Below are 115,343 nucleotides of genomic sequence, written 5' to 3' on the forward strand. Positions count from 1 at the left end.
GAAATGAGACCCGAGATTTCTGATCTGTCAGTTCGCAATTGGTCATTGTCGCGCGTTTTTCTTGCGGCTTGCATTGTCGTTATGGGAACGGCCACCGCGATAGTTGGCGCATGGGTGTCAAATCGGATCGAGAATGCAGTTGTCCAAAATTCTGCCAATTCCGCAGCGCTGTATATGGAGAGCATCGTATCCCCTCTCAGCCAGGAACTTGCATACGGGGATCGTCTTTCCGATCAAGCAAGGCGGGCGCTGGACGAAATATTCATGACCCAGCCGATGCGGGACCGCATTGTGTCTTTCAAGTTTTGGAAACAAGGAGGCGTGATCGCGCACGCGTCGGATCCAACCATCATTGGCAGCCGTTTCGATCCGACTGATGATCTGAGCCGAGCCTGGAGCGGAGAGATTTCGGGTTCTTTCGAAGATCTCGACCATGCCGAAAGCGCCGCAGAAGCAGCACTTGGGATCCCGCTGCTTGAAGTGTACAGCCCGATCCGCGAACTCTGGTCGGGCGATATCATTGCAGTTGCAGAGTTTTACGAGAAAGCCGAACAGCTGGAAGTTGATATGGCCAAAGCCCGCCGGACAAGCTGGCTGGTCGTCGGGTCAGCATTTGCAGCAAGCACAATCGTGCTGTTTTCCATCGTGGCAATCGGTGACAACACCATTCGACGTCAGGGGCGCCTGTTGGAGCGGCGTCTGAAAGAGAGTGAGCAGATGGCAGAGCAGAACGCCAGGCTGCGGTCGCGCGTGGTCGAAGCGTCGGAACGATATGCCACGCAAACAGACCGGTTTCTGAAGAAGCTTGGTTCCGAGCTTCACGACGGTCCCGCTCAATATCTGTCCCTCGCGGCCCTCAGGTTGGAGGCGGCGTTCTCGGACAGGCCTGAAAAGCCTGCTGAGGCCGAGGAGATTCAACAGTCTTTGCAGAAGTCCCTGGCCGAAATTCGCGCGTTGTCGCGGGGGTTGTCCGCTCCGGACATCGACAATCTGGCGCTGATTGATGTGGTGAAAAGAGCGATAGAAGATCACTCGGAACACAGCCCGTTACGGCCGGATGTTTCACTTCAGGGAAGCCAGACGATCGAGTTGTCCGTGTCCGACAAGCTGTGTGTTTTCCGGTTCCTTCAGGAAACGCTTTCCAACGCCGCAAGGTATGCTCCGAATTCTCGATGCACGGTCATTTGCGAGGCGCATAACGATCGGGTCGTCATTCATGTCAACGATGACGGGCCCGGATTTGACCCCTCGGACGGAAAAGTACTGCGTGACGATGGAGGCCAGGGGCTCTTGGGTTTGCGAGATCGGGTTGAGAGTATCGGCGGCAGGTTCGAAGTCAGGTCAAGCCCTGGCAAAGGCACCTCTGTCACAATGACACTATTTCCCAGAAAGATGAGCACGTCATGACAACATCTGTCGTAATAGCGGATGATCACCCGATTTTCAGGGACGGATTGCACCGGACATTGGACGAAGCCGATGGGTTCGAAGTTCTCGCTGCCGGCTCGAGCGCGGATGAGGCAATTTCACTTGTCGGCATTCATCAACCTGACATCGCCATCCTCGATCTTTCGATGCCCGGAGGCGGCATAAATGCGACGCGAAAAATCGCGGCCATGGCAAATCCGCCATTCATCGCGATATTGACGGTCTCGGAAAACAACAGTGACGTTGCGGATGCTTTGGAAGCAGGGGCAATCGGCTACATCGTCAAAGGTGTGACGGCTAGCGAATTGACGGCCTCGCTGCGCAGCATCGCCGCAGGTGAAGGATTCGTGTCACCCGGGTTGGCCTCGCGCGTGCTGCTTCAGATCAACAGAGAGGCAGAAGCTTCCAAAGACAGTGATGTTCTGGATGATCTCACACATCGCGAGGAAGAAATACTTCGACGTGTGGCGAAGGGGATGAGCAATCGGGAGATCGCAGATCAACTGGATCTTCAGGAAAAAACCGTAAAGCACTACATGACGGCAATCCTCTCCAAGCTCCACGCCCGAAACCGGGTCGAGGCCGCGCTGATCGCGCACGATGCTTGGGGCAAGACCGACTAAACCATGGGTCAAACGTGATTGCATGCTCAATGCTGGCCCTATCGCTTCGAAAAGCGTGTGCACCCGGGATCTGAGATTTCAGTTTCGTGCCGGCAAATCTAGTTGGTGGCAAGCTTTGTTGCACATGCTCGCCCTTGCGCTGTACCACCTCAAAGCGCATGCCCAAAGTGATCTGTCGGTCAGGGCCCTGGCGACCCTGGCCGCGACCGGATGGCGTGGTTCAGCGGATCTTTTGGCCTAACTCTCAGGCCTGTGCCGGAATCCATGCAAATAGGGGTCGGATTTGAGACGCTTGGCCGCAAAATCGACAAAAGCGCGCACTTTTGCAGACACGGTGCGGCCCTCTTGATGCACAAGATGGATGGGGACCTCGGGTGGTTCATACGAATTCAGAACGGTCCTGAGCCGCCCGTCCGCAACGTAGGGTGCAACCTGATAGGATAAAAGCCGCCCGATGCCATGCCCTTGCAGCGCCAGCTCGATCACCGCGTCATTGGTGTTCATGCTGATGCGCGGGTTCACGCGCTTTGTCACGACCGTTTCGCTTTTTTGAAAATGCCATTGGGCCGAGGCGTGCAGGGCGGTTGAGTTTATGATCGCGTGATTGGCCAGGTCGTCGGGTGTGTCTGGTTCGCCGCGCGCATCAAGATATGCCGGAGCGGCAAACACGACCTGCCTCACCGCGCCACATCTCACCGCCATCAGGCTTGAATCTGCAAGGTTTCCAATCCTGATCCCGACGTCGAGGCCTTCATCCACCAGATTGACCACGCGGTCCACATAGAGAGTGCGCGCAGAGAGCTTTGGATGCAGTTCCAGAAATTCACCCAGAATCGGAGTGACGAACATGCGGCCGAACAACACCGATGCGGTCACGCTGAGTTCCCCGGTCGGTTCGGCATAGGATCCGACGGCGGCACGCTCTGCCTCCTCGAGATCCATCAGAATGCGTCTGGCATCTTCAAAGAACCTTCGCCCGCTGTCCGTCAGCATGACTGATCGCGTGGTGCGCACAAAAAGACGAAGCCCCAGGCTGTCCTCCAGCATGGAGACCAGTCGGGTTACCGTTGGTGGCGACATATTGAGGTGGCGCGCTGCGGCCGCGAAGCCTTTCAGCTCGGCCACCTTCACAAAAACGCTCAGAGCCTGAAATCTATCCAAACAACTATTCCATATTTTGGAATAATATATTGCCAATTAGGGATATTCTGCAACACCAAGGCTTGGACTAGCTTCACCTCAACCCCAGGGCTCTGCCCGGCTGAGATGGAGAATTCGATGTCACGTCCTTTTGCAGAAATCACTTTTACGCCTTCCGTACGTGCAACACAGGCCAAGAACAAATCGGCTGAAGGTTATGCAAAGTTTCTGGCCGGCGCTGTTCAGGAAGACCTCATCAGCCCGGTCGAGGCGAGCTTCATCGCACAAAGGGACGGCTTCTATCAGGCGACCGTCTCTGAAACCGGCTGGCCTTATGTTCAATTCCGCGGCGGACCGGCAGGCTTTCTGAAAGTGCTGGATCAACGGACGCTGGCCTACGCAGATTTTCGCGGCAACCGGCAATATCTGAGCGCAGGTAACCTGCTGAACAACGACCGCATTTCTTTAATCCTGATGGACTATCCCAACCGGAGACGCCTCAAGATCTGGGGCCGGGCGAAACTTGTTGATGGCGCGGATGATCCGGCCCTGACGCAACGTTTGAGTGACCCGAATTACAGGGGCCACCCGGAGCGGGCCATTGTGATCAAGCTTGAAGCGATGGACTGGAACTGCCCGCAGCACATCCCCCAACGCCTGACCCTGGAAGAGTTTGAAGAGCATATGGCGCCGCTTCGCGATGAACTGGCGGAACTGAAAGCTCAAAACGCAGAGCACAAAGAAAAGCCCGGCCAGAAACGCTGACCGATGCTGAACCCCGCGCGTTCAGACGCGCCCCCAAAACCCCAAGAAAGGAAATACCCATGTCGCGCAATCTGAAATCCATCCTGAGCGCAAGTCTTCTCGCGCTTACCATCGCGGTGCCATTAACTCCGGCCCCTGCAATCGCAAGCGAGACCGGCATTGAAGCCACCCAAGCGGTCAATTTCCACGCAGAAAAAATCGGCGAGGTGAATATCGCCTATCGTGAGGCCGGAGACCCGAGCAGGCCAACCGTTCTGTTGCTTCATGGGTTTCCGACCTCGTCACATATGTTCCGCAACCTTATCCCCGAACTGGCCAAGAACTATCACGTGATCGCGCCCGATTTCCCCGGATTTGGGGCCTCGGACATGCCGCAAGCCGAAGACTTCGAGTATTCCTTTGCGAATATCGCCGAAATCATGACGTCTCTGCTGGATCGGAAGGGTGTCGATCAATACGCGGTCTATCTGATGGACTATGGTGCCCCGGTTGGATTCCGGATGTTTGCCGAACAGCCCGAACGGGTCACTGGCTTCGTCATTCAGAACGGCAATGCGTATGAGGAAGGGCTGCGCGAATTCTGGGACCCGATCAAAGCCTATTGGGCCGACCCCTCGAAAGAGAATGGCGACCAGCTTCGAGGGTTTCTTACTCTGGATGCGACCAAGTGGCAGTTCACCCACGGTGTACAGAGGCTGGAACTGATCAGCCCGGATAACTATTGGCACGTCCAATACCTGCTTGATCGCGAAGGTAATCAGGAGGTGCAACTTGAACTTTTCCTGGACTACGGCACCAACGTTGCCGAGTACCCGAAATGGCAGGCGTTGTTTCGTGAGCATCAACCACCTGCGCTGCTGATGTGGGGTAAGAATGATCACATCTTTCCGGCCGAAGGCGCCCTGCCCTATCAACGCGACCTGAAGGATCTTGAGTTTCATCTGCTTGATACCGGACACTTCGCGCTGGAAGAATATGGGCCTGAAATTGCGGAACAGATGACTGCATTCCTGAACCGCATCACCGCCGCCGGCAACTGATGCGCAACTGGCCGCGCCTCGATCAAGGGCGCGGCCTCATGTTTGGAGACGATCAATGAATACGCAAACAAACACTGCCAGGGATGTCACGGTTGAAATCGTGCACGGGTTTGTCGACGGTGGCACCGGAGGAAATCCCGCAGGCGTCGTTCTGGACGCTGATGATCTGAGCGCGCAAGATATGCAAACCGTGGCGGCAAGAGTTGGATTGTCCGAGACGGCGTTTGTCTCGCGGTCCAAGACGGAAGGCTTCAAGCTGGATTTCTTCACACCGAACCGGCGCATCGCTCATTGCGGTCATGCAACAATCGCCGCCTTCTCTCACCTTGATGCGTTGGGTCGGATCCCCAAACCCGATACGTCGAAGGAAACAGTTGATGGCCCCAGGCGCATACTCATGAAAGACGGCGCCGCCTATATGGAACAATTGGCCCCACGCTACTCGGGTGCTCAGGAATGGATCGAAAATGGCGTGAAACTCGACGATGTGCTGAGCTCTCTCGGGGTCGACAAAACTGACCTAGATCAGAGGTTTGCTCCGGTTCTGGTCAACACCGGCAACAGCTTCATCGTCGTTGGTCTTTCGGATGCGGCGGGCTTTGCCAAAATCAGACCAGATTTGGCCAAAATCAAGCAAATCAGCGAGAAACTGGATCTGATTGGCTATTACGTATTCACGAATGACCCTTCAATCACCAGCCGGGACGCCACAACCCGTATGTTCGCACCCAGATACGCGATAGATGAAGAAGCCGCCACTGGGATGGCGGCCGGGCCACTTGCATGCGTGTTGCACGATTTCGGCGGCACGTCTCAGCGATCATTTGAAATCGAACAGGGGGTGTTTATGAACCCGGCAAGCCCGAGCCTGATAAAGGTCGATCTGGATATCGAGAATGGCGCAATCACGGGCCTCATGGCGGGTGGTTACGGAAAAGCCATGACCTCGGCCCGGATTGCTTTGTGACGCGAAAAGGCCAGGTGTGTCCGCAGCATCAGCTTCGGATGCGCCCAGGTCCTTGAGCGCGAATACATTTCGTCCAAGGGTCCTGCGACGGCACCTTAATCAGCGCAGTGCGCGGCCTCGTCGCCCGCAGCCCAAATCGAGTTCGGCATTGCGGACAATGTAGAAGCTTGCGATTCTCAATCCATGTTGTCTGGATCCATGTGGCGATCCGGCATGGGGCTGGCTTGAGGCTCCTTTTCGACGAGAGAGTACAACTCGATGGATTCGGCAAGCCCTCGAACTTCGTGAAACCCACAAGCTGAGAACAGTTCAGGCGAAGCAGCGGCAACGGCTGACGTCGCCAGAACTCTGTGGCCCAGGGATTTCGTCAACCCCTCAATACGGCTTGCGAGGTTGACCGCTCTGCCCAGAACAGTGAAATCCAGCCTGCCGGGACTGCCGATGTTGCCATAGCTGACCTGCCCGACATTGATCCCGATGCCTATGTCCAACGGCGGCTTCTGAGCCTCATCGCGGCGATGGTTGAGTGCGGCCAAACCGGTCAAAACACTTTGAGCGGCCTGTGCTGCCCTTTTGCATTGGGCGTTCAAACCTTCCTGTGTCTCGACAGTGAATATCGACAGAATGCCGTCGCCCATGAACTTGAGAATGTCGCCGCCATTCTCTTCGACAGACTGCACGACCAGATCAAAATATCCACTCAACATGTCGAAAACGTCTTCTTCGGATGCCCTGTCTGAAAGAGCGGTGAAACCGCGCAGGTCAGAGAACATGACAACTGCGTCAAGGGTTGTGCGTTCCCCTCGCTTGATCCGCCCGTTCCACACAGCATCAGAGGGCCCATCGCCAAGATAGGTTCTCAGAAGACCTTTGGACGACTTGCGCATGGTGACAGGTTCAAGAGCAGAGGACAGAGCGGGCAATGCACCCTCAATCATTTTCAGATGCCGGGGCGAGAAGCCTTCTGGCGACCGGGTGACAAAAGTGCAGCCGTGCAGCGATCCGTCTCCGTAATAAAGCAGCGTAGCATAGTAATCGGTGCCACCCAGCTCAGCGAATTCAAGATATGACGAGTGCTCGGTCTTGGGATCCAATTGCCGCAGACTTTTGTGAAGTGGCTTACGGTGTTCAAGAATGTATTCGAATGAACTGCCGACATACCCATCCGTCAGCATGGTCTCATGTGTCACGTCATAGCTTTCGGTGCCATCCGGTGTCCAGACGATCCCCCATGCGATGAGCAGCGGATTGGCGAAACGCTGACCGATATTGACCCGCCAGAGCGGCACACCCGCCTCGATCAGAGACGAACAGAAATATGACACAACTTTTTCCGGGTCATCCGAACGACGCCCCTCGGCAATCATCCAATTGGTCAGTTGGGCAATAGCATCCATAGTTTAAAACCAATCGCTTAGATAAGATCGTCAAGAATTTGGGTTTAGTGTTCGATCATAATATTCTAGCCTTTTTCTTACCCCGTCCAAGCCTGCTGTTCAGTCCACAGTTCTCGGCCGTAAGCGCCGGCCAAGCTACACACAGACCTTCCTGGATACGTTTCGCCAGCCTTGTCATCAATTTGAATGAATCTTGCCAAAAGGGCGGCGTCGCTCTCGAAATCCCTTTGAACGTCTTGTCGCGGGCTGGTTGCGTGAGGCCGCTCTGGCTATTGATTTATTAGCGCGCGCAAAGAATATGTAAATCTATGATAAGTTCACGACGAACAATACCAGCAGGCAGACCGGCATGACCAAGATAAAGAACATGGAAGAGTTTGCAGCGCTCAGCGGCATCTCGCGCCCTACGGTTTCCAAGTACTTTCACGATCCCGACAGCGTTCGCCCCACGACGCGGGCCCGAATCGAAGAGGCGCTGGAACGGTTCGACTATCGCCCCAACATTTACGCGGTGAACCAGAACCGGAAGCTTACCAAGAATATCGGAATCGTCGTGCCCTATCTGGCGGACCCGTTCTTTGTCGAGATTGCACGCTATCTGGAACAAAGTTGCATTGCGGCAGGTTATCGGCCGTCCCTGTTCAGCTCTCATGGCGAGCAGAAGCTGGAGAACGAAATTCTGGACGGCTTGCAATCGATGAAACCCGCCGGTGTTCTTTTGGCCCCTTTGGGCCGAATTTCGGACAGATCTGCGATCGAGAAATTCTGTGCCAATGTGCCGACCGTTCTGTTCGACAGCAATCTTGATGGTCTGGGAGCAGCCTTTGTCGGATCGGATAACTTTAGCTTTGTGTCGCAAACCGTCGAATACATGACCCGCACTGGTGAACCCCCGTCCTTCTTCGAAATGCGAACACCCGCAAACCCCAATGCCAACAAACGGCGCAAGGCGTATGTCGAAATCATGGAGCGCCTCGGACATGAGCCGCATATTCTCAAGGTTGATGGCAAAGGTTGGGCGTTTGAAGAAATTGGACACAGAGGCACGATGAAGATCTTGGAGGAAGGTCAATTGAGGACGAACTCGGTTCTGTGTAGCAATGACCGGCTTGCCATCGGCTTTCTTGCCGCTTGCTACGAACAGGGGATTCGGGTCGGTCGGAAAGAGGATTGTACGTTGCGTGTAGCTTCGAATGATGGGCACCCGTTCGCAAAATTTACATGTCCATCCCTGACAACGGCAGCGCATGACTATGATAATGTAGCGGCGCGCAGTGTTGAAACCCTGTTCCAACTCATTGAAAGTGGCGGGAAACTTCAGGCGCGATCGGAAACGCTATTCCCCGCACGACTGGTTTTGAGGGATTCTGCGTAGCTTCATTTTTTAACGCGCGTAAAGTTTTTATTGACGCCGCGACAAATTACGCACTACTTTCCGAGTACGGCATCCAAGCTCAGGGAGGACAAGGATGTATTTGAAGAATGCACTTCGTGCGGCGACGGCATTGACCTTTGTCGCAACGGCCGCGGCCCATGCAGAAACGATCACGATCGCAACCGTCAATAATGGCGACATGATCCGGATGCAGGGCTATACCGACAACTTCACCGAGGCGACTGGTATCGACGTGGAATGGGTGACGCTGGAGGAAAACGTCCTGCGTCAGCGTGTTACCACCGACATCACCACCAAGGGCGGTCAGTTCGATATCATGACCATCGGCATGTACGAAACGCCGATCTGGGGCGCAAATGGCTGGTTGGTTCCTTTGGATGGGCTGTCTGAGGAATATGATGTCGGCGACCTGCTTCCTGCGATGGCGGGTGGCCTGAGCCATGACGGCACGCTGTATGCAGCACCGTTCTATGGCGAAAGCTCGATGATCATGTATCGCACCGACCTGATGGAAAAGGCTGGGATGGAGATGCCTGAGGCGCCAACATGGCAGTTCATCCGCGAGGCGGCGGCTGCGATGACGGACCGTGACAACGACATCAACGGCATCTGCCTGCGCGGCAAGGCGGGCTGGGGTGAAGGCGGTGCCTTTATCACTGTGACCGCGAATTCCTTTGGTGCACGATGGTTTGATGAAGATTGGACACCTCAGTTTGATCAGCCCGAATGGAAAGAGGCGCTGACCTTTTTTGTCGACATGATGAATGAATCCGGCCCTGCCGGTTACGCGACCAACGGCTTCAACGAAAACCTTTCGCTGTTCCAGCAGGGCAAGTGCGGAATGTGGATCGACGCCACTGTTGCGGCGTCCTTTGTGACAAATCCGGATGATTCAACTGTCGCGGACAAGGTCGGGTTTGCTCTGGCACCAAATTCGGAAGGCGTCGACAAGCGCGCCAACTGGCTGTGGGCCTGGGCACTGGCCATTCCGGCGGGAACCCAGAAAGAGGATGCAGCCAAGCAGTTCATCGAATGGGCGACCTCAAAGGATTACATCGAACTGGTGGCGGAAAACGAAGGTTGGGCCAATGTCCCTCCGGGCGCGCGCACCTCGCTTTATGAGAACGCGAACTACAAGGATATTCCGTTCGCCAAGATGACGCTCGAGTCGATCCTGTTGGCCGACCCGCAGAACTGCTGTGCCATGCCAACACCCTATACTGGCATCCAGTTCGTTGCGATCCCGGAATTCGCGGGCATTGCCACACAGGTCAGTCAGGAATTCTCGGCGGTTTATGCCGGACAGCAGACTGTAGATGAAGCGCTTCAAAAGGCGCAGGCCTTTACGGCTGAAGAAATGGAAGCCGCAGGGTACTGAGGCATCCCTCCCAGTAGGGGACAGGTGATCTGTCCCCTGCTCTCTCCACTTCCACAACTCGCGTTTTTCTCGCAGGCTGAGTTACGCCTGAACAGAGAGGGTTTGCGTAATGGCTACTCAACACTCCCGATCCGTTGCTCGCCTGATGATGGCACCCGCAGTGGTCCTGCTGCTTGGCTGGATGCTCGTGCCATTGACGATGACGCTGTACTTTTCTTTCAAAAAATATCTGCCTCTGCGCGGGGGTGATCTCGGCTGGGTCGGGTTCGACAACTATGTCCGCTTTGTCTCGTCCAGTACATTCTGGCCCGCGGTGCAGGCAACACTGGTCATTGTTGGCGGTGTTCTGATCATAACCGTCATTCTCGGAATTCTGCTCGCCATGCTGCTGGATCAGCCGATGTGGGGGCAAGGCATTGTCCGCATCCTTGTCATCGCGCCGTTCTTCGTCATGCCCACCGTTTCGGCTCTGGTCTGGAAAAACATGTTCATGGACCCGGTTAACGGGTTGCTGGCCCATCTGTGGCGTTTTTTCGGGGCCGAGCCGATCTCGTGGTTGTCCGAAGCGTCGATGACCTCGATCATCATGATCGTTTCGTGGCAATGGCTGCCCTTTGCAACGCTGATCCTGTTGACCGCGATCCAGTCGCTGGACAGCGAGCAGTTGGAAGCGGCAGAGATGGACGGCGCGCCGGTCCTGAAGCGGTTCTACCACATCATTCTGCCGCACCTGAGCCGTGCCATCACAATCGTGATCCTGATCCAGACAATCTTCCTTCTGTCGATCTTCGCCGAGATCTTCGTGACCACCGGCGGCGCATTCGGCACCCGTACACTCACCTACCTGATCTTCCAGCGCGTGTTGGAAAGCCAGAATGTCGGCCTTGGATCAGCCGGAGGTGTCTACGCAATCATCCTTGCCAATATCGTTGCGATCTTCCTGATGCGCATCGTCGGCAAGAACCTGGACGCGTGAGGAGGAAAACCCATGGCCCGCGCTGTCACATCCCGACGCAAATCGCTGAACACCGCCCTTGCCTGGGCCGTGGGACTGCTGATTTTCTTCCCGATCCTCTGGACGATCCTGACCAGCTTCAAAACCGAAGCGCAGGCCATTGCCAGCCCTCCGTTGTTCCTGAACTTTGACTGGACGCTGGAAAACTACGCCATCGTGCAGGAACGCTCGGACTATATGCGGTTTCTGTGGAATTCGGTGATCATCGCTGGTGGGTCGACCATGCTGGGCGTGATCATCGCCGTGCCCGCCGCCTGGGCGATGGCGTTTGTTCCGTCCAAACGAACCAAGGACATCCTGTTGTGGATGCTGTCCACCAAGATGTTGCCGGCCGTAGGTGTGCTGTACCCGATCTACTTGCTGTTCATCCAACTGGGCCTTCTGGATACGCGCGGAGGGTTGGTCGTGGTGCTGATGCTGATCAACCTGCCGATCATCGTCTGGATGCTTTACACCTATTTCCGCGAAATTCCGGGTGAAATTCTGGAAGCCGCACGGATGGATGGGGCGACGCTGAAAGAGGAAATCCTCTATGTCCTAACCCCCATGGCCATTCCCGGCATCGCTTCGACCGTCCTGCTGAACTTTATCCTTGCGTGGAACGAGGCATTCTGGACCCTCAATCTGACCGCTGTTGACGCGGCACCGCTCACGGCCTTCATCGCCAGCTATTCCAGCCCCGAGGGCCTGTTCTTTGCCAAGCTCAGCGCGGCCTCGACCATGGCAATTGCACCCATCCTGATCCTTGGCTGGTTCAGCCAGAAACAACTTGTCCGCGGCCTGACCTTCGGCGCTGTGAAATAAGGAGCATTCCTCATGGGACGCATACAACTCAAGTCCGTGACCAAAAGCTTCGGCGACGTTCAGGTCATCCCTCCGCTGGACCTGACCATCGAAGATGGCGAGTTCACCGTTTTCGTCGGCCCTTCGGGCTGTGGCAAATCCACGCTGCTGCGCCTGATCGCAGGGTTGGAAGACATCACCAGTGGCCACATAGAAATCGATGGAGCAGACGCAACAGACGTGCCACCTGCCAAGCGAGGGCTGGCAATGGTGTTCCAGTCTTATGCGCTTTACCCGCATATGACCGTTCGCAAGAACATCGCATTTCCGCTGCGCATGGCGAAACTGGATCAGGCTGAAATCGACAAGCGGGTTGAGGGCGCGGCCAGTGTCCTGAACCTGACCGATTACCTGGATCGCCGCCCGGGTCAGTTGTCCGGCGGTCAGCGACAGCGCGTCGCCATTGGTAGGGCTATCGTTCGTGAACCGGCCGCGTTCCTGTTCGATGAACCCCTTTCAAACCTCGACGCAGCGTTGCGGGTGGGCATGCGGTTGGAGATAAGCGAGCTGCATGAACGCCTCGCGACAACGATGATCTACGTCACCCACGATCAGGTCGAAGCCATGACCATGGCGGACAAGATCGTTGTGCTCCAGGCTGGCGTGATCGAACAGGTTGGCAGCCCACTGGAACTGTACAGAACGCCACGCAACCTGTTTGTTGCGGGATTCATTGGTTCGCCCAAGATGAATTTTATCGAAGGGCCCGAAGCGGCAAAGCATGGCGCACAAACGATCGGCATTCGACCGGAACACATCGCGGTGTCGGACTCCGAAGGAGAATGGTCCGGGCGCGTCAGCGTCTCTGAACATCTTGGTTCGGACACATTTTTCCACGTCCACGACACCGGATTGGCCGAGACAATCACTGTTCGTGCCGATGGCGAGGTTGGTTTCCGCCATGGGGATCGCATTCATCTGACCCCACGCGCCGATGTGATCCACAGATTTGACGCAGACGGTCTGCGGATCGAATGAAACGTCTGACGGGCAAAACCGCCCTGATCACAGGGGCTGCGCGGGGCATTGGATTGGCATTTGCCAAGGCCTATGTGGCAGAGGGCGCGCGGGTCGCAGTTGCCGACATCGACATCCAGCGGGCACAGGACGCGGTCGCTGAAATTGGCGCGGCGGCTTTCGCTGTCGAAATGGACGTGACCGACCAGCAAAGCATCGATAGGGCCATAGCCAAAACCGCGACGCAATTCGGCCCAATCGACATTCTGATCAACAACGCGGCCATCTTCACCGCCGCACCAATCGTCGAGATCGAGCGCGCCGACTACAATCGCGTTTTTGACATCAACGTCGCGGGCGCGCTGTTTACGATGCAGGCCGTCGCCAAACATATGATCGAGCACGGAACCAAAGGCCAAATTATCAATATGGCCTCGCAGGCCGGGCGAAGGGGTGAACCTTTGGTCGCTGTCTACTGCGCCAGCAAGGCGGCGATCATATCCCTGACCCAATCGGCGGGGCTGGACCTGATTTCTCATGGGATCAACGTAAATGCGATTGCCCCTGGTGTCGTCGATGGCGAACACTGGGATGGTGTGGACGCCTTTTTTGCAAAACACGAAGGCAAGCCCCTTGGCCAGAAGAAGCGTGAAGTGGCGGCAGCTGTTCCATATGGCCGCATGGGGCGCGCGGAAGACCTGACAGGCATGGCGGTTTTTCTGGCCTCTGATGAGGCCAGGTACATCGTCGCGCAGACTTACAACGTCGACGGCGGAAATTGGATGAGCTGATGGACCCTGTGGCGAACGCAAAAACCCCTGCACGGCTGCGGCAAGAGAGTCTGTCCAAGCTGCCAACCACCGTGAAGACCCCGATGTACGAACGTTCGGATCTGACGCCGGGCATCGTTCATATTGGATTGGGTAATTTCCATCGCGCGCATCAGGCCTGGTATGTTCACAAGCTCATGCAGCAGGGGCTGGCCCATGACTGGGCAATCGTCGGAGCGGGTGTGCGAAGCTATGACGCTGTCATGCGAGAACGATTGCTGGCGCAGGATTGCCTCACAACGCTGATCGAGTTAGGGCCAAACGGAATGTCCGCCGAGGTGGTTGGCCCGATGATCGACTTCCTGCCGATCGAAGAAAACAACGCTGCCCTCATCCACGCGATGGCAGATCCGGCCACCCGGATCGTTTCGCTGACTGTTACCGAGGGGGGGTATTTTCTGGATGCCAACAGCGGCGCATTCGATTTCGATCACGCAGATATCCGTCATGACGCCGAAAACCTCAATCAGCCCCGTACGGCCTTCGGCGCGATGGTTGCGGCACTCAGACGACGGCGCGCCGAGGGGTTGACCCCGTTCACGGCGCTCAGCTGCGACAATCTTCAGGGCAACGGAACGATTTTGCGAAACTGTGTTGTGGGATTGGCGCGCATGTCCGACTCGGAACTGGCCGACTGGATCGACAGGCATGGCGCGTTTCCCAACTCGATGGTGGATTGCATCGTACCAGCGACCACCGACCAATTGGTATCGCAATGCCGCGCCCTTGGCGTCGATGACAGAGCGCCCGTCTCGCATGAGAACTTTCGCCAATGGGTCATCGAGGATGCCTTCTGCGCCGGGCGTCCGCCCCTCGAAAACGTCGGAGCAATACTGACCAACAACGTCCATGGTTACGAGACCATGAAGTTGCGCATTTTGAACGGAGGTCATCAACTGTTGGCAAATGTCGGAGAAATAATGAATGTTTCGACGATTGCCGACTGCATGAAGGACCCGGACATCGTGGCGTTTTTTCGAAAAGTGCAGGTCGAAGAAATCCTTCCGCATGTCGAAGCGGTTCCCGAGACCACTGCAAATGAGTACCTTGAGTTGATCGAGAGCCGATTTGCAAACACGGCGATTCACGACACCACACGCAGGGTTGCATTCGACGGATCGGCAAGACATCCCGGATTTTTGCTACCGTCGCTCCGCGATGCATTTACATCAGGGTCTTCTGCAAACGGGCTCGCTCTCGCCGAAGCGTTCTGGTGCCGAATGTGTGCGGGTATTCGTGAGGATGGCTCCGATATCACTCCCAATGATCCCCAGTGGGAAAGCCTGAACAGCACCGCAAAAGCGTCCAAAACTGATCCTGAGCTTTGGCTGGAACAGGGGTTCTACAGCGGTGACTTTGGGATCAGTACACAGTTTTCCAGCGCCTTTGCCCGCTGGCTGACCCTGATATGGCAGCGTGGCAGCCGGGCCGCCATTGCTGAGTATGTCGCGAACGGTTAACGTAACAGATCATTAACGAGGCTCAGTTCGCTCGGTGCCTATGCGGTGCGGTATCTGGCCCTTGGAGCTTTGTCTGACGTTGGCGCAAATAGGGCCTGCAATCTGCCGAAAATGGCATGGATGTCACCCTCGGCGGTTCTGACCGGTTCACCGCCTTGGGCAAATCCCCACTACAGATTCCATGGAATAAGCGAAAGTTTGCCACCGGATCAAAAGCTCCGAGAACGGGTCCAAAAAAATGAAAAAATACTTGGCAGAATGCCTAAACCCTAAACGGCCGCAGACGCCCGGTTCAGCCAAGGAACACGGGTTTCTGTTGCACTTATGAGACGGTTCTGCCGTTGAAAGAAAGTGTCATTTGAAACATGGTGTCACCTGCTGTTTCAAAAAGATCGGTGCATAGTAGTTTGTCATAAAAAGAACAATTTAAGCGTGCATCCGAGTGCAATCAAGTATTCCGAGGTACAGGGCTGAGCAATGGCAACTACGACTATAATACCAAGACCTTCCGCTTCTTCGCCGCTCAGTCCAATACAAGGTTATGTTGCCTACGGTGACGGCAATCCTTCGAACACCACCACAATTTCTTATCACTTCGAACAATACGCGGGCACACAAGCGTGGACTGCGGAATACAAGGCGGAATTCCGAGCGGCTCTTTCTGCCATCGAGGCCGTCGCAAATGTGACTTTTGTCGAATCCGGCAGCGCTTCCGCCGACTTGGTTGAAGTTATTGCGCCCACAAGTTTTTTTTCAAATCCCAGAACGCTTGGCTACCACTATACGCCATCAAGTGGTCCCTCTGTAGGCGCTTTCAACACCGCTTACTGGACTGCCGGAGCAAATGGAAACGGCGATCCGGGCGGGTTTTTCTTTACTACGTTGCTTCATGAGTTGGGTCATGCGCTTGGGTTGGGTCACCCCCACGACACCGGTTTGGGTACAACCGTGATGAATGGCGTCACATCGCCATTTGACTCTTTCGGGGCCGGCAGCCTGAATCAGGGTGTCTACACGGTGATGTCGTATAATGATGGCTGGACCGAAAAGAACGGAATTCTCTCTGTCAACGCGACTTATGGTGGTTCAACTGGGCTCGGCGCACTGGACATTGCTGCGTTACAGGCGATGTATGGCGCCAATACCAACCACAACTCTGCCAACAATACCTACACGCTTCCTTGGGCAAACGTCGCGGGTACCGGCTATCAGTCTATTTGGGATACTGGTGGAAACGATACCATCCAGCATGTCGGCAGTTCGAAGGCGCGGATCGACTTGCGGGCCGCAACACTGGATTATTCCGAGACCGGCGGCGGCGTAGTGTCTTACGCAGAGGGTATAAAGGGCGGCTTTACAATCGCGCATGGCGTTGTGATTGAAAACGCGATCGGTGGGACCGGTGACGATGTGATCGTCGGGAATACCGCTCAGAACGTTCTGAATGGCAATCATGGTCACGACATAATCTATTCAGTGTCCGACGGAACCAACAACAACACCGTTTATGGCGGCGGGGGGAATGACACCATTTATCTGGCGAACGGTTCCGGTGCTGACCAGGTTTTCGGCGGCCAGGGCGACGATTGGGCCATTGTGACCAACAATGGCGGCTCGTTTTCCGGAGGAAGCGGTGCTGACACAGTCCGATTTGTCAGCGCCATCAGCAGCTTTCTGTTCATTAAAAACGGTACGAAATACGAATTTATCGATGCCGTGTCGCGCATCACCTTCACGGTGGAAGATGATGTCGAGGCCATTCAGTTCCTGAATGGGTCACAGGTATATAGCCGTTTGAATATCGAAGCTGCCATGCAGCTTTCGGATATCGAGACGACCGGTACCACACTGAAACACGCAAGTCAGGGCATTTACGTTCTGGATGCAGGCAGCTCGAACGTGACGCTGGTAAATAATGGTCAGGCGGTTGGTCAAAACACGTTTGCCGGCTGGCAGGCCATTCAGGCCGAGGCTTCGGGCGGCGGTTACAAAGTGCTGTGGAAAAACATCGATGGGACGTATGGGGAATGGACCGTCAATGCCAATGGTCAGTTCCTCAGCAGCAGCAGCATCAGCAATGTGGCTGATGTTGAGACCTTCTATGGCGCTGATTTGAACAATGATGGGCTGACGGGGCATGGTACGGTCACGGTTGAAACCAACGGCTCCACGACGCTCGTTTCGTCAAGCCTGGGTTCGTATTTGATTAACGGCACCATTGAACTGACCCTCAACGGTGCCAAAGCCGGCCCAGGCAGTTTTCCCGGCTGGCGGGCCATTCAGGCCGAGGCTTCGGGCGGCGGTTACAAAGTGCTGTGGAAAAATGCGGATGGCACGTTTGGGGAATGGGTGACGGATGCCAGTGGTCGTTTTGTCAGCAGCCGCACCATAGACGACGTTAGGGATGTCGAGGTCTTCTATGGCGCAAATCTGAACAATGATGGGCAAATCGGTCATATCACGACCAGCATCGAATCCAACGGTTCCACGACGCTGGGATCGTCAACCAATGGCGCATATATAATCGGCGGCAGCATCGACTTGACACTCAACCAGGTTAATGCCGGTCCTGGCAGCTTCGCGGGCTGGCAGGCGCTTCAGGCCGAGGCATCCGGTGGCGGCTATCGGGTGTTGTGGAAGAACTCGGATGGGTCCTACGGTGAATGGACGACGAATTCGGCCGGTGAATTCCAGAGCAGCACAACAATCAGCAATGTTGCAGATGTAGAGGTCTTTTATGGCGCTGACCTGAACAATGATGGGCTGACGGGGCATGGAACGATCAGTATTGAATCCAGCGGCGCGACAACACTGGGGGCGACAACCCAAGGTGAATATCTGATTGGCGGCACCACCAAGTTGACATTCAACAACGCCACTGTCGGACCGAACAGCTTCCCCGGCTGGCAGGCCATTCAGGCCGAGGCATCCGGTGGCGGCTATCGGGTGTTGTGGAAGAACTTGGATGGGTCCTACGGTGAATGGACAACGAATGCGGCCGGTGAATTCCAGAGCAGCACAACAATCAGCAATGTTGCGGATGTAGAGGTCTTTTATGGTGTTGACCTGAACAATGACGGGCTGACGGGGCATGGAACGATCAGCATTGAATCCAGCGGCACGACAACGCTGGGGGCGACAACCCAAGGTGAATATCTGATTGGCGGCACCACCAACTTGACGTTCAACAACGCCACCGTCGGACCGAACAGCTTCTCCGGCTGGCAGGCCATTCACGCCGAGGCTTCAGGTGGCGGCTACCGGGTGCTGTGGAAGAATGCGGATGGGTCCTACGGTGAATGGGTCACGGATTCCAATGGTGTGTTTATCAGCTCCAACACCGTCGCTGACGTGGTGGCGGTCGAATCCTTCTATGGCTTTGATATCGATGGCAGTGGAACTGTGGGGTTCCAATTGCCCAAGCTCGCTCGGCTTTCGGAAGGCGATCAGAAAGAAGTATTGGGAGAGACCGATTGGGATGAAACGGTCGATTATCTGAAGTTCGCCCCTGATCTTGAGGCTCCCGAAGACGCAGAAGACGTCTACACGCTGGTGAGCTTGCATCAGGCTCAGGACACAGCGCTTTCCGTTTCCGAAGACGCATTGGCCGCCGTTCCGAGTGGCAATGTGGACGTCGAGGGTGACGAGATCAGCCCGGCACTGATGCCCCTTTTGGAAGAAGACAGCTTTTGGATATAGATGTGCATTGGCGCTGGAGGCGGCCCGTTCTGTCAAACTGACGGTGCAGTTTCTGGCGTAGTTCGCTGCTCAGGCTTGCGATTTCGATCAGTACCCCGGCCTTCCGGGCCCGCGTTGTCAGCTCTGTCGAACCTAACAGCTGGACGAAAGCAAAAACGCCAGCCCAAGCTGACGGGTCGCCAGGAATTGGGTCGGGCTTTTGCCAGAGCGGAGCCGCGGCAACACACCCTGCCGCCAGCAAGGCAGCACCGGAGTTTCTAGGCGGGTCTGGCAACGTCCAAAACCCATAGGGTGCCGCGCGAACTGCCGCCATCGATCACGGTGATATTCTAGGCAACGTTTCTAGGAGGAATAATCCGTTGGTCCTATTGGTCCTGATCGGCTGTGCGGTCGCGCTCCTGAAGGGCGCGAATGCGCATCCTCTGGCCGGCTTGAATATGTGCTCGCATTTCCATCTCGGCGGCAGCGCTATCACGCGACTTGAGGGCTGCCATAATGCGCCTGTGTTCCGCGACTGCGGCATCCGCCCGTTCATTGTCCAACAGTTGCGACGGTCCGAGTATCAGCAGCGCTTTTTGCAATGAAAGCATGGATTTCGCCAGAAACCGGTTTTTGGCCACATCCAACAGGGTGGCGTGAAATACCCTGTTGATCCGGGCGGCCTCTGGCCCCGTACCTGCCTGGGCAAGTTGGTCGTTCAGAACCTCAAGTTCGTCCAATTCGATATCTGACGCGGCTCGGGCCGCCAGACGGGCCGCAGTGCCTTCAAGCACGGCACGCATCTCATAAAGCTCCATTACCTCGGCATAACTCAGGCTTCGGACCGTTGCGCCCTGCCTTGGCACATGCGTGACAAGCCCATCCGTCTCGAGCTGTCGGATCGCTTCGCGCACAGGAGTTCGGCTGACGCCCAACCGATTGGACTGGTCAATCTCTCTCAAGCGATCGCCGGGCAAAAGCGCCCCTTCGCGAATCTCGTCCAGCAACCGTTGATACACGGAATTGCCTTGGGGGCCTGGCTGAATTGAGTCGTCCTGAAAGGTCATCATGTTCTTGCTTGCACTTTGTATCCAAAAGAATACAGTTGAACACATTGCGGGTCAATGGCAATGGAATTCAGGTTTTGCTCATCTTGAAGAACCACCCTTCCCCCCTTGTGAAAAGGTCGGTGACGTTTGGAATTGCAGTGCTTGGCACAGCGGTCTTTTGGGTGTTGGACCTGCCGCTGCCGTTCTTGTTCGGCCCCATGGCAGCTTGCCTGATCGCCGCGCTTGCCCAGGCGCCAATGCAAGGGTTTGGGCAGATTTCCGTTGCCGCCAGAACGATTCTGGGCGTAGCAGTCGGTGCCTCGATCACGCCGGCACTTTTCGTCGAACTGCCCAAGATGGTCACATCGATCATGCTGGTTCCCGTCTTCATAATCCTGATTGCTTTTGTTGGTGTGCCGTTTTTTCGAAAAATCTGGGGATTTGACGAAAAAACCGCATTTTACGCAGCGATGCCGGGCGGTTTGCAGGACATGATCATTTTCGGCGCCGAAGCCGGAGCCGACCCAAGAACCCTTTCCCTGATCCACGGTACGCGCGTGTTGATCATCGTCACTTCGGCGCCGTTGTTCCTGACGCTTTTCTACGATGCGGAACTCACCAATCCCATAGGACAGCCGGCGCGTGAGCTTCCTGTTCATGAACTGCTGCTGATGGTTCTGGCGGCTTTCATCGGCTGGAAAGGCGGAGAGAGAATAGGGCTTTTCGGCGCATCCATCCTTGGGCCGATGATCCTAACGGCGGCTTTGTCGTTGGGGGATTTCATTCATTCTCGCCCGCCGCGCGAAGCCGTGCTGGTCGCGCAGTTTTTCATCGGTTGCGCGATTGGAGAAAAATTTGTTGGCGTAACCTGGGGGGAGCTGCGCCGGGTTGTTGCTGCGGGCGTTGCATATGTTTTCGTACTTGCAGTTCTGGCAGCAGGTTTCACTGCCATTGTCACGTCTCTTGGTTTGGGGCGGCCCGTCGAAGCCTTTCTGGCTTTCGCACCGGGGGGGCAGGCCGAAATGACGGTTCTGGCCATCGTCTCGGGCGCTGATCTGGGCTTTGTAATCAGCCATCACCTAACGCGGATCGTGCTGGTCATCATCGGCGCGCCCGTCGCCGCTAACCTGATCTTGCGCTGCTCCAGACCTCGGAATTAGCCAGATGTTTTGGGCCGCGACCGCATAGTTTCCGCGCGCCGGAAGCACCGCGTTCAAAGGTTGAAACATTCTTTGTGGCATTGGCCAAAAAGTGCTTCTTCCATCCCGCTGTCTGCGGTTTCTTGCTCAAAAAAACATGTGCAAACTTGGCAATGCTGAACTAACTTTCTAAATGCGGCGATGCCTGTCCGAATGATGTGGAATGTAAACTGTGAAACCTCAACACCGCCTATCAGCGGCCCCTCGCCATGAATTGCGCAACGTGCGCAATCAGGGCATTGCCTTTCTGGCCTTGGCGTTTTTGTTCAGCATCTTCGTCAACCTGCTCATGCTGACAGGTCCGCTGTTCATGCTGCAAGTATATGATCGGGTTCTTGGTTCTCGGGCAGTTGAAACTCTGACCGCACTGTTTTTGCTTGTCGCTTTGCTTTATGCGCTGATGGCCATGCTGGATTATGCGCGCGGTCGCATCGTTGCCCGCTTTGGTGCACGGTTCCAGTCGCAGCTGGATGAGCGCGTTTTCGAAGCCACGATGCGCCGGTCTCTGGTGCCCCAGGTGCGATCGGCTCCGGCGACTGCATTGCGGGATCTCGAGACCATTCGCACCTTGTGCTCTTCGCCCGTGCTGCTTGCAATTATGGATATCCCGTGGACGCCTGTCTTCCTGGGGGCTATTTTCATTTTTCATCCTCTGCTTGGCTGGTTGGCCGTTGCAAGTGGCGTGTTGCTTGTGCTGATCGCATTGCTCAACCAGGCCCTGACCAGTCGCAAGGTGGCCGAAGCACAATCCGCGGCGGCGCGGGCGAATGCCTTTTCCGAACACGCAAGGCAAGCAGCAGAGGTTGTGCGCTCTCAGGGAATGCAGGCGGACGTGACCCGGCGGTGGTTGAACCAGCGTTCCGAAGCTTTGCGTCAAAGCATTTCCGCTAGTGACTGGACTGGTAGCTTCACGTCGCTGACGAAATCGCTTCGGCTTTTTCTGCAATCTGCCATGTTGGCTTTGGGCGCGTGGTTGGTATTGCAAAACGAAATGACGCCCGGGGCGATGATTGCGGGCTCGATTCTCTTGGGACGGGCTTTGGCCCCGGTGGAACAGGCTGTCGGCCAATGGAGTTTGGTCGAACGGGCCCGCACGGCCTGGAATTCGCTGCACCGGTTTCTGGACCAGACACCGCCAGAGGAACAGCGGATTCGTTTGCCGATCCCAAAATCCCAGTTGGAAGCCAAATCCCTGACGGTAATCCCTCCGGGTGCTTCTGCGCCAACCTTGCGAAATGTGAACCTGAAACTGGAGCCGGGAAAGGCGCTTGGTGTGATCGGCAAAAGTGGGTCGGGCAAAACGACCCTGGCCAAGGCTCTGCTTGGGCTTTGGAGACCGGCAGCTGGCGAGATCCGGTTGGGCGGCGCCACGTTGGACCAATACGATCCCAACGATCTGGGCAGCCACATAGGATACTTGCCGCAGCAGGTGACCCTGTTCAACGGAACCGTTGCTGAGAATATTGCACGGATGTCGGAAAACCCGGATTCAGAAGCGGTGGTGGCGGCGGCCAAGAAGGCCAAGGCACACGAACTGATTCTGTCATTGGAAAAGGGTTACGGCACCTTTCTTGAAGGCAATGACAGTCAGTTGTCGGGCGGCCAGAAACAGCGTATCGCGTTGGCCCGAGCGCTGTATGGCGACCCGGTCCTTCTCATTTTGGACGAGCCGAACTCGGCCCTCGACGCAGATGGCACCGAAGCTTTGAATGCTGCCGTGCGCGGCCTCAAGGAAACGGGAAAGGCTGCCATCATCATGACGCACCGCCCGCAGGCTATTTCGGAATGTGACGATCTTGCTGTTGTGGAAAAAGGCCAGGTGGTGAGGTTCGGCAGTCGCGATGAGGTTTTGAACGCAATGGTCCAGAATGCGGGCGCGATTAAGCGCAAGCTTAGCCCCGTAGGTGAATAATGGCGAAAAAATCAACCAAGACACCCGTCCCCGTCTGGGGCATCAAAATACCTGCGTTGGTGGGATTTCTTGCCCTTGGCATTCTGGTCGGCGGGTTGGGCCTTTGGGCCGTGAAAACGCGGCTGGCCGGGGCGATTGTATCTTCGGGTGTCATCGAAGTTCAAAGCAACCGTCAGGTCGTTGAACATCCTGACGGCGGCGTGGTTGGCGAGATTTTCGTGCGCGACGGTGATACGGTTGCCTCGGGCGATTTGCTTTTGCGGTTGGATGACACATTTCTGTCTTCGGAACAGACGATCGTAGAATCTCAACTCTTTGATCTTTTGGCCCGCCGGGCCCGGCTGGAGGCCGAGCGGGATGGCCTGACATCCGAAGAATTGGCGGCGCGCCTGGCTGAGGTTCAAAAAGAATACGATATCGATCCGGACCTGATTGCAGGGCAACAGAACCTGTTCGATGCCCGGTTGGAAACGCTGTCCAAGCAGGACGAACAACTGCGCAAACAGTTGGTTCAGATAGAAAGCGAGATCGCAGGCACGCAGGCTCAGTTGGTCTCGTTGCGCCGCCAGACAGAGTTGATCGAGGCGGAGTTGAAGGATCAGCAAAGCCTGTTGAGCAGGGGTCTGACACAAAACAGCCGCGTGCTGGCGCTGCAACGCGAAGAAGCCAGTCTGACAGGCGAAATCGGCAAACTGGAAGCCTCCGTTGCGCGCCTTAAAGGACAGATTGCATCAACCGAGATCAAGATTGTCGAACTGACCGCGACCCGGCGGGAAGAAGCGATCACCACTTTGCGGGACGTTCAGGCGCAGGTGGCAGAGCTGTGGGAACGACGTTTGTCCCTGGCGGAACGTCTGGCCAGGCTTGAAATTCGCGCACCTGTCAGCGGAACGGTTTACGGCAGTCAGGTCTTTGCCCTGCAATCGGTCATTCAGCCGGGTGAACCCATGATGTATGTGGTTCCGCAGGACACGCCGCTGTTGGTCGCAGCGCGGGTGGATGCGATCCATGTGGATCAGTTGCATGTCGGGCAATCCGTTGCCCTGCGCTTTCCTGCGTTCAATCAACGCGAAACGCCCGAACTTGAAGGACAGGTCAACAACGTCTCGGCGGACACGTTCACGGATGAACAGTCCGGTTTCACCTTTTACCGCGCCGAAGTGGTGCTGAATGACGGTGAGATAGACCGGCTCAATGGCCAGGAACTTTTGCCGGGTATGCCGGTTGAGACATTGATCAAGACCGACGAACGCACGCCGTTGTCCTATCTTGTGAAACCGATGGCAGACTACTTCAACCGCGCGTTTCGCGAATGATGCGGACGCGGTTATCGCTGGATGACCGCGTTTTCCCATTCAGCCAAAAAACGGCGGCGTTTCAGCCTGTCCAGAAATGTCATGAGCCCTGGGTCCAGCCCAATCGTTTCCCGATCGGTGCCAGTTTCGTGTGGGGCCAAGGGCGGCAAGGTAGCGGGGTCGCCTACCCGTTTGGTTTGGTTGGAAATCAGGTGTTTGAGAAAAGACGTGGCCGCGTCCGGTTGAGGGGTGCCATTCAGAACCATGGCCGTGCGCATCATGGTCGTCTGGAAATCCGACGGCAGAATGATTTCCACCGTGTCCTTGCTTCCAGCGCGGGCTTCGGCATAGCTGCCCAGAACGTTGTAAGCCACTGCAATCTCACCTTTGACGAGGTCATCGATCATATCCGCCGAACAACAGTAAAGGCGCACGTCCAATCCACCCATCACCTCCATAAGCCGCCAATACGTCTCGGACGCGCGGGCATCCTGCGTTGCGAACAAATATCCCAGACCGGAGTGACGGATGTCATAGGTGCCCACACGGCCCCTGAAATCATCGGGACGCAAACGAAGGATTTCAATCAGTTGTTGCCGGGTCTCGGGGATGGGGCCGCCAGCAAAGGCCGCGCGGTTAATTACGATTGTCGCCGGTTCCGATGTAAACGCGAAAAGACTTTGATGCCATTGCGCCCAGGATGGCAGCGGTATGTCGTCGATGATACGCCCAAAACCGTCGTTTGCCAGCTTCAGTTGCAGGTCCATCGCGCTGGATATGACGACATCGAAGTCTTCCGGTGCGGCGCGGACTATTCGGTCAATATCTGCGGTGCCGGTCACCAGGTATTCGACAGAGATACCGGGGTTTTCTTCGATGAAGCCCGCAATCAAGGGTTCGAACAGAAAGGTGTCCGTGCTTGAGATCACGCGTAGATGCGCCTCATCCGCCGAGGCGTTGAAAACCTGCCTGTCCTCCCAGGTTTGGGCGGCAGCAACGACAGGAAGACTGAAGATAATCAAAGCGATAAGATAACGCACGCGCCGCCCCCCTGTCGATTGGTCAATTCCAGTGTGCCACCATGTGCAGATGCAACGTCCTGAACGATTGTAAGGCCCAATCCGGATCCGATGGTTCCGCTTGCGTTCTTCCCGCGCTCGAAACGGCGCGTCAAAGTGCCGATCTCGTCAGGAGGAAACCCCGGCCCACGGTCTTTGACAATTATCTGAATGCGTGGCTCCGAAACGACCTCGATGCGTACGACACTGTCGGCAGGGGCATATTTCAGAGCGTTGTCGATCATGTTGCGCACAGCGTTTTGAATAAGAATCGGATCACCCGAGTAGGAAACCTTTGGATCGCCACTCAGGGAAAGCGACAAGTCCTTCATCTCGGCGATTGGCGTGAGACGCTGCACCAGATCACGGACCAAAGCATTGAGATCAATGTCTTCGCGTTCCAGATGATCGGCGCGGAACGTGATCATCGCATGATCCAGCAATTGCCCCGCCGCGCGCGAGCTTTCATCAATCGCCCGCACCATTGAGCGCAATGCTTCGCGATTTTCTTCCTTTTCAACCCTCTGCAACGTGGCATCGGCATAAGATCGAACGGTTGCCAAAGGGGTGCGCACCCGGTGGGCCGCTTCGGCGATGAAATCCTCCGATTGGCTCAGTGACTGATCGAGTCGCCCCATCAAAGAGTTCAACGACGCCACCAAAGGCGCCATTTCGCGGGGTACGGGCTTTTTGAATGGGCTCAGGTCCTGCGGACCGCGCCGGGTGACAGAGGTCGTAAGCCTGTTCAATTGGCCAATCGTGGACGAGGTGGCCCAGAATGACAGCGCAGCGGCAAGAGCAAAGAACCCGATGCCCAAAATCGCCGCGTTGCGTGAAATCTGGTCCAGAGTTTCCGCAAGCGCGTCCTGCGTTTGGCCCAACGCGACCTCGATGACGGTTTGTTTGTTCAGGCCCACCAGCGTTCGCCGAGCACTGACCTGACGTATGGTTTCACCCCGTATCCGACTGGTTTGAAAGCTCCACTTGCCGTCGAATTGCCCTGTGGCCGGCGGCAGATCTTCATAACCTGACAAAAACGCGCCATCCTGAAAAATCGCGTAAAAAACCCGGTCGTCGGACGGTGTGCTGAGCATGGCGAAAGCTGCATAGGGAATATCAACCTCCAACTGACCGTCGCGCAAGGCGGCTGCGTCCAGAATTGAGGTGACCGACGCCCCCAGGATGTTGTCTTGCCCTTGTTGCGCGACCTGTGCGGCATAGTTGCGAACCGCGATAAACAGAAGAAACGCCAATATAGCGGCACCGCCGATCAAAGTCAGGACCAGCCTGTTCCGAAGCGATCCTGACACATAAGGATCAGGAGGCATGATCCAGCCTGTATCCAAGACCGCGAAGCGTGGTGATCTTCAGGTCCGACGCTTCAAGATGTTTACGAAGGCGGCCAACGTAAACCTCGATTGCATTGTCCGAGACATCGTCATCATATGAAAAAAGCCGGTCGGTCAGCTTCTGTTTCGAAAAAACCTGACCAGGCGCGCTGATGAACAGTTCCAGTAGGCGCAGCTCCCGGTTGCGCAACGAAACAGTCTCATCCCCTACGGTCAGATGGCCTGCCAATGGATCAAAGACTATTCCGCCCACTTCAATCGTTGTCCGTGAATTCCCGGATTTGCGACGCAGAACGGCCCGGCAGCGGGCCTCGAGTTCGGCGTGGTCGAACGGTTTGGTAACATAGTCGTCGGCCCCCAGATCCAGCGAACCGATTCGATCCGAAACCTGGCTGCGTGCGGTCAAAACGATCACGGGGGTGTCCAGATGACCTGCGCGATGCCGTTTGAGAAAGTCGCGCCCGTCCCCATCCGGCAACATGATATCCAACAGAATAAGGTCGTATTCCTGAGTTTCGGTAAAGGCAGTCGCCTCGTCCAATTTAGACGCATGATCAACCACATGGCCGTCTAACCTCATGCGCGAACAGATGGCGTTCGCCAGATCAAGATTGTCTTCCACAAGGAGGAATTTCATGGGATTTTTGCTATTTTTTCTGCGTGACAGGTTGATGTCAGGTTGATGTGTTTTTGTTCCACCCAATCTGAGCCGCCATGCGGCTGGTTGTCAAATGGGAGGACATCATGACGACATTCACACTGGGCCGTCGCGCCCTGATTGCAGCTGTGGCTGCCTTTGGTCTGGCCGGGCCGTCCATGGCTGAAGATCAGGTCGTGGACAGCATTCACTTTCTGATCCCCGGTGGCGCCGGTGGCGGCTGGGACGGAACCGCGCGCGGCACGGGCGAAGCGCTGACAAAAGCTGGCCTTGTCGGCACGGCGTCATACGAAAACATGTCGGGCGGCGGTGGTGGCAAAGCCATCGGATATCTGATTGAAAATGCCGACAGCAATCATGGCACTCTGATGGTGAATTCGACGCCGATCGTGATCCGCTCATTGACTGGTGTATTTCCTCACAACTTCCGCGATCTGACGCTGGTTTCGGGCACTATCGGCGACTATGCCGCGATCGTTGTTGGCAAAGACAGCCCGATCAACTCGATGGCGGATCTGCTTGCCGCGTTTGATGCGGACCCAGGCGGCACAGCGATCGGTGGCGGCTCGGTTCCCGGCGGCATGGACCATCTGGTCGCCGCGATGGTGATGGAAGCAGCGGGCAAGGATGCGCTTGGCGTGAAATACATCCCCTATGATGCGGGCGGCAAAGCCATGGCGGCCCTGCTGTCGGGTGAAATCGCCGCCTTGTCCACCGGTTTTTCGGAAGCGGTCGATCTGGCGAATGCGGGTGAAGTCAAGATTATCGGCGTGACATCCGAAGAGCGCGTTGATGCGGCTCCTGACGCGATGACGATGAAGGAACAGGGTATTGATACCACCTTCGTGAACTGGCGCGGCTTCTTCGCGGCCCCCGGCCTACCTGAAGAAAAATTGGCCGCCTACCAGGAAGCGATTGCCAAGATGTACGACACCCCGGAATGGGAAGAGGTTCGTGCACGCAATGGTTGGGTCAACATCCACAACTCGGGCGCAGATTTCCAGACGTTCCTGGAGCAGCAGGAACAGCAAATCGGCGATCTCATGAAAAAGCTGGGCTTCCTCTAAGTCCATTTTCGGCAGAGCGGATCCGCCGCTCTGCCTTCCCACGAAAAGGAACAGGGAGGGGCTCTCATGGCGCTGGATCGCTGGATCGCGCTCATTCTTCTGGGTGTGTGTTTGACATATGGCTACGCCGCTTGGTTCACGATGGACGGCAGCCTGCCCCCTTTCATGCAGAGAAACCCGATCTGGCCCAGCACATTCCCCAAAGTGCTGTCGGTTCTGGGTGTCGTCACCACCACGATCATTTTGCTGGGCTTTGAAAAGGCGGAACCAAAGGAAGCCGATATCGATTACCGGCGGCTGGGGGAATACCACCTTGATCAAGCACTTATGTTGCTGGCCTTGATGGTGATTTACGCGCTTTGCCTGCGCCCTGTTGGGTTTCTGATCTCGACCTCGGCCTTTCTGATCCTCGGGTCTTTCATTCTGGGTGAGCGCAAATGGCACGTCATGCTACCCGTCGCGCTGATCGCCACAGGCGCGGTCTGGTATCTGGTTCAGGAAGTTCTTGGCATCTACATGCGCCCATTGCCGGGCATTTTCGGAGGCTGACATGCTCGAAGGACTTCTGATCGGTCTGCAAACGGCGTTTTCAATTCAAAACCTGCTGATGGTGATCGCAGGGTGCCTGATCGGCACGTTCATCGGCATGCTTCCGGGTCTTGGGCCGATGTCGATCATCGCCATCATGATCCCGGTCGCGATTTCCATGGGCGACCCGTCCGCAGCGCTGATCCTGCTGGCCGGAGTGTATTACGGCGCCATCTTTGGCGGTTCGACATCTTCGATCCTTCTCAACGCGCCGGGGGTCGCGGGCACTGTTGCGTCCAGTTTCGACGGCTATCCGATGGCCCGCCAGGGCAAAGCGGGCAAAGCGTTGACTGTTGCAGCTATTGCAAGTTTTGCCGGCGGTACGATCGGAGCCATTTTGTTGATGGTCTTTGCCCCTGCTCTGTCGTCGGTGGCACTGCTGTTCCACTCGGCCGAGTATTTCGCGCTTATGGTCGTGGGCCTGTCGGCAATCGCAGCCTTCGCAGGCACCGGTCAAGTGGCCAAAGCCGTCATCATGACGCTACTTGGGTTGATCATGGCAACGGTCGGTGAAGGTGCATTGTTCAACCTGCCGCGTTTCACAATGGGTATCATGGATCTGCAATCGGGCTTTGGCTTCATCACGCTTGCCATGGCCATGTTCGCCCTGCCCGAAGCGCTGTTTCTGGTGCTCAAACCCAAAAACCTTCAGGGGGATGACGGCGAGATCAAGGACCTGCGCATCACAGGCAGTGAAGCCAAGGCCATCGCACCGGTGATCGGCCGCCAATCTGTACAGGGCTTCTTCATCGGGGTTCTGCCCGGTGCGGGGGCAACGATTGCCAGCTTCCTCGGCTACGCGGTCGAGCGCAACATTGCCCCGAAAGAGGAACAGGACGAATTCGGCAAAGGGTCAATAAAAGGTCTGGCTGCGCCCGAAACGGCGAACAACGCGGCATGCACCGGTTCTTTCGTGCCGCTGCTGACACTGGGCATTCCCGGGTCCGGCACCACCGCGATCCTGCTTGGCGCACTGATTGCCCTGAACGTGACACCCGGCCCACGGCTGATGCTGGACGAGCCGCAGATATTCTGGGCCGTCATCATGTCAATGTTCATTGGCAACCTTGTTCTGCTGATCCTGAACCTGCCGCTGATCCCATATATCGCAAAGGTTCTCTCGGTTCCGCGCAATTACCTGATCCCCTTCATTTTGTTCTTCACTCTGATGGGGGCCTATATCGGGCAGAACAACGCGACCGAGCTTTTGATACTTGTTGGCTTCGGTGTTTGCGCCACGGCGTTGAAATTTGCCGACTACCCGCTTGCGCCGCTGCTGATTGGTTTCATCCTCGGGGGGATGATGGAGGACAACTTTGCCCGCTCGATGCAGCTCTATGACGGTATTGCTTTCATCTGGGAACGTCCGATGACGCTGGGTCTGCTAGTTGTCGCGGTGCTGCTGGTGCTGTTGCCCAGCTATCGCGCGCGCCGGGCGCGTGCCCGGGCCGCAGGGGTTGCGGACGGTGACTGAGCCACTGGCAGGAATACGGGTTCTCGATCTGACGAATGTCCTCGCGGGTCCGTATTGCTGCTATCAACTGGCGCTCATGGGTGCCGAAGTGATCAAGGTCGAACGCCCTGACGGTGGCGACCTTGCCCGCGTCCTGGGTGCTGATCCCGCCAGAAACAAGGCCGGTATGGGCGTCAGCTTTCTGGCGCAGAATGCTGAAAAAAAATCCATCACGCTCAACATGAAATCAGAACGGGGCAAGGCGCTCCTGAAACGCCTTGTCCAGACAGCCGACGTGTTGGTAGAGAACTTTCGCCCCGGTGTGATGGATCGGCTTGGACTTGGGTATGGCGTCTTGCGCGATGTGAACCCCAGCCTGATTTACTGTGCCATAAGCGGATTCGGTCAGGACGGTCCACGCCGAGGCGATCCCGCCTATGACCAGATCGTGCAGGGTATCAGTGGCGTGATGTCTGTCACCGGCGGTCCTGACACCGCACCCTATCGCGTTGGCTATCCTTTGGCGGACACGATCGGTGGGATGACGGCTGCTTTTGCAGTGTCCGCCGCCCTGAACGCGGATTCTCGCGGGGCCTATCTGGATGTGGCGATGTCCGAAGCCGTGATCTCGACAATGGGTTGGGTCGTGTCGAACTATCTGATCGCCGGTGCCATTCCCGGGGCCCATGGCAACGAAAACACGACGTCAGCACCGTCGGGAACATTTGCAGCCTCTGACGCGCCCATCAACATTGCCGCCAACCGCGACGAACAGTGGCAGGCACTGGCCAGGCATCTGGGCCGGCAAGACCTGCTGGCCCACCCGGATTATGAAACGCGCGAAGACCGCAAGCGCAATCGCCACGCCCTGCGCGCGGCGCTGGAGGAGACCTTGCGGACCAAAGCGGCATCGGACTGGGTCAGCGAACTCAACGCAATCGGAGTGCCGGCCGGGCAGGTATTGACCGTGCCCGAGGCGCTTGATGACGAACAGCTTGCCGGTCGTGGCCTGATCGGATCTTTTCGAGTGCAGGGCGAAGACATGAAACTTGCAGGCAGCCCCATTGTCATGGACGGCGAACGGCAAATGCCCCAAACCGCGCCGCCTGAACTTGGAGCAGACAATAAAGCGATCTGGTCTGAAGTTGGGTTGACCGGCGCGGAAATGGACGCTTTGAGCAAGGAAGGCATCATATGAGCGATGTGTCCAATTGGTGGACGACTTCCATCATCGATATGGAACCGGGCCGGATCGACCTGCGCGGAGAGCCGATCCAGAATCTGATCGGACATCTCAGTTTCAGCGAGATGATCTGGTTCATGGTTCGTGGCGACCGACCATCTGGGGCGCAGGTCCGGTTGTTCGAGGCCGCGCTGGTTGCCGCCGTGGACCACGGACCTCAGGCCCCTTCCATCGCAACGGCGCGCATGGCCGTGACCTGCGGGCTGCCGCTGAACAACGCGATGGCGAGCGCTGTGAACATGTTGGGGGATATTCACGGCGGGGCTGGTGAGCAAGCGGTTATGCTGTACCATTTCGTGGCGCAACATCCTGGCCGGTTGGATCAAACGCTGGACGAGTGGATCGAGCGTGAAGGAAAGATATTGCCGGGTTTTGGCCATCGTTTCCACACGCCGACGGATCCGCGCGCACCACGTCTGATGGCGTTGGTCCGTGATGCTGTGACGGACGGGGCTTGTGATGGTCAGTTCCTACAGATCGGACAGGCGATCGAGGCAGAGTTGGCCCACCGCAAAGGAAAGCCTGTTCCTATGAACATAGATGGCGCCACCGCGGTGATCTATGCCGAGTTGGGCTTTGCGCCCCCACTGGCACGCGGTCTGTTTTGCCTATCCAGATCGGTTGGCATTCTGGCCCATGCGTGGGAACAGATGCAGCAAGGCGGCCGGAACAAGGGACCGACCCCGCCTGCCTATCGCTGGACCTATGTCGAAACTTAGATCGCTAGGCAGTTCTGAGCCGTGGGCGTTTGGCCAACAGGTCAGCCGCCGCACGGGCAATGACCAGTTCTTCATTGGTCGGGATTGCCATGACCACGACGCGGGACAGATCGGTTGAAATGATCCGGTCATTGTCCGCATTTGCATCAGGATTGAGCTCGATGCCCAGCCATCCCATCCCAGAGCACACCCGGTCACGCACGAGGCGTGAGTTTTCTCCGATCCCACCGGTAAACACCAAGGCGTCGATACCGCCGAGAATGGCCGCCATCGCGCCAAGCTCGCGCCGGATACGGAAGGTGAAATAGCTGATCGCCTGTCGGCTTTCGCGTGTGTCCGCCTTTTCCAGGGTACGCATATCGTTGGACAGCCCGGACAGGCCCAACAGCCCAGATTTCCGGAACAACAGGTCTGAGATTTCGTCAGCGCTCAGCCCTTCCTGGTCCATCAGATACAGGACCACGCCAGGATCAAGTTGACCACAGCGTGACCCCATCGGCAGCCCGTCCAGTGCCGAAAAGCCCATGGTCGATCCGACGGAACGCCCTCCGATCATCGCACACATCGATGCACCATTGCCAAGATGGGCCACGACCACGCGCCCTTCGTGCAAAAGCGGCGCTGTCTTTGCCATGTGATCCGAAATGAATTCATAGCTGAGCCCGTGAAAGCCATAACGCCGAACACCTTTGTCGTAATACTCGCGCGGCAAGGCAAAAACGTCATTCTCCCACGGATGATTGCGGTGAAAGGCGGTGTCGAAACAGGCGATCTGAACCGCATTCGGAAAACGTTCCATCGCGGCCCGGGCTCCGGCCAGATTGTGCGGCTGATGCAAAGGCGCGAACGGCGACAGCTTGTCCAACTCTTGAATGGACGCCTTGGTCAATGGCACCGGAGCGTCGATGTCAGGTCCACCGTGGACAACACGATGCCCGACCGCAGTCACGTCGCTGTTTGGAAATGAGCGCGCAAGCAGGTTCAAAACCCAGTCCAGCGCTGCGGCGTGATCGCGTATTTCTCCGGCGGTGCCGCTGGCAAGGACACTTCCGTCGGAAGACTTCGCCTTGACAAACGGCTCTGGTTCTCCAATCCGCTCGACCGCGCCGGTGCACACCATGATCGGATCGTCATCGGTCAGCTCGAACAGACCAAATTTCATGGAAGACGATCCAGCGTTCAGTGTCACGACATGTGTCATGCGGGTGCTCCGGTGCGCGGTAAGGAAGAGGCTTCGTGCAGTGCCGCCACGGCACAGGATGCCAGCCGGGCTTTGTCGTCATCGGCGCGGCTGGTCAAAATGATCGGAGCTTTGGCCCCCATGACCAGACCGGCCCCTTCTGCATTGGCGATATAGGTCAGCTGCTTGGCCATCATGTTCCCGGCATCCAGATTTGGCACCACCAGAATATCGGTTTTGCCCGCGACATCCGACACAATCCCTTTGGAACGCGCAGCCGCAAGGCTGACGGCATTGTCCATGGCAAGGGGGCCGTCAACAAGCCCGCCCGTGATCTGACCGCGTTCCGCCATTTTCGACAGCAAAGCCGCATCAACCGAGGATCGGATCGCCGGATTGACGGTTTCGATGGCAGACAGAACACCCGCCCTGGGGTTTTCGATCCCCAGCGACAGGGCCAGGTCGATTGCGTTCTGGACAATATCAATCTTGGTTTCCAGGTCCGGCTCGATATTGATCGCCGCATCCGTCACCAACAAAGGTCTGGGTTGGCCGGGCACGTCCATGACAAAGACATGGGTAAAGCGGCGGCCGGTGCGCAGGCCGTTTTCACGCCTGAGCGCAGCCTTCAGCAATTCATCCGTATGCAGATGCCCTTTCATCAGCGCTTTCGCACGACCTTCTGCAACCAGATCGACCGCCGCATGGGCCGCACCGATGTGATCGCTCTGCGCAATGATTTCAATCCCATCCAACGACGCTCCGATTTCGGCGGCCGCGTGAGAGATTTTGTCCGGGTTACCGATCAGAATGGGTGTGATGATCGTCTCATGCGCGGCCAGCAGCGCCCCACCCAAGGCGTTGGGCTCTTCCGGGGCTACAACGGCGGTCGGCATGGGCGGCAACGGGCGTACCTTTTCCAGCATGGCATCAAAGTGACGATGACGTTTCACCACCAGCCCGGGCAGATCCAACTCGGCGAACACCATCTCTTTCTCCGGCGCGATCACGACGGCCTGCCCGCTGACGATCACGGCACCGTCCGATGGGCGCGTAACGACCGTTTCAAAGACAACTTCCCGGTTTGGTCGCTTTTCCAGAAGGGTGACTTTGGATACCAGCTCATCACCGGCATGCGCCCTTTCCACAAAATCAAATCGCTGCGATTTATAGAGCGTCCCTGCCCCCGGCAGAACGTTCCCTAAAACGGCCGAGATCAGGGCCCCCACGAACATGGCAGGGGCAACCGCTTCGTTGATGTGGTCGCCGTCGCCGTCTTCGCTGGATAGATGAAGCGGATTGTGATTGCCGGAATTGTTGGCGAACACATAGAAATCATCAACCGAGCACATGCGGGCCAACTCGGCAGTATCACCGACCTGAAGCTTGTCGTAAGGCGTGTTGTGGTACTGCATGAACTGTCGTTTCCATTTCGATCCGTTTGGCGACACTGAGAACTCTCTTGCTGATACCCAGTTCAGCGCGCAATGGAAACAACGCATGCCGGCTGCCCGTATCGGTCTGCACGCTATTTCCGGCGGGTAACGCCTTTATGTCGTTAAGCCCGGATAATGTGCGGATTGCAGATCAGGCGCGCCGATTTCCACCGCCGCCCTGTTTGCGCATCGAAAGCCCGATCCGTTTTCTGGGTACATCCACCTCGACAACGCGCACTTTCACGACTTGCCCGGCCTTGACGACCTCATGCGGGTCCTTGACGAAGCGGTCGGCCAACTGGCTGACGTGAACCAGACCGTCCTGATGAACGCCCACATCCACGAATGCCCCAAAGGCTGCCACGTTTGTCACGGTGCCCTCAAGAACCATTCCGGGCTTCAGATCGGTTATCTCTTCGATGCCATCCGCGAAAGTGGCCGTGACAAAGCTGGGCCGGGGGTCTCGTCCGGGCTTCTCAAGCTCGGCAAAGATATCCAGAACCGTGGGCAGGCCGAAATCTTCGGTTACGAATTGTTGTGCCCGCAACCCTTTCAAGGCCCCCTCATGGCCCATGATGTGCCTGATATCCCGCCCGCAGGCCGACACGACGCGGCGGGCGACGTCATAGGCTTCGGGATGCACCGACGACGCATCAAGCGGTTCGGCGCCGTCCCTTATGCGAAGAAACCCGGCGCATTGCTCAAAGGCACGCGGACCCAGCCCGGCAACGGACAACAGGTCCTTGCGCGATTGGAACGGCCCGTTCAGATCGCGATGGGCGACGACGGCTTCGGCTTGCGCGGGGCCCAGCCCCGACACACGCGCAAGCAAAGGTGCAGAGGCCGTGTTCAGGTCAACCCCGACCGCGTTCACGACATCCTCGATCGCGGAATCCAGGGATTGCGACAGGCGGTGCTGGTCAACGTCATGCTGATATTGCCCCACGCCGATGGATTTCGGTTCGATTTTGACCAGTTCTGCCAAAGGGTCCTGCAATCGCCGGGCGATGGACACCGCCCCACGCAGCGAAACGTCTAGACCGGGAAACTCTCGTGCTGCCAGTTCCGACGCGGAATAGACCGAAGCCCCCGCTTCGGACACAACTACCTTGGTCGGTGCTTTTACCGCCTTGGAGAGCAGAGCCAAAGAATCTGCAACCAACCGTTCGGTTTCGCGGCTCGCTGTTCCGTTTCCGATGGCGATCAGTTCAATCTGGTGGGCCGAGATCAGGTTTAGGATGGTAGCCTGCGCTCCGCGCAAATCGTTTTTGGGTTGGAAGGGATACAGCGTGTCAGTGGCCACGACCTTGCCCGTTGCGTCAACCACCGCCGCTTTCACGCCGGTGCGGATGCCGGGATCGAGGCCCAAAGTGGCCTTGGCACCCGCCGGAGCAGCATACAGCAAGTCCTTAAGGTTGCGTGAAAAGACCTGAATTGCCTCGTCCTGTGCCCGACTGCGCAGTTCGGCCATCAGTTCGACCATCATCGACAGCGAAAGCTTGACCCGCCATGTCCACCCGGCCACCTTGCGCAACCAGGCATCACCCGGCCCTTGGCCACGGGTCTGCAAATGCGCGGCCACGATGGATTCGGCCCGGGCTGCCCCGAACTCCGGTTCCGGCGCGATATCAAGTGAAACAATGCCTTCTTTTGACGCCCGCAGCATTGCCAAAGCCCTATGCGATGGAACATCCGTCCATCGTTCGGAATGGTCAAAATAATCACTGAACTTGGCGCCTTCCTTTTCTTTCCCGTCGACAACTCTTGCACTGAGCAGCGCCTCGCGCTGCATGAAGGCCCGTAACTCACCCAGCAGTGTCGCATTTTCCGTTAATCGTTCGGTCAGAATGTCCCGCGCGCCGTTTAGCGCGTCTCGAGGGGTGGCGACAGCTTCGCTCAGGTATGCCCCGGCCAGTGTTTCCGGGTCCGCATCGCGATCGGCCAGAATGGCTTCGACCAGGGGTTCCAGCCCGTTTTCACGCGCGATCATCGCCTTGGTGCGCCGCTTGGGCTTGTAAGGCAGATAGATGTCTTCCAGCTGGGCCTTGGTTTCTGCCCGAGCTATCGATTTACTCAGATCTTCGGTCAGCTTCCCCTGTTCTTTTATCGACTTCAGGATGGTTTCCCGCCGTGCCTCAAGCTCACGCAGATAGGTCAAACGTTCGGACAGAAGGCGCAATTGGGTGTCGTCCAACCCACCGGTTGCTTCTTTCCGATAGCGGGCGACAAAAGGAACCGTCGCTCCGTCGTCCAATAGATTGATCGCAGCACCGACCTGATCGGGACGTGCATTGATCTCGGTGGCTATGGTGCGGGCGATACGGTCCAAGGGGGCCTCCTGAAACGGCAGTGGAAGGGCTTCTTAACCAGCCGTTTCAGCAAGGGAAAGTCCCTTGTACCGGTCCGTCCAAAGGCATCAGCGGATAGCAACTGTTTTCGCGGTTATTCGACGCTTCTGAGCCATTGAAAGGAAACACCAGCCTGCAAAGGCCTTAGCCCCACGGCATCAGCCCGCAATACCCGGTGCGTGCGCTTACATTATGCGCCATTTGCGCCAGCGTCGTCAGGTCAAAGACCGGCAGTTTCAGGTTTTCCTGAATGCGTTTTGCATAAGGGGGAAGATCCGTGCATTCCAATACCACGGAGCGTATTTCGGGCGTATCGCGCTTCAGCCTGTGCGCAGCGTCCAGGACTTCGGCCTCGATCAGATCTGTGTCCATACGGGTGCGCGCGTTGCGCAGGATGACTTCGGCAAACTCGCTGGTGTGTTCCAGACCCTGTACGGCCACCGGAACGCCCCCCGCTCCAACGCCTTCGAAATGGCGTTGCGTCAGCGCTGACGAATCCGCTGTAATCACCCCGACCGGTGCGCTGGCCCCGGTCATGTGAAAGGCCAACGGCACTTGTATCAGGCTCGAAGCGAAGACAGGCACCGATACGGCCGCGGCCAACTCTTTTTGGAACAGGGCGAGAAACCCGCAACTTCCGGTAATGGCGCGTACGCCTTCAGCCTCAAGCCGTTGCGCGCCTTTAATGAATGGGTTCAGCAGATCAGGCGTCGGATTGTTCAGCAGCGTTGGCACCGTGACGCCATCTATCATCTCGTACAGCACCGGGAACGGCAGGCTGGAAGGGTTCTTGATATGACCGGGAGGTTTGGGAAAATAGCTTTCCAGACACAAAACCCCGATTGAGGCTCCGCAGATATTCTGTCCACCCTGATAGATCGGCATGATTGGGTAATCCTTCTTAGAAACGGTGGTTGTTACGCGTCAAAATCGCGACAAGGCGATTGAATCCAATGGGATGTTGAGGCGCTGCCCTGACACCAGATCAGCCACCAGCTCGCCGGTTTTGGGGGCCATCATCAAACCGTAATGGGAATGACCAAAGGCTGTGAACAGGCCCTTGTGCCCCTCAACCGGACCGATCGCAGGCAAACTGTCGGGAAAAGACGGGCGTCGGCCCATCCAGAACTGTGTATCCGAGGTGTTCAGATCCGGCATCATTGCGCGGGCCTGTGCGGTCAGAAGCGACTGTTTGCGTGGATCTGGCGGCGCGTCGATGCTGCCGAATTCGGCCGTGCCCGCCACGCGCAGACCGTCCTGCATCGAACTGGCCACCACCTTGGCGTCCACGTCCATCACCGAGTTTTCCAGGCTGGCAGAGGGGGTCGGGAATTGGACATGGTATCCACGCTCGGCCACCAGTGGCACGGGCAAACCCAAGGGTTTCAGCAACCCGGCAGACCAAACACCGGCGGCCAGCACGACAGTATCGGCGTGAAGCGCGCCGGCCGACGAGGTCAAATGCCATTGGCCGTCTTCCGTGCGCTTTAGTTCTTTGACTTCTGTCCGCACGAACTCGGCGCCTTGTTGACGGGCCTTGTCGGCCAAAACTGCACCGACCCGGCCAGGAGACGTGACCCGCGCCTGTCCCTTGATCAGGATCGCAGCCTTGAAATCTCTGGATAACGCAGGTTCGATCCGGCGCAATTCTGGTCCGTCGATCCGCTCTAGATGTCCGCCTTTTTCCTGCCGGATCAGATATCCCAATTCTTTCAGGTCAGCCTGATCCGGGTTGCGAAACGCGTGGACATAGTTGGAATCAACAATAAGGTCTTCGTGCCCGGTATTTTGCAGATGTCTTCGGTACAGATCTATCGAAGGGCGGCACAGCACCTCCATTGCGTCCGAGATATTGCGTACGGATTTCACGCTTGAATTCTTCAGGAACCTCAGGCCCCAGGGTATCATCCTGGGCCAGAACGCAGGTCTGACGGTCAACGCGCTTTTCGGGTCCAACAGCATCCCGGGGATCGTTTTCCAGATACCCGGCGTGGCCTGTGGAATGACCGACCAGGGCGAGACGACACCGGCATTGCCGAACGATGTCTCCTGCCCCGGTTCTCCACGGTCGATCAGACGCACGGCAATACCGCGCTCCTGCAACGAGAGCGCACAGCACAGACCGACGATCCCGGCGCCGATGATGGTCACTTGTTCAGGCATGTCAGACCGTTGCTTGAATTCGGCTGCGGGCGATCACCTGTGTGATGATGACAGGAGACGCCACCGCCAATGCGATCAGGTCAGCCGTCAGCGTAGGTGCCACGAAGATAATCCCGGCAATGGCCATCAGGATGCGCGACACGAGGTTGAGTGGCAGCAACCAATACCCCACGACCGCTGCCGAAAGGGCGATGACACCGGCGATACAGCTGGCGGCGGTATAGGTGAATTCCCAAAGATCGAACCCGGTGGAAGACACGAACAGCAAAACCGGCGCATAGACGAACGCCATTGGCGCGATGACCTTGCCCAGTCCCAGCGTAAAGGCGGACAGCCCGGTGCGGAACGGGTTGGAATTCGCAATCGCTGCCGCCGCATAGGCCGACGTACAGACCGGAGGTGTGATCTCGGAGACCACGCCATAATACAACACGAACAGATGGCTGGCGATGGGTGGAACCCCCAACTGCGCCAGCGCAGGCTGCGCCACCGAGACGAGCATGATGTACAGCGCCGTGGTCGGGATGCCGGCACCCATCAGAATGCAGACGATGGCAATAAAGACCAGCGAGATAAACAATTGCAGGTCTTCCATCGCAAACAGTTGGAAACTGCCGAACGAGATCATGTTGTAAAGATCGGATGCCAGATTGCCCGCGCCCTGCGTGACCATGAAGCCGATGCGAAAGCCGATGCCGGTAGTGTTGATGACACCCACCACGATACCAACAGCGGCGGCAGCGGCCCCCACGGCCAGCGAGTACTTTACCCCAAGTTCGACCGCGGCCAACATCTCGGGCACTTCTATCCGTTTCTGCGGGTTGAGCGTGGCAATCACCGACAATCCGCACAGAATCGCTGTCATGGACAGGTCAAACCCACCGTCGGAGAACTTCCAAAGCACGAACGCAAAAAACGCCGCCGCGTAGATCAGTGTTGGCGGTTGCTTGATCCGCGACATGCCCGCGATAACCGCCAGCGAAATACCGCAGAAGGCCGACATGAACGGCGTGTAGCCGGTAAACAGGACGACCAACAAACCGATCAACGGAACGATATTGGCCCAACCCTCGGCCCAGACGGCCTTGAGCTGTGGCAATTGCTCTTTCGCCAGACCTTGCAGGTTCAGCTTACGCGCCATCAGGTGCACCACGGCAAAGACGCCGACATAGTGCAGGATCGCTGGAAAGATTGCCGCGATCACGATGGTGGTATAGGGCACCTCGAGGAACTCGGCCATGATGAAGGCCGCAGCGCCCATGATGGGCGGAGTGATCTGACCACCGGCCGAAGACGCGGCCTCGACTCCGCCCGCAAAGTGACCGGGGTACCCAAGGCGCTTCATGTTGGGAATTGTCAGCGCGCCGGTCGAAACGGTGTTGGCCACCGAAGAGCCCGAGATCGTGCCGAAGAAGGCCGAGGATACCACCGACACTTTGGCCGGACCGCCCGTATAGCGACCCGCCAAAATGGTTGCGTTATCAATGAACAATTGTCCAAGCCCCGTTCGCTGAGCGATCACGCCGAACAGGACAAAGTGGAACACGATGGTCGAAACAACCCAAAGCGTCACGCCATAGATTCCTTCCTGCGGGAAGTACATCGACGACACGAAGGTTTTGAAGTTCACGCCCGGATGTTGCAGCAACCCGGGAAAATAGGGACCCATCAGCGCGTATGAGATGAATACGCAGATGATCAGCGGCAATACCCAACCCAGCGTGCGGCGCGCAATGTCCAGTACCAGAAGGATGATGATGACGCCGAGGATCACATCATAGCTGTTTGGGTTGCCCATGCGGAAGGTTTGTTCCTCGATCCCCAGGAACGGGATGCCGCGCCAGGCGAAACCAACGTAAAGCGCGGCGACGATGCCAAGCGCCATGAACACCAGATCATAAAGAGGGACGTTGCCGATGCGGAAGCGACTGACTTTGAGAGCATAGAGGCTTTTGGCCCCGACAATCGGGATCGTGGCGTAGACCAGAATGAACAGCAGAGCCAGATAGATGCCCATATGCCAGTGGTCGGCCGGCAAGCCGAACCCAGCCGTGAAGAATTCGTAGAATGCAAAGATCAGGGCGACGACACGCAACACCTTGCCTGCCGTGGGCGTGACCTGCCGGACAGCGGCGCCTTCGTCGAACTGTTCTTCGATGGCCGCCAGCTCCTCGGCCGTCAGTTCGTGGTCATCAAGTTTCTGGGTCTCGGACATGATGGCCCCCCGATTTCGCAAAATTCCAGAGTGCGGTGCCCCAAGAAGGGGCACCGACGACAGGTTTCAGTCAGGTGTGGTTATTGAAGAAGACCGGCTTCTTTATAGAACTTCTCAGCACCCGGATGCAGCGGAACACCCAGCGCCTCGACGCCGTCGAGGGCAGTATCAGGCGTGATCTGCTTGCCCTTTGCGTGGCCGTTGTCCAGCAGCTTGCGCGTGTTGTCGTTCCACAGGGCCTTGGTCAGCTGATAGACCAGATCTTCGGACAGATCCGATGACACAACCAGCATCGCGCTGACCGCAGGGGTCTTGGTTTCGGAATCGATGCCTTCATATACACCGCCCGGGATAGCGGACGGGATATAGGCAGGAATGATCTCGTTGATCTTTGCCAGATCTTCATCACTGAAGGAATGCAGGTTCATGCCCTTGGTCGATGACAGCTGCACCATTGCGGCAACCGGCCAGCCTGCTGCGTAGAAATAGGCGTCAAGCTGACCGTCGGCCAAACGCTCGGCGCTCTGACTGTTGTTCAGCTCGGCCTCGTCCATATTGTCGCGATTGACGCCCCAGGCGTCCAGCATCTGCAAAACGGCCACCTGCGTGCCGGAACCAGCCTGGGCAATACCAACGCGCTTGCCTTTGAGATCACTCAGATCGTTGATCGTCTGACCGGCTGGCAGCACCAGGTGCAGGTCTTCCGGGAACAGGTTTGCGACGATGCGCAGTTTCGGGTGGGGTTTGCCTTCAAACTTGCCCTCACCCAGATACATCGAACGGGTTACATCTGCCGCGGCCAGGCCGGCCTCAAGCTCGCCGTTTTGCACGGCGGCATTGTTGAAGACTGACGCAGTTGTCGACTGTGCAATCGCGATCAACCCGGGCACGCCGCATTGGCCGCCCTCTTCGCAGGGGCGTGAGCCTGGAGGGGCCGAAATTCCGTTGGCGATGGTCCCGCCGATCGGGAAATAAGTGCCGCCTGCACCGCCGGTGCCGATGCGAAAAAAGGTTGGGTCCTGCGCAAACGCCGGTGCAGCCAATGCACCCGCCAAAGCCAAACCCGTCAGGCATTTCATCAATTTCATCGTAAGCTCCCAGTTGTGGATCGTTGGATTCGGTTTGTTCGAATTCTGATCCGTTCAGCCTATGGAGTTTTAGCATAAATACAAATTTGTTATATTTAACAAAATGAAAGTTTAGCTTATGTTTTAGATATGAACCTTGCTCAATTGACAGTTTTTCGTGAGGTGATGGAAACCGGGTCCATCTCTCAAACCGCGAAGAAGCTGAACCGGACACAACCCGCGATCAGCCTGGCAATCAAGAACCTGGAAAGGAGTCTGGGACTGACCTTGTTCGAACGAAAAGGCCGGCGTCTGATCCCAGTGCCAGAGGCGCATTACCTGTTGGCAGAAACCACCGGAATACTGGACAGATTATCTACGGTTTCCAGTACGATGCACGGTCTTCTTAAAGGAAATTCAGGCAGCCTGAACATTGCCGCCATGCCGGGACCGTCCATTTTTGCCTTCCCGAGTTTCATAAGCCGTTCAGTTGGCGGGAATCCGGACATCCGGGTTACGCTGTCCACCCGCAGCTCGCCACAGATAATGGAACTTGCAGGCACTCAGAACATTGATTTCGGGTTTGCTGATTTCGAACACCCGGTCGGAAAGAAGCCACAATTTACGGCAGAGATCATCAGCGGAGACTGCTTTTGCGCAATGGATCGGGACAATCCGTTGGCGCAAAAAAAGGCTGTGACGATTTCGGATCTCGATGATGTGCCAATGGGTGGACTGTATGACACCCACCCTTTTCAGAAGAAAGTGCAGCGCGCTTTTCAGATGGTTGCCGCCACTTACAAACCTAGTGTGACGTGCCAGTATTTTCTTCCGCTCATTCCGTTTGTTGGATCGGGGCAGTGCTGCTCGATTGTCGATCCGTTGACTGTTGCGACGGAACGGAAGCTGAATATCTCGCATGGCCGTGTGGTATTCCTGCCTTTCAAGGACCCCCTCAGATACGAATACGCCATCCTGTCGCCGGATCACCGCCCCCCTTCGCAATTGGCGCTGAAAATAAAAGCGGGATGGAAGGCGGAAGTTGTGTCGATGCTGGATCAGACCAACGCCAACCCGCGGACGGAAGACTTCTGAAAGACACCCGGCCGAACTTGGAAATGTGCGACAACCGGAAAAACTCAGATGACGCGCGCGACCGAGGCCTCCAGCGTCGATTTTAGCAGTTGCGGATCTATCGGTTTGTAAAACAGCGGCAGCTTTGCTTGTTTGCACTGCTGAACAAGCTCTTGTGATCGATTGGCTGAGATAATACAGCCGGGCAAATGCCCGAATTCATCCGTCAGGGCACGCATGGCGTCCGTCCCTGTTTTTCCGTTGTTCAATTGATAGTCGGCGACAACAAAGTCTGGCAGGATGCCTATTTCGCGCAGAAGGCCAATCGCTTCGCTTTCGCTTTCGCATTCCAGAACCTCGACGCCCCAGGATTCGATGGTCATGGTCAACGCGCCGCGCAGGTTTTCATCGTTTTCGATCAACAGGGCGACGGTGTTGCCCAGCACATTCAAGTTTGGTTTTTGTACCACTGAAGAGCAGAGAGAAACCTCTGGTTTCACCCGGGCCAAAGGTATTTCGACCGAAAACCCCGTGCCCTTTCCAACTTCGGAAAACAGGTGGATGGGGTGTTGTAGCAACCCGCAGGCCCGCTCGACAATCGCAAGACCCAACCCCATTCCTTCGGCGGCGCTGGCATCTGAATGCAAACGCTGAAATTCCTGAAACACGATATCTCTTTGATCTGATGCTATGCCAATGCCCGTATCCCAGACTTCCAAAGCAATTGCGTTCTTGCGATGCCTGACACCAACAAGAACTTTGCCGGTCTCGGTGTACCGGATCGCGTTTGACAGCAGATTCTGCAATATACGCCGAAGGTAACTGGCATCGCTTGTGACCAGAGCCTTTGTGTCAACAAAACGCAAACTCAAACCCTTGGCCTGGGCGACGGGCTTGAATGCGTCTTCCATCTGCAAGAAAAGCTCGCCCACCGACACTGTGGACAGATGCGCCTTGGCCCGCCCGGAATCCAGCTTTGAGATGTCCAGCAGGGCTTCGAGAATGTGTTCGACACTGTTCAGGGCGCTTTCTGCTTTTGCTGCAACGGTCCGGGCGGTGTCAGTGTCCAAACCGCTGCCCAGTGACGCAACATAGAGCTTTGCAGCAGACAGAGGCTGCAACAGGTCATGGCTGGCGGCGGCCACAAAACGCGATTTTGACGCGTTCGCCCGTTCAGCCTCGTTCAGCGCATCCGCAAGCTCCATTGTGCGTGACGCCACACGTTGTTCCAAAAGTTCCTTGGCTTCATACAAGGCCTGCGCAGACCTCCGTTCCGCAGTTACATCGGTAAAGGAAATCACAAAGCCCCGGTCTGGCATTTCCTGCGCAAAGACCGACAGGATTTTCGATCGCCCCTGATGCATCTGGAACTGAAGAGGGCGGCGGTAGGTTGGTCGGCTGACCCAATCCAGCAGATCCGCCTCGGTTATGCCTTTCTGAAAGCTGATGTTGTCGCCCAGGCGATTGGACAGGGTTTCAAACCGCATGCCCATCTGAAACTGAGTGATCGGTATGGCCAAAAGCTCGCTTGCGCGGGTGTTCCACCCGATCATGCGGTGCTTGTTGTCAAAGATACAGACGCCCTGATCGATATGTTCAAGCGTGGCGCGGATCAGCCGCGCCTTGTCGTCAAGAATGCGATCCCTTTCTTGCCGTTCGATCCGCATGATATCTGTCACGTCGGTTTGCAGGATCACGGTGCCCCCGTCTGGCGTGCGGTGTTCTGACACTTGCGTCCACCGATTGCCCGAAAGACGAACATTGAACACCACGTGGTCATCTGCGTGACGATCCAGACGGCTTTTGGCCCAGTCCTCTGGGCTCATTGTCTCTGGCAAGGACAGGAACCTGGATCGGCTGACCAGTTCCACGTAGTCGGCAAAACACAAGCCGGGGTTCAGCTGTTCCTGAATATCGGGCATATGCATCCCGAACCTGCTGTTGCACAGCACCAGTTCTTCGTCACGATTGAACAGGGCAAAGCCTTCCTGCACCGTTTCGATCGCATTTGCCAAATCTGCGCGCGCTGCTTCGGTTTCCTTGTTGGCCTGCGCCAACCTGGCGTTGGAGTCATTCAGAAGTTCAAGCGCGCGCTCAAGGTCATCCGTTCGGGCGCGAACCTCTTGTTCAAGCACCGCCGCCCGTTGGAACTGAGCATAAGCCGCGCCAGAGGCATTGGTGGATTCTTCGACCCGCCGCATCAGGGCTTCGGCAATTTTCCTGAGTTTTTCGTTCTGACGTTCAAGGGAGTCCGAGGGGTCTGTGAGATGCTCGATCATACCTTACTCTTTCTCGGGCGGGTATATCGCCACGCCGGTCAGGGTCTGGTTCACATGGATCGAATTGAATTGCTCTCCATAGGTCGAGAAACCGACCACGTGATGGCGAGACAGGATGTCCGAGATCGCGTGCGTCTTCTGCTTTTGCTGGGCCTCCAGCCGGCGAAGGATGCAGTCACAACCCAAAATGGTGTCGGGTTGCTGCTTCTCGGTCAACAGGCTGATTTCTTCCTGTAGATGTTCAACCATGTCCCGAGGTTCTGCCAGCGTCAGGACCAAGCCTTCGTCAATCGCCGAAAAAAAGACGAGATCGCCATTTCCCGCTACCTGCTGGATCGCGCGGACATGGTGTTGCCCGCCTATTTGCACAACGACTGGATGGGCCGCGAATGTGAATGTGGTGAGCTGTTCCGGGTCTTTGCCGAGAATACGGGCGTATTCGCGGGCAGCGGGTTCGGCATTGATTTCCTGAACGATGCGTTTTGCCGGGTCTGCCTTGGTCACGACCATGCGATAGGCGGTGGGCAGAAGGTGATCGGTCTTGAACACCTTGATCGGACACCGCGTGCGAACCTGCGTGAGTACGGCTGCGTTGCTTCTTGCCTGCCCCTGATACAGAACATAAGTGCGCCCGAATTTGGTTCCATCCCCGGCCGAACCGCCGAACAATGGCACCGGCCCCAGCCCCACAGCCAATTCCGACGTCAGTTCATCTTCTTTTGTCGACAACCCGTCAATCATCAGGAACGTGAATTCATGGCTCCAGTCGGGTGCGTTCGCCATCATCGTATTTCTGTTGTGGATCATCTCTTTGATGATGCTGTCGGACTCGAATTCGTTCAGATCCGGAACAAGAACCGTGCGTATGTCGAAATGGGATTGCGGCAGGCCGATCGCGACGATCTGATCTTCGCAATACCCACTATCCGCCAGCTCTCCGGCGGTGGTGCAACCAACAATCGGGGTCGGCGCAAAGGCGCGCTCGGCATCCGCGATCACCACGGATGCATCGGCGTTCGGGCTGACAAAAAGAATGACAAGCGCAAGTGGGTCATCACCCAACTGGCGTCTGAGGGTCTCGATCGACTGCCCGGTGTCGTGGCGTGCAAAAGCCGTTTTGACGATGCCTGGCGTGCGGGCCCGGGCTGTTGCCCACCCGACTGCTTGGTCCATCGTGCCTCCTCCCTAAAAGCGCGACGATGACGTGAGAGTATGACGCTTAGCCTTGGTCTTGCAAGACACTGGCAAAGGACGCTTTCTTGACGATCAGAACCGCCTGCGTACGACTTTGAACACCCAGTTTTCGCATTATTGCTGTCACGTGCGCTTTGACCGTCGTTTCCGCAATCGACAAGTCATAGGCGATTTGCTTGTTCAGTTTGCCTTCGCAGATCAGTTGCAGGATGCGCGCCTGTTGATTTGTCAGTGTCGCCAGTCGTTTGACCGCTTCGTCGTGTTCGTCCTCTTCCTCTGTGTCAATCAAAACACAGCCCTCTGGCACGAAAACGTCACCGGCGTGCACTGTCTCGAATGCAGTGCGGAACACGTCGCGCTGACTGTGCTTGGGGACATAGCCAGATGCGCCGGCCTGTATCACCTGGCTGACAACGCGGTTGTCCGTCAGCGACGACACCACGATCACCGGTGCGTTTGCGGCAGCCTTCAAGCGGATCAAACCTTCCAGGCCGTCCACATCCGGCAAATTGAGGTCCAGCATGACCGCATCGGGTTTCAGCCCACTTGCCAGCAGATCCAAGGCGTCCTCCAGCCGGTCTGCCGTATGGATTTTCCGGATCTGAGCCACACTTTGCAAGGTCATCGACAAGGCGTCGCAAAACAATGGATGGTCATCAACGATCAGCACGTTTTCGAAATTATTGCGCGCGGCGGATTCAGCAAGCATCTGGTATAGCCTTTTGCATTCAAATGGTCTCCAGCCTAACCAATCCTAGCGATGAATGAAAACCACGCATACTGGCGGAAGGTCGTATAGTAACGCGCACCCCGGATCAGAGGTACGCATCAGGGTTTTGCTGGATCCCGTGTCAGTTCGCCGATGCCAGTTCCTTTGGCGGGCGGAAGGTCCACAAGGTACCACCCTGGTTCAGATAGTTGACCTTCTTGGCCACCTCACCCCCCCAGAGCGGTGCAGTGCCGCCCCAGCCGGAAATGATCGCGACATATTGTTCACCATCCTGTTCCCAGGTCACAGACTGCCCGAGCCGGTCTGGAACGACCACAGCTTCTCGCTGGTCTCGTCGTCCAGCGCGATAAACTCACTTTCAGGCGCGCCAAAGAACACCAGGCCACCGGCTGTTGCCATCACGCCTGACCACAGCAGCGCGTTGTTCTTGTATCCCCATTCCCATTCGCCGGCATCCGGATCGATGGCCTTGAGAGACCCAATGTGATCTTCGTAGTTGGGTTTGATCGTAAAGCCTGCGCCCAGATAGGCGGCACCCTTCTTGTACGAGATCGGCTGGTTCCAGATATCCATGCCCCATTCGTTCGACCGTACATAAAAATTGCCGGTACGTTGCGAAAAGGACATCGGCATCCAGTTCTTGCCGCCAAGGAAAGAAGGCGATGCAAAGATCACTTCACCCTTCTTGTCATCAGCCGCTGACGACGGATCCCCGGGGCGGTTTTCTTCGACAAAGACCGGTCGGCCGGTCTCATCCACGCCGGACGCCCATGTTATGTCTTTGACAAACGGATTAGCCGATACAAAGGCACCGTCTTCGCGGTTCAGAAAATAGAAATACCCGTTGCGATCGGCGGTTGCGTAACGCTTGTTTCCTTCACGGTCGGTATAGGCAACAACCTCGTTTACACCGTCATAGTCCCAACCTTCGCGCGGCGTGGTCTGGAAATGCCACTTGATTTCGCCGGTTTTCGGATCGATTCCGATGCGGCTGGCCGCGTAAAGGTTGTCTCCGGCGTTACCTTCCGTCGGCGTGCCCGCATTGTGCAGCCACGAGTTCCACGGCGCCGGGTTTCCGACCCCGAAAACAAGCGTATCCGTGTCCGCGTCATAGGAACCACCCAGCCAGGTTGCGCCACCGCCGGTCTTCCACATGTCGCCGGGTCACGTCGCATTCAACTCGCCCGTCATGGTGCTTTCTTCATCGTTCAGCGTCTCCATATGGCCTTCTATGACCGGGCGTTCCCATACCGGATCACCGGTGTTCACGTCCCGTGCCTGCACAGCGCCAACGATGCCAAACTCACCACCGGAATTTCCGGTGATCACCAGCCCGTCAACGATCAGCGGAGCTGCGTTGTAAGAATACGCCGCCTTGTAGTCCGCGATTTTATCACGCCGCACGACGTCGCCGGTGTCTTTGTTCAGGGCCACAATCCGGGCATCAAGGGTGCCGAAAATCACCTTGTCGCCGTAGATGGCGGCACGCCGGTTCACCACGTCACAGCAAGGCAGAATGCCTTCGGGCAGGCACGCCTCGTATCGCCAGACCTCTTTGCCGGTTTCCAGATCAATTGCATAAAGGCGCGAATACGATCCGGTGATATACATCATGCCGCCATAGATCAGCGGCTGGGTTTCCTGCCCGCGCTGTTTTTCGCCACCAAGGCTGAACGCCCAGGCCGGCAACAGGTTCTTGACGTTGTCTTTGTTCAGCATGTCCAACGGGCTGTAGCGCTGCAAGTGGCGTCCCATCCCGTTTGTCACGACCTGGGTCGCAATTGACTGGTCGTTGGCCAGATCGTCCTCGGTAACTTCTGCATGGGCCGTGCCCACTGCAATCACGCTTGCAACTGCCGCCATTGTGAACCGGTTCATCAGTGTCCTCCCTAGGCTTGTGTCTTCCCTCCGCACCGAATCGCCGACAGGTCAGAGCTGTTGGCACGGCAACTATTCGCAGGCGGGTCTGTCGGCGAAATTGCACAATGGTCGTGGGGGCAATTCGCGCATTTCATCCGGGCTCCACACTCATGGTTTCGGCGGCACCAGCGGTGACTTATCGGACCACTTTCGGGCATCTGTCGCAACGGTTTGCGACGCGGCGCCGATCCTTCTCCCGGACGAACATGATCTTGATACGGTTGCGCCATTTGGCCCTGCACGTGTCGTTCGGAACGGGTCTGTCCCGCGACGTCCCGCCCAAAATGCAGGGATATGTTTCCTTGACCTTTCAGGCCGCCCAAAAATCTACCGACCACCATTGCCGCTGAAATTCAGGAGCTTGATTCAGTTTCCGGCGTCGATTTCAGAGCTGACCCAAGGTTCGGTTTCGCCCTTGACGACTTCCGCGTGGCGCGGGCGCGAGTCCACCAGGGCGTTGGCGAACAACTCCTGTGTTTCAGTATCGATCCAATGAGCCATATTGATGGTCTCGGACGTGGTGACAGCGATCGTGCCGTCTGGTGAGACCGCCACCCCTTCCGGCTCGATACTCACGTCTATCTGGGCAATTACGGTCCGCGATACCGTGTCGACAACAGTTGTTATCGCGTCATCTTCGTTGGCGATGTACAGATGCCGATCATTCGGGTGCAAAACGAACTGTTCGGGGTCTTCGCCCGACGGCAGATCATAAAGGACTTCTCCGGTTTCAGGATCCATGACCTGCACCGAGTCATTATCTGACGCGCAGATGTAGAGAACCGAGTAGTCCTTGGAAAATGTGATCCCGCGTGGTCGTTCTCCGGTTTTAAGGGTGCGGATCACTTCAAACGTTTCGATATTGATCACGCTGAGCGTGTCGTCTTTTTCATTGCTGATCCAAATCTCGTCCGAAACCGCCGGAGTGCAAAATGCAGCAGCGGCCAAAAAGACGGAAAACTTTATCTTTAGTCCTCGCTAAAGGCCGTGCACAGGCATTCGGCCTGGTCAATTCCCAGAGTGTCCAGTTCAGTCCTGTGGTGCAGGAAACCCGCGAGCGGTGCGAGGGCCACGACCGCTCGATCCGTCATCAGCGGGAAGGGATGGCGCAACTGACCGTTCCAGGCGCGGAAACTCATCGCCCGGCCCTTGAAGCCTGCCAGTTCAAATTTTTCCAACAGAATGTAGTCCCGCAGAACCGCGGGATCGCCAGATTGCGTTCGGGCCACGGCCTCGCCCAAGGACCGAAACGCAACCCATGCCGCATAGTCGATTGGCCTCATCGACCGGCCTGCTTAACCGGCGAACCGGCTCTGCAACTGAACCGCGCCCCATTGCTCGACCACAGGCGACCACGTGACCGGTCGCAACCCTTCCGAACCTGCGACCGGCCTGGGTTCCCATGTGTTGAACGGTATATATCTTGCGAAGTCGCCCAACTCATCCGCGACCAACGTGACATCGTAGTCCACGAAATCCTACGTGAAAACAGGAACTTCCTGCGCCGCATTGTGCCTCATGTAAGCATCGAAACGCCAGGTCTTTTCCGCCCGAATTTCCAGTCCGAATTTGGTCAGGGACAGTTTCATTGCGTCAGCAAAGGCCATGTCCGACTGGTGTTCTCCGGCGACCAGAACCAGATCGTCCCAGCGCCTTTTGACCAGAAATTGTGCCAGAGCGTTCGCGCGCATCGCATCGGACGGCATGGTGTGCAGCAGGTTGGCACGGCTAGGCGGTATGTCTTAAGTCGCGGTCGCGGGCAGACGCGTTGAGCAAGATGGCGTCGGCGGCCTCGGGAAGATCAGCGACCGCCAGTTGCGCCTGCGCCGGAGCGTCCAATATCAGGAAGCTTGTCTGGGACAAGGCCCGGCGCGCCGTATCAAGCCAATTCCCGTCTTCCGGGACGGTCAAAACTGTCAGTTCATACGTGTGGCCCAGAAACTTGGCCGTTGTCAGGTTGTCTTACAAAGCCAGTTCTGCACCTGCCGTGCCCAGATCGTCGGGCAATGGGTCAAGGTTCGACAAAACCGGTGGTCGTCTGACCTGTTGATGAAGATAGACAACAGATACAGAGACCTCAGCTGCAGCAACCATTGGCAACAGAACAAGAGTTGCAAAGACGCAAAAAACATGGCCGTGTTTGCTCCTCCTCCGATGCTGCTCTACTAAAATTAGTCCTTGGACGGCATGCCATTCGACCTTAGTCGCACGCAGCGGCTCATCTGCAAACAAGGTCGAATTTCACGATGGTTTTCCCTGAGCTAAGACCAGAGCCAGCATCAGAAGGAGGAGACGAAGGGTCTTGTGTTTTTCAACACAGCGCTGGCTGGCCTGACCGCAGGTGGCATGGCGTTTTCGCACGGAGACGTCGCCCCGCGACCTGCTGGCCGCGATGGCCGACGGCGGGGAAGGTGATGCCGCAGCGCTTCAGTCGTCGGATCTCAGCCAGATTGCCGGCACTGTGGAAACAGGATCGGGCGCCCTGCGGCTGACAGCGTGGCCTTTCGCGCCGCTGTTCTAATCTCGGGCGACAGCCCTGATTTCTCATAGGCGGCGGAGCAACTGACAATTGGATTGTCTGCCGCGCAATAGGACGGCAGACTGAGACACATGATCGGACGCACATTTTTTCTCTCCCTGTTGGCTGCCACTCTTTCAAACGGAATGGCGATGGCCCGATGCGAGGATCATGTGCCTCAACCCAAACCACAAAACGCCAGCCGGGATATCGTTGGCGCTGATCTCGATACCATCGTCGCGCGCGGCTATATCAAATTTGCGGCTCATGACGAGTTTGCCCCGTGGTCCTATGAGAAAGACGGCAAGATACAGGGCGTGGATATCAACACCGGAACATTGATCGCCGAAGAGCTGGGTGTCGACGCGCGTTTCAATCTGGTGGCTGCCGGCGAAAACCTTGAGGCCAGGCTGACGCCAGAGCTTGACATCCATACCCCACCCCTGCCCGGTTTTGCCGTCAGTTCATGGACCACTGGCGTGGCCGTTCATTTCGCCTATCGCGGCCTCGGCTATGCTGTGGACGATGCCATTTACGCGGCGTTGCAGGATGGGCGCATCGCCGAAATCTTCAAACGTCACGGCCTTACACATTCGCCGCCCATGCTGCGGTGACTACACCCAAGGTCTTATAGGCAAGGCTGCGAACACCGCGTAGCGTAACAAAAATATACTTGGAGAAGTGATATGGAACTCAATGACAGCCGCGTCATCGCCGCGCCGCGTTCCAAAGTCTGGGCCGCGCTTTTGTCGGCAGATGTTCTGAAGGAATGCGTGCCGGGATGTCAGGAGATGACAGGCTCGGTCGAAGACGGGTTCGAGGCCACCGTCGTGCAGAAAGTAGGCCCGGTCAAAGCGACGTTCAAAGGCTCTGTGACCCTTTCTGATCTCGTGGAGCTTGAAAGCGTGAAGTTATCGGGTGAAGGTAAGGGAGGAGCCGCCGGATTTGCCAAAGGCGCGGCCGACGTCACCTTGTCGGATGCCCCCGAAGGCACACTACTGACCTACGCGGTCGATGCACGCGTCGGTGGCAAACTGGCTCAGTTGGGGGGGCGCGTGATCGATGGGGTTGCCAGAAAAATGGCCGACCAGTTCTTTGAGAACTTCCAGAATGCGGTCGAACCTCAGGATGTGCCCGAGCCCGAAACCTCGGAAGAAGGCGAGACCGGGGAAGAAAAGAAAGGTTGGATCAAGCGCGTGTTAGGCGGTTGATCCTTTGGAATTCAGGGAGGAGAAAGTCATGAAAATTTCCATGACCGTGAACGGCAAAGCCGTAAGCGGAGACGTCGAGGGCCGGACATTGCTGTCCGGTTTTCTGCGCGATCATCTGTCTTTGACGGGCACGCATGTGGGGTGCGACACAGCGCAATGCGGTGCTTGCGTGGTGCATGTGAATGGCGAAGCGGTGAAATCGTGCAACATGCTGGCCGCCGAAGCAGATGGGGCCGATGTCGGCACGATCGAAGGCCAGGCAACAGCGGATGGCTCACTGAACGTGATACAGCAGGCGTTTCAGGATCACCACGGTCTGCAATGCGGATTCTGCACTCCGGGCATGGTGATGAGCGCCGCCGCGCTGCTGAAAGAGAACCCGCGCCCAACCGAGGCCGAAATCCGGAAGTATCTGGAGGGCAACCTGTGCCGCTGTACTGGGTATCACAACATCGTCAAAGCGATCATGGCCGCATCCGGCCAGGACGTGGGCAGCATCGCTGCGGAATGATGCCGCTGCGGGCGTCGGAAACACGCCCGTGGGATGAGTGAGGGATGCAGCAGCATCCGTTTATGGGAGGAGAATAAGCAATGCCCAAAGACAGTGGCATCGGAGCCAGTTCCAAGCGGCGCGAGGACGTACGCTTTCTGACCGGAGCAGGCAATTATACCGACGACATCAACGTACATGGCCAGGCCTATGTGCATTTTCTGCGGTCCGACATCGCGCATGGCCGGATAAAATCCCTGGACACTTCGGCGGCCGAAGGCATGCCGGGCGTGATCAAGGTTTTTACCGGCAAGGATTTCGAAGGCGTGGGCGGCATGCCCTGCGGCTGGGAAGTCACCGACAAGCACGGCGCGCCGATGCAAGAGCCGCCGCACCCCATTCTGGCGCAAGGCAAAGTGCGCCATGTTGGCGATCCGATTGCTGCCGTTGTGGCCGACAGCCTTGAACAGGCGCGCGACGCGGCTGAGGCAATCGATGTGGATATCGAAGAACTGCCCGCGGTGATCGACATGAAGGCAGCCGCGCAGGATGGCGCGACGCTGGTCCATGACGATCTGAAGAACAACATCTGCTATGACTGGCAGTTGGGTGAGGCGGACGATGCCAAGGTGAACGAAGTGTTTGCCAACGCCGCGCATGTCACCACGCTGGAACTGGTGAACAACCGGCTGGTCGCCAACCCGATGGAACCGCGCGTGGCCGTGGCGGAATACAGCCGGGGCACGGATGAGTATACGCTCTATACCACGTCGCAGAACCCGCATGTGATCCGGCTGCTGATGTGCGCCTTTGTGCTCGGCCTGCCCGAACACAAGGTCCGCGTCGTGGCGCCGGATGTGGGCGGCGGTTTCGGCACCAAGATTTTCCACTATGCGGAAGAGGCATTCTGCACCTTTGCCGCCAAGGCCTGCAACCGCCCGGTCAAGTGGACGGCCAGCCGGTCCGAGGCGTTCATGTCGGATGCACAGGGCCGCGACCATGTCAGCAAGATCGAGCTGGCGCTGGATGCCGACAACAATTTCGTCGGCCTGCGTACCAACACATACGCCAATCTGGGCGCGTATCTGTCCACCTTTTCCAGCTCGGTCCCGACCTGGCTGCACGGCACGCTGATGGCGGGCAACTACAAGACGCCGGTCATTCAGGTGAACGTGAAGGCGATGTTCACCAACACGGTGCCGGTGGACGCCTATCGCGGCGCGGGCCGCCCCGAAGCGACATACCAGTTGGAACGTGTGATCGACAAAGCCGCGCGCGAACTGGGTGTCGATCCGATCGCCCTGCGGCGACAGAACTTTGTCACCCAGTTCCCCTATGACACGCCGGTGGCGCTGACCTATGACACCGGGGATTACAACGGGACGATGGACAAGCTTGAGGCTGCGGCTGATCTGGCGGGCTTTGCAGCACGACGCGCGCAGAGTGAGGCCAAAGGCAAGCTGCGCGGTCTCGGCGTCAATTGCTATATCGAGGCTTGTGGTATCGCGCCTTCGAATATCGTCGGCATGTTGGGAGCCCGTGCGGGACTTTACGACGCGGCGACAGTTCGGGTGAACGCCACCGGTTCGATAAGTGTGATGGTTGGCGCACACAGCCACGGGCAAGGCCATGAAACAGCATTCCCGCAGGTCGTGGCCGACATGATCGGCATCGACGAGTCAATGGTCGAGATCGTGCACGGGGACACCTCGAAGATCCCGTTTGGCATGGGCACCTATGGCTCACGCTCGCTGGCGGTCTGCGGCTCGGCTATGGTCAAGGCCACCGAGAAGGTGATCGACAAGGCCAAAAAGATTGCAGCCCATTTGCTGGAAGCGTCCGAGGCAGATATCGAACTTAAGGACGGTCAGTTCAGTGTTGCGGGGACCGACAAGTCGGTGGCGTGGGGGGATGTGACCCTTACGGCTTATGTACCGCACAACTATCCGCTGGAAGTTGAACCGGGACTGGAGGAAACCGCGTTTTACGACCCGGCCAACTTTACTTTCCCGGCAGGGGCTTATGCCTGTGAGGTCGAGGTTGATCCAGACACAGGTCAGGTCACGATTGAGAAGTTCACGGCTGCGGATGACTTTGGCAATATCGTCAATCCAATGATCGTTGATGGCCAGGTGCATGGCGGTATTGGTCAGGGCATCGGTCAAGCCCTGCTGGAGAACTGTGCCTATGACGAGAACGGCCAGCTGCTGAGTGCGTCCTTCATGGACTATGCGATGCCGCGTGCGGATGACGTGCCATTCTACGGCGTAGATCATTCCAGCCAGACGCCGTGTACGCACAATCCGCTTGGTGTGAAGGGTTGCGGCGAGGCCGGTGCGATCGGCTCACCGCCTGCGGTGGTCAACGCGGTGCTGGATGCGTTGAACTCAGGTGGAAGGGCTGTTGATCATATCGACATGCCGATGAGCCCGTCACGCGTTTGGACGGCGATGCATGGTTGAGAGGTTAAGGTGCGAGGGGCCAGCCCCTCGCGCTCCCCGGGATTTTTATAGCCAGATGAAGGGCGGATCAGCGCCTTTTCGGAAAGGAAGAACGAAATGTACAATTTCGAGTTTGAGAAGCCCTCGACCATTGCTGACGCGGTTGCAGCATTGGCAGCAGAGGATGCGCAGGCGTTGGGAGGCGGACAGACGCTGATCCCAACATTGAAGCAACGGTTGGCGGCCCCGTCCAAGTTGGTGTCGGTGAGCGGAATTCCCGAGATGCAAGGCGTTTGCATCGAGGATGACGGATCGGTGTCGATCGGTGGCGCGACGCCCCACGCTGTCGTCGCCCGCGAGGCCGTGGGCTCGTATCCAGCGCTTGCAGCGCTGGCCGGTCAGATTGGCGATCCGGCAGTTCGCAACCGCGGGACGATTGGCGGCTCGGTTGCCAACAATGACCCTGCGGCCTGTTATCCGGCAGGGGTATTGGGATCAGGGGCGACTATCGTGACCAATACCCGCCAGATTGCCGCCGATGACTTTTTCCAGGGAATGTTCACGACGGCGCTGGATGAGGGTGAAATCATCACATCGGTCCGTTTCCCGGTGCCGCAAGCGGCGAGCTACCGGAAGTTCCTTCAGCCAGCCTCGCGTTTTGCGCTTGTCGGGGTCTACCTGGCCCGCTTTGCGGACGGGGTGCGCGTCGCGGTAACCGGCGCGAGCGAGGACGGCGTTTTCCGGTGGTCCGAGGCTGAACAGGCGCTGAACAAGGAATTTCGCCCTGATGCCCTTATGGACCTGCGCGTAAACCCGGCGAACATGATTGCGGATCTGCATGGGAGCAAGGAGTATCGAGCGCATCTTGTTTCGGTCATGACCAAACGCACGGTTGAAGACTGCTTGTAAAGAATTGGTCGGGAAAATCGAAAAGTCCCGGTGTTATCCGGGGCTTTTTATCCTTGCAGCGTCACCACTTTCCCATTGGGGCGTACACGGATCGCGATGCGCTCGCCGGCTGCCTGCGCAAGGGTCGCTGCTATTTCAGCCTCGGAAGCATGACGGAATGCTGTTGAAAGCGCGTCTGCCGTCGTAGCATCCGGTGCCTGGACACTGACCGTTGACCAAAGCGGTGCGTTTCCGCCCATCGGGTCGATGATGTGAGCGCCGCCCGACCGCAGGCGCATGACGTCAGCGCTGGACGTAGCAATGGCGCGGTCCTTCAAATGCGTGACTTCGACAAGTCGGTGCACTGGATCCGTGACGCCCAGCAGCCGCTGACGACCACTTGCATAATATTCTCCGATATTGACCAGAACCTTTTCCCACCCGGCTTTGCGCAAGGCGCGAACGACCAGATCGGTGGCGAAACCTTGAGCGATGACGTTCAGGATAAGCGCTTGATCAGGGCCCAATTGCACGAGTTCCTTAGTTAGACCTACGCGGTTCCATCCGATCAGCCTTCGCGCGTGTTGAGCCTCATTCTCGGACGCGGCAAGCCAAATTGGCTGAACTGTGGGATCAAAGCGACCATTTGTGAGGTCGTAAGCCGCGCTGCACGCTGTCAAAAGAGACACAAAAGCGGGATCGGGGCTTTTGAGATACCCTTTCCGGTTGAGCTCCGACAGGGCAGAGTTCGGGCGATACAGGCTGAAGAGCGCCTCGCATTCCTCCAGAATGGATCGCAGAGCGGCAATGGCATGTTCTGCCTCCAAAGGGTCAGCATCCAGTGTCAGGCTGATTTCGGCCCCCATGGCGTAGCCACGCCGACGGATAGGCTGTGCATGAGACGGAGATGCCAGTGCTGCGGCAGATATGGCCAGAAAGCGGCGACGGTTGTTCATTCGGCTGCAACCTCTCTCGTGCGGCGGCGGGCCGCGACGATCAGGGGAACGCAGCGGTTGCGGTCGTTATATATGGCGACGCAGTCGAGATACTGAAAACACTCATCAAACTGAATTTGCCCGGCTTGCGTGATCGCGCCAAATTTGCATTTGACCTTGCGTAGCTGACAGGGTGACCCGCATTCGGCGCGGCGTTCGATACAGTCGCGGCCCCGAAGCAACCCACCGATCGCAAGGAACACGCACAAGGGGCAGGCATATCGGCAAAAGCCCTTGAACACCGCCATTCCCAGAACCAGCCAGAAGATGGCGTAGGCGACATAATACCATTCGCAAAAAAAGAAGGTCGTGATCGCTGTTTTGAAGGGCTCAACCTCTGCCGCTTTATCGACCTGATCAGGTGCGGCAAAGACAACGCAAGCAAGGCCGTCAGTACCGCGTATTTCAACCATTTCAAACGGTTGCCCATTTTTTTGACGGTTCAATCCGAGGGATACGAAGGGCTTTGCCCAGATGATGTGCGAATTCCTGAAGGGCACAGAAAGGGCAGAGCCATCCGCAGAACAATCCCCTGCCCCAAGCAATCAAACCCGCAAGGGTCACGGCCCAGATCAGCAACGAGAACGGATCATAGAACAGGAAGGCAGAACTGCCGCTGTCCAATGCCGTACGCAATGCCCCCAAGACCGTGACGATCCATAGCTGCCCTTGCCCCCACCAACCCACGAAAACTGTGACAAGGGCAAGAACGCCCAGACGTACGGGAGTGAACAATGGTCGCGCCGCAAGGGCATTCATTCGCAGGGCCTAAACGGCCAACAGTGCAGCCAGAAACGCACCCAGGAAAACCAGATCCAACTGGCGATTTCACAGCGCTTCAAGCCAGGGCGGTGCCGGAACAATCTGTTCTGGTCGATCAAAGAACCTTTCAGGTGAGATATGTGCACCATCCAAAGTGACGGATCCTGTTTCAGGCTGGAACATGCCATGTTCGCGAACTGCAAGAACCTTCAACACCCATTCTCGGGAAGGTTCGAACCCCAGGCGCCGGTCGGTGCGCAGGATCATGGCAACGCCATCTGGCATGTTATCCGCCAACTCGACCAGCAGATCGGTATCACGCAGAGCGACCGGCAATCCGCTCTGCTCGGCCGAAATCCAGTCCGGCGCGGTATTGCGTACAAAGTCTTCGCTGACCGGACCATGGCGCACCGTTTCGATCACAAGGATCGGCTCGTCATTGTCCGAAATTTCCATGAAGCGCTGCACCTCTTCATAACTGTCCGTGGTCAAGGCAGCGCGAGCGATGGCTTTTGGGCCCACATCCACGACCCACAGATCCAGATAAGGGTCGTCGGGACTGTACTGCGGCTCGGGATCGTCATCTTCCCAAAGGGTGCCATTGAACAGAGCGTCAACTTGCGCATTCGTGTAGACCTTGCATGTGGCGATGCCCTGATCGATCAAATCCTGCCAGTTGAGTTCTTCTTGATAATCGGGATCCGGAAATGCAGGCGGCGCGGTTGCCAATCCCTGCATTTTCTCGCGCGCGACTGTCAAAGCAGCGCCCATGACCGATTCATGCACGATCCGCACAACTTGCCGTCGCCTTTGTAACCCCGTCCAGATAGACCAATGACGACCCGCTTGCTGCATCGCCGTACGGGGTTCCGACAACGATGGAATCCGAGATCGAAAGGCCCCTGTATTGCTCGAAGAATTTGTGGAAAGGGGCTCTCCGAGCCCTAAAACAAAGATCGGTTCGTTATGTTCAATCAACTGCACGTCAATAAAACGCCCTTCAAGATCCAGCACGATCAACATGTTGATTGGTGCGCCCGAAAAACCGGGCAATGGCGCCAAGGGTTTCGATTCAAAGACATAGCCTGCATCGGCCCCGCCGGAGTTCAGCAGACTGTAGACGCCGTTTTCGTACAACGCCGCCCCCAATGCGAACGGCGCGCGGATGTAGGATTCGATATCATCGCGCGACACAGGTTCAACCAAAATCACCAGGCCGCCGAAAAGCAGCATCAGAATGCCTGTGAGTACGCGCATGATCGAAAGACTAACTTTCCACCCTTCGCCGGGACATTCGACGATAGTTCTAAGTCCCTGCCCGCGGCCCTAAGGCAGTCCTGCGTCCAAAGTTGCAGCCGCAAGGAAATCGACCGTGACAGGTGATGCGGCCCTCGCCGGTCCGGTGCGCAAACTGTCACCTCAGCAGCCAGAGGTGGCGGAAGTACGGGGTATTCGGCCAGTCGATAGGGGGCAGACCTGGTTCGCCGTTCATTACGGCATTAGCCCCGGGGTGATATTGGGGTTTTTCACGTCAAAGGCGACGCTTTGCCGAAAAAGAACAGGCCGCCCAGTTAGGGCGGCCTGACCAGGTTTTTTCTTGTGCCTACGCCTTACTCGGCTGCCTGCGCGCTGTTGGCAGAGTGCTTGTCACGCTGACTGTCGCGGAACAGCGCCTTGGCCAGCGATACGCACATCAGGCCCATCACCATGGTGAACGGAAGCGCACCGATGATCATGGCATTGCGCAGCGCATCCATAGGGTTGTTTTCACCCGCCGCCAGGATCAGCGCGCCGATCACTGCCGTCAGGATCACACCCCAGATGATGCGGTGCTTGATACCGGTTTCCTGGCTACCACCCGACATGATGGTATTCATCACCAGAATACCCGAGTCCGCCGAGGTTACCAGGAAGGTCATGATCAGGATCACGCACATGACGTTCAGCATGGACAGCAGCCCACCATCGATCATGAAGGACAATGTCGTGAACAGCTTGTTGGTGTTCGATGCGCCGATGATCGCACCTTCTGCCGCGCCTGCCAGTTCCAGATCGATCGCTGTGCCGCCCAGAACGGTCATCCAGGCAAAGCACACCAGCGCAGGCGCGAACACGCAGCCCAAGATGAACTCGCGGACGGTCCGACCCTTGGAGATGCGCGCCAGGAAAAGCCCCACGAAGGGCGAGAATGCGATCCACCACGCCCAGTAGAAGGTGGTCCAGCCTGCCTGCCAGCCAAACTGACGACCTTGCTCACCCGCAGCGTAGGCCGCGGCCAAGGTTGCTTCGTCCAACTCGGCCGCTGCACCTTCCAGACCGCTTTTGAAGCCGTCGAAGCTACCCCAGGCATTGGTCGCCCCACCCATCAGATCTGCGGCATGTGCTTGCGCCTCGGCCGGCAGAGCCGCTGCGAATGCTTCGGCCGACAGCGGGCCATAGGCATTGAAGCTGAGCGACAGGAAGTGCAGGATGTAGTCGATCATCGCAGTGCCATAAGTGGTCATGGCAAAGACAAACGAACCGAAGACCACGAAAGTGCCCAGCAGGATGATCGACAGCACCAGGTTCAGGTTGGACAGGTACTTGACACCCCGGCCGACACCGGAAACCGCCGAAATGATCGACAGGCCCATGATAACGACCAAGCCTGAAATCAGACCGACCTTGCTGGGGGTCGGCACCTCGCCGCCCAGATCCATGATCCACTGCATGCCGGTGATGGCATAAAGGCCGTCGATGAACTGGCTGACGCCATAGCCGATGGTTACGGACACGCCGAGGATCGTTGCGACAACGCCCAAAACGTCAACCACGTGGCCGAAAAAGCCGTTGACGAAACGGCCAAACAACGGTGTCAGCGCAGAGCGGATCGTCAGAGGCATGTCGCGTGTATAGGCGTAGTAGGCCAGGGACAGGCCGGTTACCACATAGATCGCCCAGGCGTGAAAGCCGTAGTGCAGGAAAGTGAAACGATAAGCCGATTGAACGGATTCAGGGTCATTTCCTGCAACTTCACCCGACAAAACCACAGGGTTAGACCCCCAAAGGCCCAGCGGTTCTGCTGTGGCGAAAACCATGAGCCCCACACCAAGACCGGCACCAAACATCATGGAGAACCATGAGAAGTTCGAAAACTCGGGCTTTTCCCCCGGCGTTCCCATGATCCTACGACCCGTGGACGGAATGATCGCAACAACGGCAAGGAAAAAGAAGAAAAAACCGACAATGACGATGTAGAAGCTGTTGAAGACTTCCAGCAACTGGCTGTTCAGGCTGCCCAATGTGCTGTTTGCATTCGCTGGGAAAACCAGGGCCCACAGCACCAGCCCGACCATGATGGCTTTGCTGATCAGGGCAATTGGGACGCTGTAGTTTTCATAGAATCCGGAATCAGCCGTTTCTATTTCAACGTCCGTGAAAGGTTCGGGTATCGACATATCGCACGTTCCTCCTCGAGTGTGTCGTTCTTTGTTCTTCTGAAAAAATGCTGGAAAACATCGCGTTGCACGACGTGGACAATCATGCACGATGCACGAACCGATGTTGAGTTGTGTTCAGCCCAAACTTGGGCTTGCAGTAACAACGCGTGCTCCCATTACGTCTCTTACTGCAAATTTCCTCCCGATTGCTCGCTGCCTGCTGTCACCACCAATCCCGGTGATAAGTCAGCCTGTGGTTGAATGTCGTCGCAGCATCTTAAGTGGTTATTGGGTTTCCAGTTTCGAAAAACCTATAGCAAGGGTGAGATGTTCTAACCTGAGAATCCGACACTTCGATCACATGAAGCGACCACCGAATTCACTCGATTGCGATGTTAGCGAGAACAATGCGACGACATGATTTGTTGTGACCACTGCGTCCTTCACAGCTTCAGGACCAGTTTATCGGACTTGGCCCGCGAAACGCAGGTGCACAGGAATTCGTGGCTTTCCTGCTCTTGCGGTGTGAGTATTCCGTCGCGGTGATCGACCTGCCCTGACACTACGTCAACAATGCATGACCCGCACAACCCTTCAGAGCAGCCGAAATCGACCTGCACGCCGTTGTTTTGCAATACTCCGAGAATAGTTTCCTCTTTTCCGACCGGGTAGACCGCGCCGGTTGACTGAATTTCGATCTGAAATTCCGCATTTGGATCGTGGTCGATGTCAGAAGCGGGTGCAAATCGTTCAAAATGGATTGCCCCGCCACGCAAGGATGCACCTGCTTCCAGAACAGCGTTCAGCATCGGTTCAGGTCCGCAGGTATACACATCCGCACCGACGGGCATCGATTGCATGACCGATGCCAGATCAAACCAGCCGTCTGTGTCATCGCAATGCAAATGATACCATTCATCCAGCCCAAGGGCCCTGAACTGCGCGTCCATCGCTGCAAATTCTCTTGACCTTACAAGGTAGTAGACCCGAAAATCCTGCCCGCGGTTCATCAATTCCCGCGCCATTGCAACCAGCGGAGTTGCCCCGATGCCGCCTGCGATCAACGTGACATGCCGATCGTGGTTTTCGAGTTTGAAGTGATTCCGCGGCCCGCCGATTTCGACCATCGCCCCTTCTTGAAGCGCGTGCATGGCCACCGAGCCGCCACGCCCTTCATCTTCGCGTTTGACGGCGACATTGATTGCGCGGCCGTCCTGACTCCAGCTCCACAGTGAATACTGCCGCACCAGATCGTCGGCCAGATGGATATCGACATGTGCGCCGGGTTGAAGGCTTGTGAAGCGGCCGTTTTCGATTTCAAAGCAAAAATCGGACGTGTCCGGGCTTAGCCGTGTTTTGCGCACGAGGCGGGCAACTTGTGTATCCATCACACATCCTGTTCGTTCTCGGTCGACTTTGGTCCTGTACCCGATCGCAAACAGCAGGAAAAAACATAGATTTCAATTGCAAAATTTCTCACATTCGGATGAATGTAACTCACCTCTACCTTTTGAGCAACGCAGCAACCATGTCACGACGCCACTATAATCTTCCACCACTCACGACCTTGTCGGCCTTCGAGGCCGCCGCGCGGCATCTCAGCTTCAAAGAAGCGGCCAGCGAACTGTCGGTTACGCCGGGCGCTGTCAGCCACCAGATAAAGGCGCTGGAAAGTGAACTGGGTTCGGCGCTGTTCGTCAGAAAGCACAGGGGCGTGGAACTGACCGAGGATGGCCAGGACCTGTTCGAGGTGCTCGGTTCGTCGTTCCGGCAGATATCGAAGGTGCTCGAAAAGATTCGCAGCGGCGATTCAGAAAATCCAGTGACGGTCGGGTCCACTACCGCTGTGGCGGCGTTGTGGCTTTCTCCGTCGGTCATCCGGTTCTGGCAGGACTACCCGCACGTGAAAGTGAACCAGATGGCACAGGACAAGCCATTCTCGGACAGGCCGGATATCGACTTTTTCATCCGCTACGGTCGTGACGTGAACTCGCAGCTGAACCATACTAAACTGTACCGCGATACTCTGACGCCGGTCTGTAGCCCCGAGATGGCCCTGGAACTGAAGGGGGCAAGCCTGGAAGACCTGGTCGAACGTCGCCTGATCCACCTTGAAACGCAGGACAACACCTGGACCACCTGGCCATCTTGGTTTCACGACCTCGGATATACCGGAGTTGTACCGGTACAGTCGCGCGTAAACAGCTATGCTCTGGCGTTGCAGTTGGCCCGCAAAGGGGCCGGGCTTGCATTGGGGTGGAAACGCTTGATCCAGCCCATGCTGGCATCAGGAAAACTTGTTGTGCTAGAAGAATTCAGCATCCCTGCCCCGAACAATTTTTACCTCGTCGGTCGCCCGGACGACCAGCTGACAGAAGGTGCCCTGGCGCTGAAAAACTGGTTGCTGGATGAATTGTCCGGCGGTTCGGTTTAGTCTGCCTCAATCGGCCATGAGGTTTTTTGATATTGAATGAAGCCGGCTCGACCGGCCAATGGGGGTAACGTTCAACACATTCCGAATTACTCAGGAGCAACCGATGAACAAGCATTCAGCGCTTTCGTCTGTTCTGACCCCGGTAAACACCGCCAAGGGCCTGCCGAACGAGCATTATATCGATCCCGATATCTTCGCCGAGGAACGGGAGGCGGTCCTGTTCGCGAACTGGTCGGGCATCGGTTTTGGCAAGGACATTCCCGAAGCGGGTGATGCCTTTCCGATCGACTTTCTCGGCGTGCCGCTTCTGATGGTGCGCGACCGTGACGGACAGATCGGCGTTTTCCAGAACACCTGCCGCCATCGCGGAATGATCTTGGTCGACAAGCCGCAGAAAATCCGCGGCGCGATCCGTTGCCCCTATCACAGCTGGTGTTACGGCCTGAATGGCGAGCTGCGCACGGCGCCGCATGTCGGAGGCCCCGGACAGAACACGCATGAAGATCTGGACTTTGCTGAACTGGGCCTGATCCGCATACGTTCCTATGTCTGGCGCGATGTTGTCTTCGTGAATGTGGATGGAAACGCCCCGGAGTTCGAAGAGGTTCATGGCGAGCTGATGGAACGCTGGAAAGATTTTGAACAGCCCATGTATCATGGCGGTGCCGGCGCGTCTGTCCGGCTTGAGCTGAAGTCGAACTGGAAACTGGCGGTCGAGAATTTCTGCGAAAGCTATCACCTGCCCTGGGTTCACCCGGGTCTCAACAGCTATTCGCGCCTGGAAGACCACTACAACATCAATGAACTGGGCAAGTATTCGGGTCAGGGCACCTATGTCTATCGCCAGTTCGAAGGTCAGAACGGCGAAAAACTGGATGACTTCCAGAATCTGAGCGAAAAGTGGAACGAAGGGGCGGAATATATCGTCGTGTACCCGAACACCTTGCTGGGTGTTCAACGCGACCATGGATTTGCCTTCATCATCGATCCGATCACGCATGAACGGTCAAACGAAAGGATCGAGCTGTACTACGCCAAAAAACCGGAAGACGCACCCGAGCACGAAGCGTTGCGCGCAAAGAACGCGCAGCTTTGGAAAACCGTTTTCGAAGAGGATGTGTTCGTGGTCGAGGGCATGCAGAAAGGCCGTCACGGTGTCAAATTCGACGGCGGCCGTTTCTCGCCCGCGATGGATGGCCCAACGCATTGTTTCCACCACTGGGTGGCCACTCAGATCGAAAAAGCCCGTGCCGAGGCATAGGCGGCTTTCCGGCCGGATCATGGGCTGAGGGCGCCACGGATGTATCCTGCGCGGTCATTTGCAATCAGGAACATCGCAGATGCAGGCGATGTTCCAAGATTGCGCAAAGACGCGTGCGGATGCGTGTGATGGGTTCATCAAGGGCCGGTCCGCATCGTTGACGGCGCTGGGAAATCAGGATTCAGGCGCAAAAAGGTAGAAAGCGTATGATGATTACGTACAGGCCAACACACTTAGCGTTTCCGGTAAGAGGCTGACCTTGGATCTGCAAGAACTCGACAAGCACCTGTTGCAGGCTCACGCGGATAATGATGTGCCTGCGCTGATCCGGCTGTACCACGAGGCAGCCGACCGGGCCGAGCAAAATCAGGATCTCGACGCTGCTTGTTTTTATCTTACACATGCGTTTGTGTTCGCGCTGGAATACGGCGCGCCCGAAGCGGATGAGTTGAACCGAAAACTATACGAGCGCGGCCGCGCCCATCGTTTGGTGTTCTGACGAAATCGGTGTAGTTGGGGTATCGTGCTGGCAAAGAGACAAAGCATGACCCATTTTACCTTTCTGTGCCTCGAAGATTTCCCGCTTGCTGCCCTGTCCATGGCCATCGACCCGCTGCGCGTGGCCAATGAGATCAGCCGCAGCGATGGTCTTGGCTGGACTGTCGTTTCAGAAGATGGACAACAGATCATGTCCAGCTCACGCCTCAGCATCAACCCTGACAAGGCATTGTCCGAGGTGGAGGAAACCGACGTCGTGCTGGTCTTTGCCGGGGCCTCAGCCCGGTTGAAGGATCGCAAGGCTTCGGGCGGAGCGCTGCGACGGCTTTTGTCCCGTGGCGCGCGGATCGGTTCGGTCAGCGGTTCACTTTTTGCGCTGGCGGAAGAAAAGTTCTTCGATGGTTACAGCTGTAGCGCGCATTTCTGCTATACCGCTGCTTTGAAGGAACAATTCGACAGGGTGAACCTGTGCGACACGCTCTATACGATAGATCGCAACCGAATGTCCTTTGCCGGGACTTCAGCGGTTTTTGAATTCATGCTGGGCGTGATTTCGGATGAGGTGTCCGATGCGGTTGCCGTCGAAACGGCCTGCTGGTTCCAATACGCGACTTTGCGTGATGCGGACACGTTGCAGGTTTTGCCGGGCTACAGCAAAAATCAGACCCGCAATGCCCTGCCGCGCCCAGTGCGGCGGGCCATCGAGTTGTTTGCAAACAACATCGAAAACAAGATCTCGATCGAGCAGGTTTCGAAACGCGTTGGCATGTCCATCCGGCAATTGGAGCGGCATTTCAAGAAGGAAACCGGGATCAGCCCCGGAGGGTACTATCGCAGACTGCGACTGGATGCGGCGCGGCAGAAGCTGCTTTACACCGATCAGCCTTTGCAGGAAATCGCGCTTTCGGTCGGGTATGACAGCGCCAGTTCGTTTTCAAGCAACTATCGGCGCGCATTCGGTCTGCCGCCAGCTCAGGAACGCAAGGAACGAAGCCGCGGCGCCAGACACGCGGCTTTGTCCTTAGGACACCGTCCTTCACAGGGCCCTGGCCACCTCGATCAGCATGTGGTGAACTGAAATCGCATAGCTGCGTGGCGCGTAGATCGAAAAATCCGTTCTCGCCTCATTGCAGCGCAGCAGGCACCCCACATGATGGATTGCGGTGCGGTTGAAGGCTCCGGCCTGCATCTGCTCGACATCCAGAACGGTCAGGCGTTGCAGCAAGACTGTGGCACCCTGCCCGGTCATGTCGATGCGTGTGAACGCGTCCGACTGATCGGTCACCGACGCCATGCCGACCAGCTCGGTTTCCATACGCCTGGCCAACTCCAACGGGCCTGCAAAAGCTTCTTCGCACAGGTACTGATCCGGGCCCAGCCAGTGCAGGCTGCTGGTTTCGCCCTTTTCCCACCGCCCCGCCTCAGGCACCGGGATTCCGCAAACGGTTTGAAGTTTGGCTTTGACGGTTTCCTCGTGTCCCAGCCTGGCTGAGACGGATGCCAGTGCCACATCCTCTCGTTCCTGAAAGGTCAGAGTTCCGACCACGTCCCGTTTGGGTTCACTGCCGCCAATGGCGGTCTTGGCAACAAAATCACGCACGGAGCCGTTCTCCTTCGGGGTCAACGAAATGCGCGCTGACAAGCGTCGCTTTGATGTTGGTGTCATCCACCGGGCTGACAATCTGCACGGTGTCGCCCAATCGCTGCGCCCCGCGTTTTACAAAGGCCAGTCCGATGCTGCTGGACAGGTGCGGCGAATAGGCAGCCGATGTGACATAGCCCAGATCGTTTTCCGGCAGGTGTGGCGCATCCTCGTCGAACACATGGCCTCCGGCCAGCACGGCATCGGCGTTGTTGACCGGCTGAATGCCGACCAAAGCCAGACCATCCGGATCGGTCAGAGCTTCGCGTGCGCTGAGCGTCGCACCGATACTGTCTTTCTGGGTTGAGACCATGCGCCCCATGCCCAAATTGTGGGCGCTGGTGGTTCCGTTCAGTTCGTTTCCGGTGGCATGGCCCTTTTCAATCCGCAGAACGCCAAGCGCTTCGGTGCCATACGGCGTTACGCCAAAGGGCTCTCCAAGCGCCATCAGATGTCGGATCAGCGCGTCACCGTACCGGGTAGGAACAGCCAGCTCATAGGCCAACTCACCCGAGAACGAGATGCGGAACAGCCGCGCCGGGACCCCCCCGGCAATGGTCACCTCGCCACACGCCATAAAGGGAAAACCTTCGTTGCTGATGTCATGGCCGTCATCAACGACCCTTTGCAGCAACTCACGGGATTTCGGGCCCGCTATGGCATATTGTGCCCAGGCGTCGGTGGTCGAGATCATCTGCACATCCATGTCCGGAAACAGGCATTGATGCACGAACTCCATGTGGCGATAGACACCAACCGCGTTTGCGGTTGTGGTGGTGACCACAAAGTGATCTTCGGCCAAGCGGGCGGCAGTGCCGTCATCCATGGCTATGCCGTCTTCGCGCAGCATCAAGCCATAACGGGTTTTGCCCACCGGCAGTTTGGCAAAGCCGTTGCAATAGATCTTGTTGAGGAATTCCGCGGCATCCGCGCCCTGCACGTCGACTTTGCCCAGCGTGGTCACGTCGCAGACGCCGACACCGCTGCGTACGGCCAGAACTTCGCGATCCACGGATTCGCGCCAATGGGTCTCACCAGCCTTGGGGAACCATTGCACACGCAGCCATAGGCCCACCTCGACGAATACCGCGCCCTGTTCTTCGGCCCATTGATGGCTGGGCGTCAGTCGCGTGGGTTTGAATTCTTTTCCGACCGAGCGCCCGGCCCAGGCCCCCATCGCCACGGGCGTGTAGGGTGGCCGGAAGATGGTCGTGCCGGTTTCTGGAATGCTCTTGCCGGTGATCTCGGCCATCACGGCCAGCGCGCCGACATTCGCGGTTTTGCCCTGATCGGTCGCCATGCCAAGGGTGGTATAGCGTTTCAGATGCTCGACACTGCGGAAGCCTTCCTGTTCGGCCAGTTTGACATCCTTGACGGTCACGTCATTCTGGAAATCCAGCCAGGCGCGGCCTTTGCCGGGCACATGCCACAACGGGGTGATGCGGATCTCATCATCCTCGGCTTTCGGCAGGTCGACCGGGCAGGCCCTGATCCCCAGCCCGTCAAGCGCCGCAAGTGCCGCATTGGTGCCCGAGGCGATCGCCCCGTGGCTGGTCAGGTTGCCAGCGGCGGCACCGGCGACACTCATACCCTTGGGCAGTTCGGCAGGTGGGATGAAGGCTGCAAGCGGTTCGAACCATTGCGGGCGGCCGCGCTGATGGCATGTCAGTTGCACATTCGGATTCCACCCACCCGAAACGCCCAGACCGCTTACTTCGATGGGGCGGGTTTGACCATCGGCCATCTGCACGGTGATCGATTTCAGCCCCAAACGGCCCTGCGTATTCGTGACCTGCGCCCCGGCCAGCAATTCACATTCGGCAATGCGCGGTGCATCGTGGCGCGGGTCGATCACGGCAACAACATTGATCCCGGCTTTGATCAAATCCTGTACGGCGCGGTGTCCTTCGTCATTGTTGGTGAAGATCGCCACGCGCTGGCCCGGTGTCACGGCCCAGCGGTTTGCATAGGCCCGCATCGCGCCCGCCAGCATTATGCCCGGTCGGTCGTTGTTTTCGAAAGCAATCGGTCGTTCGGCAGAGCCGGCACAAAGCACCGTGTGCTTCGCGTAGATGCGCCACAAAATCTGGCGTGGTTTCCCCGCCTCGGGCACCGCAAGGTGATCCGAGACCCGCTCAAGCGCGCCGTGAATGCCGTGATCATAGGCGCCGAACACGGTGGTGCGCGTCAGAAGGCGCACGTTGTCCATCGATGCCAGCTCTCCCAGTGTCTGCGCGACCCAATCGGCATTCGAAATGCCCTCGAACCGGTCACAGTCAGACAACAAACGCCCACCCATCCGGCTGTCTTCGTCGGCCAGAATGACCCGCGCGCCAGACCGCGCCGCCGTCAACGCCGCGATCAGGCCGGAGGGACCGGCGCCGATAACCAGGACATCGCAATGCAAATAGCCCTTGTCGTAGATATCCGGGTCGGCCTCCTGCGTCAGGCTGCCCAGACCGGCCGCCTTGCGGATCATCGGCTCATATAACTTTTCCCAGAACGCCTTAGGCCACATGAAGGTCTTGTAATAGAAACCCGCCGTCAAAAAGGGCGAGAGCCGATCATTGATCGACAGCGCATCGAAGGCGAGCGAGGGCCAGCGGTTCTGCGATGTCGCCTCGAGCCCGTCGAACAGTTCGACCGTGGTCGCGCGTGTGTTGGGCTCCTGCCTGTTGCCTGTGCGCAGCTCGACCAGCGCGTTGGGCTCTTCCGAACCCGAGGCCAGCACACCGCGTGGACGGTGGTATTTGAACGAACGGCCAACCAGGCGCACGTCATTGGCCAGCAGCGCCGAGGCCAGCGTATCACCCTGATAGCCTTCGTAGGATTTGCCATCGAAGGTAAAACGCAGCTTTTTGGACCGGTCGATCAGACCGCCCTGCAAACGATTGTTCTGGGTCATTTTCCCCGTCCCGTCTTGCGGGCTACATCCCGCGCCAGTTCTGTAGCCAGAATTTCATGGGTCAGCGTGTCGCGTGTCACAACCAGCCACGAGCGGTCGCCCTGCTCGTGAAACCACAGCTCTCGGTGGGTTCCTGCCGGGTTGTCGCGCAGGTAGACATAGTCGTGAAACTCGGCGGCGGCCGTGTCGGATTGCCAGTCGGGCCGATTGATCAGACTTGCGTCGCCCAGATAGGTGAATTCGGACGCGTCACGCGGGCCAAGCAGTGGATGATTGATGATCATGTCCGGGCCTCCTCAGTGCAGGTTGGGCTGTGCGCCCACGCCTTTTTCGTCAATCATCTGCCCGGTTCTGAACCGGTTCAGACGATAGGCAGATGCAACGTCATGCGGTCGGTCGGTGGCCATCAGATGCGCGAAACAAAAACCAGATGCTGGCGTTGCCTTGAACCCGCCGTAGCACCAGCCACCATTGAAATAGAGCCCTTCAATTCCGGTGTGATCAATGAACGGCGAACCATCCATCGACATATCCATCACGCCGCCCCACATCCGCAGCAGGCGCGCGCGACCGATCATCGGCATCAGGGACATGCCACCTTCGGCCACGTCCTCGACCACAGGCAGGTTGCCGCGTTGTGCATAGGTGTTGTAGCCGTCGATATCGCCGCCAAAGACCAGACCGCCCTTGTCCGATTGGCTGACATAGAAATGTCCGGCGCCATACGTGATCACCCCGTCAAGCACCGGTTTCAGCCCTTCGGTCACAAAGGCCTGTAGCACGTGGCTTTCGATCGGCAGGCGCATCCCCGCCTGTGCCATCACGCGCCCGGAAGACCCGGCAACCGCCACGCCCACCTTCTTGGCGCCGATGTAACCCCGTGTGGTTTCAACGCCCAGCAGTTTTCCGTTTTCGATGCGGAACCCGGTGACTTCGCAATTCTGGATGATGTCGACCCCCCGTTGATCCGCGGCACGGGCATAGCCCCAAGCGACACCGTCATGACGCGCCGTACCACCGCGGCGATGCAACAGACCGCCTTTGATCGGAAAGCGCGCATCGTCAAAGTTCAGGAACGGATACATCGCGCGAACGCCCTCTGCATCCAGCAGTTCGGCCCCAGAGCCGGTGAACATCATCGCGTTGCCACGACGACGATACGCGTCACGCTGCGCGTCCGTATGACAGAGGTTCAGAATACCGCGCTGACTGACCATCGCATTATAGTTCAGGTCCTGTTCAAGATTTTCCCACAGTTTCAGCGACAGCTCATAGAATGGCTGGTTGCCATCCAACAGGTAATTGGCGCGAATGATCGTTGTATTGCGCCCGACGTTGCCGCCACCGATCCAGCCTTTTTCCAAAACGGCCACCTTGGCGGCGTTGTGTTCCTTGGCCAGATAATATGCCGTCGCAAGGCCATGGCCGCCGCCGCCAATCACGATGAAATCATAGCTTGATTGAGGCTCGGGATCACGCCAAGCCGGTGTCCAGCCCCGGTGCCCTTGCAAAACCTGCCGCATGATCGCGAGTGCCGAATACCGCATGAATTTGTGTCCTTAACCCTCAGTGCGCCGAAGCATCATGTGCCGCCGGGAAAGCCCCAGTCACGACGTAATCCGTCACGGAGTTTATCGGTTGCGACAATTTTCAGGCCGGTATTGGGATTGATTGGCGCGCGACCGGGCAATTTTCCGGGTGCCCACCATGACCGCAGCGTTGAGGTTGCAGGATAAAAAGCAACGCACCTGGTGCGAAGATCAGAACCTCAACAATTTAATCGAATGCCCGGCGGGCAGGTCTTCGATCTCGGCCGGTATGATCGCCAACCCGTCTGCCTGCGCCAGCAAGGCAACACGGCCACTGTAGGAGGGCGCCATCAGACGTACATTGGGAAGGCCACGCGGCGAGGTACCGTCAATCTGGACCGGACGATATTCCTGCCGACCCGCGCGACGCTGCACCGGTTCGGCCAGCACGGCCTGAACAGGGACCTGAGGTCTGTGGCACAAGCCTGCGCGCCGCGCCATCATCTGCGACCCGATTATCTGCCATGTCACATAGGCTGACACCGGGTTGCCGGGCAGGCCAACGTAAAGAGCACGCTCGCGCCGCCCGAACATGACCGGTTTACCGGGCTTCATCGCCACTTTCATGACATCGGTTTCGCCGCCAATCGCGCTGAACAGCCGGGGCATGTGATCTTCATCCCCGACGGACACGCCCCCGGTCGTGACGATGAGATCCGAGGCAACGCATGCCTCGCGCAGAACCTGTTCCAGACGGGTCGGGTCATCCACGACCGGTCCCCGGTCGATCAGTTCGATCCAGGGTTTTTGCAACAGCGCCAGCAGCATATAACGGTTCGAGTTGTAGATTTGGCCGGGGTCGAGGGGTTCGCCCGGTTGACGCAGTTCGCTGCCTGTCGAAAAGATCGTGACCTTCAGTTTTCGAAACACCAGGACCTCACCATACCCGGCGGATGCCAGGGCGGCCATCTCGCGCGGTCCAATTTCACAGCCGCGTCGCAGGATCGGACCCCCGGCACAAAGATCTTCCCCTGCGCGTCGGATATGCTGGCCGGGTTTCGGGCGGCGGCTGAATCGAATCCTGTCGATCAAAAGATCGCAATCTTCCTGCATCAGCACGGCATCGAATTCAGGTGGCACCGGAGCGCCCGTGAAAATGCGCAAAGCGCTGCCTTCGGGTGCATCATGGTCGCCGCAGTCACCCGCAGCCACGCGCCCGGCGATGGGCAGCTCGAACACCGGCCCGTCACCCAGATCACCGGTGCGGATGGCATAGCCATCCATGGCCGAGTTGTCGAAGGCAGGCATATCAACCTTGCTGGCGCAATCCTCGGCCAGAACCCGGCCTATAGCCTGTTCCAGCGGCAAAATCTCGGTTTCGGCAACAGGATCGGCGACGGAAAGACCGCGTTCAAGGGCGTCCTCGACAGTCAGATACATGTGGGCGTGGCGGTCACAGGCACATCCATCAGCCATTTTGAATCTCCGAAAATATTAAGCGTCCTGCAAATCCCGGCTGTTCGTCCGGATCCAGATTGGGCAGGCCGTCGTTGAATTTTTCCAAGTCCGAGCTGGGATCAGCAACGACCGGCAGCGTACCCACGTTATGCCGACCATGTGCGGCGCGACCTGTGCCGTCATCGCCTTCTTTCACGGACGACAAATCCTGCTCGGGTTGGCCGCAAAGCTCAGACTCGCGCGCGCAGTCAGAGTTCATGCCAAAGGTGGACGTTACGGTGGGCAGCCCAGCCATTCTCTCGAAGCCCTCGGTATCCTTGGCAGGGATTGGTGCAGATAGCGTCAGCCAAGTGTTCATCCGTCCCTCCGGAGCTCAGGCCACCCGGCGGGAAACCCCCCGCAGGTCAGCCAAAACGCTGATCATCACCGGCAAAAGGACGCGATGGTTTTGTCGCACGGTCCGGCCAGAAATTCCCGGCCAATGGACAGCAAGGCGGGTTTACTGTCATTGACATAGGTCATGATCCGCGTTCGGGCGTCCCATCAGAAAGGGCACATTGTCGCGTTTTTCGGTTCCGCAAGTAATGAAATCACAATCGCAGCGCTGGCCCTTTGGTCGATTTCGAAAGGAAAAAGGCTGGCTTGGTCGCGAAAAGTCGACAAGTGCAGGTGTCGGGATCTTTTTCAGCAGATCCTGGCCGAATGCCAGACGTTCTTGACCGTCATGTAATTCTCAAGGCCTTCGGTTCCGCCTTCCCGACCATAGCCACTGGATTTCACGCCCCCAAAGGGCGTTTCCGGCATGGATGCTTCAAGTGTGTTGATCGAGAGATTGCCGACCTCGACCTCGTCGATCAGACGGTCGATGTAATCCGCCCGATTGGTGAAAGCGTACCCCGCCAGCCCGTAGGGAACTGAATTCGCCAGAGCGATCGCCTCATCCAGCGAAGCCACCGGGTTGATCACCGCAACCGGTCCAAACGGCTCTTCGCGCATGATCCGCGCCGCTTTAGGAACGTTCAATAACACCGTGGGTTCAAAGAAATATCCCCGCTCACCCAGCCGCGATCCACCTGTGGCAAGCGTTGCGCCCTGCGCCACTGCGTCTTCAACCAGCTCTGACAAGGCTGGCACGCGCCGGTCGTTGGCCGTTGGGCCCATTTCAACGGTTGCGTCAAGCCCATTGCCGACAACTGTGGCCTTGGCCCTCGCAACAAATCCGGCCGCATAGGCGTCAAAAATACTCTCATGCGCGAAGAAACGGGTTGGGGATGTGCAGACCTGACCGGCATTGCGCATTTTGCGGACCGCGCCTGAAACGGCCGCCGATTGCACATCCGTATCTTCGCAAACGATGACCGGCGCGTGGCCACCCAACTCCATAAGCACTCGGGTGTCGTGCCGGGCCGCCAAAGTGGTTAAATGACGCCCGACGGTTGTCGATCCGGTGAAGGCCACCAAGCGAACGGGGTCCTGCGGGATCAGATGGCCGGATATCTCGGATGGTTCACCGAACACCAAATTCAGAACCCCTGCCGGCAGACCGGCATCTTCGAACGCTTTTGCTATGTGCAAAGCGCCGGCAGGCGTTTCTTCTGCCGCTTTCAGGATCACTGAACAGCCCGAGGCCAAAGCACCCGCGATTTTCCGGGCAGGTTGGCTCATGGGGAAGTTCCACGGCGAAAATGCCGCGACAACGCCGACAGGCTGGTGATGAACTGCAAATTTGTGACCCTGCGCCGCCGGAATGATCCTGCCATAGGTCCGCATCGCCTCGCCCGCGTCCCATTCAAAGAACTCGGCGCCGCGAATGACCTCCAGCCGGGCCTGCTTCAAAGGCTTGCCATGCTCCAGAGTAATGGAATGCGCGATTTCTTCCTGCCGCTGACGCATGAGGGCTGCCGCCCGCAGGATCGTATCCGCGCGTTCCCGCGGCGATGTGCGGCGCCACAGTCGAAAGCCTTCGACGGCCGCTTGCAGCGCGTCGTCCAGGTCTTTCGCCGATGCGCAAGGCAACCGACCGAGTTCTTCCTCGGTTGCCGGGTTGACAACCGGGATATCGCGCCCGGTTTTTCGCCACGTGCCGCCAATGAACAGCCTGAGCTCTGGATACATGAAACTGGCGCCTCCATTTGCCTTGATTTTTGATCGCGCGATGCCTCGCATGAGTTCAAGCGCATTGCGCGAATACGGATATCAAATTGGCGGATATCTGGTCTGTCTGCTCTGCGCCGCCCGATGCAGGGCCGTTTTGAAAGCGCGCCCAGCGGGCGACAGATCGTCGTCGGCGCGGAAAGACACTCCAATTGGTCCCTGCCCGAACGGAACCTCCCAGGTGAGCTGGGCAAGGTGGTTGTTTTCGATATCCTGGACGACGACTTCGGCCGGCATAAGGCCGATCAGGTCGCGGGATTGCAGCAGCGCCCGGTTCGTCAGGTAGGACACGGATTCAATGGCGACCGGTGGCACGTATTGCTGCTGGCCGACGAAAAAATGATCCGCCTGACGTCGCAACGTGGTCTCTTGCGGGGGAAGAATCCAGCCAAACGGCTTGGTTTGCGCAAAGGTCACGGCGTCCCGCTCAGCAAGCGGGTGTTGAGGGCCGACAATGGCCAATATCCGATCCTCGAACAGTTTTTCCTGTCGAATCTTGTCGCGATGCCGGTGCGACGGCAGGCGTCCTACAACCATGTCAATCTCACCCGACAGCAGCCGGGGCATGAGCACCTCGTTTGTCCCTTCGCTGATCTTGACCGCAACGTTCGGGCGGCCTTCCAGCAGCAGTTCAATGGCGGCAGGTAGCAGGCTGGTTGACGCCGCAAGCAGTGTTCCCACCACGACACGGCCGGAATTTCCTTCGTTCAGGTCGTCCAGTTCCTGCGCGGCATTGGAAACCTGAGCAAATATCAGTTTCCCGTGACGTATGAGAGTTTCGCCAAAAACCGTTGGCACAACGCCTCGGTTGGTGCGCGTGAACAGCTTGACTTCGAAATCCAGTTCAAGATCCTGAATCATCTTGGTTGCCGCTGGCTGAGATATTCCCAGCTCACGCGCAGCATTCTGAATGTTTCCATGCGCGCCAACTGCAACCAGCAGACGCAGCTGCCGCAGCTTCAGGCGGGTCAAGGCGCGGTCAACGATGCGAGAGTGACGCCCAACCATGGCTACAGCACAATCGGCTTGCAAAGCTGATCCAGCTTGGACAGCACACTCATGGCCGCAAGCGCCGAGCTTCGCGGGTTGTCGGGCAGCGCGGTACCGCTGATCCGGAACTGAAACGTGCCGAAATCGCCTTCGGCCTCGACCTCGTGAATGTTCTTGTGGATCGTCGGATCGGCGATCAGACGAACCTGTGTGTTATCGAACCCCACGCCCGCCAAGGCGACGGCGGCGGCGACATTTGCGTTCTTTGGGTAAGCCAGCGCCGCCTCTCTTGCGGAACCTTGAAAATGGGTTTCAGCCGCGGTGATATTGCCGAGGTCAAGACTGTGTTCGGCAAGGGATCCCTTCCACCCCGCCGGCGGCTTGCGCCCCACATATGTGACGGATTTGAGCGGCCCGACCGCTGCGGCGCTGAGACAGTCCAGCCCACCTATGGCACCGCTTGCCAGATGCAGCCGCGCCCCGCCCTTTCGCGCGGCCCTGTCCAGCCGATCACTGACCTGCTGATCCGCAAGTGCGCCGGCAGAGACACTGATGATATCCAGCCCTCGTGCCAGAATGTCCGGCCCCAAACCGGCCAGTGCCTCGTGCCCCGCGCAATCCAGAACAATTTCGATTCCGGCCGGCAGGTCATCAACCGAACCAATTGACTTGGGCGATTTTGGATCAACGCGGTGTGGTCTGACCAGAATGGCTGCCAACTCATGCCCATGTTCTGGCAACATGCGCTGCACAAACTGCGCGATTGCGCCGGTTCCGATGACTGCGATCTTCATGTCTGGACCCTAGACCAGCATTGAAAAAATCTGAATTGGTAAGTTTGTGGTATATTTTTTTCAGATATCCATTTCCCTGAAATGGCACTGGACCGACCCGCCTGGTGTGTTTTGTTCCTGTTGAAGCCACGGGGACCACGTTGGAAATGAAATACTCAAAACACGACGCGAAGGCCTACGCCCGCGAACATATGACTGGGATATGGGCAGCGGCACTGAACCCGTTCAATGATGACCTGTCTCTGGATGAATCGGGACTGCGCGCCAACATCCGCCATTGGATCGACGATCTGGACATCCAGGGCCTTTTCGTCGCCGGCAAACAGGGCGAGTTCTTTTCGATGAGCATCGAAGAGCGCAAGCGCAACTTCGAAATTGCCGTTGACGAATGCGCAGGCAAAGCCGGTGTCATCGTCTCGGTCTCGGACCAGAACATGAATACGGCCTTGGACCTGGCGCATCACGCACAGAATTGCGGCGCGGATTACATCGTTCTGCACGCGCCGGTTCTGAGCTTTGTGCAGGATCGCGGAGAGGTTTTGTACCAGTACTACAAGCGTTTTTGTGACGAACTGGATATCGGCATCGCCATGTGGAGCCATCCAGACAGTGGCTATTTGATGCAGCCCGAAGAATGCGCCCGCATTGCGGACTTACCCAATATCGTTGCGATAAAATACTCGGTCCCGCGTGAGATGTACGTGAAGCTGACCCACATGGTGGGCGACAGGATCCATGTCTCGACCTCGGCCGAACATGAATGGCTGGACAACATATTGGAACTGGACTGGAAGTTGTATCTCTGCTCGTCCCCGCCCTATCAGCTGCAAAGCAAGGTTGATCAGCGGATGAACGAATACACGCGTCTGGCCTTTGCGGGAAAGGCCGATGAAGCGCGGCGTGTCTTTGACAGTCTGAACCCGGTCCGCGACGCGATGAAACGCGCGCGCCCTGCGGGCAAACCCACTGCATTCGGAAAGTACTGGCAAGAGTTGCTGGGTCAGGTCGGTGGCCGTGTACGCCCGCCGATGCTGGAACTGACCGAAGCGGAAAAAGCGATCATTCGCAAAGCGTTCGACGAATGCGGGCTGCGCGTCTGAGCAGGGTGAGGCCGGGCAGTATAAGGAAATCGGATAGCGAGATGCTGATAATTTCTTTGCGGTCATGGAAAAACGCGCCAAACTTTCAGGGATAGGGAGTGGGACATGTCAAAACTGAAAGCGTTCAACTTTAAGGCCTGGATCGACGAGCATCGCCATCTGCTCAAACCGCCCGTAGGGAATCGTCAGGTTTGGGAAGACGCCGATCTGATGGTCACCGTTGTGGGTGGCCCGAACAAGCGAACCGATTACCACGATGACCCGGTGGAAGAATTCTTCTACCAGCTTGAAGGCGACATGGTGCTGAAAATCTATGACGGAGAGGAGTTCTATGATGTTCCGATCCGTGAGGGCGAGGTTTTTCTGCTGCCTCCGCATGTACGCCATTCGCCACAGCGCCCTCAGGAAGGCTCGATCGGGCTTGTGATTGAACCCAAGCGCCAGACCGGAGAGCTGGACGCCATCGAATGGTATTGCTTTGAATGCGGATCACTGGTGCATCGAGCGGAAATGCAGCTAAAGTCCATCGTTGATGACCTGCCTCCGGTTTATCAGAAGTTCTATGCCTCGGAACAAGACCGCACCTGCCCCAATTGTCAGGCTGTGCACCCGGGAAAGGAACCGCCCGAGGGCTGGGTCACGTTGTAAAACAAGATCAAACAGGGGAAGTAATGAGACATTTCGTAAAAATCGCCGCCTCTGCGGCTGCGTTGGCACTGGCGTCTGTTGCCGCTCACGCCGAAGAGTTTCGGTTAGGTCTGATCACGCCGCCGCCGCATATCTGGACCAAAGCCGCCGAAGCGTTTGGGGCCGAGTTGAATGAGGCCAGTGGTGGCGCGCATTCGGTATCGGTCTTCCCGGCCCGCCAGTTGGGGAACGAGGCAGAAATGCTGCAACAATTGCAGACCGGCGCGTTGGACATGGCTTTCATGACGGTGGCCGAGGTTTCCAACCGCGCGCCCGAGTTGGGGGCGTTCTATGCGCCCTATCTGGCAGATGACATTGGGCACGCGGGGCGCATCCTGCGATCCGATACGGCCAAGTCCATGCTGGAACCCTTGCCGGGGCAGGTTGGTGTCGTTGGACTGGGATATGGGATGGCAGGATTGCGCCAGATCGTCAGCCGGGGCGAGGTTTCCTCCGCCGAAGATCTATCAGGCCTGAAACTGCGTATCACGCCCTTCACACCGATTCTGGATTTCTACAACGCGGTGGGGGCAGCACCCACGCCCATGCCCTTGCCTGCCGTCTATGATGCGCTGGCCAATGGTCAGGTTGACGCCATCGACATGGACGCCGAGCTGATCTGGGTTCTGAAATATTATGAACACGCCGACACGATCGTGCAGTCGGATCACATGATGTTCCCGATGGTCGGGCTGGTATCGGCCAAGGTCTGGGCTGGTTTGTCCGAAGAAGACCGCGCGATGATCGCGGAACTCATGGCCAAGCATGTGGACAGCACCATTGATGCCTACGTCGAAAACGATGCCAAATGGCTGGAGCAGATCGAGGGCACTGGCAAAGCCTACAAAAAGGTCGATGCCTCGTTCTTTGGCGACGCGATCGAAGAGTGGAACGGGATCTGGTCCCAGAAGACCTCTTCCCTTGACGCTTTGCGGCAGACTGCGGCAGAAACAAAATAACGAAAACGGCATGACGAAAGGGGCGCAGCTCGATCCTGCGCCCTTTTTCACGGGAGAACAGCGATGTTGTATCGGCTGTCGGCAGGCTTGGCGCGGGTCGAGTTGTGGTGCGCTGCCTTTCTGGCAGTCTGCATTACGGTTCTGATCTTGTTGAATGTCGTAACGCGAACGGCGGGCAACGCCCTGTTCTGGGTTGATGAGCTGGCGATCTACGCGATGGTCTGGATGACCTTTCTGGGCGCGTCTTCCGCATTGCACCATCGCAGTTCTGTGTCGATCTCCATCGTTTCCGACAACGTGCCCGAACGCGCGAAACCATTGATCCGCAAGGGTGTGGACGTGGTCGTGTTTGCTTTTTCCCTTGCGATGCTGTGGTTCTGCTGGCGCTGGTTCCTTCCGCTGGACATCGCCAGCAGCGGATTTGACGTGGCGGCGTTTCAAGGTCAGACATTCAATTTCATCTACGCCGAGCCAACGCTGACCTTGGGCCTGCCAAAGTACCTGTTCTGGTTGGTGATGTGGCTTTTCGCAGTGGGCGCGACGCTGCATTCCACCATGCATCTGCTGAGCGCCCCGGGCAAAGGGGCACAGCCATGAGCCCCATCGTCTTTCTGGCCACTTTACTACTGTCCGTGCCCGTGGCGATCGTGCTGGCAATCACGGCCATCTGGTACATCTGGGAAAGCGGCAACACGGTTCTTTATGACAGCTTCGCGCAGAAAATGTTCGGCGGTCTTGAGAATTACGGCCTGCTGGCAATTCCTCTGTTCATGTTGACCGGAGAATTGATGAACGAAGGCGGCATGACCCGGCGCCTTGTCGCGCTGGCCCGGGTGTTTGTCGGCGGGTTTCGCGGCGGGCTGGCCTATATCAACTTGCTGGCAAACATGTTCATGGCGGCCATCATCGGGTCTGCGACGGCGCAGATCGCGGTGATGTCGCGCGCCATGGTCCCCGCGATGGAGGAGGAGGGCTATGACAAGGGTTTCGCCGCTGCCACGACGGCCGCGGGCGGGCTGCTGGCTCCGGTCATCCCGCCGTCGATGATGTTTGTCATCTTCGGTGTTCTGGCTCAGATCCCGATTGGTGACATGTTCATTGCAGGAATCCTGCCCGGTTTGATCCTTGCCGGGGCGTTTGCATCGGTCATCACCCTGATCGGGTGGTGGCAGAGCTTTCCGAAAGGGCATTGGATGACGCGTGCCCAAGCCGTCCAGGCCTTGATCAGCGCGGCCCCTGCCCTGCTGATTCCGATGTCGATCATAGGCGGCATTCTGTTCGGGATCGCCACACCGACCGAATCCGCTGCAATCGCGTCCCTGATCGCGTTTCTGGTGGGCTGGTTGGTTTACGGGGACCTGAAGCCGAGCAACCTGGCGCAGATGTTCAAACGCACGGCGGCCAATGCGTCGATGATCCTGTTCATGATCGCGGCCGCCAGCGTGTTCGGCTGGGTCATCATCTATGAGGAAATACCGCAGCAACTGGCTGGGTTAATCACCTCGGTCACCTCGGACCCGTTCGTGTTCCTGCTGATCGTTAACCTTGCGCTTTTGCTGGTTGGAATGGTGATCGATGGCATCGCCGCGATCATCCTGATCACTCCGATCCTGCTGCCGATTGCAACCGGTTCATACGATATCAGCCCCTATCAGTTCGGCATTGTTGCCTGCCTGAACCTTGTGCTTGGGCTGCTGACGCCCCCGGTCGGGATCGGATTGTACATCGCCTCGTCCATGAGCGGCACATCGCCCGGTTCAATCCTGAAATCGCTTTGGCCTTTCCTGATCGCAGTAACTTTGGTGTTGCTTCTGCTAAGCTATTACCCAAGCCTGTCAACGCTGCTGATCTGAACCAGATACGTTTGCAGGCGCATTCCGTCGCAAACATGGTGCCGGAAATCACGCTCTACTTGTTTGCGCCCGTAAGCTAAGCTGGCCTGAACATGCCAACTGGTCACAAAAAGGACAATCATGCTGCTCGACACTCCGATCTGCGATTTCGGTTGGGAAGCCCCGGACTTCACGCTCAAGGACCCGAACGGTCAGGCCTTCAAGATGTCCGATCACCTGCAAAACGGGTTGCTAATCGCCTTCATCTGCAATCATTGCCCCTATGTCAAAACGATCACGGACCGGCTTGCCCAGGACACGGACCTGCTGATGTCCAAGGGGATCGGCGTGTTGGCGGTCATGTCGAACGACTATCGCGATTACGCCGAAGATTCGCCGCCAAACATGTTGGAATTCGCACGGCAGAACGGCTTCAACTTTCCATATCTCGTGGACGAGGATCAATCCGTAGGAACGGCTTATGGTGCTGTCTGCACTCCGGATTTCTTCGGATTGAATGCGGATGGAAAGTTGCAGTACCGGGGCCGTCTGGACAATCTGGGCCGCGGCCAGACAGGCAAGCGCGAACCAGAACTGGTCAATGCGATGCTGCAAATTGCCGAGACCGGGCAAGGCCCCCAGGACCAGATTCCATCAATGGGATGTTCGATCAAATGGACCCGAGGCTAGGCCATGGAGATCACGTCACTGGATCATGTCAACCTCCGCACCACGCGTTTGGACGAGATGATCGATTGGTACTGCAACTTGCTGGGGATGCGGGTCGGGCCACGCCCGCCCTTCCCTTTTCCCGGAGCCTGGCTTTATGTCGAAGAAAACGCTTTCGTGCATCTGGTCGGTGTCGAGGCCGAGGCCACGGGTTCGGACGCAGACCTGAAGCTTGAGCATTTCGCTTTTTCGGCGACAGGGTTGGATCGGTTCGAAGCGCATCTTAAAACAAATGGCGTCTCCTATCGCCGTGTAGAACTGACGGCGATCGACACCGTTCAGTTGAACGTCTGGGATCCGGACGGCAATCACATTCACATCGATTTTCGGACCGACGAATAGAGATGGCAGGCTCCGATACAGTTTCGTGCATGGAAATTTCCTGACCCTCAAATTGAACACTTGACCGGAATTCGCGGGTCGTCCTTGATAGAACTGTGTTTTCCCGGACTATGCCCGGGGCTGGTCCTTTTAACCATAGGGAAATGGGGAATGCTTGGATCCGCTTGGTTGCGGTCATGCATGGTGGTCAAATGGCTGACATTGATGAATGGCTGATCCGAAACGGCTTGTCCAAATATGTCGATGCCTTCTCCCGGCACGAGGTCGAACTGGGTGATCTGCCGGAACTGAGCGACGATGACCTTGTCACGATCGGCCTGCCCCTAGGACCCAGACGCCGCTTTCTGAAAGCAATACGGGATGAAACCGGGCAGCCTGCGGGATCACATCGCGCGCATCAAGAACCCAACATCATTGCAGAGCGCAGACAGCTGACGGTCATGTTCATTGATCTTGTTGGATCGACGGCGATATCGCAAAAGCTGGATCCTGAAGATCTGGCCGAGGTTCTGAGGCTGTTCAAAGAGACCTGCGCCGCTGCTGTCGCCGCTTTTGACGGGCATATCGCCAGTTACTATGGCGACGGTATCATGGTGTTTTTTGGCTTTCCGCATGCGCATGAAGACGACCCGGAACGCGCCATTCATGCAGGTCTTCGGATCGTTCGCGAAATTCCGGAACTCCGCACGCATGCACATCTTGAAGTCCGCATAGGGATCGCGACCGGCCTGGTTGTCGTCGGTGACCTGCGTGGAGAGAAGATGTTCGAGGATGGCACCGCCATGGGCGAGACCCCGAACCTGGCCGCACGGCTTCAATCGATGGCTGATCCGGGGACAATGATCGTCGCGCCGACGACGCGGGAACTGGCGGGTGATGCGTTCGAATATGTGCGCCGGGGCACGTTTCAATTGAAAGGCTTTGCCAAAGAGGTCGAAGCCTGGCAAGTCACCGGCACGCGCCAGACTCTCAGCCGTTTTCTTGCGGCAGACGACGCCCGGATGAGTTCATTGGTCGGGCGCGCGCAGGAGCATGAAACCCTTCAAAGCAAGTGGAAGCTGGCCCGCCAGGGTCAAGGTCAGGTGGTGCTGGTCTCGGGCGAGGCGGGCATAGGAAAGTCCAGGCTGATCGAAGAGCTTCGCCGCACGATCCCGGATGCAAAACACCGACAGCTTCGATTTCAGTGTTCGCCCTTTCATGACGCAAGCGCGTTGTATCCGATCATACGCCAGCTTGAAAACGCGGCCGAACTTCGGGCCGGTGACAGTGCGGACAAAAAATTGAACAAGATCCACGGCGTTCTGGGCGATCCTTCTGAAGGGTCACTGAAACTGGCTGCGGCACTGTTGTCGGTCCCGTTTGAAGACAGGCTTGGCCCGCTGGATCTGACCCCTGAGCAGATCATGAAGCAGACGCTGGACATGCTGGTCAACCATGTGATCGGCATGGCGCAGGAAACCCCGACCCTGTTGCTGTTTGAAGATGCACATTGGATCGATCCAACGACAAAGACTCTACTTGATCAGCTTGTAACCCGGATAGAGGACGCGCGCCTGCTGATGGTCATGAGCTATCGGACAGGCTTTGATCCGGGTTGGCCACAATCACGCAACCTGATGCACGTCGCGCTTCAACAACTGGATTTCGCGCAGGTCAAAGAGATCGTGAACGATGTTGCCAAGGGCAAGACCGTCCCGGACGAAGTTCACCATCTGATTGCCGCCAGATCCAACGGTGTCCCGCTGTTCGTAGAAGAGGTGACGAAGGATCTGCTGGAATCCGATCTTCTGACCGAACGCGCCGACGCCTATACGATCGACCGGTCCACGCCATCAGCCACTGTGCCGAAGACACTGCATGATGCCTTGATGGCTCGTCTTGATCGACTGAGCTCGGCCAAGGAAGTGGCACAGATCGGCGCTGTCATTGGCCCGCAATTCTCTTATCCGATGATTGCAAGCGTGTCCCGTTTTGATGAACGGGCGTTGCGTTCCGGTCTGGATTTGCTGGTGGATGCCGGGATCGTGTTCGTTTCAGACTCAGAGCCCGAGGAAACGTTCAGTTATCGTCACGCTCTCATTCGCGACACCGCTTACAACAGCCTGCTGAAACGCGAGAGGCGAACGCTGCATGCGCGTGTGGTCCAAGCACTGAACTCTGCCTCGTTGCACGAAAATTCTGCCGGTCCGGAAATTCTGGCTCATCACTACACGATGGCAGATATGCCGGACGAAGCGATAGAACACTGGTATCTGGCCGGGCAACGTGCCGTTGAACGCTCGGCCGGGATTGAAGCAGCCACTCAGCTGGGGCGTGCGTTGGCGTTGCTTGAACAGCAGGAAGACTCGGTTGACCGCGACCGCATGGAAACCAAGATCCAGACCTTGCGGGCCGGCGTTCTGCGCTCGACCGCTGGCATCGCGGCCGATGAAACGGGGGCGGTGTATGCCCGGATCCGCGACCTGTGCAATCGGCTGGGCGAAACCGAACAATTGTTCCCTGTGCTCAATGGTCTCTATGCGTATCATCTGGTCCGCGGCGAATACGACCTTGCCAAGGACGTCGCGGCGCAGTTGCTGGACCTGTCCAAGCTGACCGACGAAACGCATCACATAATGATTGCCCATCGGGCCATGGGTGCCGTCTTGTTGCATATCGGGCAGCAGGACGCCGCCTATGCACATCTGCGACAAGCGTTGCACTTGTATGATCCTCAGCAGCACAGCCGTCTTGCCTATGTCTACGGCACGGATCATGCTGCCATTACATCCTGCTTCCTGAGCATGACGGTCTGGTTGCGCGGAGAACCCGACCGCGCGCTCGAGATCCAGCATCAGGCGATCTCGGCGGCGCAGAAACTCAATCACGCTCATAGCCTGGCACAGACGCTGACATATCTGTGTATGTTGCACCTGTTGCGGCGTGAACCTGAACAGGTTTACGACGTTGCCGCGCGCCTTGAGGAACTGGCAACCAAACACACCTTCCCCTTCATGACACTGACGGCGAATGTCTGGCGGTGTTGGGCGGACGCGCAGATCAAGCCAGGCCCGGAAACGATCCGAGCAATGCGCGACGCGTCCGAAGCCTGGTGGGCCAGCGGGGCCGGAAACTACAAACCGGTGTTCCTGACGGCCCTTGCCGAAGCTTCATTGAAGGCGAACGACCCGAAGGCGGCTCAGCGCCTGCTGGATGAAGCCCGTGAACAGCAGGTTCTGACCAATGAAGCCTGGGCTCAGCCCGAGACGGATCGGATACAGGCGTTGGTGCGCTCCATGGGCACTGCCGCAGACGATCTGTTCACGGAGGCTCTGGAAACCGCACGCAAACAACAGGCAAGAATGTTCGAACTGCGCACAGCGGTGGATTACGTGCAAACCTGCGACCGCTTTGGCTGCACGCCGGCCTCGCCGCCGGATCTTGGAAAGATTCTGGCTATGATCGTTGGCGGCGCGCAGACCCGCGATGTCGCGCGGGCCATGTCTTTGCTCAATCAATCGAAAGTGTCGTAGAGTACTTACCCGGCCAGTTCTGCGGGCAACACCTTTCCGTTCATCCTGTCGCCCCGCAGGACCAAAGGCAAAATGCTGCGCTGTTTCAACTCGGTTGCAACTCGTCCTGGTATCCGAACAACGCAGGTTGACCACCCGTGTGCAGCAGAACAACTTTCTGACCTTTTTTGATGATGCCTTGTTCAAGCAGTCCAAGAAGCCCCGCAAAGGTTTTGGCAGAATAAACAGGGTCAAGAAAGATGCCTTCGGAGCGCGCCATCAGGGTCAACGCCTCGCGGGTTGCTCGACCGATCCGCCCATATCCGGGTGCCAAGGCGCCGTCCCAAGTATAGATGTCTTCTATGACCAAAGCAGGGTCGAAACCCATCATGGTCGCCAATCGCCTCAGGACCTTTTGCAGACGCGCGTGCTGCTGGTTCTGATCGCGACGCACGCATATGCCGTAAACAGGCGCAGTCCGTCCGACCAAACGCAATCCGGCCAGGAACCCGCCATGGGTTGCCCCGCTTCCAGACGGCACCACTGCGGCGTCGAAATCGCTGATCTGAGTATGCAACTCGGCCGCCCCCGCCACATAGCCCAATGCCCCCAGCGGAGGGTGATCGATGCCCAGATGGATCACGTATGGTTTTCGACCCATAGCAACCAGATCCTCGGCACGTTCGTGAAGAGCGCCGTCAGCGCCCGCCTCGTCCTCACCCCTGGGATAGCCAATATGTTCCGCCCCCAGAAGCTGTGCCAGAAGAACATTTCCGGATCGATGGTAGTATTCGCCCATATTCGTCACGCGGTCCTCCAATTGAAGAACGGATGACATTCCCAGCTTTGCCGCCGCAGCTGCCGCAGTGCGCACGAAATTGGATTGCACGGCACCTGTGATCAGGATGGTGTCCGCCCGCTGCCTCAGCGCCTCGCCCATATAAAATTCCAGCTGGCGGGTCTTGTTTCCGCCGAAGCTGAGCCCGGTCAGGTCGTCGCGCTTGATCCACAGGTCCAGCCCCAGTTGGTCAGAAAGACGCTCAAGCCGTTCGACCGGTGTGACCGATGTCATCAACCTTGCGCGGGGATAGTTTGAAAGCGCTGCGTCTATCATGGACCAGGTGCCCTTCATTTTCATGCAAAAGACTCGTGCCGATGGATGGCACTGCTGATCAGGATAATGAGGTTTTGGAAAGCGTGGAAGACAGCCGGTCACGCGCAGAAGCGTCCGACTGGAGCCCCCGTTGAAGCGGGCCAGTTTCGGATCACGGGCTTTCCGTGAATTTGCAACGTCAAAGGGTCCGGTCGACGGTGATCAATCACCTCTCGCTGGTGTCGCTTTCGGCGTAGTTGCGCAAATCGTCCATGTCGGCGATATCCGCGTGGTTCCTGTTGATCTTGACGCCAACGGGTTTCAACCGCGAAAACGCGCGGCTCAGGCTTTCGGGCTTCATCCCAAGACGTCCGGCGATCAGCATCTTGTCGTAAGGCAGTTCCACCTCGCAGCGACCGGACTCGCGATCGCACAGGTTCAACAGAAACTCTGCAACGCGTTGCGCCCCGGTTTGCGCCTTCAATTGCTCCAGCTGCGCCACCAGAGCATGCAGATGCGTGAACGTCGCAGCCAGAATTGAAACGCCGATTTCCGGGTCTTCTTTCATGAGGGACAGCAACACCGGGCTGGGAATATGCATCACTTCACAGGCTGAGACGGCTTCGGCGGACACGGGATACGGCACGTTGCGCAGCGCAACGGCCTCACCAAAGCTTTCTCCGCGGGTGAAAACGCTCACCACCGCTTCTGCCCCGGTCGGAGAGATACGGAACAGCTTGACCCAACCCGCCAGCACGACGTGCACGGCCTTGGCTTCTTCCTCTTGCAGAAAGATCGTCTCGCCACGGTCATATTGCCGCCAAATCGCTTGCCGCAGCAATGTATCCACATGCTGATCCGGCAAGCTGCGCAGAAGCAGAGACTGCCGCGCAATCGCCTTTTGTGCCTCGTGTGACATGAAGGCACTCCCTTCTTCATCCAGTCCGGGCGATGGCCCGGGATATCATCCCCAATGCCCTGCTATGCCAAAGCCGGCGTGGCAGTGCCAGCCTTTTTCTTGATGATCAACTTGACAATTGTCATGTCACGGGGCCCGTCGCTGTCCTAGGTTCGGTTCACAGCCAGTTATCCGGGGAGCATGTCAGATGGATTTCGAGCGATTTTTCAGCCAGAGCCTCGACGCTTTGAAAGATGAAGGGAACTATCGGGTTTTCATCGACTTGCAGCGACGTTGCGGAGCCTTCCCGAACGCTCGCCAGACCGATGGTTCGATCCAGCGGGATGTGCGTATCTGGTGCTCGAATGACTACCTTGGAATGGGGCAACACCCTGCGGTCATCAACGCCATGCACGATGCGCTGGAGCGTTGTGGCGCCGGTGCGGGCGGAACGCGCAACATTTCGGGCACGACGCATGACCACGTTCTGCTTGAGGCAGAATTGGCAGATCTCCATGGCAAAGAGGCCGCTTTGCTGTTCACCTCGGGCTATGTATCAAACTGGGCCGCTCTGGGAACGCTGGCTGCGAAGATCCCCGGTCTGATCGTTTTCTCTGATGCGCTGAACCATGCCTCGATGATCGAAGGCATCCGCCACTCACGGGCGCAGAAGGTGATATGGAAACATAACGACCTTGCGGATCTGGAGGCCAAACTGGCCGCCGCCGACCCCGACGCGCCCAAGATGATCGCCTTTGAATCCGTCTATTCCATGGATGGTGATATCGCGCCGATCAAGGAAATCTGCGACCTGGCCGAGAAATACGGCGCGATGACCTATCTGGACGAAGTTCACGCCGTCGGCCTCTATGGCCCGCGCGGTGGTGGCATTGCCGAGCGTGAGGGCCTGATGGATCGCCTGACCGTGATCGAAGGCACGCTGGGCAAGGCCTTCGGCGTGGTTGGCGGCTACATCGCAGCCTCCGCAGCGCTGTGCGATTTCGTTCGCAGTTTTGCTAGCGGCTTCATCTTCACCACGGCCCTGCCGCCTTCGATCGCGGCCGGTGCTGCCGCATCTATCCGGCATCTGAAGCAGTCAAGCGCCGAGCGTGATCTGCAAAAAGCCCGTGTGGATCAGGTGCGCGCCCGTCTGGATGCGGAAGGGATACCGCATCTGCCGAACCCCAGCCATATCATCCCGGTGATGGTGGGCGACCCGGTGAAGTGCAAGTTCATCTCGGATACGCTTCTTGAAGAATTCGGCATCTATATCCAGCCGATCAACTATCCCACTGTCCCCAAAGGCACCGAACGTTTGCGGATCACGCCGTCCCCGGTCCACACAGATGAGGATATCGATCATCTGGTCGGTGCTTTGTCGGCGCTCTGGCAGCGTTGTCAGATCGCGCGGATCCCACTGGCCGCTCAGTAATCAGACCCCCCTTTGCTTGACTTATGCCGCCTTTCGGGGCGGCATTTTTTTGCCTCAGACCAGATAGAGCGCAAAAATTACAACGGAAAATCCCGTCAACACCATGGTGAACCCACGCAGCCAGCTTTGGCTGTTCTCCAAATCCAGATAGTGTTTCAGGATCACGCGGGCCTTGATCAGCGCCAACAACAGGATACCGCCAGCAATGATCGCGGTCGGTGCCCCAATCAAGGTCAGCAGCGCGGATCCCACGCTGAGTGCCAAGAGCCCAAGCCACGCCTGGGTCAGAGAGTTCGGCGACCTCTGACGTGAACTGTTCGTCAAAGATGAAGGTTGGGCCATCCGACTATCCCAGCAGATAGATCACTGGAAACAGCATGATCCAGACCAGGTCCACCATGTGCCAGAACTGCGCGCCCGCTTCGACGTTACTGGGGTCGTCGCGCCAGGCCACCAGCAACAGAATTCCAACCCCGGCGAGGACATGCGCGGCATGAAAGCCGGTCAGCATATAGTAGAACAGAAAGAATGGATGCGTTTCGTATCCTATCCCCTGAGACGCCTTGTCGGCGTATTCCGTACCCTTGATGATCAGGAACACGACACCCAGAAACGCGGCAAAGATCAACGCCAAACGGGCCCGCAAACGTTGCATGCTCCGCCGCCAATGCAACGCCTGTGCGGCCAGATAGCCGGATGTCACCAATACCGCCGTGTTCAAGGCCGCACCCGTGCGATGCAGATGCGACTGCGCCTCGGCAAAGCCCGCCGGATCGGTCAGACGTACCCCCATGAAGGCGATCATCCCCGCGCCAAAGACCAGCAGTTCCGAAATGATCAGAACCCACATCAGGAACTCGCCCGGCAGTTCGTCGATCAGAGGGGCATCACTCATCCGCCGACCAACTGGCGATAGATCTGCGGCAGGGCCATGGTCAGGCGATGCGGATCTGGAATGACGGCGAAACCGCCCTGCCCGAACATGCGCGGAAACCAGCTTTTGCCGGTTTTATCGATGGTAACGCCGAACACCGACTGTCCGGCCCGGCGCGCCTCGCGTATGGCCATGCAGGTATCTTCGATGCCGTGGCGCCCCTCGTAGTGATCCAGGTCGTTTGGCTTTCCGTCGGTAATGACCAGCAGCAATCGGCGCTTGCGGGACTGGCTAGCCAGATCTGCTGAACAGTGTCGGATTGCCGCGCCCAACCTTGTATAATGTCCGGGGCGCAGCGACGCGATGCGCTGTTCAACTTTGGTGCCCATCGGTTCGTCAAACCGTTTGCAACGCTGCACATAGACTCGCTGACGCTTGAGGGAGCTGAACGCATGAATGGCGAAATCGTCACCGCAAGCATTCAGGCCCCAGGCCAAGGCCGCCAGCGCCTCGCGTTCGATATCGATCACGGCGCGGCCTGTGACCGCGCTTTCGGTGGATCGGCTGACATCCAGAAGGATCGACACCGCCAGATCGCGGGCCTCGGGGCGGGATTGCATCCAGACGCGTTCCGTCCCTTCACCATTTGCGCAGCGGTCAACCTGCGCCCGAACGGCGGCTTCCATATCCAGCTGGTCCCCGTCCAGATGGCCCCGGGTCATCACGCGCCCCGGGCGCAGTGCCTCGAATTGGCGCTTGACGGCACGAATGCGCCGCGCAGTGGCCGGATCCTTGCCGAACTCGGCAGCATCGTGGCGGATATCGGCATCCGAAAGCAGAACGTTCACATGATCCGGCAGGTATTGACCCGTCCGCACGTCCCATTCGGGATATAGAATACGGCCTGACAGGCGTTCGCGGTTGACGTCTTCGGGCGCCAGATCAAGGTGAAGCTTCAACCTAGTAGGCGGCGCCTTTGAGATCTGACCAAGACCGATCTCTTCCTGATCGTCAGCCGCCTTCTTGGCGTTGTCGGGATCGTCGTCATCGATGCGACGGTTGATATTCAGAAACTCGGCCCAACTGAGGATGGCTTCGAACTTGTGCAGAATGAAACTGTCGCTGCGATCGGCCTGATCCGATTTGCGGCGCCGGGCACGGTGTGTCTTTTCGCCGGATTCCTCTGGCGGGCCTTCGGTATCGGGGTTTTCAACCTCGTTGTGTTCCGAGAACCCAACTGCGCGCAACTCCGGCCACAGGGGAACCGGGCGCAACGGCTGATAGCCGCGCGGGGCGATCAGGTCGTCGTCAAGTGCCAGAAGGTGCTCGGCCTGATCCGACAGGGGCTTGGGATCGCCCAGCATATGACGGATCAGTTCTTCGACCGCGGCCTCGGCAGGCGGCAGGCTGGGGATGTCGCGCTGATACAGCACACCCTTGCACAGCTCGGTATACAGCGGACGCAAGCCTGGCGCATCGTCCAGAGTCGCCTCGACCATATGCCGGGCGGCGATCAAGGCACGCAGGTCGGCACGCAGAGGATCTTCTTCGTCAATTCGGGTTCCGGCATGGGCCGCGGCGGCGGCCAACCAGACATAGAGCGCGCCGTTTGCCTCGCGCGCGGGGAATACTGCCAGACGGTCGGGCAGACGCAAAATCTCTCCGTCGAACGAGGCGCGCGGCATCAATTCCACTTCGGTTGCAAGTTTGCGGCGCCAACTCAGGCGGTGGCGCGAAACCTCGGGTGAGACCGGGCGCAATTCAACGCCCGGACTACCCCCAAGCCCCCGAAAGAGGACTGCCAGCCGCCCCGCGACCTCGGAAAGGTCGACCGCGGCTCCAACATGCACCTGGGGTGCATCGAGGCGGCTGGCAAGGGTGTGCCACAGTTTCCCGATGGTTTCTTCGGGTTCCCATGGCTCAAAGTCGATCCTGACCATCGCCGGCCTCACCCAAAGACGGCGGTGACAAGATCGAGGAGCCCGCGTTTGATATCCTCGTCATCGGTCAGAGGTTCGATCATGGCGGCAAGGATGGCGCGGTCGGTGGACATGCCCTGCGCGATCAGCGTCGCAGCATAGACGACCAGCCGGGTGGACACGCCTTCCTCGAGGTCCTGACCCTTGAGCCCGCGCAGCTTGCCCGCCAACCGCACCAGCGGCTTACAGCGTTCCAGCGGCAGGCCGCTTTCCTGCGCGACCACTTCGGCTTCCATCTGAGGCGAGGGAAAGTCGAACTCCAACGAGATGAACCGTTGGCGGGTCGAAGGTTTCAGGGTTTTCAAGATGTTCTGATAGCCGGGGTTGTAGGACGCCACCAGCATGAAACCGGGCGCGGCCTCAAGCTCTTCCCCGGTGCGGTCGATCGGCAGGATGCGCCGATCGTCGGTCAGCGGGTGCAGCACCACGGTCACGTCCTTGCGGGCCTCGACCACCTCGTCGAGATAGCAGATCGCACCTTCGCGCACCGCGCGGGTCAGGGGGCCATCGACCCAGACGGTTTCGCCGCCCTTCAGCAGATAGCGCCCGATCAGGTCGGCGGCAGCGAGATCGTCGTGGCAGGCCACTGTGTAAAGCGGGCGGCCAAGCTTCGCGGCCATATGGGCGACAAACCGGGTCTTGCCGCAACCCGTCGGGCCTTTCAGCAGAACCGGCAGGTCGTTTTTGTAAGCGGCGTTGAAGACGTCGCACTCATCGCCCTGGGGCAGGTAGAAGGGGGCGTTTGCCGCCCCCTCTTTCAGGTTCATGGAGCCATCCATATCCATCACTCCGCAGGGGTTTCAGCCGCGCCGGGTTCGATGACCTCTTTGCGGGGAACCCAGATCGAATAGATGAACAGCAGCGCCCCGAGGACAACGACCAGACCAGAGCCAAGACGCATCCAGTAGAAGATCGCGATCTGGTCCTGTACGTCCATGAAGTAGTCTCCGACCACGCGCTGCATATGTGTCTGCACGGTGCCGCCGAAGGTCAACACGAAGGTCATGAAGACCATGCCGCTGGTCATCAGCCAGAACGAGCCCATGTTCAGAACCTGATTGTAGGGATCACGGTTCTTCAGGATCGGCATCGCATAGCTGAAGATCGCCAGGTTGAGGCAGACATAGGCGCCGTAGAAGGCCAGGTGACCGTGGGCTGCGGTGATCTGCGTGCCGTGGGTATAGTAGTTCACCCCGTGCAGCGTGTGCAGGAAGCCCCAGACACCGGCACCGAAGAACGCAAGCGTAGCACAGCCCAGCGACCACAGCAGCGCGGCCTTGTTGGGGTGGTCACGACGGCCTTTCCAGACCATGACGAAGGCAAAGGCCATCATCGCAAAGAACGGGATCACCTCGAGGCTCGAGAAGATCGAACCGATCCACTGCCAGTATGCAGGCGTACCGATCCAGTAATAGTGGTGACCTGTGCCAAGGATGCCCGAGAACAGCGCGGCGGCGACGATGACGTATAGCCATTTTTCGACTACCTCACGGTCCACACCGGTCAGCTTGAGCATCAGATAGGCCAGGATCGAGGCCATGATCAGTTCCCACACACCTTCGACCCACAGGTGGACGACATACCACCAGTATTGCTTGTCCAGCGACAGGTTGCCTGGGTTGTAGAAGGCGAACAGGAACAGCAGCGCCAGACCCCAAAGGCCCAGAAGCAGGATGTTGGTAATGGCTGTCTTCTTGCCTTTCAGAACGGTCATCGACACGTTGTAAAGGAAGATCAATGCAGCCACGACGATACCGGCCTTGACCCATTTGGGCTGTTCCAGGAACTCACGCCCTTCTTTGCCCAGCAGCCAGTTGCCTTCGAACAGGTTGAAGACATAGGTGACGACCACGCCCAATGTGCCGACAACAAGGATGATCAGTTGCAGATAGGCCAGCTTGGGCGAGTGGATCTCGCGCTCGGCTTCTTCCGGGATCAGGAAGTAGGCCGCGCCAAAGAAACCCAGGATCAGCCAGACGATCAGAGAGTTGGTGTGCAGCATCCGCACGATGTTGAACGGCAGAAGCTCACTCAGGAAATTGGGGAATACATAGATGAAACCGGCCAGAAGGCCGCCGATCACCTGTATCGCGAACAACGCCATGGCTACCGCAAAGTAGGCATAGGCGATTTTTTGGGATTCGTATTTCATTGTTTCGTTCCCTTTCTCAGCCTGCCTCGTTGGGCGGCCAGCCCTGCGCGTCGATGTTGTCCGTCCAGATCAGGAAGTTGGTCAGGTCACGGAGTTCTTCGTCGCTGAGGTTGAAATTGGGCATTTGCCGACGACCGGGAATGCCGGTCGGTTGTGCTTCCATCCAGCCCTTGAGGGATTCAAAGGCTGATTCCGGGTCGTCCAGCACGCCCCAGCGGGTCATCACGTTGCCGACTTCCGGAGCAAAGTAAGCCCCTTCACCCAGAATCGAATGACAGTTTACACACGCGTGTTTTTCCCAGACATGCTTGCCCCGGACCACACTGTCATCCAGCTTTGCGGCATTTTCGGAATTGACGATATACCAGTGGGAATGGGCCGAAAGGGCCAGAAAGATAAGAATGAAGAACAGTGACCCGCCATAAAAAATATTGCGGGCCATGCTCTTTGTCATGACGTCTCGCATTGCGCTCTCCTTTGCGCAGATTAGCTAGTGTCAGCAACATGACGGGCGGGACGCGGCAGTGCCTTAACGAAAGTCAAGACTTCTCAAGTATGCTCTGGAACGAGGTCAGATGCCTGAAAAACAGCAAGAACCACGAAAATGCCTGGGGTTCGCCTTGATATCTGAACCAATCGTGAGGAATGTCGCGTCGACATTTTAGTATGGCAGAGCTATCCAAGCGCTTGAGAGAACAAGTGTAAATTCCGCGTCAAAGAGTGATGGGTTAAAATGGCAAACTATTCCTATATCGGTTATACGCCCGGCGTAATCACGGTGAATACGATTGGGCCGGATACGGTTACATTGGATGTCAATTTTGATCCTGACACGGATCGTCGTTTGTTCAACGTGACAGACGCAGCCGGTGGATTTATTCAAAACGGCGGCGGACCACCCATTGTCGATACTGGCGATGTTTTCAACGGTGACCGCTTCGACAACGAAGACGGCGATGATCTGACGCAGACCGGCACCATCACCACCCTTGATGGCTCGACCACCTTTCTTAGTGGCCCAATTTACCTGGAAGAATCCTATATTCTGTCCAAACCAGGCGGGGGTACGATTACAGTTTATCGTGTGGAAGTTGCCGGAACTTTGGGTGGTTACATAACCTCTGAACCCCTTGTGCCCGGCACGACATACTCGATGAACATCGTGAATGTTACGCCGACCAATGCTCCTGACACAACAGATCCGACTACTATCATTGACGTGCCGTGCTTCGTAGCCGGAACATTGATAATGACTCCAAAAGGTCCGAGGACTATCGAGGATTTGAAGGTGGGTAACGCGGTCGTCACCGCGGACAACGGACTGCAACACATACGCTGGATCGGCACGCGGCATCTGGACCAAGCAGCGCTTCGCGCCCGTCCCAGGCTGAAGCCCATCCGGATCCAAGCCGGTTCACTGGGTGATCACTTGCCCCAGCGTGATCTTTTCGTGTCACCGCAACACCGTATGCTGGTCCGGTCGCCGATTGCCGTCAGAATGTTCGACGCCGAAGAGGTTCTTGTTCCTGCTCACATTCTTGTCGGCGTGCCCGGCATTTCAATCGCTGATGACACCCGTGCTGTGACCTATGTCCATCTTTTGTTCGACCGTCACGAAATCATCTATGCGGAAGGCGCACCCTCCGAAAGCCTGCTTACCGGCGCGCAGGCCTTGTCCAGTGTTCACCCGGACGCACGGGCGGAAATTCTTGAATTGTTCCCTGAATTGGATCAGTGCAATTACGTTCCGCTGGCCGCACGACGGATACCGGAAAAAGGGAAACGCGCTCGTGCCTTGGTCCATCGTCATATCAAGAACGCGCGGCCGCTGATCGCTGAACGATAAGCGCCGCCCGAACAGACTTCAGGACTGTTGCACGGCGCGGGGGCCGGTCAGGGCAGGCCACATGGCAAACAGATACAGCCCCATTGCCGCGATCCAAAATCCATCCGCAGTCAGCATCGCCGTCATGTACCCTCCTGTCATGTCGGATCCCAGCCAACGCACAAGCGCTGCAACCGCCATCAAGCCATAGGCAATCGCCATGGGCTTTGGCGCGACAAGGGGGCGGCCGCTGTGGCCCAAGGCGGCGCGGCTCATTACGGCAAGGGTCATGCCGCCAACGCAACCAATGCCCAGAACGTGGAGCGCGCCGATCTCATTTCCCATCCCGATGGCAGCCAACCCCCAGAGAATCAGACCCAGCGCCAGCATCCCGAGACCCAGATGCAGCGCGATCAGGATCGGTTGACGCAAGGCCCAGCCTGTTCTCCAACGCGCCATGCGCATCAGTTGAACACTGCCCATCACCAAAGCAACGGCCCCCGCAACAGGCCCGACATCAAGTGCAAGCACAAGCAGGGGCAGCAACAGCGCCAGAATCATCGTCGCCCTGTCCAGCCTGGCCACGGATACCGGCCACGATGCTTCGGGTTGACCCGCTCTTTTCATGGCATTGCGTGTAAAAGCCGGCGTAATCCGGCCACCCAGTATCGCGATCATCGAACACAAGGTCAAAAGCCCGGCCCGAATGCCGGTGTTCAGCGTATCCACCGTGACCCCCATCCATTCCAAATGAACCATAACGTTCGAGGCCAACATCAGAACCAGAAGATACAGAAACACCATATTCTGGGGCTTTGGCCGACGAACCAGTTGGCTGGCAATCTTCAGCGCCAGAATGGGGACAAAGCTCAGGTCCACAACAGCGACGAACAAGGGTGGCAACACTCCGGAAAACCAGACCGCCAGACGCCCGGCCATCCAGATCAATGCGACAAGCGTGATAAAACGGGCCCGCGCCTCGGGCGCACCGGTCCAGTTCGGCACGGCGGTCAGAAAAAATCCCCCCAAGGCGGCCGTTGCATACCCGAAAATCATCTCATGCGCGTGCCACATCACCGGGGGCATCGCGTAACTCTGTTCCATGTAGGGCATCAGCCCGTCGAGCGACGCCAACCATACGCCCCACGCGACCCCTGCAAACATACCGTAAAGACCCGCCGAAAGAAAAAAGACCCGAAACCCTTCACTGAAAACACGCGCGATTACAGCTGTCATGCCTGCTCTCCATAGCTTTTCCCGCCGTTGAACAATGTGTAGTGCCCACAAGACCCGGCGCCCTTAACCAAAATCAAGACCGGGCTTAAACATGTGTGAAAAACACAAGATTTATTGGGGTTTTTGATCTGTGTTTTCTGTCCAAAGTGCTTGGTCTGCACCCTTGCCGTTGACTTTGGTCAAGGATGACATCCACGTGATGTTTCACTCTCGACACCGCCTCACCACGCATATGGAGAGTGATCATGTCACTTGGAATCAGCTACAACAAACCCGGCCGCGCCTTCGGGGTCGGATTGGCAATGTTGTTGGGCAGCGTCGCTGCTCCGACTTTCGCCGAAGAGCCAACTTTGAGCGAAGAAGCCTTTGAATCGTCTAAACAGCTCTATTTCGAACAATGCGCAGGCTGCCACGGCGTCTTGCGCAAAGGTGCCACGGGTAAAAACCTGGAACCGCATTGGAAAAAGACCGCCGCCGACGGCACAGTAACAGAAGGCGGCACCCTCCAACTGGGGCAGGAACGTCTTGAAAAGATTATCGCCTGGGGTACCGAAGGCGGCATGAACAACTTCTCGGACATCATGACCGAGCAGGAAATCAAGGATATGGCGACCTACATCATGATGGAGCCGCCAAAACCACCTGAAATGTCGCTGGAACAGATGATGGCGACGCGTAAGGTCTATGTCGAAGAAGAGGACTATCCGACCGAGCCGCTGCACGGCCGCAACTGGGAAAACTTCTTTGTCGTCATCGAACGTGACGTCGGCAAGGTGGCCGTGATCGACGGCGACACCAAAGAAGTGCTGACGCACATCCCCACCGGTTATGCAGTGCACGTTCTGAAAGCATCCGAGCACCACTCGCTGGAAGAGCCTGAACAGCCTGGCCGGTTCTGGTACACCATGGGTCGCGACGGCAAGATGACCAAGATCGACCTTTGGCAGACGCCGGACAAGATGTTGGTATCCGAAGTCAAGATTGCATATGACGCCCGTGACGTCGCCGTTTCCGGCGATGGTAAATACGTCATCGGTGGTGGCTACTGGCCGCCGCACTTTGCAATCGTTGATGCCCAGACCATGGAACCGGTCAAGGTCGTATCGACCCGCGGCGTGAACGTTGACGGCGAGTATGTGGAAGAAGCCCGGGTGGCTGCCATCTACACCACTCCGAACGAACCCACCTGGATCGTTGCAGTGAAAGAACTGGGACAGCTGTGGCAGGTCGATTATACCGATCTGGACAACCTGCGGATCGACAAGATCGACAGCGCCAAGTTCCTGCATGACGGGTTCTTTGACCCGACAGGCCGTTACTTCCAGATCGCCGCAAACGCGTCGAACAAGATGGTGGTGGTCGATACCGAAACCCACAAGCTTGAGGCGATGATCGACACAGCCGCGTTGCCGCACCCCGGTCCCGGCGCCAACTGGGTCGACCCGAACTGTGGCCCTGTCGCTGGTACAACCCACCTTGGCGTTGGCACCGTGACTGTCTGGGGGAACGATCCTGAAAACCGTCCGGATGATGCCTGGAAGATCTGCTACGAAGTGGAAACCGACGGCCCCGGCCTGTTTGTCCGCACCCACCCGAATTCGGACTACATCTGGGCTGACCAGACCAAGCACCCGGAGCCTGAGATTCAGCAATCTGTGCAGGTCATCTCGAAAGAGACCGGTGAGATCGTGAAAACCATCCAGATCACCGAAGACGAAGGCAGCGCCGCTGTTCACTTCGAATTCAACGCGGATGGCACCGAGGTCTGGGTCTCTAAGTGGAACCTGTCGGACTCGAAGGAACCCAACGGTCAGATCGTGATCTTCGACGCGAAGACGCTGGAAGAAATCGGTCGGATTGAGGGGCTTTACGCCCCGACCGGCAAGTTCAACGTCTACAACCGGTCGAACCACGTCACCTGACGAGGTCAGGACGACTACAGGAAAGGGCGGGCCCCTCGCCCGCCCTTTCCTTGTTTGAGTCATCAGCCAAACTCACCGGCCTGCCACCAAGGGCCAGACAATACAGCCAAAACGGAGCCCGGATATGACCTCCGAACCGGAAAAGAAAAAACCGATCTGGCGCCGGTATTTCCTATGGGGAATGCCTGTGGCCGGTATCGCCGGGGCCTTTGCCGCCGGCATCATCTTCTGGGGCGGGTTCAACACCGCAATGGAAGCCACAAACACCAAGGAATTCTGTATCTCATGTCACGAGATGCGAGATTTTGTTTACGAAGAATACACCGGCACGATCCATGACGTGAACCGGTCGGGCGTGGGGGCTGTCTGTTCCGACTGCCACGTGCCCAAAGACTGGACCCATAAGATGATCCGTAAGATCAAGGCGTCCAAAGAGCTGTATGGCAAGATGGTCGGTACCATCAACACCCGTGAAAAGTTCGAGGCCAAACGTGTACATCTGGCCATGAACGAATGGGAGCGGATGAAGGCCACAGACTCGCGCGAATGCCGCAACTGTCACGATTTCGAATCGATGATGCCCGAATTCCAGAAACCACGCGCCCGTCAGCAGCACCTCAATGCGATGACTGTCGGACAGACCTGTATCGACTGCCACAAGGGGATTGCACACTCGGATGCACGCGACCGGGCGGACGAAGAGTATCTGGAAAAGCTTGAAGCACCGAACCCGGACTTCATCCGGCCCATCCCCCCGGAATATCTGGCCAGTCTCGAAAAGATCGAAGCAAAAGAGGCCGCTGAAGCAGAAGCAGAAAAAACCGCCAAAAAGGCTCAGCAAGAGGCCGTTCAAGCCCAGATCGCAGCGGCTGTTGACGCTGCTTTAGAGGAAGAACGCGCAAAAACCTCCGGTGAAGACGCCGCGGCGCCCTCTGGCGGAGCAAGCGACGTTGGGTCCAACATCGACTGGAACGCTGTGGCCGCGGCGGATCTGAAACTCTTCTACCCTGGTCAGGCCTCGTTTGAATGGGTCCAGAATGGCAAGTTCCATGGTGGCGCGCGCCCCCTGACCAAAGGCGGGGATCAGTGCACCACCTGTCACGCCAAGGAACTGGACACCATCGGCAACAAGATCGTTGCGGGTGGAGATCTTGAGCCAACCCCGATTCCGGGCAAACGCGGTGTCATCGACGCAACCGTTCAGGCGGCGCATGACGACGAAAACCTGTACATTCGCCTGCAATGGCCGGACGCGGGTCACAACCCTGCCCCGTTCGTCGATGGCGGCAAGATGGACCCGGACAACCAGATCAAGGTTGCCATGATGATTACCGGCACTGGTATCGAGCTTGGCGATCAGGTGGGATGCTGGGCTTCGTGCCACGCCGACAACACCTATATGCCTTTTGCGCCCGAAGCGGATGCGATCGCCGCCAATGCGGATGTTGCCGGTCGCCTCAATGCCACGGACACCGTTACTAAGTACATCAGCGAAAGCCGCACGGATGTTGAGATCAAAGGTCGCCGCGGCAAGGCCCTGGGGGGCTGGGACAAGCTGAAGGCCGAGGAACAGATCGAGCAGTATCTGGCCGACGGCACCTATCTTGACCTGATGCGTGTCTACGCCGACGGAAGCGCCACCAATGGCTATCTGTTGGAGCAGCGCGTGGTCAATGATGGTGAAATCGCTGCATCGGCCGAACTGTCCGGTGGCATGTGGACCGTGGTGTTTACACGCCCCCTGAATTCGGGCGCGCCCGGTGATGTGCCATTGGAGGCGGGCAAAACCTATACCGTTGGCTTTGCCATCCACGACGATTTTACCGCCGCACGGTTCCACCACGTGACGCTGAATACCAGCCTGGCGCTGGATGATGACAGCGCGTTCATCAACGTAGTCAAACAATGACGGATCGGGGCCGGGTAAACCGGCCCCGGCCACTTTTGGAAAGGAGACATGGACCATGAAACCCCTACGCCTTCTTCCCGCGCTGCTGCTTCTGGCCGCGCCCGCCTGGGCGGACGAAACCGCCGAAATCTGTGCCGAGGCCGAAGAGCGCTATGTCGAGTTGTTCGGTCAGCCTTCGTCGGCCGTCGAAGACGCCGAAGTGGTGCTGATGTACAAATACAATTTTTGCCCATCCGAATTGACCGTGAAGGCAGGCACAACTGTCCGATGGGTGAATGTCGACAAACGCACCAGCCATTCCGTTCTGTTGAAGGATGGCAGCCAACCTGAAAGTGATCGCCTGTTCCCCGAGGAATCGGTTGAACTGACCTTTCTCACGCCCGGCCCACAGGACTATCTGTGCGGCCCGCATTGGGAGACACAGAACATGATCGGAATGATCACCGTCGAACCCTGAAACCAGGCACAATACAGGCAAGATGAAGGAGCGCGGGCGCAAATCCCGCGCTCCTTAACTTATGTCAAGGAGGTTGGTTTTCGATTGGGCCAATCTTCCCCCATGACACGCCCGGCCCACCCAGCAACGTCTTGCAAACGCAGCGGATCTGCATGGAATACCGGGTCTCGAAGACTTTCAGACCAAGCGAGTTTGCACATGAGCGGTAAGGTTTTTCTGATTGGCGCAGGCCCCGGCGACCCCGAGCTGATGACCCTGCGCGCACTGCGGATGCTGCAAGAAGCGGATGTCGTGGTTTATGACCGGCTGGTGTCCGCCGACATTCTGAACTTGCACGCGGAAGGCGCCCGGCTGATCCCTGTCGGCAAGGCCCCCAAATGCCACACCGTTCCGCAGGACCGCATCAACGAAATACTGCTTGAAGAAGCCAGCGCAGGTCACACGGTTGCCCGGCTGAAAGGCGGCGACCCCATGATCTTTGGTCGCGGCTCGGAAGAGGCTGCCTATCTGATGGCCCGCGGTGTCGCTGTCGAATACGCACCGGGCATCACGGCAGCCCAGGGGGCGTCTTGTTCGACGGGTGTGCCGCTGACCCATCGCGGGCTGGCGACTTCGGTTCAATATGTCACCGGGCATCGGCAGGCCGACAAAGTACTGGATCTGGACTGGAAACGTCTTGCCGATCCGGACTCGACACTGGTGGTCTACATGGGCGTCGCCAATATCGGTCAGATCGCCATGGGGTTGATGACCGAAAACCTGCCGGGCTCGACGCCGGTTCTGGCGGTGGGCAAGGCCACGACACCTGATGAGCGTCGTCTTGTGTCACGGCTTGACCAGCTGGCCACGGATGTTCGCGCGGCCGACCTGAAGGCGCCGACGCTGTTTATCATTGGCAAGGTGGTTTCGCTTTATGCCGAACGGCCTGTGGCCGAGCTTCTGGAACAGGCCCATGGCTAAGCTGGGAAGACGAGATCAGGGGATTGTCCAAACATGCACCGACAGATCGCCGGGGCGCTCGGGGTGGGCGGCGCGAACCTGTCTGACCATTGCCGTTCTGGCCGCGACCTCTGCTTTCGCGGCGGATGTCATCGATCCCGATACCCTGAAAAGACTTGTGCATCAGGATTGCGGTTCCTGTCACGGCCTGTCCCTGAAAGGCGGTCTTGGTCCCGATCTGCGCAGTGAGACACTTGAACATTACGACGCGGATGTTTTGACCAGCGTCATCCTTGACGGCATCCCCGACACCGCGATGCCCCCATGGCGGCCCCTGATCAGTGAAGAAGAGGCCGAATGGATCGCCCGTTACCTGCTGGAACAGGAGGCACAATGAAACATTTCATTCTTGGCCTTGCAGCCACATTGATGATCACCACAGCGCAGGCTGAACCGACCGCGACAGGCGACCTTGGTCTGGTCATCGAACGCGCCAAGGGCTCGGTGCTTCTTGTGGATCAATCCGACCGTGCAGCTCTGGCCCGGATCGAGGGATTGGGTGATCTGTCGCATGCGTCTTTGGTCTATTCGCCTGATGAACGGTTTGCCTATGTGTTTGGCCGCGACGGCGGGCTGACCAAGATCGACATCGTGACCCGCCAGATCGTGAACCGCGTCGTACAGGCCGGCAACGCCATCGGCGGGGCGATTTCGGACGATGGCAAGCTTGTGGCCGTGTCGAATTACGAACCCGGCGGCGTACGTGTATTTAATGCGGACACGCTTGAGATGGTCGCTGACATCCCGACCGACAGCAAAACCATCGGCCTGGTCGATGCGCCGGGTCGGCGGTTCGTTTTCACGATGTGGGACACTGGGGAAACCTGGATTGCCGATTTCGCAAAAGGCACACCAGAGATCACCAAGATCCCAGACATGGGCAAGAACCCCTATGACGCGCTGATCACTGCCAATGGCCGCACCTATATCACCGGTCTGTTTGGCGAGGACGGCCTGACCGCGCTGGATCTGTGGGCCGAAACACCCGAACCGATCCGGGTTCTTCCCGATTACGGGCGTGGTCAGGAAGAAATGCCGGTCTACAAGATGCCTCATCTGGAAGGCTGGGCGCTGACGGGCCGAGAGTTCGTTTTGCCCGCTGTCGGCCATCACGAGGTTCTGTGGATCGACGCCGACACTCTGACCGAAACGGGACGGACCAAAACCCACGGGCAACCGGTCTTTGCCATGGCCCGCCCCGATGGACGGCAGGTCTGGGTGAATTTCGCCCACCCGCTGAATGACACTATTCAGGTGATCGACAGTGTCAGCAAACAGATCATCCACGAATTCAAGCCCGGCCCCGCAGTCTTGCACATGGAGTTCACGCCGCGCGGGCATGAAGTCTGGATCAGCGTGCGCGACGCCAACAAGGTCATGGTCTACGACACGCACAGTTTTGAAAAACTGCGCGAGATCGACGCCGACAGCCCGTCTGGCATCTTCTTCACCGCCCGTGCGCACAGAACGGGGCTGTAAACGATGCGACATATCACGGACCCGATCGACCGTCGCCTGCTGGACGAATTTCAGCGCGACTTCCCGATCACCGAGAGACCGTTCCAGATGCTGGGTAACGCACTCGGGCTGGACGAAGCAGAAGTCATTCATCGCTTGTCCCGGATGCGCGCCACGGGCCGTATTACACGGGTTGGCGCCACCATCACACCCGGCGCGGTGACGGCCAGCACTCTGGCTGCCGTGGCGGCTCCGGAAGATCGGTTGGAGGAGGTTGCCGCCCTGATCGATGCCGAACCCGGCGTGAATCACAATTATCAACGCGAAGACGCGTGGAACCTGTGGTTTGTTGCGACCGGACCGGACCGCACGCATGTCGACGATACCCTTGCGCGGATCAGTCGATCCACCGGATTGCAGGTGCTGGACCTGCGGCTGGTACGCCCTTTCAACGTGGATCTTGGTTTTCGCATGACTGGCGGAGTCAAAAACGTACCCACGGCACGAAAGGTCGATGCATCCGTCATGCGCGAGGGCGATCGCTGCCTGCTACAGTCTCTGAGTTCCGGGCTGTCTTTGGTCTCAGAACCCTATGCCGCTCTGGCTCGTTCGCTGAAACGGGATGTGACCGACGTGATGGAGCGGGTCGAAGCCCTGCATGCCGCCGGAATAATCTCGCGACTCGGCGTCATTGTGCGTCACCGGGCGCTTGGCTGGTCGGCCAATGCGATGGTGGTCTGGGACCTGCCGGCAGAACAGATTGAAACCGCCGGTCCGGCTTTGGCCGCCTTCCCGGGGGTGACCCTGTGTTATGAGCGTAATCCGGTTCCCGATGTCTGGCCATATCGCCTGTATTCCATGATCCACGCCCGTACACGCAATGAGGCTTTGGATGTTCTGGCGGGTGCGATTGCATTGCCCGAATTGGCCGGAGCACGGAACAAGGTCCTGTTCTCAACCCGCTGTTTCAAACAGACCGGCGCGCTGATTCAGGCAAAGGAGGTCGCCGCATGACGCTGGACCAAACGGATCGAGCGATCCTGAATCGTATGCAAGAGGATCTGCCGCTTACTTCGCGCCCTTACGCAACCGTCGCCACAGAGCTTGGCCTGTTCGAGGCGGAATTGCTGTCGCGTCTGAGCCGCATGAAAAATGACCGCGTCATCACGCGCTTCGGTCCATTTTTCGACGCCGCGGCCATGGGTGGGGCTTTCTGCCTTTGCGCAATGGCCGTTCCAGACGAAGAATTCGAAACCGTCCTGACCAAAGTCAATGCACATCCCGAGGTGGCACATAATTATGAACGCACGCATCGGCTGAACATGTGGTTCGTGCTGGCCACCGAAACGCCCGAGGGGATCGAGGCCACCGCCGATGCCATCGAACGGGAAACGGGGATCCGTGTTCTCCGTTTCCCCAAACTTCAGGAATTTTTCATCGGCTTCCGGGTGGCGGCATGATCGACGCAACAGACAGACAGATTATCGAATTGCTCCAGGGAGGACTGCCCTTGGTGGCCGCGCCCTATGCGCAGGTCGCTGCCGATCTGGGCCTGAGCGAGGCCACCCTGCTGGACCGGCTGGCCGCGCTGAAGGCGCGCGGGGTGATCCGACGGATCGCGGCAGCCCCCAACCATTACAAGCTGGGCATGACGTCGAACGGCATGACCGTCTGGGACGTGCAAGATGACCTGATCACCGAACTGGGCGCTCATATCGGGGCACTGCCTTTCGTCACCCATTGCTATGAACGGCCCCGCGCCCTGCCCGACTGGCCCTACAACCTGTTCGCCATGGTCCACGGCAGCTCGCGCGATGAGGTCGAAGACAAACGCGGCCAGATTGCCGCGATACTGGGATCGGCCTGCTGCGGCAGCGACATCCTCTATTCCACGCGCATCCTGAAAAAGACCGGGCTGCGCCTGAAACAGAAAGGCTGAAACATGTTCCGCCTGACCGAATACATGCATCAGCTGGTCAAGCCGACTCCGGTGCGCAAACGGCGCCCCGGTCCGGTAAAGCCGGTTGTGATCTGGAACCTGACGCGGCGCTGCAACCTGAGGTGCCGCCATTGCTACACCGTCTCGGCGGATGTCGCGTTCCCAGGTGAGCTCAGCCATGAGCAAGCCATGGTAACCCTTAAGGATCTGGGCCAGTTTCGCGTCCCGGCCCTGATCCTCTCGGGTGGGGAACCGCTGGACCGGTTCGATTTCTTCGACATCGCAAAACGCGCCCGTGATCTGGTGCCAATGCTGGCCTTGTCGACCAACGGGACCCGGATTTACGACGAAACCGCCGATATGATCGCGGATGTGGGCTTCAACTATGTCGGCATTTCGCTGGACGGGATCGGAGCGACGAATGACTGGTTTCGCGGCGTCGAGGGCGCTTTTGCGGACGCCCTGCGCGGCGTGCGAGAGTGTAAAAAGCGCGGCATCAAGGTTGGCCTGCGGTTCTGCCTGACCGAAGGCACGCAACATCACTTGCCTGACTTGCTGAGCCTTTGTGATGATGAAGGTGTCGACAAATTCTACCTGTCGCATCTTGTCTATGCGGGGCGCGGCGACAAGAACCGGGGCGAAGATGCCGCGCATCAGCGCACGCGCAAAGGCCTGGATCTGTTGCTGGAACGCGCCTGGGAAGCCGCATCGGGCGGCCGTCCGCTGGATATCGTGACCGGGAACAACGACGCTGATGCCGGATATTTCCTGAACTGGATTCGCACGCATTTCGACGCCGAAAAGGCTGCACATGTGCGCGCGCACCTGGCTGCGTGGGGTGGAAACTCAAGTGGCTTGGGCGTTGCCAATATCGACAATCTCGGCCGGGTCCACCCGGACACTTACTGGTCTGATTACACGGTGGGCAACGTAAAGACCAAATCGTTTTCCGAACTCTGGACCGGCGATGATCCGATGCTTGCCATGCTCCGCACCCGCCCACGCCCGCTGAAGGGGCGCTGCGGAGCCTGCGAACTCAAGGACGTCTGCGGCGGCAATACCCGCATCCGCGCCCTGCAATTGACCGGTGATCCGTGGGCCGAGGATCCGGCCTGTTACCTGTCCAACCAGGAAATCGGTGTGGATGACGCAGGGGAACGCCTTCAGGTCACACCGTTTCGGGGGAAAAGCCATGATCCGGCGCATCAGTTCTTTTAAGACACTCACATTCGGTACGTTGTGCTCGGTGTTGCTGGCGGGCACCGCCTGGGCGGATGCCCAATCGGATTACGCCGAACATTGCGCCTCATGCCACGGCGAGAACCGTCTGGGCGGGGTTGGCCCCGCGCTGATCCCTGAAACGCTCAAACGCATGCGGGGTCCCCGGGTCGCTGCGGTAATCGCGGAAGGGCGCGCGGCGACACAAATGCCGGCCTTCTCGCACGAGCTGGATGCTCTGCAAATCGAAGAGCTGGCCGGTTGGTTGAAGTCGCCGTTGGAATCCGACCCCGAATGGGGCGAGGCCCAGATATTGGCCAGCCGGACGCTGGACGAGGAATATGTGCCGGTGGATGCGCCCGTCTGGGACAGCGACCCGATGAACATCACCTTGGTTGTGGAAACCGGCGATCACCATGTCAGCGTTCTGGACGGCGACACGTTCGAGGTTTTGGACCGGTTCGAAACCCCCTTCGCCGTGCATGGCGGCCCCAAGTTCAGCCCGGATGGGCGGTATGTTTTCATCATGTCGCGCGATGGCTGGGTCCAGAAGTACGACATTTGGGCGCTGAAACAGGTGGGCCGCGTGCGTGCCGGCCTGAACAGCCGCAACATCGCCATGTCGGGCGATGGCAAATGGGTGGCCGTGGCGAACTACCTGCCCAACAGCCTGACGGTGTTGTCCACCGAAGACCTTTCCGTCGCAAAGGTCATCGAGGTCAAAAGCAAGAAGGGCCTGCCCAGCCGCGTCTCTGCAGTCTACCAGGCCCCTCCGCGGGAAAGCTTTGTTCTGGCGCTGAAGGATGTGCCCGAGATTTGGGAAGTGTTCTACGGCGCCAATCCCCCGCAATCCGGGCTTGGTCATGATTTCCGCATCGAAGGCCAGTTCAAGAACCCTGATCCATTCCCTGTGCGCAAGATCACCACAGCTGACTATCTGGACGATTTCTTTTTCGACCAGAGTTATGAATATGTCATGGGGGCGTCCCGCGATGGCAAGGGCGGGCAAGTGATTGATCTGGTGATCGGGCACAAGGTGGCCGATCTGGATTTGCCCGGAATGCCGCATCTGGGCTCGGGGATCACATGGAAACACGGCGATACGACCGTGATGGCTACGCCGCACCTGACAGACGGCGCCGTGTCGGTGATCGACATGGAAAGCTGGGAAACCGTCAAACGGATCAAGACCGAAGGGCCCGGGTTCTTCATGCGCAGCCATGAGAATTCGCCTTATGTCTGGGCCGATGTTTTCTTTGGCCCCAACAAGGACGCGATGCACGTCATCGACAAGCAAAGCCTTGAAATCGTAAAGACCCTGCGCCCTGCACCTGGCAAGACCGTGGCCCATGTCGAGTTCACCAGAGATGGCAGCCACGCGCTGGTTTCAATCTGGGAAGATGACGGCGCGGTGATCGTCTATGACGCGCAGACGCTGGAGGAAATCCGCCGCCTGCCGATGCGCAAACCTTCGGGGAAATACAATGTCTGGAACAAGATCACCTTCTCGGAAGGAACCAGCCACTGAGGGGAAATGGCCAGTTTGGAAACTGGCCATTCTGCTGTATCCGGCCACGGCGTTGACCGTGGCCATCAACCTGTTTTTGCTCGGGCTTATCCTGCACAGCGTCGGGTTCGGCGCAATCGAACCGGTGCCTGCAATCCTCTGGTCGATTCCACTGGGTATTCCTGCGGCATGGCTGGCCGGTCGGTGGCTGCGTGGATTGATGGATGAGGCCGACGGGTAGGTGCAAATTTTCAGGCACCTGACCTAAGTCAAGTTTCCGCCTGAAAGAATCCCCTAAGTTTCAGAAAAGAACGCCGAGCTGGATTCTCAATGCCTACCGTCCGCCCCCCGCATAGCCTGTTTGATCGCGTGTCCCGCGCGGTGTGCGGTTTGGTGGGTATATTCCTGTTGCTTTTGCAGATGCTTGGCCCGGTGCTGGCGAGTCCCGGGGACAGCATGTGGATCGAGATCTGCTCGGAGGCAGGGGCGGTCTGGGTTGAAGTGGACCTTGAGGAAGGCACTGATGACCCGACCGCGCCTTGCCCGAAATGCGCCGATTGCGCGCTGTGCGCGGTGACAACGGCAGCCCCGCTGCCGGATCTGCCGCTGCTGATGCAATCCGAAAATGTACGGACAGTACCCGCTGCAATCGGGGATCTGTGCATTTTGTACAACTCAAGGCGACTGTGGCCCGAAACCCGAGGCCCCCCGTTCGCGACCCAAGAAGAATCTGAACGCGCCCTGCGCGCGTCCGTGGCGTCCACCCTAGCAACCGGAGGTGCGCCGTGGTCGTAAGTCGCGCAATCCATTTCCTGCTGGCTTTCACTCTGTCCTGCCTGATGGCGATCAGCGCCCATGCCGACAGCCTGGCCAGTTTCCTGCCCGACATCGAACCTGCCGATCTGGCCCCCGGCGCCGATGCCTTTGGCCCGGTGCGCGATGACGTCAAGGTCGCCCCCGTCCTGAAGGGCGGCGAGATCATTGCCTGGGCATTCCTGACCTCGGACTTTGTTGGCACGACGGGTTATTCCGGCAAACCGATCCACGTCGTTGCCGCCATCGACAACGACGCGGTGTTGACCGGAGTGCAACTGGTCAAGCACTCGGAACCCATCGTGCTGATCGGCATCCCCAATTCCCGCATGGTTGAATTGACCGAAGGCTATGCGGGCCTTGACCTGAAGGTTGAAGCCGAAACAGGGGGTGAGGGGCACGACCTTGACATCATCTCGGGCGCGACGGTCACGATCATGGTGATCGACGACAGCCTTGTGCGTGGCGGTATCAAGGTGGCGCGTGCATTGGGTCTGGGCGGCCTGTCACCGTTGCAGGCCGACGGGCCAAAGCGCGAAGTCGATATGGCGCAGAATGCGGTCCATGACTGGTCAACCCTTTCGGGCGACGGCTCGATCCGTCGGCTGACGCTGGATGTCGGGCAGGTCAATGCCGCCTTCGAGGCCACCGGAGACCAGCGCGCGATCAAGCGGCCCGAACCGGGTGAACCGGATGACACGTTCATCGACATGCATATGGCGCTTGTCTCGGTTCCGTCGATCGGCAAGTCACTGCTGGGCGACGCCGAGTACCAGAACCTTGTGAACTGGTTGGACGAGGGCGAACAGGCCATTCTGGTGCTGGGGCGCGGTGCCTACAGTTTCAAGGGGTCAGGCTATGTACGCGGCGGAATTTTCGATCGGATCCAGTTGATCCAGGGCGACAACTCGGTCCGGTTCTTCGACAAACAGCAAGTACGCCTTGGCAAGGTTGCAGCCCCGGATGCGCCCAGTTTCACAGAGCTGGACATCTTCAAGATCCCCGCCGATGCCGAGTTCGACCCGACCGAGCCGTTCCGCCTGCAACTGCTGGTACAGCGTGCCGTGGGTGCCGTTGAGAAAACCTTTCTGACATTCGATCTGGGTTACAAACTGCCCGACCGTTACCTGCTGCCCGTCGCAGCCTCTAAGGTTGTCGAGGATGCGACCGGCGAAGCCGCCGCCAAGGCTGCCCTGTGGCAGCGCATCTGGAAGGATCGCACTGTTGAAATCGCCGTTCTTGGCGTCATGCTGCTGGTCCTGACCGCGACGTTCTTCTTCCAGTTCCACGCGACAATGAATGCGCGGGTCTTCTACTGGTTCCGCATCGGTTACCTGACAATGACCCTGTTCTTCATCGGCTGGTACGCCAACGCGCAGCTGAGCGTGGTGAACCTGATGGCACTGGCAGGCAGCCTGCGCACAGGATTCTCGTGGGATGCGTTCCTGCTGGACCCGCTGGTGTTCATTCAATGGTTCGCCGTCGCCGCCGCGCTGTTGTTCTGGGGTCGCGGGGCCTATTGCGGATGGCTGTGTCCGTTCGGCGCGTTGCAGGAATTGACCAACAAGATCGCGCGGGCGTTCAAAGTGCCGCAATGGACTTTGCCCTGGGGTCTGAACGAACGCCTGTGGCCCGCGAAATACATGATCTTTCTGGGTCTTTTTGGCCTGAGTTTCGTATCGATCCCGCTGGCCGAGAAATATGCCGAGGTCGAGCCGTTCAAAACGGCGATCATTCTGAAATTCATGCGCGATTGGCCTTTCGTGGTCTTTGCGCTGGCCCTGCTGGGGATCGGGCTGTTCATTGAACGGTTCTATTGCCGCTATCTCTGCCCGCTGGGCGGCGCACTGGCGATCCCTGCCCGAATTCGCATGTTCGACTGGCTGCGCCGCTACAAGGATTGCGGCACGCCCTGTCAGACCTGCGCCAATGAATGCCCCGTTCAGGCGATCCACCCCACCGGTGAGATAAATCCGAACGAGTGCGTCACCTGCCTGCATTGTCAGGTGCTCTACCAGTCCGAGGACAAATGTCCTGTCGTTATCCGCCAGCTGAAACGGCGGGCCAAGACAGGGTCGGTCCAGATGAAGACCCCACTCGGACAACCACCGGCGAACCATCCGAACGCCAAACCGCAATCCGTTTCCTAAAAGGAGGAACGAACATGTCGGAACATGACAACAAACTAACCGTCACACGCCGTGGGATGCTGGGTGCAACAGCAACCGGTGCCGTGCTGGCCGGGACCGGTCTGGGCTCGACCCTGATGACCGCGAAGCAGGCGAGCGCCGCGGCCAATGCCAATCTCGAACCGGGCGAACTGGACGAGTATTACGGTTTCTGGTCCTCGGGTCAGACCGGCGAGCTGCGCATTCTGGGCTTCCCATCCATGCGCGAGCTGATGCGGGTGCCGGTGTTCAACCGCTGCTCGGCCACGGGCTGGGGTCAGACCAACGAGTCACTGAAGATCATGACCGAAGGGTTGCTGCCTGAAACCAAGGAGTTTCTCGCCAAGCGCGGCATGAAAACCTATGACAACGGCGACCTTCACCACCCGCACATGTCGTTCACCGACGGCACCTATGACGGCCGCTATCTGTTCATGAACGACAAGGCCAACACCCGCGTCGCGCGTGTCCGCTGTGACGTGATGAAATGCGACAAGATCACCGAGATCCCGAACGCCAAGGCGATCCACGGTCTGCGTCCGCAGAAATTCCCGCGCACCGGCTATGTCTTTGCCAATGGTGAAGATGAAACACCGCTGGTCAACGATGGCAGCGTGCTGGACGATCCGTCGCAATACGTGAACATCTTCACCGCGCTGGACGGCGATACCATGGAAGTGGCGTGGCAGGTGATCGTGTCGGGCAACCTCGACAACACCGACTGCGACTATCAGGGCAAATACGCCTTCTCGACCTCGTACAACTCGGAAATGGGAATGAACCTGGCCGAGATGACCGAGAACGAGCTGGACCACGTCGTCGTCTTCAACATCGCCGAGATCGAAAAAGGTATCGAAGCCGGCGATTATCAGGAGTTGAAAGGCGTCAAGGTTCTGGACGGGCGCAAAGGGCAGAACAAGAAATACACCCGTTACATCCCGATCCCGAACTCTCCGCACGGCATCAACACCGCGCCAGACGGCAAGCACGTCTGCATCAACGGGAAGCTGTCGCCAACCGTCTCGATCATGGACGTCACCAAGCTGGACGCCCTGTTCGAAAGCGACGCCGACCCGCGGTCCTGCATCGTAGGTGAACCGCAGTTGGGCCTTGGCCCGCTTCACACCGCCTATGATGGTCAGGGCAACGCCTTCACCACGCTGTTCCTGGACAGCCAGATCGTGAAGTGGAACATCGACAAGGCCATCCGCGCCTACAATGGCGAGGACGTGGACCCGATCATCTCGAAGGTTGACGTGCATTATCAGCCGGGTCACAACTCGACTTCCATGGGTGAGACCAAGGATGCCGACGGCAAGTGGCTGATTTCGATGAACAAGTTCTCGAAAGACCGCTTCCTGAACGTGGGTCCTCTTAAACCCGAGAACGAACAGCTGATCGACATTTCGTCGGATGAGATGAAAGTGGTGCACGACGGCCCGACCTTTGCCGAGCCGCACGACTCGATCATCGTTCGCAGCGACATCGTGAACCCGGTCAACGTCTGGGATCGCAACGACGTTACCTGGGAAGACGCCCGCAAACAGGCCGAAGCCGATGGTATCGATCTGGAAGAAGGTGCGGAAGAACCGATCCGGGACGGCAACAAGGTGCGGGTCTACATGACCTCGCAGGCGCCGACCTTCAGCCTTGAGAAGTTCACCGTCAAACAGGGCGACGAGGTCACGGTTTACATCACCAACCTGGATGATGTGGACGACGTGACCCACGGCTTCTGCCTGGGCAATTACGGAATCGCGATGGAAGTCGCACCGATGGCAACCGCCTCGGTCACCTTCACCGCCGACCGTCCGGGCGTGCA

Annotated in this window: 101 protein-coding genes and 3 pseudogenes (1 of these 104 running past the window's edge); 57 read left to right on the top strand and 47 right to left on the bottom strand. The window is 57.8% G+C overall.

Going from position 1 to position 115,343, the window contains the following annotated elements:
* The first annotated feature begins 264 nt into the window (after positions 1-264).
* The gene (locus tag I9184_RS09260) at positions 265-1,407 is read left to right on the top strand and encodes a sensor histidine kinase (protein ID WP_209833964.1); all 1,143 of its coding nucleotides are present in this window, start codon (positions 265-267) and stop codon (positions 1,405-1,407) included.
* Positions 1,404-2,051: a response regulator transcription factor gene (locus I9184_RS09265; RefSeq protein WP_171169648.1), complete on the top strand. Its 648-nt coding sequence runs from the start codon at positions 1,404-1,406 to the stop codon at positions 2,049-2,051. The genes I9184_RS09260 and I9184_RS09265 overlap by 4 nt, the downstream gene beginning before the upstream one ends.
* Positions 2,052-2,288: 237 nt before the next feature.
* Here the strand turns inward: I9184_RS09265 and I9184_RS09270 are convergent, their stop codons facing one another.
* Positions 2,289-3,212, bottom strand: coding sequence for a LysR family transcriptional regulator (locus tag I9184_RS09270; RefSeq protein WP_209833966.1), 924 nt, complete (start codon positions 3,210-3,212; stop codon positions 2,289-2,291).
* A gap of 117 nt (positions 3,213-3,329) precedes the next feature.
* Here I9184_RS09270 and I9184_RS09275 point away from each other — a divergent pair, with 117 nt between their 5' ends.
* The 3 genes from I9184_RS09275 to I9184_RS09285 are packed head-to-tail and all read left to right on the top strand — an operon-like array spanning position 3,330 to position 5,963.
* The gene (locus I9184_RS09275; protein WP_209833968.1) at positions 3,330-3,956 is read left to right on the top strand and encodes a pyridoxamine 5'-phosphate oxidase family protein; all 627 of its coding nucleotides are present in this window, start codon (positions 3,330-3,332) and stop codon (positions 3,954-3,956) included.
* Positions 3,957-4,015: 59 nt separating this feature from the next.
* On the top strand, positions 4,016-4,996 hold the full coding sequence (locus I9184_RS09280) for an alpha/beta hydrolase (protein WP_209833970.1): 981 nt from the start codon (positions 4,016-4,018) through the stop codon (positions 4,994-4,996).
* 55 nt (positions 4,997-5,051) lie between these two features.
* Complete coding sequence (locus I9184_RS09285; RefSeq protein ID WP_209833972.1) at positions 5,052-5,963, top strand: PhzF family phenazine biosynthesis protein; 912 nt, start codon at positions 5,052-5,054, stop codon at positions 5,961-5,963.
* Positions 5,964-6,139: 176 nt separating this feature from the next.
* Here the strand turns inward: I9184_RS09285 and I9184_RS09290 are convergent, their stop codons facing one another.
* Positions 6,140-7,360 (bottom strand): adenylate/guanylate cyclase domain-containing protein, encoded by a 1,221-nt coding sequence (locus I9184_RS09290; protein WP_209833974.1) that lies wholly within the window; start codon positions 7,358-7,360, stop codon positions 6,140-6,142.
* Between the two features lie 349 nt (positions 7,361-7,709).
* Here I9184_RS09290 and I9184_RS09295 point away from each other — a divergent pair, with 349 nt between their 5' ends.
* From I9184_RS09295 to I9184_RS09330, 8 genes are all read left to right on the top strand, one after another.
* Positions 7,710-8,735 carry a LacI family DNA-binding transcriptional regulator gene (locus tag I9184_RS09295; protein WP_170345410.1) on the top strand — a complete coding sequence of 342 codons (1,026 nt, stop codon included), beginning with the start codon at positions 7,710-7,712 and terminating at the stop codon, positions 8,733-8,735.
* Positions 8,736-8,829: 94 nt separating this feature from the next.
* On the top strand, positions 8,830-10,134 hold the full coding sequence (locus I9184_RS09300; protein WP_209833976.1) for a sugar ABC transporter substrate-binding protein: 1,305 nt from the start codon (positions 8,830-8,832) through the stop codon (positions 10,132-10,134).
* Positions 10,135-10,243: 109 nt separating this feature from the next.
* Positions 10,244-11,110: a sugar ABC transporter permease gene (locus I9184_RS09305; RefSeq protein WP_171636017.1), complete on the top strand. Its 867-nt coding sequence runs from the start codon at positions 10,244-10,246 to the stop codon at positions 11,108-11,110.
* A 12-nt stretch (positions 11,111-11,122) separates the two neighbouring features.
* Positions 11,123-11,953 (top strand): carbohydrate ABC transporter permease, encoded by an 831-nt coding sequence (locus I9184_RS09310; protein WP_152460301.1) that lies wholly within the window; start codon positions 11,123-11,125, stop codon positions 11,951-11,953.
* Positions 11,954-11,965: 12 nt separating this feature from the next.
* A complete protein-coding gene (locus I9184_RS09315; RefSeq protein WP_152460302.1) occupies positions 11,966-12,970 on the top strand; it encodes an ABC transporter ATP-binding protein in 1,005 nt (334 codons plus the stop codon).
* Positions 12,967-13,740, top strand: coding sequence for an L-iditol 2-dehydrogenase (locus I9184_RS09320; RefSeq protein WP_171636015.1), 774 nt, complete (start codon positions 12,967-12,969; stop codon positions 13,738-13,740). The genes I9184_RS09315 and I9184_RS09320 overlap by 4 nt, the downstream gene beginning before the upstream one ends.
* The gene (locus I9184_RS09325; protein WP_209833978.1) at positions 13,740-15,239 is read left to right on the top strand and encodes a mannitol dehydrogenase family protein; all 1,500 of its coding nucleotides are present in this window, start codon (positions 13,740-13,742) and stop codon (positions 15,237-15,239) included. The genes I9184_RS09320 and I9184_RS09325 overlap by 1 nt, the downstream gene beginning before the upstream one ends.
* Positions 15,240-15,716: 477 nt before the next feature.
* On the top strand, positions 15,717-18,938 hold the full coding sequence (locus I9184_RS09330; RefSeq protein WP_209833980.1) for a M10 family metallopeptidase C-terminal domain-containing protein: 3,222 nt from the start codon (positions 15,717-15,719) through the stop codon (positions 18,936-18,938).
* A 365-nt stretch (positions 18,939-19,303) separates the two neighbouring features.
* Here the strand turns inward: I9184_RS09330 and I9184_RS09335 are convergent, their stop codons facing one another.
* Positions 19,304-19,936: a GntR family transcriptional regulator gene (locus I9184_RS09335; RefSeq protein ID WP_348539517.1), complete on the bottom strand. Its 633-nt coding sequence runs from the start codon at positions 19,934-19,936 to the stop codon at positions 19,304-19,306.
* Positions 19,937-20,106: 170 nt separating this feature from the next.
* Here I9184_RS09335 and I9184_RS09340 point away from each other — a divergent pair, with 170 nt between their 5' ends.
* The 3 genes from I9184_RS09340 to I9184_RS09350 all read left to right on the top strand — a co-directional run bounded on the left by I9184_RS09340 (position 20,107) and on the right by I9184_RS09350 (position 24,393).
* Positions 20,107-21,126 (top strand): AbrB family transcriptional regulator, encoded by a 1,020-nt coding sequence (locus tag I9184_RS09340; RefSeq protein ID WP_348539518.1) that lies wholly within the window; start codon positions 20,107-20,109, stop codon positions 21,124-21,126.
* A gap of 253 nt (positions 21,127-21,379) precedes the next feature.
* Complete coding sequence (locus I9184_RS09345; protein ID WP_209834101.1) at positions 21,380-23,077, top strand: type I secretion system permease/ATPase; 1,698 nt, start codon at positions 21,380-21,382, stop codon at positions 23,075-23,077.
* Positions 23,077-24,393, top strand: coding sequence for an HlyD family type I secretion periplasmic adaptor subunit (locus I9184_RS09350; protein ID WP_171723734.1), 1,317 nt, complete (start codon positions 23,077-23,079; stop codon positions 24,391-24,393). Before I9184_RS09345 ends, I9184_RS09350 begins: the two co-directional genes overlap by 1 nt.
* Positions 24,394-24,404: 11 nt before the next feature.
* Here I9184_RS09350 and I9184_RS09355 read toward each other — a convergent pair whose 3' ends face one another.
* Genes I9184_RS09355 through I9184_RS09365 form a run of 3 tightly spaced genes read right to left on the bottom strand, consistent with a single transcriptional unit; the run spans position 24,405 to position 27,416 of the window.
* Positions 24,405-25,412 (bottom strand): ABC transporter substrate-binding protein, encoded by a 1,008-nt coding sequence (locus I9184_RS09355; RefSeq protein WP_209833982.1) that lies wholly within the window; start codon positions 25,410-25,412, stop codon positions 24,405-24,407.
* Positions 25,391-26,758, bottom strand: a complete 1,368-nt coding sequence (locus I9184_RS09360; protein ID WP_171723732.1) for a sensor histidine kinase — start codon at positions 26,756-26,758, stop codon at positions 25,391-25,393. Before I9184_RS09360 ends, I9184_RS09355 begins: the two co-directional genes overlap by 22 nt.
* Complete coding sequence (locus I9184_RS09365) at positions 26,748-27,416, bottom strand: response regulator transcription factor (protein WP_171636003.1); 669 nt, start codon at positions 27,414-27,416, stop codon at positions 26,748-26,750. Before I9184_RS09365 ends, I9184_RS09360 begins: the two co-directional genes overlap by 11 nt.
* A 107-nt stretch (positions 27,417-27,523) precedes the next feature.
* Between I9184_RS09365 and I9184_RS09370 the strand changes: the two genes are divergently transcribed.
* The 5 genes from I9184_RS09370 (at position 27,524) to I9184_RS09390 (ending at position 32,507) form a co-directional block, all read left to right on the top strand.
* Positions 27,524-28,504, top strand: a complete 981-nt coding sequence (locus I9184_RS09370) for a tripartite tricarboxylate transporter substrate-binding protein (RefSeq protein ID WP_171636000.1) — start codon at positions 27,524-27,526, stop codon at positions 28,502-28,504.
* A gap of 66 nt (positions 28,505-28,570) precedes the next feature.
* Positions 28,571-29,053 carry a tripartite tricarboxylate transporter TctB family protein gene (locus I9184_RS09375; RefSeq protein ID WP_152460311.1) on the top strand — a complete coding sequence of 161 codons (483 nt, stop codon included), beginning with the start codon at positions 28,571-28,573 and terminating at the stop codon, positions 29,051-29,053.
* Between the two features lies 1 nt (position 29,054).
* Positions 29,055-30,566 (top strand): tripartite tricarboxylate transporter permease, encoded by a 1,512-nt coding sequence (locus I9184_RS09380; protein ID WP_152460312.1) that lies wholly within the window; start codon positions 29,055-29,057, stop codon positions 30,564-30,566.
* Positions 30,559-31,743, top strand: a complete 1,185-nt coding sequence (locus I9184_RS09385; protein WP_171635995.1) for a CoA transferase — start codon at positions 30,559-30,561, stop codon at positions 31,741-31,743. Before I9184_RS09380 ends, I9184_RS09385 begins: the two co-directional genes overlap by 8 nt.
* Entirely contained in the window at positions 31,740-32,507 is a 768-nt protein-coding gene (locus tag I9184_RS09390) for a citryl-CoA lyase (RefSeq protein WP_171635993.1), read from the top strand. Before I9184_RS09385 ends, I9184_RS09390 begins: the two co-directional genes overlap by 4 nt.
* Positions 32,508-32,511: 4 nt before the next feature.
* On the opposite strand, the gene I9184_RS09395 is transcribed toward I9184_RS09390, so the two are convergent.
* The 7 genes from I9184_RS09395 to I9184_RS09425 form a co-directional block, all read right to left on the bottom strand.
* Positions 32,512-33,708 carry an acetate/propionate family kinase gene (locus I9184_RS09395; protein WP_171635991.1) on the bottom strand — a complete coding sequence of 399 codons (1,197 nt, stop codon included), beginning with the start codon at positions 33,706-33,708 and terminating at the stop codon, positions 32,512-32,514.
* The gene (locus I9184_RS09400; RefSeq protein ID WP_209833984.1) at positions 33,705-35,102 is read right to left on the bottom strand and encodes a bifunctional enoyl-CoA hydratase/phosphate acetyltransferase; all 1,398 of its coding nucleotides are present in this window, start codon (positions 35,100-35,102) and stop codon (positions 33,705-33,707) included. The genes I9184_RS09395 and I9184_RS09400 overlap by 4 nt, the downstream gene beginning before the upstream one ends.
* A gap of 172 nt (positions 35,103-35,274) precedes the next feature.
* Positions 35,275-37,452 carry a Tex family protein gene (locus I9184_RS09405; protein ID WP_209833986.1) on the bottom strand — a complete coding sequence of 726 codons (2,178 nt, stop codon included), beginning with the start codon at positions 37,450-37,452 and terminating at the stop codon, positions 35,275-35,277.
* A 163-nt stretch (positions 37,453-37,615) separates the two neighbouring features.
* Positions 37,616-38,356, bottom strand: a complete 741-nt coding sequence (locus I9184_RS09410) for an aspartate/glutamate racemase family protein (RefSeq protein ID WP_209833988.1) — start codon at positions 38,354-38,356, stop codon at positions 37,616-37,618.
* Positions 38,357-38,395: 39 nt separating this feature from the next.
* The gene (locus tag I9184_RS09415) at positions 38,396-39,634 is read right to left on the bottom strand and encodes an FAD-dependent oxidoreductase (RefSeq protein WP_171723725.1); all 1,239 of its coding nucleotides are present in this window, start codon (positions 39,632-39,634) and stop codon (positions 38,396-38,398) included.
* Position 39,635: 1 nt separating this feature from the next.
* A complete protein-coding gene (locus I9184_RS09420; protein WP_209833990.1) occupies positions 39,636-41,849 on the bottom strand; it encodes a TRAP transporter fused permease subunit in 2,214 nt (737 codons plus the stop codon).
* An 80-nt stretch (positions 41,850-41,929) separates the two neighbouring features.
* Positions 41,930-42,928 (bottom strand): TAXI family TRAP transporter solute-binding subunit, encoded by a 999-nt coding sequence (locus tag I9184_RS09425; protein WP_245218075.1) that lies wholly within the window; start codon positions 42,926-42,928, stop codon positions 41,930-41,932.
* 138 nt (positions 42,929-43,066) lie between these two features.
* Here I9184_RS09425 and I9184_RS09430 point away from each other — a divergent pair, with 138 nt between their 5' ends.
* A complete protein-coding gene (locus tag I9184_RS09430; RefSeq protein WP_209833992.1) occupies positions 43,067-44,011 on the top strand; it encodes a LysR family transcriptional regulator in 945 nt (314 codons plus the stop codon).
* Between the two features lie 44 nt (positions 44,012-44,055).
* Here I9184_RS09430 and I9184_RS09435 read toward each other — a convergent pair whose 3' ends face one another.
* The 10 genes and pseudogenes from I9184_RS09435 to I9184_RS21090 all read right to left on the bottom strand — a co-directional run bounded on the left by I9184_RS09435 (position 44,056) and on the right by I9184_RS21090 (position 52,024).
* A complete protein-coding gene (locus I9184_RS09435; RefSeq protein ID WP_209833994.1) occupies positions 44,056-46,269 on the bottom strand; it encodes a PAS-domain containing protein in 2,214 nt (737 codons plus the stop codon).
* Between the two features lie 3 nt (positions 46,270-46,272).
* Positions 46,273-47,442 carry an FIST N-terminal domain-containing protein gene (locus tag I9184_RS09440; protein ID WP_171723722.1) on the bottom strand — a complete coding sequence of 390 codons (1,170 nt, stop codon included), beginning with the start codon at positions 47,440-47,442 and terminating at the stop codon, positions 46,273-46,275.
* A gap of 46 nt (positions 47,443-47,488) precedes the next feature.
* A complete protein-coding gene (locus tag I9184_RS09445; protein ID WP_171635969.1) occupies positions 47,489-48,172 on the bottom strand; it encodes a response regulator transcription factor in 684 nt (227 codons plus the stop codon).
* A gap of 142 nt (positions 48,173-48,314) precedes the next feature.
* Positions 48,315-50,071, bottom strand: a pseudogene (locus I9184_RS09450) (PQQ-dependent methanol/ethanol family dehydrogenase).
* 178 nt (positions 50,072-50,249) lie between these two features.
* Positions 50,250-50,351, bottom strand: a pseudogene (locus I9184_RS09455) (IS5/IS1182 family transposase); the annotation flags it as partial.
* 143 nt (positions 50,352-50,494) lie between these two features.
* Positions 50,495-51,079, bottom strand: a pseudogene (locus I9184_RS09460) (hypothetical protein); the annotation flags it as partial.
* Positions 51,080-51,081: 2 nt separating this feature from the next.
* A complete protein-coding gene (locus I9184_RS21075; protein ID WP_245223505.1) occupies positions 51,082-51,396 on the bottom strand; it encodes a hypothetical protein in 315 nt (104 codons plus the stop codon).
* A 12-nt stretch (positions 51,397-51,408) separates the two neighbouring features.
* Complete coding sequence (locus tag I9184_RS21080) at positions 51,409-51,585, bottom strand: hypothetical protein (protein ID WP_348539519.1); 177 nt, start codon at positions 51,583-51,585, stop codon at positions 51,409-51,411.
* A 6-nt stretch (positions 51,586-51,591) separates the two neighbouring features.
* Complete coding sequence (locus I9184_RS21085; protein WP_348539520.1) at positions 51,592-51,819, bottom strand: hypothetical protein; 228 nt, start codon at positions 51,817-51,819, stop codon at positions 51,592-51,594.
* A gap of 22 nt (positions 51,820-51,841) precedes the next feature.
* A complete protein-coding gene (locus I9184_RS21090) occupies positions 51,842-52,024 on the bottom strand; it encodes a hypothetical protein (RefSeq protein ID WP_348539521.1) in 183 nt (60 codons plus the stop codon).
* 430 nt (positions 52,025-52,454) lie between these two features.
* Here I9184_RS21090 and I9184_RS09470 point away from each other — a divergent pair, with 430 nt between their 5' ends.
* The 6 genes from I9184_RS09470 to I9184_RS09495 all read left to right on the top strand — a co-directional run bounded on the left by I9184_RS09470 (position 52,455) and on the right by I9184_RS09495 (position 57,682).
* Complete coding sequence (locus I9184_RS09470) at positions 52,455-52,634, top strand: hypothetical protein (RefSeq protein WP_209833996.1); 180 nt, start codon at positions 52,455-52,457, stop codon at positions 52,632-52,634.
* An 89-nt stretch (positions 52,635-52,723) separates the two neighbouring features.
* On the top strand, positions 52,724-53,245 hold the full coding sequence (locus I9184_RS09475; RefSeq protein ID WP_209833998.1) for a transporter substrate-binding domain-containing protein: 522 nt from the start codon (positions 52,724-52,726) through the stop codon (positions 53,243-53,245).
* A 72-nt stretch (positions 53,246-53,317) separates the two neighbouring features.
* Complete coding sequence (locus I9184_RS09480) at positions 53,318-53,842, top strand: carbon monoxide dehydrogenase subunit G (RefSeq protein ID WP_209834000.1); 525 nt, start codon at positions 53,318-53,320, stop codon at positions 53,840-53,842.
* 28 nt (positions 53,843-53,870) lie between these two features.
* Complete coding sequence (locus I9184_RS09485) at positions 53,871-54,353, top strand: (2Fe-2S)-binding protein (RefSeq protein WP_152460328.1); 483 nt, start codon at positions 53,871-53,873, stop codon at positions 54,351-54,353.
* A gap of 80 nt (positions 54,354-54,433) precedes the next feature.
* A complete protein-coding gene (locus I9184_RS09490) occupies positions 54,434-56,794 on the top strand; it encodes a xanthine dehydrogenase family protein molybdopterin-binding subunit (protein ID WP_209834002.1) in 2,361 nt (786 codons plus the stop codon).
* A 96-nt stretch (positions 56,795-56,890) separates the two neighbouring features.
* Complete coding sequence (locus I9184_RS09495) at positions 56,891-57,682, top strand: xanthine dehydrogenase family protein subunit M (RefSeq protein WP_209834003.1); 792 nt, start codon at positions 56,891-56,893, stop codon at positions 57,680-57,682.
* 47 nt (positions 57,683-57,729) lie between these two features.
* On the opposite strand, the gene I9184_RS09500 is transcribed toward I9184_RS09495, so the two are convergent.
* The 6 genes from I9184_RS09500 to I9184_RS09515 all read right to left on the bottom strand — a co-directional run bounded on the left by I9184_RS09500 (position 57,730) and on the right by I9184_RS09515 (position 64,225).
* Positions 57,730-58,617 (bottom strand): FAD:protein FMN transferase, encoded by an 888-nt coding sequence (locus I9184_RS09500; protein WP_209834005.1) that lies wholly within the window; start codon positions 58,615-58,617, stop codon positions 57,730-57,732.
* Positions 58,614-59,069 (bottom strand): hypothetical protein, encoded by a 456-nt coding sequence (locus I9184_RS21095; protein WP_348539522.1) that lies wholly within the window; start codon positions 59,067-59,069, stop codon positions 58,614-58,616. Before I9184_RS21095 ends, I9184_RS09500 begins: the two co-directional genes overlap by 4 nt.
* Position 59,070: 1 nt before the next feature.
* Positions 59,071-59,415 carry a 4Fe-4S binding protein gene (locus tag I9184_RS21100; RefSeq protein ID WP_348539523.1) on the bottom strand — a complete coding sequence of 115 codons (345 nt, stop codon included), beginning with the start codon at positions 59,413-59,415 and terminating at the stop codon, positions 59,071-59,073.
* Between the two features lie 69 nt (positions 59,416-59,484).
* The gene (locus tag I9184_RS21105) at positions 59,485-60,675 is read right to left on the bottom strand and encodes a hypothetical protein (RefSeq protein ID WP_348539524.1); all 1,191 of its coding nucleotides are present in this window, start codon (positions 60,673-60,675) and stop codon (positions 59,485-59,487) included.
* Positions 60,676-61,028: 353 nt separating this feature from the next.
* Positions 61,029-62,855 (bottom strand): BCCT family transporter, encoded by a 1,827-nt coding sequence (locus tag I9184_RS09510; RefSeq protein WP_171723715.1) that lies wholly within the window; start codon positions 62,853-62,855, stop codon positions 61,029-61,031.
* A 425-nt stretch (positions 62,856-63,280) separates the two neighbouring features.
* Complete coding sequence (locus tag I9184_RS09515; RefSeq protein WP_209834006.1) at positions 63,281-64,225, bottom strand: PDR/VanB family oxidoreductase; 945 nt, start codon at positions 64,223-64,225, stop codon at positions 63,281-63,283.
* 140 nt (positions 64,226-64,365) lie between these two features.
* Between I9184_RS09515 and I9184_RS09520 the strand changes: the two genes are divergently transcribed.
* From I9184_RS09520 to I9184_RS09535, 4 genes are all read left to right on the top strand, one after another.
* Positions 64,366-65,271, top strand: a complete 906-nt coding sequence (locus I9184_RS09520; RefSeq protein ID WP_209834007.1) for a LysR substrate-binding domain-containing protein — start codon at positions 64,366-64,368, stop codon at positions 65,269-65,271.
* Between the two features lie 103 nt (positions 65,272-65,374).
* A complete protein-coding gene (locus I9184_RS09525; RefSeq protein ID WP_171723712.1) occupies positions 65,375-66,532 on the top strand; it encodes an aromatic ring-hydroxylating dioxygenase subunit alpha in 1,158 nt (385 codons plus the stop codon).
* 259 nt (positions 66,533-66,791) lie between these two features.
* Complete coding sequence (locus tag I9184_RS09530; RefSeq protein ID WP_171119331.1) at positions 66,792-67,031, top strand: hypothetical protein; 240 nt, start codon at positions 66,792-66,794, stop codon at positions 67,029-67,031.
* Positions 67,032-67,076: 45 nt separating this feature from the next.
* Positions 67,077-68,108 carry a GlxA family transcriptional regulator gene (locus I9184_RS09535; RefSeq protein WP_171635947.1) on the top strand — a complete coding sequence of 344 codons (1,032 nt, stop codon included), beginning with the start codon at positions 67,077-67,079 and terminating at the stop codon, positions 68,106-68,108.
* On the opposite strand, the gene I9184_RS09540 is transcribed toward I9184_RS09535, so the two are convergent.
* The 9 genes from I9184_RS09540 to I9184_RS09580 form a co-directional block, all read right to left on the bottom strand.
* Positions 68,067-68,630 carry a hypothetical protein gene (locus I9184_RS09540; RefSeq protein WP_171635945.1) on the bottom strand — a complete coding sequence of 188 codons (564 nt, stop codon included), beginning with the start codon at positions 68,628-68,630 and terminating at the stop codon, positions 68,067-68,069. The genes I9184_RS09535 and I9184_RS09540 overlap by 42 nt on opposite strands.
* Positions 68,623-71,577: a sarcosine oxidase subunit alpha family protein gene (locus I9184_RS09545; RefSeq protein ID WP_209834009.1), complete on the bottom strand. Its 2,955-nt coding sequence runs from the start codon at positions 71,575-71,577 to the stop codon at positions 68,623-68,625. Before I9184_RS09545 ends, I9184_RS09540 begins: the two co-directional genes overlap by 8 nt.
* On the bottom strand, positions 71,574-71,861 hold the full coding sequence (locus tag I9184_RS09550) for a sarcosine oxidase subunit delta (RefSeq protein WP_152460339.1): 288 nt from the start codon (positions 71,859-71,861) through the stop codon (positions 71,574-71,576). Before I9184_RS09550 ends, I9184_RS09545 begins: the two co-directional genes overlap by 4 nt.
* Before the next feature lie 12 nt (positions 71,862-71,873).
* On the bottom strand, positions 71,874-73,124 hold the full coding sequence (locus I9184_RS09555) for a sarcosine oxidase subunit beta family protein (protein WP_209834010.1): 1,251 nt from the start codon (positions 73,122-73,124) through the stop codon (positions 71,874-71,876).
* Positions 73,125-73,337: 213 nt separating this feature from the next.
* On the bottom strand, positions 73,338-74,582 hold the full coding sequence (gene glp, locus I9184_RS09560; RefSeq protein ID WP_209834012.1) for a gephyrin-like molybdotransferase Glp: 1,245 nt from the start codon (positions 74,580-74,582) through the stop codon (positions 73,338-73,340).
* On the bottom strand, positions 74,575-74,922 hold the full coding sequence (locus I9184_RS09565; RefSeq protein ID WP_209834014.1) for a hypothetical protein: 348 nt from the start codon (positions 74,920-74,922) through the stop codon (positions 74,575-74,577). Before I9184_RS09565 ends, glp begins: the two co-directional genes overlap by 8 nt.
* Before the next feature lie 326 nt (positions 74,923-75,248).
* Positions 75,249-76,679 carry an NAD-dependent succinate-semialdehyde dehydrogenase gene (locus tag I9184_RS09570; protein ID WP_171635935.1) on the bottom strand — a complete coding sequence of 477 codons (1,431 nt, stop codon included), beginning with the start codon at positions 76,677-76,679 and terminating at the stop codon, positions 75,249-75,251.
* 81 nt (positions 76,680-76,760) lie between these two features.
* On the bottom strand, positions 76,761-77,726 hold the full coding sequence (locus I9184_RS09575; protein ID WP_209834016.1) for a LysR substrate-binding domain-containing protein: 966 nt from the start codon (positions 77,724-77,726) through the stop codon (positions 76,761-76,763).
* A 2-nt stretch (positions 77,727-77,728) separates the two neighbouring features.
* Entirely contained in the window at positions 77,729-78,502 is a 774-nt protein-coding gene (locus I9184_RS09580) for an aspartate dehydrogenase (RefSeq protein WP_209834018.1), read from the bottom strand.
* 146 nt (positions 78,503-78,648) lie between these two features.
* Between I9184_RS09580 and I9184_RS09585 the strand changes: the two genes are divergently transcribed.
* The 8 genes from I9184_RS09585 (at position 78,649) to I9184_RS09620 (ending at position 87,663) form a co-directional block, all read left to right on the top strand.
* Complete coding sequence (locus I9184_RS09585; RefSeq protein WP_171723704.1) at positions 78,649-79,602, top strand: dihydrodipicolinate synthase family protein; 954 nt, start codon at positions 78,649-78,651, stop codon at positions 79,600-79,602.
* Between the two features lie 105 nt (positions 79,603-79,707).
* Complete coding sequence (locus tag I9184_RS09590; RefSeq protein ID WP_152460347.1) at positions 79,708-80,250, top strand: 3-hydroxyanthranilate 3,4-dioxygenase; 543 nt, start codon at positions 79,708-79,710, stop codon at positions 80,248-80,250.
* A 23-nt stretch (positions 80,251-80,273) separates the two neighbouring features.
* Positions 80,274-81,248: a TRAP transporter substrate-binding protein gene (locus tag I9184_RS09595; protein WP_171723703.1), complete on the top strand. Its 975-nt coding sequence runs from the start codon at positions 80,274-80,276 to the stop codon at positions 81,246-81,248.
* Between the two features lie 63 nt (positions 81,249-81,311).
* Complete coding sequence (locus tag I9184_RS09600) at positions 81,312-81,845, top strand: TRAP transporter small permease subunit (RefSeq protein WP_209834020.1); 534 nt, start codon at positions 81,312-81,314, stop codon at positions 81,843-81,845.
* The gene (locus I9184_RS09605; RefSeq protein WP_209834022.1) at positions 81,842-83,101 is read left to right on the top strand and encodes a TRAP transporter large permease; all 1,260 of its coding nucleotides are present in this window, start codon (positions 81,842-81,844) and stop codon (positions 83,099-83,101) included. Before I9184_RS09600 ends, I9184_RS09605 begins: the two co-directional genes overlap by 4 nt.
* A 120-nt stretch (positions 83,102-83,221) precedes the next feature.
* The gene (locus I9184_RS09610) at positions 83,222-83,770 is read left to right on the top strand and encodes a thioredoxin family protein (protein WP_209834023.1); all 549 of its coding nucleotides are present in this window, start codon (positions 83,222-83,224) and stop codon (positions 83,768-83,770) included.
* A 3-nt stretch (positions 83,771-83,773) separates the two neighbouring features.
* Positions 83,774-84,151 carry a VOC family protein gene (locus tag I9184_RS09615; RefSeq protein ID WP_171635920.1) on the top strand — a complete coding sequence of 126 codons (378 nt, stop codon included), beginning with the start codon at positions 83,774-83,776 and terminating at the stop codon, positions 84,149-84,151.
* Positions 84,152-84,342: 191 nt separating this feature from the next.
* Positions 84,343-87,663 carry an adenylate/guanylate cyclase domain-containing protein gene (locus I9184_RS09620; RefSeq protein ID WP_209834025.1) on the top strand — a complete coding sequence of 1,107 codons (3,321 nt, stop codon included), beginning with the start codon at positions 84,343-84,345 and terminating at the stop codon, positions 87,661-87,663.
* Positions 87,664-87,748: 85 nt separating this feature from the next.
* Here I9184_RS09620 and I9184_RS09625 read toward each other — a convergent pair whose 3' ends face one another.
* Both I9184_RS09625 and I9184_RS09630 read right to left on the bottom strand, forming a co-directional pair.
* A complete protein-coding gene (locus I9184_RS09625; RefSeq protein WP_245218061.1) occupies positions 87,749-88,780 on the bottom strand; it encodes a D-cysteine desulfhydrase family protein in 1,032 nt (343 codons plus the stop codon).
* Between the two features lie 181 nt (positions 88,781-88,961).
* On the bottom strand, positions 88,962-89,654 hold the full coding sequence (locus I9184_RS09630; RefSeq protein ID WP_171228829.1) for a Crp/Fnr family transcriptional regulator: 693 nt from the start codon (positions 89,652-89,654) through the stop codon (positions 88,962-88,964).
* A gap of 187 nt (positions 89,655-89,841) precedes the next feature.
* Here I9184_RS09630 and hemA point away from each other — a divergent pair, with 187 nt between their 5' ends.
* Positions 89,842-91,065, top strand: a complete 1,224-nt coding sequence (gene hemA / locus I9184_RS09635; protein ID WP_209834027.1) for a 5-aminolevulinate synthase — start codon at positions 89,842-89,844, stop codon at positions 91,063-91,065.
* A 54-nt stretch (positions 91,066-91,119) separates the two neighbouring features.
* Here the strand turns inward: hemA and I9184_RS09640 are convergent, their stop codons facing one another.
* The 6 genes from I9184_RS09640 to I9184_RS09665 are packed head-to-tail and all read right to left on the bottom strand — an operon-like array spanning position 91,120 to position 96,536.
* Complete coding sequence (locus tag I9184_RS09640; RefSeq protein WP_209834029.1) at positions 91,120-91,407, bottom strand: cytochrome C oxidase subunit IV family protein; 288 nt, start codon at positions 91,405-91,407, stop codon at positions 91,120-91,122.
* Between the two features lie 4 nt (positions 91,408-91,411).
* Positions 91,412-91,960, bottom strand: coding sequence for a cytochrome c oxidase subunit 3 (locus I9184_RS09645; protein WP_209834031.1), 549 nt, complete (start codon positions 91,958-91,960; stop codon positions 91,412-91,414).
* The gene (locus tag I9184_RS09650) at positions 91,957-93,879 is read right to left on the bottom strand and encodes a VWA domain-containing protein (protein WP_209834033.1); all 1,923 of its coding nucleotides are present in this window, start codon (positions 93,877-93,879) and stop codon (positions 91,957-91,959) included. The genes I9184_RS09645 and I9184_RS09650 overlap by 4 nt, the downstream gene beginning before the upstream one ends.
* 8 nt (positions 93,880-93,887) lie before the next feature.
* Complete coding sequence (locus tag I9184_RS09655) at positions 93,888-94,703, bottom strand: CbbQ/NirQ/NorQ/GpvN family protein (protein WP_171635904.1); 816 nt, start codon at positions 94,701-94,703, stop codon at positions 93,888-93,890.
* The gene (locus I9184_RS09660; protein ID WP_152460361.1) at positions 94,703-96,070 is read right to left on the bottom strand and encodes a cbb3-type cytochrome c oxidase subunit I; all 1,368 of its coding nucleotides are present in this window, start codon (positions 96,068-96,070) and stop codon (positions 94,703-94,705) included. The genes I9184_RS09655 and I9184_RS09660 overlap by 1 nt, the downstream gene beginning before the upstream one ends.
* Positions 96,071-96,086: 16 nt before the next feature.
* Positions 96,087-96,536, bottom strand: coding sequence for a cytochrome c (locus tag I9184_RS09665; RefSeq protein ID WP_152460362.1), 450 nt, complete (start codon positions 96,534-96,536; stop codon positions 96,087-96,089).
* Positions 96,537-96,803: 267 nt separating this feature from the next.
* Between I9184_RS09665 and I9184_RS20895 the strand changes: the two genes are divergently transcribed.
* Positions 96,804-97,916, top strand: a complete 1,113-nt coding sequence (locus tag I9184_RS20895) for a Hint domain-containing protein (protein WP_245218062.1) — start codon at positions 96,804-96,806, stop codon at positions 97,914-97,916.
* Between the two features lie 18 nt (positions 97,917-97,934).
* Here I9184_RS20895 and I9184_RS09675 read toward each other — a convergent pair whose 3' ends face one another.
* Positions 97,935-99,131 (bottom strand): NnrS family protein, encoded by a 1,197-nt coding sequence (locus tag I9184_RS09675; RefSeq protein WP_209834035.1) that lies wholly within the window; start codon positions 99,129-99,131, stop codon positions 97,935-97,937.
* A gap of 245 nt (positions 99,132-99,376) precedes the next feature.
* Here I9184_RS09675 and I9184_RS09680 point away from each other — a divergent pair, with 245 nt between their 5' ends.
* The 15 genes from I9184_RS09680 to nosZ all read left to right on the top strand — a co-directional run.
* Positions 99,377-101,053, top strand: a complete 1,677-nt coding sequence (locus I9184_RS09680; RefSeq protein ID WP_171635900.1) for a cytochrome D1 domain-containing protein — start codon at positions 99,377-99,379, stop codon at positions 101,051-101,053.
* A 124-nt stretch (positions 101,054-101,177) separates the two neighbouring features.
* Entirely contained in the window at positions 101,178-102,962 is a 1,785-nt protein-coding gene (locus tag I9184_RS09685) for a NapC/NirT family cytochrome c (protein ID WP_209834037.1), read from the top strand.
* Between the two features lie 55 nt (positions 102,963-103,017).
* Positions 103,018-103,419, top strand: a complete 402-nt coding sequence (locus I9184_RS09690; protein WP_171635896.1) for a plastocyanin/azurin family copper-binding protein — start codon at positions 103,018-103,020, stop codon at positions 103,417-103,419.
* A gap of 198 nt (positions 103,420-103,617) precedes the next feature.
* Entirely contained in the window at positions 103,618-104,379 is a 762-nt protein-coding gene (gene cobA, locus I9184_RS09695) for a uroporphyrinogen-III C-methyltransferase (RefSeq protein WP_171228836.1), read from the top strand.
* Complete coding sequence (locus I9184_RS09700; RefSeq protein WP_171723690.1) at positions 104,372-104,755, top strand: cytochrome c; 384 nt, start codon at positions 104,372-104,374, stop codon at positions 104,753-104,755. Before cobA ends, I9184_RS09700 begins: the two co-directional genes overlap by 8 nt.
* Positions 104,752-105,897, top strand: a complete 1,146-nt coding sequence (locus tag I9184_RS09705; protein ID WP_209834039.1) for a cytochrome D1 domain-containing protein — start codon at positions 104,752-104,754, stop codon at positions 105,895-105,897. The genes I9184_RS09700 and I9184_RS09705 overlap by 4 nt, the downstream gene beginning before the upstream one ends.
* A gap of 3 nt (positions 105,898-105,900) precedes the next feature.
* Positions 105,901-106,890: an AsnC family transcriptional regulator gene (locus tag I9184_RS09710; protein WP_209834041.1), complete on the top strand. Its 990-nt coding sequence runs from the start codon at positions 105,901-105,903 to the stop codon at positions 106,888-106,890.
* The gene (locus I9184_RS09715; protein ID WP_209834043.1) at positions 106,887-107,336 is read left to right on the top strand and encodes an AsnC family transcriptional regulator; all 450 of its coding nucleotides are present in this window, start codon (positions 106,887-106,889) and stop codon (positions 107,334-107,336) included. The genes I9184_RS09710 and I9184_RS09715 overlap by 4 nt, the downstream gene beginning before the upstream one ends.
* The gene (locus tag I9184_RS09720; RefSeq protein WP_171635885.1) at positions 107,333-107,815 is read left to right on the top strand and encodes an AsnC family transcriptional regulator; all 483 of its coding nucleotides are present in this window, start codon (positions 107,333-107,335) and stop codon (positions 107,813-107,815) included. Before I9184_RS09715 ends, I9184_RS09720 begins: the two co-directional genes overlap by 4 nt.
* Positions 107,816-107,818: 3 nt before the next feature.
* On the top strand, positions 107,819-109,033 hold the full coding sequence (gene nirJ, locus I9184_RS09725) for a heme d1 biosynthesis radical SAM protein NirJ (protein WP_209834045.1): 1,215 nt from the start codon (positions 107,819-107,821) through the stop codon (positions 109,031-109,033).
* Positions 109,008-110,561, top strand: coding sequence for a nitrite reductase (locus I9184_RS09730; protein WP_171635881.1), 1,554 nt, complete (start codon positions 109,008-109,010; stop codon positions 110,559-110,561). Before nirJ ends, I9184_RS09730 begins: the two co-directional genes overlap by 26 nt.
* Positions 110,518-110,781, top strand: a complete 264-nt coding sequence (locus I9184_RS09735) for a hypothetical protein (RefSeq protein ID WP_171169778.1) — start codon at positions 110,518-110,520, stop codon at positions 110,779-110,781. Before I9184_RS09730 ends, I9184_RS09735 begins: the two co-directional genes overlap by 44 nt.
* An 89-nt stretch (positions 110,782-110,870) precedes the next feature.
* A complete protein-coding gene (locus tag I9184_RS09740; protein WP_216600140.1) occupies positions 110,871-111,335 on the top strand; it encodes a DUF2946 family protein in 465 nt (154 codons plus the stop codon).
* A 44-nt stretch (positions 111,336-111,379) separates the two neighbouring features.
* Positions 111,380-113,503, top strand: coding sequence for a NosR/NirI family protein (locus I9184_RS09745; protein WP_245218076.1), 2,124 nt, complete (start codon positions 111,380-111,382; stop codon positions 113,501-113,503).
* Between the two features lie 14 nt (positions 113,504-113,517).
* A protein-coding gene (gene nosZ / locus I9184_RS09750; RefSeq protein WP_171723686.1) for a TAT-dependent nitrous-oxide reductase crosses the window boundary here: on the top strand, positions 113,518-115,343 show its 5' portion. It continues 82 nt past the right edge of the window; only the first 1,826 of its 1,908 coding nucleotides appear in the window; the start codon lies at positions 113,518-113,520; its stop codon lies beyond the right edge, outside the window.

This window comes from Ruegeria sp. HKCCE3926, from assembly GCF_017872515.1.
Classification (GTDB): domain Bacteria; phylum Pseudomonadota; class Alphaproteobacteria; order Rhodobacterales; family Rhodobacteraceae; genus Ruegeria.

Bases quoted from the DNA above. Each gene is read 5' to 3' on its own strand.
- I9184_RS09700 (WP_171723690.1), top strand. From the start codon at position 104,372: ATGGCTAAGCTGGGAAGACGAGATCAGGGGATTGTCCAAACATGCACC.
- I9184_RS09630 (WP_171228829.1), bottom strand. From the start codon at position 89,654: ATGTCACACGAGGCACAAAAGGCGATTGCGCGGCAGTCTCTGCTTCTG.
- I9184_RS09275 (WP_209833968.1), top strand. From the start codon at position 3,330: ATGTCACGTCCTTTTGCAGAAATCACTTTTACGCCTTCCGTACGTGCA.
- I9184_RS09655 (WP_171635904.1), bottom strand. From the start codon at position 94,703: ATGGATATGGATGGCTCCATGAACCTGAAAGAGGGGGCGGCAAACGCC.
- I9184_RS09310 (WP_152460301.1), top strand. From the start codon at position 11,123: ATGGCCCGCGCTGTCACATCCCGACGCAAATCGCTGAACACCGCCCTT.
- I9184_RS09390 (WP_171635993.1), top strand. From the start codon at position 31,740: ATGAGCGATGTGTCCAATTGGTGGACGACTTCCATCATCGATATGGAA.
- I9184_RS09375 (WP_152460311.1), top strand. From the start codon at position 28,571: ATGGCGCTGGATCGCTGGATCGCGCTCATTCTTCTGGGTGTGTGTTTG.
- I9184_RS09365 (WP_171636003.1), bottom strand. From the start codon at position 27,416: ATGAAATTCCTCCTTGTGGAAGACAATCTTGATCTGGCGAACGCCATC.
- I9184_RS21100 (WP_348539523.1), bottom strand. From the start codon at position 59,415: ATGAATGCCCTTGCGGCGCGACCATTGTTCACTCCCGTACGTCTGGGC.
- hemA (WP_209834027.1), top strand. From the start codon at position 89,842: ATGGATTTCGAGCGATTTTTCAGCCAGAGCCTCGACGCTTTGAAAGAT.
- cobA (WP_171228836.1), top strand. From the start codon at position 103,618: ATGAGCGGTAAGGTTTTTCTGATTGGCGCAGGCCCCGGCGACCCCGAG.
- I9184_RS09495 (WP_209834003.1), top strand. From the start codon at position 56,891: ATGTACAATTTCGAGTTTGAGAAGCCCTCGACCATTGCTGACGCGGTT.
- I9184_RS09485 (WP_152460328.1), top strand. From the start codon at position 53,871: ATGAAAATTTCCATGACCGTGAACGGCAAAGCCGTAAGCGGAGACGTC.
- I9184_RS09395 (WP_171635991.1), bottom strand. From the start codon at position 33,708: ATGACACATGTCGTGACACTGAACGCTGGATCGTCTTCCATGAAATTT.
- I9184_RS09550 (WP_152460339.1), bottom strand. From the start codon at position 71,861: ATGATCATCAATCATCCACTGCTTGGCCCGCGTGACGCGTCCGAATTC.
- I9184_RS20895 (WP_245218062.1), top strand. From the start codon at position 96,804: ATGGCAAACTATTCCTATATCGGTTATACGCCCGGCGTAATCACGGTG.
- I9184_RS09745 (WP_245218076.1), top strand. From the start codon at position 111,380: ATGGCGATCAGCGCCCATGCCGACAGCCTGGCCAGTTTCCTGCCCGAC.
- I9184_RS09660 (WP_152460361.1), bottom strand. From the start codon at position 96,070: ATGAAATACGAATCCCAAAAAATCGCCTATGCCTACTTTGCGGTAGCC.
- I9184_RS09290 (WP_209833974.1), bottom strand. From the start codon at position 7,360: ATGGATGCTATTGCCCAACTGACCAATTGGATGATTGCCGAGGGGCGT.
- I9184_RS09715 (WP_209834043.1), top strand. From the start codon at position 106,887: ATGACGCTGGACCAAACGGATCGAGCGATCCTGAATCGTATGCAAGAG.
- I9184_RS09265 (WP_171169648.1), top strand. From the start codon at position 1,404: ATGACAACATCTGTCGTAATAGCGGATGATCACCCGATTTTCAGGGAC.
- I9184_RS09510 (WP_171723715.1), bottom strand. From the start codon at position 62,855: ATGTCGATACCCGAACCTTTCACGGACGTTGAAATAGAAACGGCTGAT.
- nirJ (WP_209834045.1), top strand. From the start codon at position 107,819: ATGTTCCGCCTGACCGAATACATGCATCAGCTGGTCAAGCCGACTCCG.
- I9184_RS09370 (WP_171636000.1), top strand. From the start codon at position 27,524: ATGACGACATTCACACTGGGCCGTCGCGCCCTGATTGCAGCTGTGGCT.
- I9184_RS21075 (WP_245223505.1), bottom strand. From the start codon at position 51,396: ATGAGGCCAATCGACTATGCGGCATGGGTTGCGTTTCGGTCCTTGGGC.
- I9184_RS09570 (WP_171635935.1), bottom strand. From the start codon at position 76,679: ATGTATCCAGAGCTCAGGCTGTTCATTGGCGGCACGTGGCGAAAAACC.
- I9184_RS09380 (WP_152460312.1), top strand. From the start codon at position 29,055: ATGCTCGAAGGACTTCTGATCGGTCTGCAAACGGCGTTTTCAATTCAA.
- I9184_RS09575 (WP_209834016.1), bottom strand. From the start codon at position 77,726: ATGGTTGGGCGTCACTCTCGCATCGTTGACCGCGCCTTGACCCGCCTG.
- I9184_RS09480 (WP_209834000.1), top strand. From the start codon at position 53,318: ATGGAACTCAATGACAGCCGCGTCATCGCCGCGCCGCGTTCCAAAGTC.
- I9184_RS09285 (WP_209833972.1), top strand. From the start codon at position 5,052: ATGAATACGCAAACAAACACTGCCAGGGATGTCACGGTTGAAATCGTG.
- I9184_RS09300 (WP_209833976.1), top strand. From the start codon at position 8,830: ATGTATTTGAAGAATGCACTTCGTGCGGCGACGGCATTGACCTTTGTC.
- I9184_RS09685 (WP_209834037.1), top strand. From the start codon at position 101,178: ATGACCTCCGAACCGGAAAAGAAAAAACCGATCTGGCGCCGGTATTTC.
- I9184_RS21095 (WP_348539522.1), bottom strand. From the start codon at position 59,069: ATGGTTGAAATACGCGGTACTGACGGCCTTGCTTGCGTTGTCTTTGCC.
- I9184_RS09325 (WP_209833978.1), top strand. From the start codon at position 13,740: ATGGACCCTGTGGCGAACGCAAAAACCCCTGCACGGCTGCGGCAAGAG.
- I9184_RS09525 (WP_171723712.1), top strand. From the start codon at position 65,375: ATGAACAAGCATTCAGCGCTTTCGTCTGTTCTGACCCCGGTAAACACC.
- I9184_RS09350 (WP_171723734.1), top strand. From the start codon at position 23,077: ATGGCGAAAAAATCAACCAAGACACCCGTCCCCGTCTGGGGCATCAAA.
- I9184_RS09475 (WP_209833998.1), top strand. From the start codon at position 52,724: ATGATCGGACGCACATTTTTTCTCTCCCTGTTGGCTGCCACTCTTTCA.
- I9184_RS09615 (WP_171635920.1), top strand. From the start codon at position 83,774: ATGGAGATCACGTCACTGGATCATGTCAACCTCCGCACCACGCGTTTG.
- I9184_RS09435 (WP_209833994.1), bottom strand. From the start codon at position 46,269: ATGATCGAGCATCTCACAGACCCCTCGGACTCCCTTGAACGTCAGAAC.
- I9184_RS09555 (WP_209834010.1), bottom strand. From the start codon at position 73,124: ATGCGGTATTCGGCACTCGCGATCATGCGGCAGGTTTTGCAAGGGCAC.
- I9184_RS09260 (WP_209833964.1), top strand. From the start codon at position 265: ATGACCCAGCCGATGCGGGACCGCATTGTGTCTTTCAAGTTTTGGAAA.
- I9184_RS09500 (WP_209834005.1), bottom strand. From the start codon at position 58,617: ATGAACAACCGTCGCCGCTTTCTGGCCATATCTGCCGCAGCACTGGCA.
- I9184_RS09675 (WP_209834035.1), bottom strand. From the start codon at position 99,131: ATGACAGCTGTAATCGCGCGTGTTTTCAGTGAAGGGTTTCGGGTCTTT.
- I9184_RS09280 (WP_209833970.1), top strand. From the start codon at position 4,016: ATGTCGCGCAATCTGAAATCCATCCTGAGCGCAAGTCTTCTCGCGCTT.
- I9184_RS09625 (WP_245218061.1), bottom strand. From the start codon at position 88,780: ATGAAAATGAAGGGCACCTGGTCCATGATAGACGCAGCGCTTTCAAAC.
- I9184_RS09420 (WP_209833990.1), bottom strand. From the start codon at position 41,849: ATGTCCGAGACCCAGAAACTTGATGACCACGAACTGACGGCCGAGGAG.
- I9184_RS09565 (WP_209834014.1), bottom strand. From the start codon at position 74,922: ATGAACACTTGGCTGACGCTATCTGCACCAATCCCTGCCAAGGATACC.
- I9184_RS09710 (WP_209834041.1), top strand. From the start codon at position 105,901: ATGCGACATATCACGGACCCGATCGACCGTCGCCTGCTGGACGAATTT.
- I9184_RS09440 (WP_171723722.1), bottom strand. From the start codon at position 47,442: ATGGACCAAGCAGTCGGGTGGGCAACAGCCCGGGCCCGCACGCCAGGC.
- I9184_RS09445 (WP_171635969.1), bottom strand. From the start codon at position 48,172: ATGCTTGCTGAATCCGCCGCGCGCAATAATTTCGAAAACGTGCTGATC.
- I9184_RS09640 (WP_209834029.1), bottom strand. From the start codon at position 91,407: ATGGCCCAACCTTCATCTTTGACGAACAGTTCACGTCAGAGGTCGCCG.
- I9184_RS09520 (WP_209834007.1), top strand. From the start codon at position 64,366: ATGTCACGACGCCACTATAATCTTCCACCACTCACGACCTTGTCGGCC.
- I9184_RS09295 (WP_170345410.1), top strand. From the start codon at position 7,710: ATGACCAAGATAAAGAACATGGAAGAGTTTGCAGCGCTCAGCGGCATC.
- I9184_RS09515 (WP_209834006.1), bottom strand. From the start codon at position 64,225: ATGGATACACAAGTTGCCCGCCTCGTGCGCAAAACACGGCTAAGCCCG.
- I9184_RS09650 (WP_209834033.1), bottom strand. From the start codon at position 93,879: ATGGTCAGGATCGACTTTGAGCCATGGGAACCCGAAGAAACCATCGGG.
- I9184_RS09600 (WP_209834020.1), top strand. From the start codon at position 81,312: ATGTTGTATCGGCTGTCGGCAGGCTTGGCGCGGGTCGAGTTGTGGTGC.
- I9184_RS09645 (WP_209834031.1), bottom strand. From the start codon at position 91,960: ATGAGTGATGCCCCTCTGATCGACGAACTGCCGGGCGAGTTCCTGATG.
- I9184_RS09330 (WP_209833980.1), top strand. From the start codon at position 15,717: ATGGCAACTACGACTATAATACCAAGACCTTCCGCTTCTTCGCCGCTC.
- I9184_RS09415 (WP_171723725.1), bottom strand. From the start codon at position 39,634: ATGCCTGAACAAGTGACCATCATCGGCGCCGGGATCGTCGGTCTGTGC.
- I9184_RS21105 (WP_348539524.1), bottom strand. From the start codon at position 60,675: ATGCGCGTACTCACAGGCATTCTGATGCTGCTTTTCGGCGGCCTGGTG.
- glp (WP_209834012.1), bottom strand. From the start codon at position 74,582: ATGGCTGATGGATGTGCCTGTGACCGCCACGCCCACATGTATCTGACT.
- I9184_RS09490 (WP_209834002.1), top strand. From the start codon at position 54,434: ATGCCCAAAGACAGTGGCATCGGAGCCAGTTCCAAGCGGCGCGAGGAC.
- I9184_RS09430 (WP_209833992.1), top strand. From the start codon at position 43,067: ATGAACCTTGCTCAATTGACAGTTTTTCGTGAGGTGATGGAAACCGGG.
- I9184_RS09590 (WP_152460347.1), top strand. From the start codon at position 79,708: ATGTCAAAACTGAAAGCGTTCAACTTTAAGGCCTGGATCGACGAGCAT.
- I9184_RS09605 (WP_209834022.1), top strand. From the start codon at position 81,842: ATGAGCCCCATCGTCTTTCTGGCCACTTTACTACTGTCCGTGCCCGTG.
- I9184_RS21085 (WP_348539520.1), bottom strand. From the start codon at position 51,819: ATGCCGTCCGATGCGATGCGCGCGAACGCTCTGGCACAATTTCTGGTC.
- I9184_RS09730 (WP_171635881.1), top strand. From the start codon at position 109,008: ATGATCCGGCGCATCAGTTCTTTTAAGACACTCACATTCGGTACGTTG.
- I9184_RS09680 (WP_171635900.1), top strand. From the start codon at position 99,377: ATGTCACTTGGAATCAGCTACAACAAACCCGGCCGCGCCTTCGGGGTC.
- I9184_RS09360 (WP_171723732.1), bottom strand. From the start codon at position 26,758: ATGCCTCCTGATCCTTATGTGTCAGGATCGCTTCGGAACAGGCTGGTC.
- I9184_RS09545 (WP_209834009.1), bottom strand. From the start codon at position 71,577: ATGACCCAGAACAATCGTTTGCAGGGCGGTCTGATCGACCGGTCCAAA.
- I9184_RS09610 (WP_209834023.1), top strand. From the start codon at position 83,222: ATGCTGCTCGACACTCCGATCTGCGATTTCGGTTGGGAAGCCCCGGAC.
- I9184_RS09320 (WP_171636015.1), top strand. From the start codon at position 12,967: ATGAAACGTCTGACGGGCAAAACCGCCCTGATCACAGGGGCTGCGCGG.
- I9184_RS09740 (WP_216600140.1), top strand. From the start codon at position 110,871: ATGCCTACCGTCCGCCCCCCGCATAGCCTGTTTGATCGCGTGTCCCGC.
- I9184_RS09580 (WP_209834018.1), bottom strand. From the start codon at position 78,502: ATGAAGATCGCAGTCATCGGAACCGGCGCAATCGCGCAGTTTGTGCAG.
- I9184_RS09425 (WP_245218075.1), bottom strand. From the start codon at position 42,928: ATGAAATGCCTGACGGGTTTGGCTTTGGCGGGTGCATTGGCTGCACCG.
- I9184_RS09595 (WP_171723703.1), top strand. From the start codon at position 80,274: ATGAGACATTTCGTAAAAATCGCCGCCTCTGCGGCTGCGTTGGCACTG.
- I9184_RS09410 (WP_209833988.1), bottom strand. From the start codon at position 38,356: ATGCCGATCTATCAGGGTGGACAGAATATCTGCGGAGCCTCAATCGGG.
- I9184_RS09705 (WP_209834039.1), top strand. From the start codon at position 104,752: ATGAAACATTTCATTCTTGGCCTTGCAGCCACATTGATGATCACCACA.
- I9184_RS09620 (WP_209834025.1), top strand. From the start codon at position 84,343: ATGGCTGACATTGATGAATGGCTGATCCGAAACGGCTTGTCCAAATAT.
- I9184_RS09665 (WP_152460362.1), bottom strand. From the start codon at position 96,536: ATGCGAGACGTCATGACAAAGAGCATGGCCCGCAATATTTTTTATGGC.
- I9184_RS09735 (WP_171169778.1), top strand. From the start codon at position 110,518: ATGTCTGGAACAAGATCACCTTCTCGGAAGGAACCAGCCACTGAGGGG.
- I9184_RS09305 (WP_171636017.1), top strand. From the start codon at position 10,244: ATGGCTACTCAACACTCCCGATCCGTTGCTCGCCTGATGATGGCACCC.
- I9184_RS09400 (WP_209833984.1), bottom strand. From the start codon at position 35,102: ATGCAGTACCACAACACGCCTTACGACAAGCTTCAGGTCGGTGATACT.
- I9184_RS09535 (WP_171635947.1), top strand. From the start codon at position 67,077: ATGACCCATTTTACCTTTCTGTGCCTCGAAGATTTCCCGCTTGCTGCC.
- I9184_RS09315 (WP_152460302.1), top strand. From the start codon at position 11,966: ATGGGACGCATACAACTCAAGTCCGTGACCAAAAGCTTCGGCGACGTT.
- I9184_RS09690 (WP_171635896.1), top strand. From the start codon at position 103,018: ATGAAACCCCTACGCCTTCTTCCCGCGCTGCTGCTTCTGGCCGCGCCC.
- I9184_RS09720 (WP_171635885.1), top strand. From the start codon at position 107,333: ATGATCGACGCAACAGACAGACAGATTATCGAATTGCTCCAGGGAGGA.
- I9184_RS09585 (WP_171723704.1), top strand. From the start codon at position 78,649: ATGAAATACTCAAAACACGACGCGAAGGCCTACGCCCGCGAACATATG.